Annotated in this window: 109 protein-coding genes, 16 tRNA genes and 1 pseudogene (1 of these 126 running past the window's edge); 45 read left to right on the top strand and 81 right to left on the bottom strand. The window is 64.2% G+C overall.

Translation table 11 applies throughout. From position 1 onward, the window contains the following. Together AC5FRV_RS19960 and AC5FRV_RS19955 are read right to left on the bottom strand one after the other, a co-directional pair. A protein-coding gene (locus AC5FRV_RS19960; protein WP_493562833.1) for an MFS transporter crosses the window boundary here: on the bottom strand, positions 1–827 show its 5' portion. It extends 463 nt beyond the left edge of the window; 827 of the gene's 1290 nt are visible here — the first part of the coding sequence; it begins with the start codon at positions 825–827; its stop codon lies off the left edge, out of view. 3 nt (positions 828–830) lie between these two features. Continuing rightward, positions 831–1943 (bottom strand): MBL fold metallo-hydrolase, encoded by a 1113-nt coding sequence (locus AC5FRV_RS19955; protein WP_493562832.1) that lies wholly within the window; start codon positions 1941–1943, stop codon positions 831–833. Between the two features lie 89 nt (positions 1944–2032). Here AC5FRV_RS19955 and AC5FRV_RS19950 point away from each other — a divergent pair, with 89 nt between their 5' ends. The 3 genes from AC5FRV_RS19950 (at position 2033) to AC5FRV_RS19940 (ending at position 6563) form a co-directional block, all read left to right on the top strand. After that, positions 2033–2767 carry a helix-turn-helix domain-containing protein gene (locus tag AC5FRV_RS19950; protein WP_493562831.1) on the top strand — a complete coding sequence of 245 codons (735 nt, stop codon included), beginning with the start codon at positions 2033–2035 and terminating at the stop codon, positions 2765–2767. Positions 2768–3186: 419 nt separating this feature from the next. Continuing rightward, positions 3187–5733 carry a G8 domain-containing protein gene (locus tag AC5FRV_RS19945; RefSeq protein ID WP_493562830.1) on the top strand — a complete coding sequence of 849 codons (2547 nt, stop codon included), beginning with the start codon at positions 3187–3189 and terminating at the stop codon, positions 5731–5733. 113 nt (positions 5734–5846) lie between these two features. Beyond that, positions 5847–6563 (top strand): ferredoxin--NADP reductase, encoded by a 717-nt coding sequence (locus tag AC5FRV_RS19940; RefSeq protein WP_493562829.1) that lies wholly within the window; start codon positions 5847–5849, stop codon positions 6561–6563. A gap of 97 nt (positions 6564–6660) precedes the next feature. Here AC5FRV_RS19940 and AC5FRV_RS19935 read toward each other — a convergent pair whose 3' ends face one another. Together AC5FRV_RS19935 and AC5FRV_RS19930 are read right to left on the bottom strand one after the other, a co-directional pair. Further along, the gene (locus AC5FRV_RS19935) at positions 6661–7500 is read right to left on the bottom strand and encodes a DUF7847 domain-containing protein (protein ID WP_493562828.1); all 840 of its coding nucleotides are present in this window, start codon (positions 7498–7500) and stop codon (positions 6661–6663) included. Positions 7501–7617: 117 nt separating this feature from the next. Further along, complete coding sequence (locus AC5FRV_RS19930; protein WP_493562827.1) at positions 7618–8010, bottom strand: ribonuclease HI family protein; 393 nt, start codon at positions 8008–8010, stop codon at positions 7618–7620. Positions 8011–8198: 188 nt separating this feature from the next. Between AC5FRV_RS19930 and AC5FRV_RS19925 the strand changes: the two genes are divergently transcribed. Then, a complete protein-coding gene (locus tag AC5FRV_RS19925; RefSeq protein ID WP_493562826.1) occupies positions 8199–8936 on the top strand; it encodes an SDR family NAD(P)-dependent oxidoreductase in 738 nt (245 codons plus the stop codon). 33 nt (positions 8937–8969) lie between these two features. On the opposite strand, the gene AC5FRV_RS19920 is transcribed toward AC5FRV_RS19925, so the two are convergent. Beyond that, on the bottom strand, positions 8970–9170 hold the full coding sequence (locus tag AC5FRV_RS19920; RefSeq protein ID WP_493562825.1) for a hypothetical protein: 201 nt from the start codon (positions 9168–9170) through the stop codon (positions 8970–8972). Between the two features lie 114 nt (positions 9171–9284). On the opposite strand from AC5FRV_RS19920, the gene AC5FRV_RS19915 reads away from it, so the two are divergent. Then, positions 9285–10652, top strand: a complete 1368-nt coding sequence (locus tag AC5FRV_RS19915) for an APC family permease (RefSeq protein WP_493562824.1) — start codon at positions 9285–9287, stop codon at positions 10650–10652. Between the two features lie 4 nt (positions 10653–10656). On the opposite strand, the gene AC5FRV_RS19910 is transcribed toward AC5FRV_RS19915, so the two are convergent. After that, on the bottom strand, positions 10657–11250 hold the full coding sequence (locus tag AC5FRV_RS19910; protein ID WP_493562823.1) for an LURP-one-related/scramblase family protein: 594 nt from the start codon (positions 11248–11250) through the stop codon (positions 10657–10659). Positions 11251–11543: 293 nt separating this feature from the next. On the opposite strand from AC5FRV_RS19910, the gene uvrA reads away from it, so the two are divergent. The 4 genes from uvrA (at position 11544) to AC5FRV_RS19890 (ending at position 17977) form a co-directional block, all read left to right on the top strand. Then, positions 11544–14531 carry an excinuclease ABC subunit UvrA gene (gene uvrA / locus AC5FRV_RS19905; protein WP_493562822.1) on the top strand — a complete coding sequence of 996 codons (2988 nt, stop codon included), beginning with the start codon at positions 11544–11546 and terminating at the stop codon, positions 14529–14531. Between the two features lie 418 nt (positions 14532–14949). Beyond that, a complete protein-coding gene (locus AC5FRV_RS19900) occupies positions 14950–15723 on the top strand; it encodes a class I SAM-dependent methyltransferase (protein ID WP_493562821.1) in 774 nt (257 codons plus the stop codon). 93 nt (positions 15724–15816) lie between these two features. Continuing rightward, a complete protein-coding gene (locus AC5FRV_RS19895; protein ID WP_493562820.1) occupies positions 15817–16797 on the top strand; it encodes a WD40/YVTN/BNR-like repeat-containing protein in 981 nt (326 codons plus the stop codon). 94 nt (positions 16798–16891) lie between these two features. Next, a complete protein-coding gene (locus tag AC5FRV_RS19890) occupies positions 16892–17977 on the top strand; it encodes a geranylgeranyl reductase family protein (RefSeq protein WP_493562819.1) in 1086 nt (361 codons plus the stop codon). Between the two features lie 1028 nt (positions 17978–19005). Here the strand turns inward: AC5FRV_RS19890 and AC5FRV_RS19885 are convergent. From AC5FRV_RS19885 to AC5FRV_RS19875, 3 genes are all read right to left on the bottom strand, one after another. Further along, complete coding sequence (locus AC5FRV_RS19885) at positions 19006–19317, bottom strand: DUF7521 family protein (RefSeq protein WP_493562818.1); 312 nt, start codon at positions 19315–19317, stop codon at positions 19006–19008. Between the two features lies 1 nt (position 19318). Continuing rightward, complete coding sequence (locus AC5FRV_RS19880; RefSeq protein WP_493562817.1) at positions 19319–19690, bottom strand: helix-turn-helix domain-containing protein; 372 nt, start codon at positions 19688–19690, stop codon at positions 19319–19321. 366 nt (positions 19691–20056) lie between these two features. Continuing rightward, positions 20057–21265, bottom strand: coding sequence for an outer membrane lipoprotein-sorting protein (locus AC5FRV_RS19875; protein WP_493562816.1), 1209 nt, complete (start codon positions 21263–21265; stop codon positions 20057–20059). A gap of 356 nt (positions 21266–21621) precedes the next feature. Here AC5FRV_RS19875 and AC5FRV_RS19870 point away from each other — a divergent pair, with 356 nt between their 5' ends. The 3 genes from AC5FRV_RS19870 (at position 21622) to AC5FRV_RS19860 (ending at position 23347) form a co-directional block, all read left to right on the top strand. After that, on the top strand, positions 21622–22410 hold the full coding sequence (locus AC5FRV_RS19870; RefSeq protein WP_493562815.1) for an AzlC family ABC transporter permease: 789 nt from the start codon (positions 21622–21624) through the stop codon (positions 22408–22410). Next, the gene (locus AC5FRV_RS19865) at positions 22403–22720 is read left to right on the top strand and encodes an AzlD family protein (RefSeq protein ID WP_493562814.1); all 318 of its coding nucleotides are present in this window, start codon (positions 22403–22405) and stop codon (positions 22718–22720) included. The genes AC5FRV_RS19870 and AC5FRV_RS19865 overlap by 8 nt, the downstream gene beginning before the upstream one ends. A 180-nt stretch (positions 22721–22900) precedes the next feature. Next, the gene (locus AC5FRV_RS19860) at positions 22901–23347 is read left to right on the top strand and encodes a DUF8100 family protein (protein ID WP_493562813.1); all 447 of its coding nucleotides are present in this window, start codon (positions 22901–22903) and stop codon (positions 23345–23347) included. Between the two features lie 59 nt (positions 23348–23406). Here the strand turns inward: AC5FRV_RS19860 and AC5FRV_RS19855 are convergent, their stop codons facing one another. Together AC5FRV_RS19855 and ygfZ are read right to left on the bottom strand one after the other, a co-directional pair. After that, complete coding sequence (locus AC5FRV_RS19855) at positions 23407–24339, bottom strand: phosphotransferase family protein (RefSeq protein WP_493562812.1); 933 nt, start codon at positions 24337–24339, stop codon at positions 23407–23409. Between the two features lie 164 nt (positions 24340–24503). Then, on the bottom strand, positions 24504–25589 hold the full coding sequence (ygfZ, locus tag AC5FRV_RS19850; protein WP_493562811.1) for a CAF17-like 4Fe-4S cluster assembly/insertion protein YgfZ: 1086 nt from the start codon (positions 25587–25589) through the stop codon (positions 24504–24506). 130 nt (positions 25590–25719) lie between these two features. Here ygfZ and AC5FRV_RS19845 point away from each other — a divergent pair, with 130 nt between their 5' ends. Then, complete coding sequence (locus AC5FRV_RS19845) at positions 25720–25917, top strand: hypothetical protein (protein WP_493562810.1); 198 nt, start codon at positions 25720–25722, stop codon at positions 25915–25917. A gap of 73 nt (positions 25918–25990) precedes the next feature. Here the strand turns inward: AC5FRV_RS19845 and AC5FRV_RS19840 are convergent, their stop codons facing one another. The 6 genes from AC5FRV_RS19840 to AC5FRV_RS19815 all read right to left on the bottom strand — a co-directional run bounded on the left by AC5FRV_RS19840 (position 25991) and on the right by AC5FRV_RS19815 (position 35584). After that, a complete protein-coding gene (locus AC5FRV_RS19840; RefSeq protein WP_493562809.1) occupies positions 25991–27199 on the bottom strand; it encodes a carboxypeptidase-like regulatory domain-containing protein in 1209 nt (402 codons plus the stop codon). Between the two features lie 99 nt (positions 27200–27298). Further along, the gene (locus AC5FRV_RS19835) at positions 27299–28252 is read right to left on the bottom strand and encodes a sugar kinase (protein WP_493562808.1); all 954 of its coding nucleotides are present in this window, start codon (positions 28250–28252) and stop codon (positions 27299–27301) included. A gap of 910 nt (positions 28253–29162) precedes the next feature. Next, a complete protein-coding gene (mutL, locus tag AC5FRV_RS19830) occupies positions 29163–31346 on the bottom strand; it encodes a DNA mismatch repair endonuclease MutL (protein ID WP_493562807.1) in 2184 nt (727 codons plus the stop codon). A gap of 90 nt (positions 31347–31436) precedes the next feature. Further along, complete coding sequence (locus AC5FRV_RS19825) at positions 31437–32678, bottom strand: cation:proton antiporter domain-containing protein (RefSeq protein WP_493562806.1); 1242 nt, start codon at positions 32676–32678, stop codon at positions 31437–31439. Positions 32679–32756: 78 nt separating this feature from the next. Next, positions 32757–33941 (bottom strand): DUF4382 domain-containing protein, encoded by a 1185-nt coding sequence (locus AC5FRV_RS19820; protein WP_493562805.1) that lies wholly within the window; start codon positions 33939–33941, stop codon positions 32757–32759. Positions 33942–34039: 98 nt separating this feature from the next. Beyond that, positions 34040–35584: a hypothetical protein gene (locus AC5FRV_RS19815; protein WP_493562804.1), complete on the bottom strand. Its 1545-nt coding sequence runs from the start codon at positions 35582–35584 to the stop codon at positions 34040–34042. Between the two features lie 153 nt (positions 35585–35737). On the opposite strand from AC5FRV_RS19815, the gene AC5FRV_RS19810 reads away from it, so the two are divergent. Continuing rightward, complete coding sequence (locus AC5FRV_RS19810) at positions 35738–36817, top strand: saccharopine dehydrogenase family protein (RefSeq protein ID WP_493562803.1); 1080 nt, start codon at positions 35738–35740, stop codon at positions 36815–36817. 4 nt (positions 36818–36821) lie between these two features. Here the strand turns inward: AC5FRV_RS19810 and AC5FRV_RS19805 are convergent, their stop codons facing one another. Further along, complete coding sequence (locus AC5FRV_RS19805; protein WP_493562802.1) at positions 36822–37019, bottom strand: heavy-metal-associated domain-containing protein; 198 nt, start codon at positions 37017–37019, stop codon at positions 36822–36824. A gap of 129 nt (positions 37020–37148) precedes the next feature. Between AC5FRV_RS19805 and AC5FRV_RS19800 the strand changes: the two genes are divergently transcribed. Together AC5FRV_RS19800 and AC5FRV_RS19795 are read left to right on the top strand one after the other, a co-directional pair. After that, entirely contained in the window at positions 37149–37733 is a 585-nt protein-coding gene (locus tag AC5FRV_RS19800; RefSeq protein ID WP_493562801.1) for an AsnC family transcriptional regulator, read from the top strand. A gap of 86 nt (positions 37734–37819) precedes the next feature. Beyond that, on the top strand, positions 37820–40426 hold the full coding sequence (locus tag AC5FRV_RS19795; RefSeq protein WP_493562800.1) for a heavy metal translocating P-type ATPase: 2607 nt from the start codon (positions 37820–37822) through the stop codon (positions 40424–40426). A gap of 157 nt (positions 40427–40583) precedes the next feature. Here the strand turns inward: AC5FRV_RS19795 and AC5FRV_RS19790 are convergent, their stop codons facing one another. The 11 genes from AC5FRV_RS19790 to AC5FRV_RS19740 all read right to left on the bottom strand — a co-directional run bounded on the left by AC5FRV_RS19790 (position 40584) and on the right by AC5FRV_RS19740 (position 50193). Continuing rightward, complete coding sequence (locus AC5FRV_RS19790) at positions 40584–41774, bottom strand: hypothetical protein (protein ID WP_493562799.1); 1191 nt, start codon at positions 41772–41774, stop codon at positions 40584–40586. 211 nt (positions 41775–41985) lie between these two features. Continuing rightward, on the bottom strand, positions 41986–42447 hold the full coding sequence (locus tag AC5FRV_RS19785; RefSeq protein ID WP_493562798.1) for a hypothetical protein: 462 nt from the start codon (positions 42445–42447) through the stop codon (positions 41986–41988). A 102-nt stretch (positions 42448–42549) separates the two neighbouring features. After that, positions 42550–42678, bottom strand: coding sequence for a hypothetical protein (locus tag AC5FRV_RS19780; RefSeq protein ID WP_493562797.1), 129 nt, complete (start codon positions 42676–42678; stop codon positions 42550–42552). 259 nt (positions 42679–42937) lie between these two features. After that, positions 42938–43678, bottom strand: coding sequence for a hypothetical protein (locus tag AC5FRV_RS19775; RefSeq protein WP_493562796.1), 741 nt, complete (start codon positions 43676–43678; stop codon positions 42938–42940). Then, positions 43675–43983 carry a hypothetical protein gene (locus AC5FRV_RS19770; RefSeq protein ID WP_493562795.1) on the bottom strand — a complete coding sequence of 103 codons (309 nt, stop codon included), beginning with the start codon at positions 43981–43983 and terminating at the stop codon, positions 43675–43677. Before AC5FRV_RS19770 ends, AC5FRV_RS19775 begins: the two co-directional genes overlap by 4 nt. A 189-nt stretch (positions 43984–44172) precedes the next feature. Continuing rightward, positions 44173–44481: a colicin immunity domain-containing protein gene (locus AC5FRV_RS19765; protein ID WP_493562794.1), complete on the bottom strand. Its 309-nt coding sequence runs from the start codon at positions 44479–44481 to the stop codon at positions 44173–44175. Positions 44482–44647: 166 nt separating this feature from the next. Then, positions 44648–44902 carry a hypothetical protein gene (locus tag AC5FRV_RS19760; protein WP_493562793.1) on the bottom strand — a complete coding sequence of 85 codons (255 nt, stop codon included), beginning with the start codon at positions 44900–44902 and terminating at the stop codon, positions 44648–44650. A 288-nt stretch (positions 44903–45190) separates the two neighbouring features. Beyond that, entirely contained in the window at positions 45191–45526 is a 336-nt protein-coding gene (locus AC5FRV_RS19755) for a DUF7957 family protein (protein ID WP_493562792.1), read from the bottom strand. Further along, on the bottom strand, positions 45523–48807 hold the full coding sequence (locus AC5FRV_RS19750) for a hypothetical protein (RefSeq protein WP_493562791.1): 3285 nt from the start codon (positions 48805–48807) through the stop codon (positions 45523–45525). The genes AC5FRV_RS19755 and AC5FRV_RS19750 overlap by 4 nt, the downstream gene beginning before the upstream one ends. After that, positions 48782–50059 carry an RNA-guided endonuclease InsQ/TnpB family protein gene (locus AC5FRV_RS19745; RefSeq protein ID WP_493562790.1) on the bottom strand — a complete coding sequence of 426 codons (1278 nt, stop codon included), beginning with the start codon at positions 50057–50059 and terminating at the stop codon, positions 48782–48784. The genes AC5FRV_RS19750 and AC5FRV_RS19745 overlap by 26 nt, the downstream gene beginning before the upstream one ends. Then, positions 50056–50193, bottom strand: a complete 138-nt coding sequence (locus AC5FRV_RS19740; protein ID WP_083258760.1) for a plasmid partition protein ParG — start codon at positions 50191–50193, stop codon at positions 50056–50058. Before AC5FRV_RS19740 ends, AC5FRV_RS19745 begins: the two co-directional genes overlap by 4 nt. A 56-nt stretch (positions 50194–50249) precedes the next feature. Here AC5FRV_RS19740 and tnpA point away from each other — a divergent pair, with 56 nt between their 5' ends. Next, the gene (tnpA, locus tag AC5FRV_RS19735; RefSeq protein ID WP_493562789.1) at positions 50250–50648 is read left to right on the top strand and encodes an IS200/IS605 family transposase; all 399 of its coding nucleotides are present in this window, start codon (positions 50250–50252) and stop codon (positions 50646–50648) included. A gap of 86 nt (positions 50649–50734) precedes the next feature. Here tnpA and AC5FRV_RS19730 read toward each other — a convergent pair whose 3' ends face one another. Next, positions 50735–51562 (bottom strand): DUF7979 domain-containing protein, encoded by an 828-nt coding sequence (locus AC5FRV_RS19730; RefSeq protein ID WP_493562788.1) that lies wholly within the window; start codon positions 51560–51562, stop codon positions 50735–50737. 307 nt (positions 51563–51869) lie between these two features. Here AC5FRV_RS19730 and AC5FRV_RS19725 point away from each other — a divergent pair, with 307 nt between their 5' ends. Together AC5FRV_RS19725 and AC5FRV_RS19720 are read left to right on the top strand one after the other, a co-directional pair. Then, positions 51870–52319: a hypothetical protein gene (locus AC5FRV_RS19725; protein ID WP_493562787.1), complete on the top strand. Its 450-nt coding sequence runs from the start codon at positions 51870–51872 to the stop codon at positions 52317–52319. 209 nt (positions 52320–52528) lie between these two features. Continuing rightward, on the top strand, positions 52529–53092 hold the full coding sequence (locus AC5FRV_RS19720) for a DUF8130 domain-containing protein (RefSeq protein WP_493562786.1): 564 nt from the start codon (positions 52529–52531) through the stop codon (positions 53090–53092). A 92-nt stretch (positions 53093–53184) separates the two neighbouring features. Here the strand turns inward: AC5FRV_RS19720 and AC5FRV_RS19715 are convergent, their stop codons facing one another. From AC5FRV_RS19715 to AC5FRV_RS19700, 4 genes are all read right to left on the bottom strand, one after another. After that, positions 53185–53595: a hypothetical protein gene (locus AC5FRV_RS19715; protein WP_493562785.1), complete on the bottom strand. Its 411-nt coding sequence runs from the start codon at positions 53593–53595 to the stop codon at positions 53185–53187. Between the two features lie 1706 nt (positions 53596–55301). Next, complete coding sequence (gene xseB / locus AC5FRV_RS19710) at positions 55302–55481, bottom strand: exodeoxyribonuclease VII small subunit (protein ID WP_493562784.1); 180 nt, start codon at positions 55479–55481, stop codon at positions 55302–55304. A gap of 8 nt (positions 55482–55489) precedes the next feature. Further along, positions 55490–56716 (bottom strand): exodeoxyribonuclease VII large subunit, encoded by a 1227-nt coding sequence (xseA, locus tag AC5FRV_RS19705; protein WP_493562783.1) that lies wholly within the window; start codon positions 56714–56716, stop codon positions 55490–55492. Positions 56717–56876: 160 nt separating this feature from the next. Beyond that, positions 56877–57890 carry a DUF7344 domain-containing protein gene (locus AC5FRV_RS19700; protein WP_493562782.1) on the bottom strand — a complete coding sequence of 338 codons (1014 nt, stop codon included), beginning with the start codon at positions 57888–57890 and terminating at the stop codon, positions 56877–56879. 518 nt (positions 57891–58408) lie between these two features. On the opposite strand from AC5FRV_RS19700, the gene AC5FRV_RS19695 reads away from it, so the two are divergent. The 5 genes from AC5FRV_RS19695 (at position 58409) to AC5FRV_RS19675 (ending at position 63283) form a co-directional block, all read left to right on the top strand. After that, entirely contained in the window at positions 58409–58771 is a 363-nt protein-coding gene (locus tag AC5FRV_RS19695) for a MarR family transcriptional regulator (RefSeq protein ID WP_493562781.1), read from the top strand. Continuing rightward, a complete protein-coding gene (locus AC5FRV_RS19690) occupies positions 58764–59099 on the top strand; it encodes a hypothetical protein (RefSeq protein ID WP_493562780.1) in 336 nt (111 codons plus the stop codon). Before AC5FRV_RS19695 ends, AC5FRV_RS19690 begins: the two co-directional genes overlap by 8 nt. A gap of 294 nt (positions 59100–59393) precedes the next feature. After that, positions 59394–60569, top strand: a complete 1176-nt coding sequence (locus tag AC5FRV_RS19685) for an outer membrane protein assembly factor BamB family protein (protein WP_493562779.1) — start codon at positions 59394–59396, stop codon at positions 60567–60569. Beyond that, positions 60562–61842, top strand: a complete 1281-nt coding sequence (locus AC5FRV_RS19680; protein ID WP_493562778.1) for an outer membrane protein assembly factor BamB family protein — start codon at positions 60562–60564, stop codon at positions 61840–61842. The genes AC5FRV_RS19685 and AC5FRV_RS19680 overlap by 8 nt, the downstream gene beginning before the upstream one ends. Before the next feature lie 190 nt (positions 61843–62032). Continuing rightward, positions 62033–63283 (top strand): outer membrane protein assembly factor BamB family protein, encoded by a 1251-nt coding sequence (locus AC5FRV_RS19675; protein WP_493562777.1) that lies wholly within the window; start codon positions 62033–62035, stop codon positions 63281–63283. 48 nt (positions 63284–63331) lie between these two features. On the opposite strand, the gene AC5FRV_RS19670 is transcribed toward AC5FRV_RS19675, so the two are convergent. The 21 genes from AC5FRV_RS19670 to AC5FRV_RS19570 form a co-directional block, all read right to left on the bottom strand. After that, positions 63332–63673, bottom strand: a complete 342-nt coding sequence (locus AC5FRV_RS19670) for a hypothetical protein (RefSeq protein ID WP_493562776.1) — start codon at positions 63671–63673, stop codon at positions 63332–63334. 59 nt (positions 63674–63732) lie between these two features. Further along, positions 63733–63807 (bottom strand) — tRNA-Gly (locus AC5FRV_RS19665). A 76-nt stretch (positions 63808–63883) separates the two neighbouring features. Continuing rightward, positions 63884–64780 carry a hypothetical protein gene (locus AC5FRV_RS19660; RefSeq protein ID WP_493562775.1) on the bottom strand — a complete coding sequence of 299 codons (897 nt, stop codon included), beginning with the start codon at positions 64778–64780 and terminating at the stop codon, positions 63884–63886. A gap of 163 nt (positions 64781–64943) precedes the next feature. Further along, positions 64944–66467 (bottom strand): TROVE domain-containing protein, encoded by a 1524-nt coding sequence (locus AC5FRV_RS19655; protein WP_493562774.1) that lies wholly within the window; start codon positions 66465–66467, stop codon positions 64944–64946. Positions 66468–66716: 249 nt separating this feature from the next. Next, a tRNA-Arg gene (locus AC5FRV_RS19650) sits at positions 66717–66791 on the bottom strand. Between the two features lie 725 nt (positions 66792–67516). Next, positions 67517–67589: transfer RNA gene (locus AC5FRV_RS19645), tRNA-Glu, on the bottom strand. A gap of 65 nt (positions 67590–67654) precedes the next feature. Next, a tRNA-Lys gene (locus AC5FRV_RS19640) sits at positions 67655–67727 on the bottom strand. Between the two features lie 149 nt (positions 67728–67876). After that, positions 67877–67951: transfer RNA gene (locus tag AC5FRV_RS19635), tRNA-Ala, on the bottom strand. A 235-nt stretch (positions 67952–68186) separates the two neighbouring features. Next, on the bottom strand, positions 68187–68591 hold the full coding sequence (locus AC5FRV_RS19630) for a hypothetical protein (RefSeq protein WP_493562773.1): 405 nt from the start codon (positions 68589–68591) through the stop codon (positions 68187–68189). A 90-nt stretch (positions 68592–68681) separates the two neighbouring features. Continuing rightward, a tRNA-Met gene (locus tag AC5FRV_RS19625) sits at positions 68682–68753 on the bottom strand. A 2-nt stretch (positions 68754–68755) separates the two neighbouring features. Next, positions 68756–68828, bottom strand: a tRNA-Tyr gene (locus AC5FRV_RS19620). A 47-nt stretch (positions 68829–68875) separates the two neighbouring features. Beyond that, positions 68876–68948: transfer RNA gene (locus AC5FRV_RS19615), tRNA-Glu, on the bottom strand. Positions 68949–69070: 122 nt separating this feature from the next. Further along, positions 69071–69142: transfer RNA gene (locus AC5FRV_RS19610), tRNA-Tyr, on the bottom strand. 292 nt (positions 69143–69434) lie between these two features. After that, a tRNA-Leu gene (locus tag AC5FRV_RS19605) sits at positions 69435–69517 on the bottom strand. A 96-nt stretch (positions 69518–69613) separates the two neighbouring features. Further along, positions 69614–69697 (bottom strand) — tRNA-Leu (locus tag AC5FRV_RS19600). 4 nt (positions 69698–69701) lie between these two features. Continuing rightward, a tRNA-Leu gene (locus AC5FRV_RS19595) sits at positions 69702–69783 on the bottom strand. A 2-nt stretch (positions 69784–69785) separates the two neighbouring features. Further along, positions 69786–69872, bottom strand: a tRNA-Ser gene (locus tag AC5FRV_RS19590). 2 nt (positions 69873–69874) lie between these two features. Further along, positions 69875–69956, bottom strand: a tRNA-Ser gene (locus AC5FRV_RS19585). 94 nt (positions 69957–70050) lie between these two features. Further along, a tRNA-Pro gene (locus AC5FRV_RS19580) sits at positions 70051–70123 on the bottom strand. A 216-nt stretch (positions 70124–70339) separates the two neighbouring features. Continuing rightward, positions 70340–70413 (bottom strand) — tRNA-Asp (locus tag AC5FRV_RS19575). Positions 70414–71552: 1139 nt separating this feature from the next. Further along, positions 71553–71864 (bottom strand): hypothetical protein, encoded by a 312-nt coding sequence (locus AC5FRV_RS19570; RefSeq protein ID WP_493562772.1) that lies wholly within the window; start codon positions 71862–71864, stop codon positions 71553–71555. Positions 71865–72072: 208 nt separating this feature from the next. Here AC5FRV_RS19570 and AC5FRV_RS19565 point away from each other — a divergent pair, with 208 nt between their 5' ends. The 4 genes from AC5FRV_RS19565 (at position 72073) to AC5FRV_RS19550 (ending at position 74379) form a co-directional block, all read left to right on the top strand. Next, positions 72073–72699 carry a DUF6735 family protein gene (locus AC5FRV_RS19565; RefSeq protein WP_493562771.1) on the top strand — a complete coding sequence of 209 codons (627 nt, stop codon included), beginning with the start codon at positions 72073–72075 and terminating at the stop codon, positions 72697–72699. Positions 72700–72800: 101 nt separating this feature from the next. Continuing rightward, complete coding sequence (locus tag AC5FRV_RS19560) at positions 72801–73235, top strand: DUF5518 domain-containing protein (RefSeq protein ID WP_493562770.1); 435 nt, start codon at positions 72801–72803, stop codon at positions 73233–73235. Between the two features lie 403 nt (positions 73236–73638). Next, a complete protein-coding gene (locus tag AC5FRV_RS19555; RefSeq protein WP_493562769.1) occupies positions 73639–74022 on the top strand; it encodes a MarR family transcriptional regulator in 384 nt (127 codons plus the stop codon). Between the two features lie 6 nt (positions 74023–74028). Then, positions 74029–74379, top strand: a complete 351-nt coding sequence (locus AC5FRV_RS19550) for a type II toxin-antitoxin system PemK/MazF family toxin (protein WP_493562768.1) — start codon at positions 74029–74031, stop codon at positions 74377–74379. 111 nt (positions 74380–74490) lie between these two features. On the opposite strand, the gene AC5FRV_RS19545 is transcribed toward AC5FRV_RS19550, so the two are convergent. From AC5FRV_RS19545 to AC5FRV_RS19535, 3 genes are all read right to left on the bottom strand, one after another. Next, positions 74491–75729 (bottom strand): RNA-guided endonuclease TnpB family protein, encoded by a 1239-nt coding sequence (locus AC5FRV_RS19545; RefSeq protein WP_493562767.1) that lies wholly within the window; start codon positions 75727–75729, stop codon positions 74491–74493. A 542-nt stretch (positions 75730–76271) separates the two neighbouring features. Further along, entirely contained in the window at positions 76272–76679 is a 408-nt protein-coding gene (locus AC5FRV_RS19540) for a hypothetical protein (protein WP_493562766.1), read from the bottom strand. Positions 76680–77037: 358 nt separating this feature from the next. Continuing rightward, positions 77038–78276 carry an alpha/beta hydrolase gene (locus AC5FRV_RS19535; RefSeq protein WP_493562765.1) on the bottom strand — a complete coding sequence of 413 codons (1239 nt, stop codon included), beginning with the start codon at positions 78274–78276 and terminating at the stop codon, positions 77038–77040. Between the two features lie 511 nt (positions 78277–78787). Between AC5FRV_RS19535 and AC5FRV_RS19530 the strand changes: the two genes are divergently transcribed. Next, the gene (locus AC5FRV_RS19530) at positions 78788–79006 is read left to right on the top strand and encodes a hypothetical protein (protein WP_493562764.1); all 219 of its coding nucleotides are present in this window, start codon (positions 78788–78790) and stop codon (positions 79004–79006) included. Positions 79007–79172: 166 nt separating this feature from the next. Here the strand turns inward: AC5FRV_RS19530 and AC5FRV_RS19525 are convergent, their stop codons facing one another. Next, complete coding sequence (locus AC5FRV_RS19525; protein ID WP_493562763.1) at positions 79173–79964, bottom strand: DUF8170 family protein; 792 nt, start codon at positions 79962–79964, stop codon at positions 79173–79175. A 123-nt stretch (positions 79965–80087) separates the two neighbouring features. Between AC5FRV_RS19525 and AC5FRV_RS19520 the strand changes: the two genes are divergently transcribed. Both AC5FRV_RS19520 and AC5FRV_RS19515 read left to right on the top strand, forming a co-directional pair. Continuing rightward, the gene (locus AC5FRV_RS19520; protein WP_493562762.1) at positions 80088–80735 is read left to right on the top strand and encodes a winged helix-turn-helix domain-containing protein; all 648 of its coding nucleotides are present in this window, start codon (positions 80088–80090) and stop codon (positions 80733–80735) included. Positions 80736–80889: 154 nt separating this feature from the next. Next, positions 80890–81093 carry a hypothetical protein gene (locus AC5FRV_RS19515; protein ID WP_493562761.1) on the top strand — a complete coding sequence of 68 codons (204 nt, stop codon included), beginning with the start codon at positions 80890–80892 and terminating at the stop codon, positions 81091–81093. A gap of 372 nt (positions 81094–81465) precedes the next feature. On the opposite strand, the gene AC5FRV_RS19510 is transcribed toward AC5FRV_RS19515, so the two are convergent. Further along, a complete protein-coding gene (locus AC5FRV_RS19510) occupies positions 81466–82314 on the bottom strand; it encodes an HFX_2341 family transcriptional regulator domain-containing protein (RefSeq protein WP_493562760.1) in 849 nt (282 codons plus the stop codon). A 1079-nt stretch (positions 82315–83393) separates the two neighbouring features. Between AC5FRV_RS19510 and AC5FRV_RS19505 the strand changes: the two genes are divergently transcribed. Continuing rightward, a complete protein-coding gene (locus AC5FRV_RS19505) occupies positions 83394–84326 on the top strand; it encodes a DUF3179 domain-containing protein (RefSeq protein WP_493562759.1) in 933 nt (310 codons plus the stop codon). A 107-nt stretch (positions 84327–84433) separates the two neighbouring features. Here AC5FRV_RS19505 and AC5FRV_RS19500 read toward each other — a convergent pair whose 3' ends face one another. After that, a complete protein-coding gene (locus AC5FRV_RS19500; RefSeq protein WP_493562758.1) occupies positions 84434–86356 on the bottom strand; it encodes a glycoside hydrolase family 15 protein in 1923 nt (640 codons plus the stop codon). Positions 86357–86461: 105 nt separating this feature from the next. On the opposite strand from AC5FRV_RS19500, the gene AC5FRV_RS19495 reads away from it, so the two are divergent. Further along, a complete protein-coding gene (locus tag AC5FRV_RS19495; RefSeq protein ID WP_493562757.1) occupies positions 86462–86872 on the top strand; it encodes an FAD-dependent oxidoreductase in 411 nt (136 codons plus the stop codon). A gap of 43 nt (positions 86873–86915) precedes the next feature. On the opposite strand, the gene AC5FRV_RS19490 is transcribed toward AC5FRV_RS19495, so the two are convergent. Beyond that, positions 86916–87221 carry a putative quinol monooxygenase gene (locus AC5FRV_RS19490; protein WP_493562756.1) on the bottom strand — a complete coding sequence of 102 codons (306 nt, stop codon included), beginning with the start codon at positions 87219–87221 and terminating at the stop codon, positions 86916–86918. Positions 87222–87366: 145 nt separating this feature from the next. Continuing rightward, positions 87367–87807, bottom strand: coding sequence for a hypothetical protein (locus AC5FRV_RS19485; protein WP_493562755.1), 441 nt, complete (start codon positions 87805–87807; stop codon positions 87367–87369). Between the two features lie 175 nt (positions 87808–87982). Here AC5FRV_RS19485 and AC5FRV_RS19480 point away from each other — a divergent pair, with 175 nt between their 5' ends. After that, complete coding sequence (locus AC5FRV_RS19480) at positions 87983–89257, top strand: RNA-guided endonuclease InsQ/TnpB family protein (RefSeq protein ID WP_493562754.1); 1275 nt, start codon at positions 87983–87985, stop codon at positions 89255–89257. A gap of 122 nt (positions 89258–89379) precedes the next feature. Here the strand turns inward: AC5FRV_RS19480 and AC5FRV_RS19475 are convergent, their stop codons facing one another. Beyond that, positions 89380–90366 carry a patatin-like phospholipase family protein gene (locus tag AC5FRV_RS19475; protein WP_493562753.1) on the bottom strand — a complete coding sequence of 329 codons (987 nt, stop codon included), beginning with the start codon at positions 90364–90366 and terminating at the stop codon, positions 89380–89382. After that, positions 90359–91222, bottom strand: a complete 864-nt coding sequence (locus AC5FRV_RS19470) for an SDR family oxidoreductase (RefSeq protein WP_493562752.1) — start codon at positions 91220–91222, stop codon at positions 90359–90361. Before AC5FRV_RS19470 ends, AC5FRV_RS19475 begins: the two co-directional genes overlap by 8 nt. Positions 91223–91377: 155 nt before the next feature. On the opposite strand from AC5FRV_RS19470, the gene AC5FRV_RS19465 reads away from it, so the two are divergent. After that, positions 91378–92094, top strand: a complete 717-nt coding sequence (locus AC5FRV_RS19465; RefSeq protein WP_493562751.1) for an NAD(P)H-hydrate epimerase — start codon at positions 91378–91380, stop codon at positions 92092–92094. 29 nt (positions 92095–92123) lie between these two features. On the opposite strand, the gene trxA is transcribed toward AC5FRV_RS19465, so the two are convergent. The 3 genes from trxA to AC5FRV_RS19450 all read right to left on the bottom strand — a co-directional run bounded on the left by trxA (position 92124) and on the right by AC5FRV_RS19450 (position 93333). After that, the gene (gene trxA / locus AC5FRV_RS19460) at positions 92124–92468 is read right to left on the bottom strand and encodes a thioredoxin (RefSeq protein ID WP_493562750.1); all 345 of its coding nucleotides are present in this window, start codon (positions 92466–92468) and stop codon (positions 92124–92126) included. A 127-nt stretch (positions 92469–92595) separates the two neighbouring features. Beyond that, entirely contained in the window at positions 92596–92988 is a 393-nt protein-coding gene (locus AC5FRV_RS19455; protein ID WP_493562749.1) for a winged helix-turn-helix transcriptional regulator, read from the bottom strand. A 159-nt stretch (positions 92989–93147) separates the two neighbouring features. Then, positions 93148–93333 (bottom strand): DUF7331 family protein, encoded by a 186-nt coding sequence (locus AC5FRV_RS19450; protein WP_493562748.1) that lies wholly within the window; start codon positions 93331–93333, stop codon positions 93148–93150. Positions 93334–93516: 183 nt separating this feature from the next. Between AC5FRV_RS19450 and AC5FRV_RS19445 the strand changes: the two genes are divergently transcribed. The 4 genes from AC5FRV_RS19445 (at position 93517) to AC5FRV_RS19430 (ending at position 97041) form a co-directional block, all read left to right on the top strand. After that, positions 93517–94074 carry a carboxymuconolactone decarboxylase family protein gene (locus AC5FRV_RS19445; RefSeq protein ID WP_493562747.1) on the top strand — a complete coding sequence of 186 codons (558 nt, stop codon included), beginning with the start codon at positions 93517–93519 and terminating at the stop codon, positions 94072–94074. 108 nt (positions 94075–94182) lie between these two features. Further along, the gene (locus AC5FRV_RS19440; RefSeq protein WP_493562836.1) at positions 94183–95085 is read left to right on the top strand and encodes a sulfite exporter TauE/SafE family protein; all 903 of its coding nucleotides are present in this window, start codon (positions 94183–94185) and stop codon (positions 95083–95085) included. A 118-nt stretch (positions 95086–95203) separates the two neighbouring features. After that, positions 95204–95752 carry a peroxiredoxin family protein gene (locus AC5FRV_RS19435; RefSeq protein WP_493562746.1) on the top strand — a complete coding sequence of 183 codons (549 nt, stop codon included), beginning with the start codon at positions 95204–95206 and terminating at the stop codon, positions 95750–95752. 521 nt (positions 95753–96273) lie between these two features. After that, positions 96274–97041, top strand: a complete 768-nt coding sequence (locus AC5FRV_RS19430; RefSeq protein ID WP_493562745.1) for a methyl-accepting chemotaxis protein — start codon at positions 96274–96276, stop codon at positions 97039–97041. Between the two features lie 28 nt (positions 97042–97069). On the opposite strand, the gene AC5FRV_RS19425 is transcribed toward AC5FRV_RS19430, so the two are convergent. Further along, positions 97070–97501 carry a hypothetical protein gene (locus tag AC5FRV_RS19425; protein ID WP_493562744.1) on the bottom strand — a complete coding sequence of 144 codons (432 nt, stop codon included), beginning with the start codon at positions 97499–97501 and terminating at the stop codon, positions 97070–97072. 255 nt (positions 97502–97756) lie between these two features. Here AC5FRV_RS19425 and AC5FRV_RS19420 point away from each other — a divergent pair, with 255 nt between their 5' ends. After that, complete coding sequence (locus AC5FRV_RS19420; protein WP_493562743.1) at positions 97757–98167, top strand: CoA-binding protein; 411 nt, start codon at positions 97757–97759, stop codon at positions 98165–98167. Positions 98168–98206: 39 nt separating this feature from the next. Here the strand turns inward: AC5FRV_RS19420 and AC5FRV_RS19415 are convergent, their stop codons facing one another. The 4 genes from AC5FRV_RS19415 to AC5FRV_RS19400 all read right to left on the bottom strand — a co-directional run bounded on the left by AC5FRV_RS19415 (position 98207) and on the right by AC5FRV_RS19400 (position 101470). Then, the gene (locus tag AC5FRV_RS19415; protein WP_493562742.1) at positions 98207–98977 is read right to left on the bottom strand and encodes a TSUP family transporter; all 771 of its coding nucleotides are present in this window, start codon (positions 98975–98977) and stop codon (positions 98207–98209) included. 184 nt (positions 98978–99161) lie between these two features. After that, the gene (locus tag AC5FRV_RS19410; RefSeq protein ID WP_493562741.1) at positions 99162–100181 is read right to left on the bottom strand and encodes an NAD(P)/FAD-dependent oxidoreductase; all 1020 of its coding nucleotides are present in this window, start codon (positions 100179–100181) and stop codon (positions 99162–99164) included. 120 nt (positions 100182–100301) lie between these two features. Then, the gene (locus tag AC5FRV_RS19405; RefSeq protein WP_493562740.1) at positions 100302–100571 is read right to left on the bottom strand and encodes a MarR family transcriptional regulator; all 270 of its coding nucleotides are present in this window, start codon (positions 100569–100571) and stop codon (positions 100302–100304) included. A 152-nt stretch (positions 100572–100723) separates the two neighbouring features. Continuing rightward, positions 100724–101470 carry a proteasome assembly chaperone family protein gene (locus AC5FRV_RS19400; RefSeq protein ID WP_493562739.1) on the bottom strand — a complete coding sequence of 249 codons (747 nt, stop codon included), beginning with the start codon at positions 101468–101470 and terminating at the stop codon, positions 100724–100726. 187 nt (positions 101471–101657) lie between these two features. Here AC5FRV_RS19400 and AC5FRV_RS19395 point away from each other — a divergent pair, with 187 nt between their 5' ends. Together AC5FRV_RS19395 and AC5FRV_RS19390 are read left to right on the top strand one after the other, a co-directional pair. Next, on the top strand, positions 101658–103103 hold the full coding sequence (locus AC5FRV_RS19395) for a dihydrolipoyl dehydrogenase (protein ID WP_493562738.1): 1446 nt from the start codon (positions 101658–101660) through the stop codon (positions 103101–103103). 145 nt (positions 103104–103248) lie between these two features. After that, the gene (locus AC5FRV_RS19390) at positions 103249–103605 is read left to right on the top strand and encodes a DsrE family protein (protein ID WP_493562737.1); all 357 of its coding nucleotides are present in this window, start codon (positions 103249–103251) and stop codon (positions 103603–103605) included. 91 nt (positions 103606–103696) lie between these two features. Here AC5FRV_RS19390 and AC5FRV_RS19385 read toward each other — a convergent pair whose 3' ends face one another. From AC5FRV_RS19385 to AC5FRV_RS19370, 4 genes are all read right to left on the bottom strand, one after another. Then, entirely contained in the window at positions 103697–104284 is a 588-nt protein-coding gene (locus AC5FRV_RS19385; protein WP_493562736.1) for a hypothetical protein, read from the bottom strand. After that, positions 104277–105398, bottom strand: a complete 1122-nt coding sequence (locus tag AC5FRV_RS19380) for a DUF3179 domain-containing protein (protein WP_493562735.1) — start codon at positions 105396–105398, stop codon at positions 104277–104279. The genes AC5FRV_RS19385 and AC5FRV_RS19380 overlap by 8 nt, the downstream gene beginning before the upstream one ends. Before the next feature lie 467 nt (positions 105399–105865). Then, positions 105866–106714 carry a carbohydrate ABC transporter permease gene (locus AC5FRV_RS19375; RefSeq protein WP_493562734.1) on the bottom strand — a complete coding sequence of 283 codons (849 nt, stop codon included), beginning with the start codon at positions 106712–106714 and terminating at the stop codon, positions 105866–105868. 569 nt (positions 106715–107283) lie between these two features. After that, complete coding sequence (locus AC5FRV_RS19370; protein ID WP_493562733.1) at positions 107284–107571, bottom strand: hypothetical protein; 288 nt, start codon at positions 107569–107571, stop codon at positions 107284–107286. 92 nt (positions 107572–107663) lie between these two features. Here AC5FRV_RS19370 and AC5FRV_RS19365 point away from each other — a divergent pair, with 92 nt between their 5' ends. Next, the gene (locus AC5FRV_RS19365) at positions 107664–108185 is read left to right on the top strand and encodes a winged helix-turn-helix domain-containing protein (protein ID WP_493562732.1); all 522 of its coding nucleotides are present in this window, start codon (positions 107664–107666) and stop codon (positions 108183–108185) included. Between the two features lie 189 nt (positions 108186–108374). Next, positions 108375–108479, top strand: a pseudogene (locus tag AC5FRV_RS19360) (hypothetical protein); the annotation flags it as partial. On the opposite strand, the gene AC5FRV_RS19355 reads toward AC5FRV_RS19360, so the two are convergent. The 3 genes from AC5FRV_RS19355 to AC5FRV_RS19345 form a co-directional block, all read right to left on the bottom strand. After that, positions 108467–109333 (bottom strand): tyrosine-type recombinase/integrase, encoded by an 867-nt coding sequence (locus AC5FRV_RS19355; protein ID WP_493562731.1) that lies wholly within the window; start codon positions 109331–109333, stop codon positions 108467–108469. The pseudogene AC5FRV_RS19360 and the gene AC5FRV_RS19355 overlap by 13 nt on opposite strands. Continuing rightward, complete coding sequence (locus AC5FRV_RS19350; RefSeq protein ID WP_493562730.1) at positions 109330–109452, bottom strand: hypothetical protein; 123 nt, start codon at positions 109450–109452, stop codon at positions 109330–109332. Before AC5FRV_RS19350 ends, AC5FRV_RS19355 begins: the two co-directional genes overlap by 4 nt. Before the next feature lie 94 nt (positions 109453–109546). Further along, positions 109547–109804, bottom strand: a complete 258-nt coding sequence (locus tag AC5FRV_RS19345) for a hypothetical protein (RefSeq protein WP_493562729.1) — start codon at positions 109802–109804, stop codon at positions 109547–109549. Positions 109805–110230: 426 nt separating this feature from the next. Here AC5FRV_RS19345 and AC5FRV_RS19340 point away from each other — a divergent pair, with 426 nt between their 5' ends. Further along, the gene (locus tag AC5FRV_RS19340) at positions 110231–110500 is read left to right on the top strand and encodes a winged helix-turn-helix domain-containing protein (protein ID WP_493562728.1); all 270 of its coding nucleotides are present in this window, start codon (positions 110231–110233) and stop codon (positions 110498–110500) included. Between the two features lie 21 nt (positions 110501–110521). Here the strand turns inward: AC5FRV_RS19340 and AC5FRV_RS19335 are convergent. Further along, positions 110522–110822, bottom strand: a 301-nt coding sequence (locus AC5FRV_RS19335) for a hypothetical protein (RefSeq protein ID WP_493562727.1), incomplete at its 5' end; no start/stop codon positions are given.

Genomic DNA, 110822 nt, shown 5'->3' with positions numbered 1-110822 from the left:
TACATCGCGCTGTGGACGCCGACGACGACGCCGACCGCTGCGATGCCCAGGCCCTGGCTCGTGAGGTACAGCGGCACGGCGATCCAGAACAGCGTGTCCACGAAGTTCTCTATGTGACCGGCCTGCGCCGCGGCGAACAGCGTCCTGTCGCCGTAGGTCGCCCGCTTGAGCACCTCGTCGAACGGGAGGTTCGCGTCGTGGTCGTCGTCGTCGCCCTCGGCCTGCGCGTACTGCACCGTCTCCCTGATCAGGAAGATAGAGACCAGGAACGCGAGGACGACGACCACGGCGAGGAAGTAGAACGGTTCGGGCCGGAGACTCGTCTGGCCGGCGATGAGGCCAGTGATCCAGGCACCGACGGCGACGCCGCTGTACCCGAACGCCTCGTCGATGCCGACCGCGAGGCCGCGCTGGTCCGGACCCGCCAGATCGATCTTGGCGTTGATCGCCATGCTCCAGGTCAGCGCCTGGTTGATCCCGAGCAGGACGTTCCCGACCGTGATCCAGCCCCAGCTGGGGGCGAAGACGAGGACGAGCGGGAGCGGGAGTGCGGTCGCCCACCCGAGAACGAGGACGGGCTTGCGGCCGTACTCCTCGCCCCACTTCCCGGCGTAGAGGTTGAGGATCGACTTGACGATCCCGAACGAGACGACGAACGAGCCGATGACGAACAATGACTCGACGCCGAGGACGTCCCGGCCCAGGACGGGGACGACGGCGCGTTCGGACCCAATAGTCAGCCCGGTCGCGAACACGAGCAGGACGTGCAGCGAGAACTGTCCGAGGTGCTCGCGGATTCCCTGTCTGAGTTCGGTGGCCGTACTCATGGGTTACTCCGCGGCACAGTTGTTCGGCCCCAGTTCCAGTTCGGCCAGTTCGTCGGCGGGCACCGACTCCTGCCCGACGTTCGTTCGCTTAACGCGCTCGAAGTTCGGCGGGTGGTCCGGGACGTCAGCGGCGAGCGCCTCGACGAAGTCCTCGCGGTCGCGTCCGAGGTCGGCGTTCCGTTCCCTGACGTCACCGAGCGTCGCCGTCACCGGCGGTTCGGGTGAACCGGGGTCGTGGGCCGGCAGGACGACGGCGTCGTCCGGCCGGGCCAGCAGGCGCTGGAGACTCTCGTACAGTGTCGCGGCGTTCTGCTCGATATCTGAGTCCTCGATCCCGGCTTCGACGCCGAGTTCGACGCGACCCACGCTGTCGTGAAAGAGCGTGTCGCCCGTCAGTAGCGCTGCACCGCCGACGTCGAACGAGACGCTCCCCTCGCTGTGTCCGGGGGTGTGAATGACCTCGATGTCGAGACTGCCGACCGTGACGGTCTGTCCGTCCTCGATCGGCGTCGCGTCGATGGCGAGTGCATCCTTCGGGTGGAGATAGTAGGGGACGTCGTGCCGGGCGGCGAGTTCTGCCGCGCCCGAGACGTGGTCGGCGTGAGCGTGCGTGTCGAAGACGCCGACGAGTTCGGCGTCGTACTCGTCGAGGACCGCCTCGTACTCGTCGAGGTAGTGCGAGGGGTCGAAGACGGCGGCCTCGCCGTCGGAGACGAGGACGTGCGAGAGGCAGCCCTTCCCCGGCCGGGCGATCTGGATCAGCGTGCCATCGATATCGGCGGGCACCTCTGCATGCCGGTGGACGCGACTCCAGCCGTTCATCCCGTCCGTGAGCGTCAGTGCGTCGTAGCCCATCTCCCGGAGGACGTCGGTCGCGGTCTGGGAGACGACGCCCGCGGCGCAGACGGTGACGATCTGGCCGTCGTCGGGGAGCTCTGCGAGGGCGTCCTTCGCCGACTCGGGGTCGGCGGTCAGTTCGTCGTAGACGTCGACGTTGCAACTGCCCGGAACGTGCCACTCCTCGAACGCCTGTTCGTGGCGAATATCGAGGACGACGAGGCCGTCGCCGTCGGTCCGCAAGCGGTCACCGAGTCGGTCTGGGGAGATTGCTGGCATCAGTGGTTCCTCGTAGACGAAGAAACCGCATATAGCTCGTGCCGGACATGACCGGCACTCTTAATTCTATCAGAACCGTCCGATCACGTATGAGCCTCTACGAGGCCTCGTTCCGGGTCAAACACGAGTGTCCGTACCGAGAAATCTCGGAACGCCACCCGGACCTCACGATCCGCGAGTGGTACCTGAGCGACTGCCAGGTTATCGAACTCTCCTCCTCGGCGTCCCCGACCGACGAGCTCCGAGACGAGATCGACCAGCTTGGAACCATCCTCCACGAATCGGTCGACGAGTCCGGCCTCCACGTCGTCACGCAGTCCTGTCTCTGTTCGCTCGAGGGTTCCATCATCGAACGGTTCGAGGAGTACAACTGTCTCTACCAGCCGCCGACGATCCACCGCCAGGGGTGGGAACACTACACGGTTATCGCGTTCGACGAGACCGACGTACAGGCCCTCTTGCGGGATCTCGAGGCCGACCGGGACGTCGAGGTGCTCTCGAAGACGGCCATCACGGAACAGCAGATTCCCCACAGCATGCTGGCCCCGGTCGACCAGTTGTTCGAAACGGTGACCGACCGACAGCTGGCGGCCCTCCGGCTGGCGCTCGAGAGCGGCTACTACGAGCAACCGCGGAAGACGTCGCTCCGGGACCTGGCCGACCAGACGGCCGTCGCCCGCTCGACGTACGAAGAACACCTCCGGAAGGCGGAGAACAAGCTCCTCACGAACGCCGGCCAGTTCCTGCGACTGGTGACCGCGGCGTCGTCGGCCGACCCACTGCAGGTCGAGAAGACGCGTCAGTCCGAACAGGCCGCCGACTGAACGGAGCCTGCTCCCGATAGTGAGCGAGAACGTTGCGTCGCTCCGGCCTATCTAGAGCGGTCGTCACGCTGACCGGCTGCGAGGGCGAGCTGCCGCCTGGTCGACCGGGTCAACGGTTGGGGGACTCACCCAGCAAAATCGTTCAGGGTATCGACCGTCGCGTACCGACGCTGTCGTTCCAGGGTAAGTGTATTGCCAGCGGAAAAGGTTGCGTGCAATATCTATAGTACTGGAATTTATTATACTGAAGCCCGATATGAAATCCAGGACGGCTGGTGGCGTTCCCGTCCTGGGGGGTCACGTCCGGGAGCCCGGGGCGCTGGACGGGTGCCGCGGGCAGCCCGGTGAGTGAGCGAGGGCAGTGCGGCGGACGAGAATCTGCGTCCCGAATCGGCGGGACACAATCACGAGAGCAATCTATGACAGAAGAACGTAAATCGAACGAGACGGATCGAACGGGGGCTCTGGGACGGCGACGGTTTCTCCAGGCGACTGGTGGCCTCGTCGCAGCGGGCGCCCTCGGAACGAACGTGGCATCGGCACAGGAGGCGAGCGAACCGAGCAGGTGGTCGGACCCGGCGACCTGGGACGGCTCGCTCCCCGAAGCAGGGGACCAGGTGACCATCGAGGAGGACGATCACGTCGTGCTCGACACCAGCCCGCCGCCGCTGGACGGCGTCCTCGTCAACGGCACCCTCGAGTTCGCCGACGACTCGATCGTCAGCGGCGACAACAGCGGGAGTGGCGGCAGCAGCGACAGTGACGACGGCAGTGACGGCAGCACCGGCAGCGGCAGTGACAACGACGGTACCGATACCGGCGGAAGCGACGATTCCAGCGACGCGGCGTCGTGCCCGGCCCCCTGGGACTCGGGAACGGTCTACAGGCAGGGCGACAGGGCCACCTACGACGGGACGCGCTGGGAAGCCCAGTGGTGGACCGAAGGCGACGAACCGGGTGCCCGTCAGTGGGGTCCCTGGGAGGAACTCGGCCCGTGTGAGGGCACCGCCGACGGCGACGGGAGTGACGGCACGAACCAACTGGTGCTCGAAGAGAGCGGTGACAGTTCCGGACGGTTCGACGGAGAGGGGACCGCCTGTGCGCCCCGGTGGCAGCCCGTCGACTCCCACGACGCCGCCTACACGTCCGGAGACGTCGTCTCCCACGACGGCGCGAACTGGGAGGCCCAGTGGTACACGCAGGACGACGAACCCGGCGAGGCCGACGTCTGGGAGCAGACGGAGGCCTGTTCCATCGTCGCGGGGGCGGACGGCGAGGACGACGGCGACGACGTCGACCTGGAACTCACGACGACGTGGCTGCTCGCCGAGGGGTCGAACTCGCTGATCCGCATCGGGTCGGAGGACGACCCGTACGAACACGAGGCCCGGATCACGCTCGTGGGCCTCGGTCACGAGAACGTCAGAGGCGAGGGCGACATGGCCATCGGGACGAAGTTCCTCGGCACCTGGGACGGCGGGTCGATCGAGATCCACGGCGCCAGTCGGGAGAAGACCGACTGGACGCAACTCGACGCCTCCGCCGACGCCGGTGCGGAAACCATCACGCTCGCCGACGCCGTCGACTGGGAGGCGGGCGACCAGATCGCCATCGCCCCCAGCGGGTCGGACCCCTGGCAGGCCGAACGGCGAGCGGTCGAATCCGTCAGCGGGAACCAGGTGACGCTGGACGAACCGCTCGAACACGACCACTACGGCGCGGTCGAGACCCACGCCGGCACGGAACTCGACATGCGGGCCGAGGTCGGCCTGCTCACTCGCAACGTCGAACTCCGTGGCGACGAACTCAGCTATCGCGACCGGAACCAGGGCGTCGACTCGGAGTACGCCCCCGGGTTCGGCGGCCACGGAATCTTCGCCGACCCCGGCCGGGTCCGGATCGAGGGGCTCGAAGCGTTCCGCATGGGCCAGACCGGCATCCAGGCCAGGTACCCGCTGCACTTCCACCACGGCCACGACCAGGACGGCTCCTACGTCAGGCACAACAGCGTCTGGCACAGCTTCCAGCGCGGGATCAACGCCCACGGCACTGGCAACGTCCTGATCGAAGGCAACGTCGTCTTCGACACGATCGACCACTCCTACATCGTCGAGGAGGGACTCCCAGAAGAGGAGGGCAACGTCTTCCGGGAGAACCTGGCGATCCTCACGAAGAACGTCAGGGAGTCCGACCGGGCCTTCGGGGGCTACCTGGAGAATCCGGGCGACGTCCGCCGGCGACCGAAACAACAGAACAGCTATCGACCGGCCGCGTTCTGGATCTCCAATCCCAGCAACGAGCTCGTCGGGAACCACGCTGCGGGTGGCTACGGCGCGATGGGCTTCTTCTACGACGGCCACGACGAATCGGACGTGGGGCTCGACGCCAGCGAGTTCGAGATCACCTTCGAGGACAACCTCGCCCACTCCTACTCGGTTCGCCCGCAGAAACAGCTGGACGGCTACACCGGTGACGTCTCCGAGGACGCCCTCCTTCGCTCGTGGCGGATGTCGCACTACCAGCACATCTGCCAGGGGATCGGGCTGATGATGCAACTCGAACCGATGGAGATCGACCCCGACGAGATCCCCAAGAATCGGGAGGACCTGCTCACCGGCTTCACCGCCTACAAGTGCGAGCACTCGGGTGTCTGGACGGAGTTCCAGACCTCCATCCTCGCGGACAGCGTCGTCGCGGACTTCAACATCGGTCACTTCGCGATGGGCGGCTCCGAGACCAGGGACACCGTGTTCGTCGGCCGCGACGCGACGGACAACGACGTGGCGCCCCCGCCGACGCGCTTCAAGACCGGCGGCCCGAACCTCGAGGGGCCGGCGCTCCACGACGCCACCGACGGCGGCCAGTACGAGAAGCTGACGCCGACGACCTCGAACGTCGAGTACGTGGACGTCCGACTGGAGCACAACAGCCGCCTCACGCCGTCTGCGCGGACCACGGACGAGTAACGGCGTTACCGACACGGGAGGCTGCTAGGGACTCGGCCGGGCCTCGTTCCCCACCGGCCGGTTTCCGCGGCGAACGACTCCTTTTCCCTGCCCGAATCCTATAGTCGAGTGACATGACTATCCAGGTCACCGTGGCAGACGTCCACCAGATGACGCCCGACGTCAAACAGTTCAGACTCGTCGCCGACGACCACACCTTCGAGTTCCGGCCGGGCCAGCACACCCACATCCATTTCACCGACGACGACGGCGATGAAGTCGAGCGCCCCTACACCGCCATCACGCGGCCGGGAACCAGCCAGATCTGTCTGGCCATCAAGCGCTACGACGACGGGACGGCGTCGGTGTGGATGCACGACCGTTCGCCCGGCGACGAGATCGAGATCGACCCGGTCGACGGCAACCTCTACGTGCGCGAGATGGACCGCGACGCCGTCTTCGTCGCGACGGGGACCGGCATCACGCCGATTTTCCCGATGGTCAAACAGTACGCGCGTGAGGGCGAGGGGCAGGCCCACCTCGTCTTCGGCGAGCGCGACCAGGACCACCTCATCTTCCGCGAGAGCCTCGACCAACTTCGTGCCGAGAACGAGAACCTCGCGGTCGACTACGTCCTCTCGCGGGCCGACGAGGACTGGCCGGGACGAACTGGCCACGTGCAGGACCACCTGCCCGACGCGCTGGACGCGGTCGACCTCGACGCGGCCGATTGCTACGTCTGTGGCGTCCCCCAGATGGTCGTCGAGACGGCGGAACTCCTGGAAGACGAGGGCGCCGACGAGGAGCGCATCTTCACCGAGGGGTGGGAGGCGGACGCGATGGAGGAGTGACCGAGAACGTGCGACGCGAAGCGTTCGAGACGGAAGGGGCCCCTGTATCCGACGGGAGCGGTACGACGCCGGCCCGGCCTGTCCAGGCGGGCACTGCCTACCGATGATTCTCGTAGAACGCGACCGAGAACGCCGACCGGAACGGAATCATGACGACGTTGACGAGGAAGGCGTAGGCCACGAATCCGATCAGTACGAGCATCTCCGTCTCGGCGGGGCCCCCGGTCTGGGTCGCAGTCGCGCCCATCTCCGCACCGGTGGCGCCGTCGCCCAGGAGGATTGCGACCACGACGAGCGCTATCGAGGGCACCCAGAGGAGGGCGCCGACGACCAGTTTGATGAGGCTGAAGCCCAGCGCCGGCACGAAGTTCGACCTGACGAGGCCGACGCTCCGGGAGAACCCGTCGATGACGTCGACGTCGTCCACGACGTAGGCCACGGGATAGAACTGGATGAAGAAGGAGACGAGCAGGTAGAGGAGGCCGACGACCGCGATACCGGCCACCGCGACCACGCCGACGCTCCCCATGATCGCGTTGCTGGGGTCGCCGCCCCCGTTCATTGCCGCGGCCATGCCGAAGCCGACGGTGAAGACCACCACGACGAGGAAGACGACGATGAACACGAGGTCCAGGACGAACCTGATCAGGTTCCCGACGAGCAGCCGAACGTAGCGGTCCTTGCCGACCTTCTTGAACGTCGCTAGCGAGGTTTGCTGTCTCCTCCCCTCGTAAGCCATCGCCAGTAGCCCGGCGATGACGAACGGAGTGATGAAGAACGTCACCATCTGGAACAGCGTCGGAACGAACGGGATACCGAACGTCGACAGCGCGGTTTGCGGAAGTAGGATCGCCGCGTACAGCGCACCGGCCGCGAACAACAGCGGGTTTCGCTTCAGCACGCCGAGCGATTCGGTAAACGACTGGATGGTAGCCATACACTACCGGGTATATACGCCATTATATAGGCAACGGTTTCCCGTTATTTGATGGGGTCCCGGTGGGAGAAGAACGCGATCTGGACGCTCTCCGGCGGTTTCTGCGCCGACCGCATGTTACCGCTGGTCGAGGGCCTCGTTCGCCAGGTCGTCGGCGCCCTCGTTCCTGGAGCGCTTGACGTGGCGGATCTCGAAGTCGTCGAACTCGTCGACCAGGGTGCGGGCCTCCTTGTACAGGGGAATCAGGTTGTCGGCGCCGACGTTGTACTGGCCCCGTACCTGCCGGACGACGAGCTGGGAGTCGCCCTCGGCGATGACCTCGGTGTAGCCCTTCTCGAGGGCGCTCTCCAGGCCGCGGATCAGTGCGGTGTACTCGGCCTCGTTGTTGGTGGCTTCGCCGATGTACTCGTGACCCTCGACGCCGTCGCCGTCTGGGAGGACGCGGTAGCCGATACCGGCCGGACCGGGGTTGCCGCGCGACGCGCCGTCGAACTCGACGATCGTGGTCATACGGGTACCCTATTTCGACGGCGTAAATATTTCACTGTATTCGCGCGACCGAGGCGGATTCGAACCGCCGCAATAGCCGGACTGGCGGGTCAGACCGGCGTAACCTGCACGTCTGCTGTCGGCAAACGGGGTGGGACAGAACCCGTGAGAGCACGACCCTAAAGGGCCGGCCACGCGAACGACGGGACATGACAGCGCCGGACCTCTCGGGACGGACCGCACTCGTCACGGGTAGTGCGAAAGGCATCGGTCGGGAACTCCTGCTCGCTATCGCGGACTGCGGCGCGGACGTCGCGGTGAACTACCGCTCCAGTGCCGAGGCCGCCGCGGAGGTCGCCGACCGCGCTCGCGATCGAGGCGTCGAGGCGACGACAGTGCAGGGCGACGTCACTGACCCGGACAGCGTCGACGAGACGTTCGCCGCCGTCGAGGAGGAACTCGGGACGGTCGACGTGCTGGTCAACAACGTCGGTGCCTTCGCCCCCGAGCACTGGGCGGAGATCGATCTGGCGACCTGGAATCTCGTGCTGGACACGAACCTCACCGGGACCTACCTCTGCTCGAAGCGGGCACTCGACGGCATGCGCGACCAGGAGTGGGGACGCATCGTGAATATCGGCTACGCCTCTGCCGAGCAGAGCATGGTCAGCCCGAAGAACTTCCCGTACTTCGTCGCCAAGAAGGGCGTCCTGATGTTCACCCGGATGCTCGCCGGCGACACCGACGACGACGGCATCACCGTCAACGCCGTCTCGCCGTACGTCGTCGAGAACTCCGACCAGTTCCCCGCCGACCTCCCCCGCGACCGACCGGCGAGTTTCGAAGACATCGCGGCCACCGTCCTGTTCTTCCTCGGCGAGGACGCGGCGTACGTCTCCGGCGAGAATATCGAGGTCGACGGTGGCTGGTTGCCCGAGAAGGTCTAGACCGGCGTCGACGCGACCAGAGAGACCCGGTACTCACTCGGCGTCGCGCTCGGCCCACGGCCCGACGCCGGCGACCGTTCCAAGCGCTCTGGCGACGAGCAGCGGGACGACGACGGCGAGACAGCCCAGGCCGACCCACCGGGCCGGCGGTGGCTGGAGCGCGAGGGAGACGAGGTACAGCGTGCCCACTGGCACGAGCAATTTCGCGAGCAGCGAGCGGTTCTCGTCGGTCATAGCAGCGGTACTGCAGCGACACGGAAAGGGGTACCCGTCGAGATCGTTCCAATTCCGATATGCATATCGAATGTAGAAAACGGTAAATGGACCCTGCCTGAAGGTCGGACCAGAATGTCCGAGGAGTCGACGGCGGTCGAGAACGCGTCGGCCGGTCTGGAACGGCAACTGGGGCTGCTGGACTGCGTCCTGCTGAGCGTCGGCGGGATGGTCGGGTCGGCCATCTTCGTCTTCCCCGGGACGACCGGCCGACTGACCGGCCCCTCGGCGATCGTCGCCTGGATGGGTGCCGGCGTCCTGATGACGACCATCGCGCTCTGTTACACCGAGCTGTCGCTGGCCTTTCCCCAGGCCGGGGGGCCAGCCGTCTTCCCTTACGAGACGCTCGGGCCGTCCCGCGTCGTTCGCGCGTTCGCCAGCTACCTGGAGGGAGTGTCCTACAGCGTCGGCTGGGCGTTCGGCATCACCGTCTCGGCGCTGGCCATCGCCGACTACGTCGGGATGATCGTCCCGGCGGCGAGCGGTCACGCGGTGCCCATCGCCATCCTGGGGATCGCGCTGAGCTTCCTCGTGAACGCGCTCGGCGTGAGCGTCACCAGCCGCATCAATCTCGTGTTCGCCGCCCTGCTCCTGGCGATTCTCGTTGTCTTCGCCGCGCTGGGGCTGGCCCGGGCCGACCCGGCGAACTACCGGCCGTTCGTCCTCGACGGTCCCGTCCAGTTCCTCGCCGCCGTTCAGGTGGCTATCACCGCCTACGGGGCCTGGACGGTCATCCCCGCCAGCGCCGAAGAGATCCGCGAGCCCACACGCACGATCCCGCGCGCTATCGTCGCGTCGCTGGCAGTCTCGACCGTCCTCTACGGACTGGTGCTCGCCGCGCTTCACGGACAGGTCGCGCCGTCGGCGTTCGTCGAGGGGAACCCCGCCGTCACCGCGCCGCTGGGAGTCGCCGCCACGGCCCTCGGGGTCCCCCTGTTGCGGGACGTCCTGCTTCCCTTCGCCGCGCTGGTGGCCATCTTCACGACGATGCTCGTCGGGACGATGAGCGCGGGCCGGGTGCTGTTCGCGCTCGGGCGCAACGGGACCCTGCCCGGCCCGTTCGGTGCCGTCAGCGACCGGTTCCAGGTGCCGTGGGTCGGACTGGCGGCCGTCTCGCTGCTGGCCGGCGCGCTCGCGACGGTCCCACAGTACTTCTTCCAGTTGCTCGTCGTCTCGGCCATCGTCGGTACCGGCCTCCCGTACGCGATCAACCTCCTCTCGTTCGTCGGCCTGCGATACTACCGGACCGACGTCGACCCCGGCTTCCGCGCGCCGGGCGGGTACGCCCTCGCGGGGGTCGCGTTCGTCGCGCTCGGCGTGGCGATGATCGGCCTCGGCCTGACGAACGTCCTCTGGTCGCTTGGCACGGTCGCGTTGCTGACGGGCGTCTTCGTCGTCCGGTACCTGCGGTCGCCGGAGTTGATCGTGGCGCCCGCGGAATAGGCGCTCAGTTGCCTTCCAGCGCGTCGATGGCGATGGCCGACGCGACGAGCGCCTCTTTGTCGGCGTCGCCGCTGTCCTCGACGGTGATCTCGTAGGTGTCTGCCAGCGAGAGCTGGCCGGCGATCTCACCGATGTCGTTGCCGTCCGTGTCCTCGATGGAGTACTTGTGGGGGATCAGCCCCGTGACGACCCCGATGTAGGGAAGGTTGCGGACCAGTTCCAGCAGCGCGCCCCGCGATTCGATCTTCGCGAGCAGGCGCTCGTCGTCCGGGTCCCGGATCTTCCACTTGTGGGAGAGCAGCGTCCAGTTCTTGTCGAGGACGGCGATGGCGTCGCCGCTGTCGGCCTCGGTCAGCGTGTAGTCGCCCGCGTGGTCGAGGATGCTCTCGGCCTTGATCTCGAAGACGTCGTCCCCGTCCGGGTCGGTGAACGGGAACTCCTCTTTCATCTTGAACAGCTTCTGCTTCGCACGGAGGATCAACTCGCCGTCCCCGTCGTACACCTTGTACTTGTTGCGAAGCAGCTTCTGCTTGACCGTGTACTCGTCCCCCGTCAGGTCGACCCCTTCGATGACGTCGCGTTGCGTACCTGTTGCCATCCTGAATCCCTCGCCCGTACCCCTCTCGCAGTAGTATATAAAACCCGTGCCGATTTCGGTGAACGAGTCGGGGCCGTCCCCGTCTGTCGAAGCGGCGCCGATCTGGCTGTCGAAAAGCGTCGCAGTCTGGTGGTTTTTCGCCGGTATCGAGCGCGCTCGAAGCGATCGCTGGACGGGATCGTCATCGCCGCCCAGCGCGCTCCTCGAACGCGATTTCGGCCGATCGGGATCCCGGGCGTCGGTGCCGCGAAACCGACAGGGTTTCACTCGCCGAGTGCCGAAGGGAGCCATAGATGACCAAGGAGTACATCGAGGTCCGCGGGGCCGAGGAACACAATCTCAAGGACGTCGATGTCGAGATTCCCCGCGAGGAACTGACGGTCGTCACGGGACTGTCCGGGTCGGGGAAATCGTCGCTCGCCTTCGAGACGATCTACGCCGAGGGCCAGCGACGCTACATCGAATCGCTCTCCGCGTACGCGCGGAACTTCCTCGGCCAGATGGACAAGCCGCAGGTCGAGACCGTCGAGGGGCTCTCGCCCGCCATCTCCATCGACCAGAAGAACGCCGCCAACAACCCCCGCTCGACGGTCGGGACCGTCACCGAACTGCACGACTACCTGCGCCTGCTGTACGCCCGGGTCGGGACGCCCCACTGTCCCGAGTGCGGTCGCGAAGTGGGCACCCAGAGCGCCCAGAACATGGTCCGCCGGATGCTCGAACTGCCCGAAGGGACCCGGGCGAAGATCGCCGCCCCGGTCGTCCGCGACCAGAAGGGCGCCTTCGAGGACCTGTTCGACGACCTCGTCAGTGACGGCTACGCCCGCGTCGAGGTCGACGGCGAGGAGTACGACCTCACGATGGACCGGCCAGAACTCGACGAGAACTACGATCACACCATCGACGTCGTCGTCGACCGCGTCAAGGTCAGCGAGGAGAAGCGCTCCCGCATCACCGACTCCGTCGAGACCGCCCTCGAAGAGGCCGAGGGCGTCATCAAAGTGATCCTCCCCGACGCCCCCGAGGACGTCGAGATCGGCGGCGCGACCGCCCGGCGAACGGGCGACCTGGCTGCGAGCGACGCCGACGATGGCGACGGCGAGGACGCGAACGACGAACCCGAAAACCGCCTCGTCGTCGAGTTCTCCGAGGACCTGGCGTGTACCCACTGCGGCATCGACATCTCCGAGATCGAGACCCGGAGTTTCTCCTTCAACAGCCCCCACGGCGCGTGTCCGGAGTGTGAGGGGATCGGCCAGGCCAAGGAGGTCGACCCTGACCTCGTCGTCCAGGACCCCTCGAAGCCGCTCAAGAACGTCTTCGAGCCCTGGAGCTACAACCGGTCGTACTACCGCACCCGCCTCGACGCCGTCGCCCAGCACTTCGACGTCCTGCTCGCGACGCCGTGGGAGGACATCGACGAGGACGTCCAGCGCCAGTTCCTCTGGGGCACCGACCGGCAGGTCCAGTTCAGCCGCAGCACCAGGAACGGTACCCGGCGCAAGACCAAGCGCTTCGAGGGGGTCATCCCGAACCTCGAACGCCGCTACGTCGAGACCGACTCCGACGGCACCCGCGACCACATCGAGAAGTACATGGCCGTCACTGCGTGTCCGTCCTGCGACGGCACCCGGCTGAAGGACGAATCCCGGGCGGTACTCGTCGACGGAACGTCCATCACCGAGGTCAATCGGATGTCCATCGGCGACGCGCTGGAGCACTTCGAGGGCCTGGAGGCCAACCTCGGCGCCCGGGACACCAAGATCGCCGAAGAGATCCTCAAGGAAATCCGCGCCCGCCTCGGCTTCATGTGCGAGGTCGGCCTGGAGTACCTCACGCTAGACCGTGAGGCGTCGACGCTCTCGGGCGGGGAGAGCCAGCGCATCCGCCTGGCGACCCAGATCGGCTCCGGGCTGGTGGGCGTGCTGTACGTCCTCGACGAGCCCTCCATCGGGCTCCACCAGCGCGACAACGACCGCCTGCTCAACACGCTCGAAGAGCTCCGGGACCTGGGTAACACGCTCATCGTCGTCGAACACGACACCGAGACGATGCGGCGGGCCGACACCGTCGTCGACATGGGCCCCGGCCCGGGCAAGCGCGGCGGCGAGGTCGTCGCCAACGAGCCCGTCGACGAACTGATGAACCACGACGGCTCGATCACCGGCGAGTACCTCTCCGGCGAGCGCGCCATTCCGGTCCCGAGCGAACGCCGCGAGTCGAAGGGGGCGATCACCATCGAGGGCGCCCGCCAGCACAACCTCAAGGACCTCGACGTGGACCTCCCGCTCGGGAACTTCACCGCCATCACCGGCGTCTCCGGGTCGGGCAAGTCCACCCTGATGCACGACGTGCTGTACAAGGGCCTCGCCCGAGAGATGAACGACAACACCAGCGTCGACCCCGGCGAGCACGACGCCCTGGACGGGCTGGACCAGATAGAGACGGTCCGCCTCATCGACCAGTCGCCCATCGGCCGGACGCCGCGGTCGAACCCCGCGACCTACACCGGCGTCTTCGACCACATCCGCGAACTCTTCGCCGAGACCAGCCTCGCCAAGCAGCGCGGCTACGAGAAGGGGCGCTTCTCGTTCAACGTCAAGGGCGGCCGCTGTGAGGCCTGCGGCGGCCAGGGCACCGTCACCATCGAGATGAACTTCCTCTCGGACGTCTCGGTCCCCTGCGAGGAGTGCGACGGCGCGCGCTACAACGACGAGACGCTGGACGTCACCTACAAGGACGCCACCATCGCGGACGTGCTGGACATGGAGGTCTCCGAGGCCTTCGAGTTCTTCGAGGGCCACACCGGCATCCGCCGCCGGCTCAAGCTCCTCAAGGACGTCGGCCTGGGCTACATGACGCTCGGCCAGCCCTCGACCACCCTCTCCGGCGGCGAGGCCCAGCGCGTCAAGCTGGCCGAGGAACTCGGCAAGAAGGACTCCGGCGAGACGCTCTACCTGCTCGACGAGCCCACGACCGGGCTCCACCCCGAGGACGAGCGCAAACTCATCGACGTCCTCCACCGCCTCACCGACAACGGCAACACCGTCGTCGTCATCGAGCACGAACTGGACCTGGTGAAGAACGCCGACCACGTCGTCGACCTCGGCCCCGAGGGCGGCGAGAACGGCGGCCAGGTCGTCGGCGAGGGCACTCCCGAGGAAGTCGCCCAGACCGAAGCGTCCCACACCGGGCGCTACCTGCGAGACCTGCTCCCCGACGTCGAACTGGAGGGGCCGCGAGCAGACCGCGAGATGGCTGCGCCCTCCGCCGACGACTAGATCCGAACGACTGTTTTTCAGCGGTGGCGCGCGCTGTCACGACCCGAGCGAAAGCGAGGTGTCGTGACGAAACTGTGCGAGGGATGAACGAGCGAAGCGAGTGAGTCGGCTGGGGAGGTTTGTGGCTGCGGTCCGCGGTGCGGGGCGGGAATGAAAGGGGCGACCGTCTCGGGGAAGGACGGCGAAGTAAGCACGGACGCGAACGCAGTGAGCGACGCGCGCAGCGAGCCGCCCGAGCCGAGACGGTCGGGGCTTTCGAAGTCCAGTAAGAATGCGATGGGGGGGATGTGCGCACGGACCGAGTTCGCTGGACGTGTTCGTCGTCGAAATAATCGGACTATGGTCACGGTCGACACAAGAGAAACAGTCGATACTCTCGTCAAAAATGCGTAATACCGATCCACTTCGATATTTTCTCGTGAACGAATCAGATGCCCGAATCGCCGACCACTACGACGACCTCGCCGAGCACTGGGCAGAGATAGTCGACGCCCCCGAGCGAACGGAGGCACTCTGGCCGACGATGGAAGAGATGCTCCCCGATCTGGACGGAGCTCGCGTCCTCGACGCGGGGTGTGGCGCGGGCGTCTACGCCGAGATGCTCGACGAACGCGGCGCCGACGTGGTCGGCGTCGACGTCAGTGACGAGATGCTGAGCGAGGCGAGAGCGCGGGTCCCCGACGCGACGTTCGTCGAAGCGGACCTCAGCCAATCGCTCGACGTCCTCGAACCCGCCAGCGTCGACGTCGTGCTCTGCCAGCACGTCTTCTCACACCTGCCGGACCTGACCACGCCGCTCGCCGAGTTCGCACGGATCCTCGTCGACGGCGGGCACCTCGTCGTCTCGACGCACAACCCGGTCCACGACTACGTGGTCGTCCGCGACGGCGAGTATCCGACCTCGGACGCGCAGGCCGACCTCGAAGCGGACCTGCAGACTCCCCCGGGCGCGCCGAACTACACCGAGACCGAACGGTTCGACGTCGCGTGGAACCCCGACGCGGTGGCCAATCGAGCGACCTACTACCGGCGCTCCGTCGCGGACCTCCTGACGCCGCTCCTGGACGCCGGGTTCACGCTCGAAGCCGTCGTGGAACCAGCGCGCGAGGGCGCCGAAACGGCTGTTTCCTCCGAGGGCGACGCCGGAACTGACTATCCGTCCGAATCGATCTGCCTCCGTGCGTCGCTGTAATCGGGGTTGCGGCGAACGTCCCGCGGAGTCACTGACTTGCGAATTGAGTGTGACCGCCCAACACACTTTATCGCAGCCCGCCTACAGGAGCACATGCCCACCATCTACGCGGCCCTCGACGACCGGTTGCTCGTCATCGACGGCGAGGGTGAGGAGTGGCTCGAGCACGAACGGCTCGTCACCAACGACCTGGAGTGCGTCGCGGCGAGCGGCGCGGCGCCGGACCGGGTGTTCGTCGGCACCGTCGGCGAGGGACTCCAGCGCTCGACCGACGGCGGGGATGCGTGGGAGACGAGCCTGCACACCGGCGACCGCGTGACGGCGGTCACCGTCAGCCCCCACGACCCCGACATCGTCTGGGTCGGGACGGAGCCATCCCGCGTCTATCGGTCGACCGACGGCGGCGAGTCGTGGGAGGAGCGCCCCGGCCTGGCCGACTTGCCCTCCGCCGAGCGGTGGTCGTTTCCGCCCCGGCCGGACACCCACCACGTCCGGTGGATCGTCGTCGACCCCGACGACCCGGACCGGCTCTACGTCGCCATCGAGGCCGGCGCGCTCGTCCGGACCGACGACGCCGGCGAGACGTGGATCGACCACCCCCAGGGCGGCCGACGGGACAACCACACCCTCCGGACCCATCCGGACGCGCCGGGGCGAGTGTACACCGCCGCGGGCGACGGCTACGCCGAGTCCACCGACGGCGGCGACACCTGGAGCTACCCGCAGGACGGTCTCGACCACCGCTACGTCTGGGGGCTGGCAGTGGACCCCGCCGACCCCGACGCGGTCGTGGTGTCCGCGGCCAGCGGCGCCTACGCCGCCCACGACCCCGACGGCACGTCGTACGTCTATCAGCGGAGCGAGAGTGGAGCCTGGGAGCAGGCGATGGACGGCCTCCCCGGGCCGGAGGGGATTGCCCGCGCCGTCCTCGACGCGCACGCCACCGGCTTCTACGCGCTGACGAACCAGGGGCTCTACCACAGCGGCGACGGCTGGGGGTGGGAGCTGTGCACGCTCTCGTGGCCGAGCGAGTACCGCCACCAGGTGCCCAGCGGACTCGCCGTCGTCGGCTGAGGCGCCGCTCGCTTCCCGCGCTACCCGACAGTGGCGCTGCCGACTCGCGCCGCGACGGAGAAGGTATTTGGGCCGTCGCCGCGACGTCTCGCACATGCACGATTTCGTCGTCGTCGGCTGCGGCCCCGCCGGTTCCCGGTTCGCCCGCCGGGCCAGCGAGGCCGGTCACGACGTCCTCGCCTTCGAGCAGGGCACCGTCGGCGAGCCACTGGCCTGCTCCGGCCACGTGAGCACCGACATCTGGGAGTACACGCCCGAGGGCGCTCGCGAGGAGTTGCTCCAGAACGAGGTGTACGGCGCGCGCTTCCACCTCGGCGGCGCCGACAGCGAGGCCCACCCCTTCTACAAGGACGACCCGGTCTCCAACGTCATCGACCGCGTCGGTCTGGACGGAGTGCTGGCCGAAGCCGCGCGCGACGCGGGCGTCGACCTCCGCGAGGACCACACCGTCGTCGGCGTCGAGGAGCACCCGGACCGCGTGAGCGTCGAGGTCCGCGGCCCCGACGGCGTCGAGACGCACGAGGCCAGGATGGTCGCGGGCTGTGACGGCCCGAACTCCCGCGTCCGGCGCGAACTCGACCTGCCCGAGCCCGACGAGTTGCTCCACGGCGTGCTCGGCTTCGACCCCGAGCCAGACCACGGCGAGTTCGTCGACGTCCACCTCACAGTGCCGGAGTTCTTCGCCTGGCGCATCCCGCGGGGCGAGGCCGGCGTCGAGTACGGCCTGGCGATGGGCCCGAACGACGACGTCACGGAACGCTTCGACGCCCTGACCGCGGAGTACGGCGCCGACACGGAGAACCGGTGTTCGGGGCTCATCCCCATCGGCCCGCCGGACAGCGTGACCGGCCAGCGCTCCTTCCTGATCGGCGACGCCGCCGCCCAGACCAAGCCCTTCACCGGCGGCGGCATCCTCTACGGCATGACCGCCGCCGACCACGCCGCGCGCACCATCGACCCCGACGACCCCGCGACGCTGGCCGACTACGAGACGGCGTGGCGCGACGACCTCCGCAACGAGATACGCCTTGGCCACGCCGTCCGCGCGGGCTACTCCTTCCCCGAACTCCTCCAGCGCGTCGGGATGAAGGCCTTCGAGGGGGAGATCGGCGTCCACATGGACCGGCCGACGTCCGTCTTCTCGACCGACCAGTTGAAAGCGCTCCTGTCACGTTCCTGATTGGATCCGTCCACGATAGTGACCGCTGGCTGGTCCGACCGCTCGGGAAATGCCACAACTCTTATATCCATTGCCGGTGGGTTTTCACTTGACGCTCCGTCTTGGAGGGCCGGAGCGTCAGCGGGGACCAATTCAGGGCGACGAGACGGCTGGGAACGACCCTATCCCGTCTCACCTTTCGCTTTTGTGCTACCTGCCGAGTTCGGGAGCGCCTGCTCTGCTTCGATTCTTTGGATAGACGTCCGTCTGAACCTCCTGGTCGATGTGGGCTCTGAGTCGAACAGGTGATTCTTGAGAGAGGTGGTGAAACGAACGATGACAGCAAGAACCAGAAAGCCCTCGGCGTGCTCCAGCACCGAAAGACTCGCTTCGCTCGTCTTTCGAGCCCTCGTTCGCTTCGCTCACGAGGATCCCGCGGACCGACTGCGCTCCTCGCTCCGCTCCGGTGCTTGCGGGTCCGGGGTTCCCGGAGCCCGCCTCGCCCTTTCAGTCCACCGTCAGAGCAAGCTCTGACGAGCCCTCGTTCGCTTCGCTCACGAGGACTCCAGGACAGCACCGCTTCCCTGCCCTTCCCCTGGTCGCGCGATGAAACGCGCTCCCGGCCGACCGCCGCGCGGTTGCGTTGAGCCGAGCACGGCGAGGCGATGCTCGTCAGAACTTCGTTCTGACGGCGGAGCGGTCAGGACGCGTGATTCGGCGCGGACGCGCCGAATCCGGGGAGGTCTGGTGGCTTTAATCGCGAGCGCGTTTCATCGCGCGAGCGACGCGGAACCTGGTGGAATGAAAGGGCGAGGCGCGCAGCGGGGTCGCGCGAGTCGAGCGCGCCGAGGGCTTTCTAAGTATTGTTGGTGGTCGTGATTCCGACTCCAGAGAGCGCGCCGGGGGCTTTCGAGGTGTTGGACGTCGTGGTCACAGCGGCTCCGCCAAATCGTTCAATCCTTGCTCTGTACTGTCCACACAGTGCCCGAACTCATCACTCGCTGGAGGTTGCACTGGGGCGTGACCGGGAGCTGTCCACGAACCAAGACTCACCCTCTCCGGTGGAGCGAGTACGCGATGAACAGCACGCCCACGAACTGGAACGTCCGCGTCAGGAGTGTGAGCGACTGCTGGAGTGATTCCGGCAGGACGCCCTGTCGGAGGAGTAGCGAACCGACGAACGCGGTGGAGAAGGCCACCGCCGTCAGGAGGAAGAGGCCGACCGAGAGGTACTGCATCGTCCGGCTGTGGTGGCGGCGGTAGCCGCGGTAGGCCTGGTAGCCGACGTAGCCGCCGACGACCGTCGACCCGAAGGCCAGCGCGAGGACGAACCACTGAACTGCGGTGGCTATTCCGACCATATCAGAGGTTCTCCCACATCTTGGTGAATCTGTCCGCGGTGTCGTCTTCGGTGTCGCCAGGGAACGCGGGCGGGGGCGAGGACTCGACGGTGGCCTCGAAAGAGCCCTCGGCCAGTTGCATGGAAAACTCCGAGAGCGTCGCCGCGTAGACGTTGTAGTCGTTCCCGCCCGTCCTGACGTGGGTCTGTTCCTCGAGGAGTTCGAACTCCGTCAACCGCTGGGCCCGTCGGTAGACCGTCGGCTGGGACATGTCGCACTCCTCGGCTATCTGTTTGGCTGACATCGGTCGCACACTCGTCACTGCGAGGATGGCCCGGGCGTAGTCGTCGCTGAGAAGGTCCAGGAGCTCGCCCAGCGCCACGTCCTCGCTCACGTCGGTACCCAACGACGCCGCGCGAAATAAAAGGTTCTCTCGGCTTCCGGGTCGGAAGCTACCGGTCCGGGCCGGACCCGCAGCCGTGGCCGGGGGCCGTAGCGGTCGACCGACGACAGGAGTGATCACGGGAACCATCTGTGGGCAACACGTTCGGTACCGTCACGGCAGCTGACTCGATTCGGGAGGCGCCAGCGGGGACAGCTGGGCCGCGTGCAGCGGGGATCTGGGGTCGACAGGCGACGGGGACGTGCTGGTGCCGCTGCAGATCAGTCCACGACGGGGTCGATAATATAACGCCCCGCCGAACTTCTGACCCAGAAGTCGACCGTCTGACACCCGGGCGTCGCGCCGCCCGGGACCGGGCTATCGCCCGCCGGCACCGGGACAGCCGACCGACTCGCCGATGTCGACGACGGCGTCCGCCGAGATGCCGGTCCCCCGGACGGTGTAGCGGTAGTCCTCGCAGTTCCACGACAGCGACACCCGCTGGCCCGTGGTGAGCGTGGCTGGCCGACCGTCGATGGTCAGCTCACCCTCGTCGTCCTCGTCAGCGTAGGTGAAACTGTACTTCGCGACGCTGACGACGGAGGTCCGGTTCGCGTACCGGAGCCCGACGCCCTGGACGCGACCGTTCGTCTGCGTGGCGTAGGTCAGTTCGTAGGTCGGCGGGACGTCCGGGTCGGGGACGGCGACGTCCGACGCCTCCCTGAGCGCGCCGACGCTCCGGTACGTCGTCGTCGCGGCGGTGTCCGGGCTGTCGACGGTCGCGTTCTCGGGGATGTCGGGAGTGAAGGCGTCGTCGTCGAGTCCCGGGTCGAACGCGACGTCGGTGTACGTCGTGGTCATGACCGTCCGCTGGCCCTCGTGGGTCCACGCGGTCCGCTGTTTCAGGGGGAAGGCGTGCGTCGTGTCCAGCCACAGCGTCTGCTCGTAGTTCGCGTCGGTCGATTCGTTCACCGGCGTCAGGCGGAGGACGTACACCTCGCGGTCCGCCACGGTGTCGGTCCCGTCGTAGCTGACGGTGAGTGAGCCACCGCCGACCCCCGCCGCGGCGCCGGACTGGGCGGCGGACTCGGGGACGACCGGCAACGGTTCGACGGTCGGCGGTTCGGCCGGCGTCTCCCCGTCGCCAGTGGTCGCGTTCAGCCGGGCGAACAGCCGCGCGATCGTGTCGCCACGGGCCGACGCGCGGTCGTCGTCGAGTTCGATCCTGGTCACGTTGGGCGTCTCGCGCTCGTAGAGCCACAGCACGGAGCCGTTCGACACCCGCGTGCCGAACCTGCTGTCGGGCCCTTCGAGGAGGGAGAGACGTTTCTCCCCGGTGTCGGGGCGCAACTGGACCGCGTACGTCCGGGTGCTCTCGACGGTCCCGTTCCGCTCGATGGTGGTCGTCCGGGTACCCTCGACGCCCTGGATGGCGTCGTACTGGTCGGCGACGTCGTCGTCGAACTGTGGACTGTCCGGCGCGCTCGCGGAGGTGGCGACCCAGGCGCTGCCGGCGACGCCGGCGAGGGCGACCAGCGCCGCGACCAGGAGGACGGCTCGTTCGGTGGGTGGGCGTTCGGTTGCCATGGGTATCTGGAGGGCACAGACGGGCACGTCGCACGGCCCGCCCGCCACGGTCACGATTCACGTGGCACTCGTCTTACGGGAATGGTCACTGCCACGGCAATAAACGCTACTATCGAGCACACGGTCGATCCCTTTCGGGGCGACAGCTCGCTCCCTCCGGGTTCCGCCCTGCTCGACCGTGCTCGGGCCTGCTCGACCGAGCTCCGACCCGTACTACCACTCGTTCCGACTCGTCTCGCGCCGGATCGCCTCGTCGCCTCGCCAACGTGGGGACTGCTACCGAACGTCAATAGCGGCTAAACCCCGCGACCGTCTCGATCCGTCTAGCTGAATGCGCGCAGACCGGAGGTCGCAGGATGGCTGAGTCGCGGCCCGACGACGGTTCCGTGCCGACGGAGCGCACCGCGCGGGCGGAGCGTACCGTGTCGGCCGAGAGCGCCGCGTCGGGCCCGGACACGGACGACCCGCCCTCGTTCTCGCTCGCCGGCGTCCGCGACGGCTTTCGCGCCTGCGTCCCCATCGCGCTCGGCGTCGCGGGCTACGGCGTCGTCTTCGGCGTCCTCGCCCGCCGGGCCGGCCTGAGCACCGCCGAGGCGACGCTGATGAGCGCGACGGTGCTCGCCGGCGCCGCCCAGGTCGTCGCGGTCGGGATCTGGGAGTATCCCATTCCCGTTGTCGCGCTCGTTGTGACGACGTTCGTCGTCAACCTCCGCTACGCGCTGATGGGCGCGTCGCTGCGACCGTGGTTCCGCCACCTCTCGCCGCGCCAGACCTACGGGAGCCTCTTCTTCATGGCCGACGAGAACTGGGCGCTGACGATGGCGGAGTTGCGCTCCGGCGGCACCCAGGGTGCGTTCCTGCTGGGCAGCGGCCTCGCCATCTGGACGTTCTGGGTCGCGGCGACCATCCTCGGCGCGACAGTCGGCGGCGTGGTCGAGGACCCCGCCCGCTGGGGGTTCGACTTCGTGCTCACCGCCGTCTTCCTCGTCCTGGCGGTGACCCTGTGGGAGGGCAAGCGCTCGCTGGCGCCGTGGATAACAGCTGCGGGCGTCGCCCTCCTCGGTGCCCGCTTCCTCCCCGGCGAGTGGTACATCCTGCTGGGCGGCCTGGCCGCCAGCGCCGTGGCGGTGATACGCCGTGATTGATCTGGACCCGCTGACCGTCGCCACCATCTTCGCGATGGCGCTGGCCACCTACGTCACCAAGGCGGGCGGGATGTGGGTGCTCGACCGGATCGAGATCTCCGAGCGGACGGAGGCCGGTCTGGAGGCGCTTCCAAGTGGGATTATCGTGGCGATTCTGGCGCCGCGACTGGTGAACGGCGACCCCGCAACCTGGGTCGCTGCCGGGGTGGTGCTGGTGGTTGCGTACAAGACAGAGAACGTCTTGCTGTCACTGATCGTCGGGTTCGTGACGGTGCTGGTGCTCAGGGGGCAGGCGTTCGCGCTGGTTTGAGCCGTTCCTTTGGTTGGTGTTCCCGCGATTCCTCGTCGCTGTCTTTGAGAGATTCATCTATGAAATTTCGACAGCCGCCATATCGCTCACACCCAGATCACTCCCATCCTTGCTGTTTGTAGTGGGCCAACGCTGAAAGAAATGCCAAGGATTTACTAATCACTGTCTTACACGAACGCAATGGCCCCTTCGACTACACCGAGGCAGTCTGGTGTCGAATCTGTCGATCTCACGGAGACGAGGACGTTCGTTTTGGGCATCGTACAGGTGATACTGACCGCTATTGCGTTTGGATTGATGTTTTACCTCGTCGCCGCGACTCGGATTGCTCCACTCGGCCCGACTCCCGAGTCGGCCACTCTCGCCGCACTACTCGGGTCTATCCCGGCAGGTATCCTCGGTGCAGGCGTTCCGTATCTCGTTCAACGCCGTGAGTACTTTAACAGACTAAACGACTCGACAGGGGCCAGAGTCGTTGGGACTACGATCACGTTCGGCACGTACTTCGTCCTCTTCTTCTACCACCCTGTGACGAGCGTACTGTACGCGATCGTGTATCTACTGAGCCGAGTTGCCATCCTCGTTGGAATCTACGGTGTGTCTCGGATCAAAACGACGCTCGCGTAGTCCCTGCTGATTGGCCTTTTGACCGTCACATTAAGAGTGGGACGTTCGACGACGCGGCCTCAATCCCCACCGTCGATCGCCTCGTCCACGTCGTCGATGATGCGGAACGCGAGATCGCGGAACCTGTCGTTGAAACGCTCCCGTTCCTCACTGGTTCGCTGGTCTTGCACGAAACCCTGTCTGATATCGAAGGCGAAGATCAGGGCCTTGTACGCCCGTCGCCGGAGTTCGGACCCGGCGGGGAGTTCACGAACCGACTCGTATCCGGCACGAAACGCGTCGCGGTGGCGCTCGTTCTTACGGGCCGGATTATCGAAGACGTGCAGTTCGGTTCGGGCGAAATCGTACTCCCCTGGGCCCGCTATCGCGTGTTCCCAGTCGACGACGCGGCAGACTTCGCCCTGGTCGAAAGTGACGTGGCTCGGAACGAAGTCCCCGTGAATCAGTACGGCGTCGCCTGCGGCATCGAAGAACTCCCGATGGCAGTCGACGAACGAGAGCGCGCGCTCGCTAACGTCTTCGTATCCGGTCCCAGCCAGGTCGTCGTGAACGCCGGAGAGTATCTCGCCGAGCGTCTCACTCCAGGTATCCTGTGCTCGAACTGTGAGCGTGGAGGATTCCCCGAGCAGACCGGTACTCTCGAACGAGGTTTGGGTGTGGAGGGTCGCAAGAGAGGCTCCCAGGGCCCGAGCTTCGGATTCCGTCACTGAAACCTGATCGTCCGGCGCGTCGTCACACCACTCCGTCAGGAAGTAGCCGTCGCCCACGGTGAGGATGTGGGGAACGGGGACGTCGGTTTCGCGCTCGACGTGTTCGATAACGCGGCCTTCGACCGAGGGTGCCGCCCGTGAGTCCCGAGCTAGCTTGCAGGCTGCTCGAACACCGTCCACAGTCACCTCGTACACGCGGTGTGGGGGGACGTCGTGGAGGACCCGATGGACGCTGTAGCTACTCGCATACGACTCTAGCACGTCGTGTATGTCACGTGTCATGGATTTCGTGCCGCGTGACGGACGGCGACCGGCCGGACAGCGCTACGGCTCCGGCCAGCAGAATACGCGTGTCGCTACGAAGAATACGTATTTGAAGGTTGCCGTGCTTCGTCAGCCGTTCGTACACCAGGCTGCAGGAGGAAGGCCCGATCCGGCGAAACATCTCACTCGTACCGCGGAAGCCGCGCCGACTCGTCCGACCCCTCGACGAACGGAAGCTCCGTCCGTTCGGCCTCGACTTCCTCGCCGTCCACCCGCACCGTCAACGCCTCCTCTGGCAGGTCGTAGTCCACGGCAGCGAAAGCGATCGGCGCCTCACACGTCGGACTTTCGACGGCCCGCGTCACCTCACCGACGGACGCGTCGCCGGCAAACACCGCCGCCCCGGGGTCGGGCACGGCGTCGCAGGTCAGACCGACCAGCCGCGTCGAGGGCTGGCCGCGGTTCTCGACGCGGGAGACGACCTCCTGGCCGACGAAACAGCCCTTCTCGAAGTCGACGGCGTTGCGCAGGCCGAGGACGTTCGGGATTCTGCCCTGCAGCTCCGTCTCGAACAGCGGCGTCCCGGCTTCGAGGGTGAGCGTCTCCCAGGTGCGGTAGCCGAAGGGGGCGGCGTTGACGCCGCGGTTCTCCAGCGTGTCGAAGACGTCGCTGGCGACGTCGGCGGCACAGACCACCTCGTACCCCTCCTCGCCGGCGAGGCCGTCGCCCCGGATCACGGTGACGCCGGCGTCGACCATCGTCCCGCGGACGAACGAGAGGTGTGCTTCGGGCGTCCCCGCGCCGTTGAGGACGCTGGCGACCTTCTCCGTCGCCTCCGGGCCGTGAACGCCGAAGACGGCGAACTCGTCCGTCGCGAGGGAGATGTCGACTTCCTGGATGAAGGTCTTCTCCCGCCAGTCCTCGACCAGCGGTTCGGCGCGGTCGGGCGCGGTGAATATCAGGAGGCGCTCGCCGGCGTTGTAGACGTACATCTCCGTCTCGATGGCACCCTGTGGGTCGAGGAGGAGCGCGTAACAGCCCTCGCCGTCCGCCGTCGGTACCCGGTTCGAGACGGTGTTGTCGACGAAGTCGACGCGGTCCTCGCCGGTTATCGTGACGACGCCGTAGCCCATCTCGATCACCCCGACGACGTTGCGCAGCGCGCGGACGACGCGCTCGGGCCGGCCGTAGTGGTCGACGACGCGTCGCCCACCCACCTCGCGGTACGTCGCGCCGTGGACGTCGTGGACGTCCTCGATGACGGTCATTGGTCCCCGATGGGCGCTTCGGAAGGATAAGTCCCCACACTCTGGAACGGTCGGCGAGACCAGCGCGCCGGTCGGGTGAGCGTCCGCCGAGACCGGAAACGTATTGTCTGCCATCGCTGACACGTCGCACATGACGGCCGACGCCGACAGTCAGCTCGATCGTGTCCTCCGGGAGAAGCGGGCCGCCGACTGGGTCTCACCGATCACGGGCGTGAAGCTCATCCTCTTCGGCATCCAGCTCACCCTCATCGGCGGATTCGTGGACGGATTGGCGGTCTTCGGCCTCGCCGGCTTCCTGATCAGCCTGGTCGGGCTGGTCGTCCGCTAGCCCGATAACCGAGCGGGACGCTGTGGGAACGTGACCCGAAGAAAACCGGGTTAACCGCCGAAACCCCCGTTTCTCAGTCCCGACGCGCCAGCAGTCCGGCTGCCAGGAGCGCCACGATTGCACCGGCGACGGTGAAGCCGGGGCCGCTGAAGTCGGACGTCTCGGTGCCAGTCGCGTTCTCGGTCGCCGAGGCGGTGTCGGTCGACTCGCCGCCGACCTGGACGCCCGTGACGTTGGCGGTGGCTTCGAGGTCGCCGCTGGTGGCGGTGAGATCGTGCGTGCCGGCGTTCTCCACGGTGACCGACGTGGTACCGTCGTCGTTCGTCGTGCCGGCGGACTCGCCCTCGATGCTGACGTCGGCGCCGGAGACGGGGTCGCCGTACTCGTCGGTGACAGTCACGCGGGTGGACTCGCCGGGGACGACGCGTTCGTTGGCGACGGCGAGGCTGATGGCGTCGGTGCGCTGGATGGTGAGGTTCGCCGATTCGGCCTCCTCGCGGACCCCGACCGACGTCTCGTTGGTCTCGTAGCCATCCTTGGTGACGGTGACGTCGTAGTTGGCGTTGACCGGCACCTGGATGGTCGTCTCGCCGTTGGAGAGCGTCGACACCGTGCCGACGCCCTGGACGCGCACGCTCGCGTTCGCGACGGCCTGCGGCGGCGAGTAGTGGTCGTCGCTGACGGTGACCTGGAGGAGTCGCGAATCCTGCTCGATCTCGACCTCGTGGCTGACGTCGCCGTCGACCGTCAGGTCGGTCGCACTGCGGAGGTAGCCTTCCTTCCAGACGCGGACCTCGTAGTCGCCCTGTTCGATGTCGCGCGTGGTGAACGAGCCGTCGCTTCCGGTGCGCGCGTCGGCGATGCGGTCGTCGCCGTCGTAGAGCTGGACCTTCGCGTTCGCGACCGAGCCCTGCGCGTCGACGACGTCGACGGTCGCCGAGCCGGCCTCGGCAACCTCGACGTCGACCTCTCCGGTCTCGGCGTCCTCGATGACGAGCGGCGCGTTGCGGACGTAGTCCTCGTCGTGGACCGAGATGGTCACGTTGGCGCCCTCGGGGACGTCGACGAGTGCCTGGCCGTTCGAGCGCGTCGTCTCGTTGACCGGGCCGCCGTCGTCCCAGGTCGCCGAGATGTCGACGTCGCTGACGGTGTCGCCGTCCTGGTCGACGACCGTCACTGTGAGCGTTACGTTGGTCTGGCCCGCGACGACTGCCGGTGCCCCCACCGAAAGACAGAGTGCGGCCACGAGAAAGACCGTCGCGTGGACGCGAGTCGGTATCATAACTACCCGGTACGTGTCCTGGGATAAATGGTTTCCGTCCGATCAGAGTTTCGGTCGGCCCGTTCCCACCGCCCACCAGTCGTTCAGCGTCCCGGTCGTTCAGTGCCCGCGTCCGTCGTCAGCGGCCGCCGCCGCCAGCCGTTCCACTTCACCGGCCGACATCGTCGTCATGGAACCCGGGATGGTCCGCGTGATAGCCGCGGCGGCGAGGCCGTGGCGCAGCGCGTCCTCCGTCGACGCGTCGGCGAGGTGCCTGTGGAGGAACCCGCCGACGAACGCGTCGTGCTGGCCGGCCGCGTCGACCAGTTCCGTCTCGATGGCGTCGACCTCGTGGAGGATGTTGTCGTCGACCGCGATAGCGCCCCGCTCGCTCCGGGTGATGACCACCTCGTCGAAGCCGCCCTCCGACGCGATAGAGTGGATGATCTCCCGCGGGTTGCCAGAGCGCTCGAAGATGGTCTTGGCGTCCTCCTCGTTGGCTATCAGGATGTCGACGGCGTCGAGCATCCCCTCGAACGTCCGCCGGGCCACGTCCGCGGACCAGAGTCCGGGGTCGAAGTCCAGGTCGAGGACGCGCGTGCCGCCGGCCGCCCGGAGGATCGCCTCGACGGTGTCCGCCGTGTTCGGCGACAGCGCCATCGTCGACCCACTGAGAAACACCGCGTCGGCGCTCGTTATCTTCGTCATCGGGAGTTCCCCCGGCGTGACCGTCGCCGCGGCGGTGTCGCCACGGTCCTGGATGGAGACGTCTTCGCGCGGACTGCGCGCCGTCTCGTGGAAGGACAGCCCCTGGCGACCGGCGTCCGCCTCGGCCCACACGACGTCGGTGTCGAGCCCGTGTTCGTGCAACTCCGACAGGACCCGCTTGCCCAGCGGCGTGTCCGGCAGCTTCGAGATCCAGACCGACGGCGTTCCCAGCCGACTCGCCGCGACGGCGACGTTGCTCTCTGTCCCATCCGCCCGCAGGCGGACGTCCGTGGCGGTTTCCAGGCGCTCGCGCCCCGGCGGCGTGATGCGGAGGGCTGTCTCACCGAAGGTGACGAGACGTGTCATACCCCTCCATGAACAGCCCCCCGCTTAGTTCACACGACTGTGTCGACGGGTGATTTCGGGGGTGAGTGAGGCTGTGGTTGGTGGCTCACGTGGTGTCGGGTGGCACTTCAGGAACGAAGGAACGCCCCTCGGCCCGCTCTCTGGAGTCGACAACAGATCCAGCACCAACTCGAAAGCCCTCGGCGCGCGCTCTGTAGTTGGAATCAGGACCGCCAACAACACGTCGAAAGCCCTCGGCGCGCTCCGGTCCCGGGGCGTGCTGCGCGCGCTCGTTCCTCGCGTGCTTGCTACGCCCGAGTTCCCGGACCCCGCCTCGCCCTTTCAGTCTGCTCTGTAGGAGCGCTAGTTCGCCAGTCTCGTGAGTCGATTATCGATGGGCGCGAACAACAGTATTCAACGATGATACACCGATCATCCGTAACGATGCCGGCGAGAAGTGAGGGTTCCTGGCGGCAAACTGCTGAGTTGTTCTCAGCGGACGATCTCGTTCAATAGAGGCCTACTTAAGTGATCCTACAGAGCATTTCAGTCCTCCAGATGACTGCACCGCAGCCCTGCCCTCCCCCTGGTCGCGCGATGAAACGCGCTCCCGGCCGACCCCTGCGCGGTCGCGGAGCGGTCAGGACGCGTGTCGCGCCGCCAGGCGCGACCGGGGAGGTTTGGTGGTCTCAATCGCGAGCGCCTCCGTGGCGCGAGTGATGCAGTCCCTGGAGGACTGAAAGGGCGAGGCGGGGTGCGCGAAGCACGGACCCACAAGCACCGAGCGAACGGAGTGAGCGAGGAGCGCAGTGTGGTCCGCGCGAGTGCAGCACGCCGAGGGCTTTCTTCTACTGATTGTAGTGTTTGCAGCAGTCCCTGCGGAGCGCATCGTGGCCTTCGAAGCGAACCCAGAACGACCGATTCTAAAAACTCACTCCCGTCGACCGGCGTGGCCGGGATAGTCACGCTCGAATCGGTCCTCCAGCTCCCCACGGTCGAGCTCGATGACAACCGGCCTACCGTGCGGACAGGCGTAGGGATTCTCACAGTCGTCCAGCGCGGCCAGCAACTCGCGGATCGACCCCTCCGTCAGCGAGGTGTTGCCGGTGATCGATGGGTAACAGGCCAAATCACCCAACAATTCGTCGGCGGCGGCCTCGACCGTCCCGGCGGCCGCGCCCTCGCCCGAGACGAACGCGGAGAGGGCGTCCCGGACGAGTTCCGGGCCGGCGCCGTCGGCGACGACGCCGGGCACCGTCGTCACCTCGACGGTGCGGTCGTCGACCCGGTTGGCGTGGAAGCCCAGTCGCGAGAGGGCCTCGCCGCGGTCGGCGAACAGTTCGGCCTCCCTGGCCGTCAGCTCCAGTTCGACGGGTTCGGCCAGCGCCTGGGTCGTCGTCTCGCCGCGGAACGCCGCCTGCAGGCGCTCGTAGTTGATCCGCTCGTCGGCGGCGTGCTGGTCGACCAGGACGAGGCCGTCGTCGGTCTCGGCGACGACGTAGGTCTCGTGGAGCTGGCCCAGGATGCGCATCGACGGGAGCGTGTCGAAGGACTCCGTGGGTTCCTCGCCGCCGAGGCGGCGCTGCTGGCGCCCGCCGCTGAACTTGCGGGACGGGTCACTGGGTCGGACGGGGTCGCTCGACCGGCCGGCGTCGCTCGACTGGTCGGTGTCGGCGGATTGGTCGGTGTCACTGGACGTGGTCCCGGATCCGGCGTTCGACGGGGTCGACGGCTCCGGGCCGGTTGCCGGAGACGGACCGGACGCGTCGATCCCGCCATCGACATCCGTTTTCGACGGCTGTGAGGCGTCGTCGCCGGCGGGTCGGGACGCACGCTCTCGTTCGGACACGCCCGCGTTCTGGCCCTCCTTGACGTCGGCGGAGTCGATGGAGAGTCGGCGTGACGGCGTCTCCGAGGAGCCCCGGCTATCGTCTGCGTCGCGGTCCCCGTCCGCGTCCGCCTCGCTCCCGTCCTCACTCCGCCCGGGCGCTATCTCGGCCTGGTCCGGCGCAGACCGCCCGCGTGGTGCCCCGCTGCGGATCAGTCCCTCGCGCAGCAGCGCGCCCTCGACGGCGCTCTCGACCTGGGTCCGCATTCCCTCCTCGTCGGCGAATCGGATCTCCATCTTGCGTGGGTGGACGTTGACGTCTATCGTGCCGGCGTCGACGTCGAGGAAGAGCACGGCGAAGGGGTACCGGTCGGGGGCAAGCTGGGTGCCGTAGGCGTCGACGACGGCCTCGCGGACCGCGTTCGCCCGGACGTAGCGGCCGTTGACGTACGTCGAGAGGTACTCGCGGCCGGCGCGGTTCGTCTCGGGGTGGCTGACCAGCCCCGACACGCCGTCGAGGGGGCCCTCGGGGAGGTCCGAATCGTCGCTCTCCACGGCGATCATGGACCGGGCCACCTCCCGTCCATAGACGGACATCACGGTCTCCTGCAGGTCGCCCTGGCCCGTCGTCGCGAACGTCTCGCGGCCGTCGTGGTCCAGCGAGACGGCGACGTCCGGGTTGGCCAGCGCGTAACTCGTCACGACGGTGTTGACGTGGGCGAACTCCGTGCTGGCCTGCTTGAGGTACTTCCGCCGGGCGGGGACGTTGTAGAACAGGTCCGCGACTTCGATAGTCGTCCCCTCCGGACAGCCCGCGGGGCTGACGCTCGTCACCTCGCCGCCCTCCAGGACGAGTTCCGTGCCGGTGTCACCGCCGCGGGGGCGCGTGGTGATAGTCACCCGCGAGACGGCGCCGATGGCGTGGAGCGCCTCGCCGCGGAATCCCAGCGTGGCGACGCCGGCCTCCAGGTCCCCGATGTCGCTGATCTTCGAGGTGGTGTGTTTCTCGACGGCGGTCTCGACGGCCTCGCGAGTCATCCCGACGCCGTCGTCGGTGATGCGGATCCCCTCGGTGCCGCCCGCCTCCACAGCGACCGAGACGCGCGATGCGTCGGCGTCGAGGCTGTTCTCGACGAGTTCCTTGACGACCGAGGCCGGGCGCTCGACGACCTCGCCGGCGGCGATGCGCTCGACCGTCTGGGCGTCGAGTTGCCGGATTGAACCCTCGCCCGGTCCGTGGTCGTCACCCGACTCGCGGTCGTCGTCGGCGTCGACGTCCCCGGTCATCGGTCCGTCCCTGACTTCATTGGAAGGGCGTATTCGGCCGAGCGACTTTAGCGTGCGGTCTCTCGTCCCATCGCGCTCGCGAGCCGGCACCTACGTCGACCCGTTCACGTCCTCCTGGCGGCCGTACCAGTAGGTCAGCGGCGTCGCCGTTATCCCGTGGGCCAGTAGCGACCCCGCGACGACGAGGCTCCCGGCGGTCCAGGCCAGATCGATCCCCGTCTCGCGCACGGCCAGGGTCGCGTAGAAGATGGCAGCCACGCCGATGGGACCGAACCAGCCGACGAACAGCGCGGCCTCAGGTCGGTCGAAGGGGCCGATCGCGGACCGCAGCGCCCAGAAGGCGGGCAGCCGCCGGACCAGCAGGACGCCGACGACGAGGGCGACGCCCGCCCACCCGAGCCCGGTCCAGCCGGCCCACGGGATCGCCATCCCGAAGAAGACGAAGACAGGGAACGTGAACAGGCGGTCGAACACCTCCTCGATCCGCTGGGCCTCGACCTCGTCGCTGGGGTCGGCCTGCCAGTTGTACGCCGCACCGGCGACGAAGACCGCGAGGATTCCGTCGCTGCCCAGTAGCGTGGCGAACCCGAGGACGGCGAAGGTCAATGCGACGGCGACGGTGAACACCGACGTCTCCTCGGCGAACTGCCGCGAATGCGCGAGCCGTTCGGCCCGCCCGGCCATCGCACCGACGGCGAAGCCGATGGTCACTGCGCCGCCCACCTCCCACAGCAAGGTCCGCGACACCCACTCGACGAGGGCCGCGTCGGGCGAGTGTTGCAGGACGAATATCGGGAGGAAGACGAACGGATACGCCGCGCCGTCGTTGATCCCCGCCTCGGCCGAGAGGAGGTGGCGGAGTCGCGTCGGGATGTTCTCGTGGGCCGTCCGGCCGACGACGATGGCGTTGGCCAGGACTGGGTCGGTGGGCGTGACGACGGCACCGACCAGCAGCGCCAGCCAGACCGACTCCGGGAGCGCGAACCAGGCGACCGCGGCGCTTGCGAGCCACATGAACGCCATCACCGGCCCCAGGACGACCGCGAGCGTCCGCGCGTGTCGCCGGTAGTAGTCCGGGGACAGGCGCAGCGCGATGCTGGTGACGGCGATGGCGACCGTCAGCCGGGCGACCTGTTCCAGGACGACCAGCGGGTCGCCCAGCGGCGTCAGCGCGAGCAGTCCGAGCCCGGTCGGACCGATCAAGACGCCGAAGCCGACCGCCACCATCTGTTCTGACGGGACGAACCCCCGACTCCGGATCAGCCCCGTCCCGAGACTCAGAACCAGTACCAGCCCGCCGATGAGCGCCAGCCCGACGTCCAACCGGCTCATTCCGTGCGTGAATCTACGAGGACTGGGAAGTTAAAACGTCGCTGACAGGAACGGAGGGCCGTCAGCCTGGAGAGAGAGCTAGCTGTCGGTCGCCGTGGTCGTTTCAGTTGCGTCGTCGTCTTCGGTGTCTTCGTCGTCACCGCCTTCGCCGTCCTCGTCTTCCGTTTCGGCTTCGGTGTCTTCGTCGTCGCTGTCTTCTGCATCGTCACCGTCTTCTTCCTCGTCCGCGTCGTCGCTATCCTCTTCCTGGTCCGCGTCGTCACCGTCTTCTTCGTCGTCCGCGTCGTCGCTGTCGTCGTCGCCGTCGTTCTCCTCGTCCTCAGCACTCTCCTCGTCGCTGTCGTCGTCATCGTCGGCCTCCCGCTCGAAGTCGAGTTCGAGTTCCGTCTCGGCGTCGTCGGCTTCGACGGAGATTTCGACCTCCTCGGCGTCGGGGACGGTGACCGTGATCCGACCGTCGGCGTCGGTGGTCCCGACCCGTTCGTCGTCGACGGTCACCGTCGCGTTCTCGACGGCGGACCCGTTCCGCGTCACTTCGAGCGTCGCGTTGGCGCCGCGGGTGACGTTCTCGACGAAATCGACGTCGAGGACGCCCTCCCGTTCGTCATCGTCGTCGTCCTCGTCGACTGACTCCATCGGGACGTCGGTGCCGGACTGGCCCACGACGGGCTTGAGGATGTACTTCCCGCTACCGCCCGCCTCGTGCACTGCGATGTCGAAGACGAAGTCGACCGACTCGCCGTCGCCGACGGTGAAGGGCTTGTGGATCTGCAGTTTCTCGCTGGGCAGTTTGACCCGGACCGACTCACCGTCGGTCAGCGTCCCGTTGACGTCGCTGACGTAGGCGAACACCTTGTCGTAGCTCCCGTTCGGCGCGTTCACGGTGGTGAGCCGCGTCGCGTTGGCGCCCGTGAGCCGGGTCAGGTCGACCGAGCGGTTGTCCACGTCGCGCTCGACCCACCCGCCCTCGCTCTCGTTGTCGCCGCCGGAGGCTCGCTGGAACCCGACGCGGGAGATTGTCACGTTCAGGTGGGCGAAGTCGTCGATGGCGTTCTCCTCGTCGCTGACGTAGAAGTGGACGCCGTCGTCGGATCCGCTCGTCTGTGAGACGACGGAGACCGAGTAGCCCTGGTTCGCGGTCGATGCGTCGGCGGTCGACGTGGTTGCGGGGGTCGCCTGGTCGCCCTGGCTCACGACGCCGGAGCACCCGGCGAGGACGACGACGGCGACGACCGCCACCGTCCGCAACGTCGTAACTCGCATACACTGTCGTTCGCAGAGGGATGGGTATCTCTTGTGGCCGTTGTGCTGCCTGTACTGACAGGACAGTGGAAGCCCGACCGCCGGGACAGCCGGAACGGTCAGGGGTCGAGGTTCGCCTCGGCCGCGTAGGTCGTCCCCTCGAAGTCGAAGACGCGACGCGTCGAGTCGTAGCCCGTCACGTTCTCGACGGCGTGGTCGTCAGCGCGGACGACGACGCGCTCCCGGTCGCCGATGGCCGCCAGCGCCGTCTCCAGCGCGACGTAGCGCTCGCGTGCGATCACTTCGCGGATCAGCGTCTCGTCGGCGTCGTCCTCGACGGGTCGAACCGTCAGCGTGGCGTCGGGCGGATGATCGTCGTCGCCCCAGGACGGGAACGTGACGACGACGTCTCCACCGTCCTCGGACTGCGTGGCGGCGTCGGCTACCGACAGCGGGACCGTCGGCGCGTCGAGGTCGAACGCGGCCGCCGGGGGGCTCCGGTCGTCTTCGCTGAATCCGCCGGCGACGGCGTAGCGACCGCCGCCGAGGCGTCCGACGCTGCGGGCCAGGTCCGCGGCCTGGTCGTCGACTTCGAACCCGTCGCCGTGGAACAGCGCCAGGGTGTAGCCGTAGGCGTCGCCCGGCGAGACGGTGCTCGCGGGCATGGGCATCATCCAGGGCGCGATCCGGTGCCAGGACCCCTCGGCGAGCTTGTACAGCCCCCACTCGTAGGGGTTCCCGCCGATGGAGTGGTGCGTCCGGTTCACCAGGCGGAGAGAGAGCCGGCCCGGCGCCGTGACTCGCTCGCGAGTCGGTTCCAGGTACACTCGTGTCGAGGCGTCGGCCTCGTGGAACCAGGCGGTGTCGTCGTCGTATAACGAGGGGAACGACGACGATATCGCCGCGTCCGCCGCGGGGCCCGGCGCCGTCGCGTCCCACGCCGACAGGACCAGCCCCGATTCGCGCCCGCCGAAGGCGTAGGTCCCCGTCGGGAATCCGGCCCTGTCCCAGTGACCGAGCACGTAGTACTCGCCGGTGACGTACTCACCCGGGTCGAGCGTCACCGTCGTCGGGAGTTCCGGCGGGACGTCCGGCGTCTGCCAGTACCCCTCCGGACCCCGGCGCGGCTCGACCACGTCGTCGACGAGCTCGTGATTCGCGGTCGGCGCGAGGTAGAGGCCGGCCTCCGCGTCGTCGGGCACGGGTTCCTCGAAGCGCCGCTCGAACCCCCGGCGGCGCAACCGGGTGTGCGAAATGTCGCCGAAGGGCGGGAACTCCCGCAGCCGGAACGTGTTCTCCCAGTCGGCGGTGTTCAGCAGCGTCGCCTCGAGCACCGCCGGTCCGTCGGCCGTCGCCGTCTCGACGAAGCCGACCCGGAGGCCACCGTCGTCGGGGCCCTGGTGAACGACCGGGCCGCCGTCGCGACCGGTGCCGACGACCGCGAGGGTCCGCGGCCCGGTTTCGAGTTCGACCACCTGCCGCGCGTCGGTCGGTGGGACGTCGCGCTCGTCGCCGGGCGTCGTCGTCGGTTCGTCGGTCGCGGTATCGTTCCCCGGGTCGTCGGTCCCAGTCTCGGTCGACTGTTCGGCGTCGCCCGGGACGAGGGCCGTACAGCCCGCGCCCAGGGACGCGCCCGCTGCTGCCAGGAGGGCTCGCCTGCGCATACCGGTCGGGCGCACGACAGCGGTAAATGCTTTCACGTCGGTTCGACGACGATTTCACCGACGGATCGCCGCTAGCTGCCGGTTCATCGTACCAAGAACGGCCTGCAGATACAGGCTCGCCGTTTAGGACGGTACCACCCCCACTAGTCTCGTATGACGGACGACTTGCTCATCTACGGCGCTTACGGCTACGCGGGTCGGCTGATCGCTCGCCACGCGGTCAGACAGGGGCTCGAACCCGTCCTGGCCGGGCGACGGGCGGAACCGGTCGAGCGGCTGGCGACCGATCTCGGGCTGGCCCACGCGGTGTTCAGCCTCGAACACCCGCCGGTCGTCGAGCGACAGGTCGACGACGCCGACGTCGTGCTGAACTGCGCCGGGCCGTTCTCGGCGACGGCGACGCCGCTGCTCTCGGCCTGTCTCGACGCGGGGACGGACTACCTCGACATCGCGGGCAACGTGGACGTTCTCGAGTCCATCGCCGAGCGGGACGCAGAGGCCTCGGCGGCGGAGATCACGGCGCTGCCCGGGGTGGGGTTCGACGTCGTCGCGACGGACTGTCTCGCCGCCCAGCTCCACGACGAGGACCTCGAGGCGACCCACCTGACGCTCGCCATCGACGGGCTCGGGACGTTCTCGCCGGGGACGGTCAAGTCGATGATCGACGGGCTGAAACGCCCCGGCGTGGTCCGCCAGCAGGGCCGGCTCCGGGACGTCCCGATGGCCTGGAAGACCAGGGAGTTCGACTTCGGTTCCGGGCCGGAGACTGCCGTCACGGTGCCGTGGGGCGACGTCTCGACGGCCTACTACACGACGGGCATCCCCAACATCGAGACGTACGCCGCGGTCCCGTCCTACGCCGCCGACGTGCTGGAGCGGACCCGCCGCCTCGCGCCGCTGCTGGGGACGAAGCCGGTCCGAAGCGTGCTGAAACGACTGGCCGACGTCGCCATTTCGGGGCCGTCGGCGACCGAGCGCGCCCGGAGCGAGAGCCGTATCTACGGGGAAGTTATCGACGAGGACGGCCGCCAGGTCTCGGCGCGGCTCCGGACGCCCGACACCTACGACGTGACCGCGGCGACCGCCGTCGAGGCTGCCGGGCGGGCGCTCCAGGGCGCCGTCGAGCCGGGCTTCCAGACGCCGGCCTCGGCGTTCGGTCCCGAGTTCGTCTACGCCTTCGACGGCGTCCGGCGCGAAGAGACGGAAGAACGCGTCCGTATCGAAGCCGTCTAGAAACCTACGCCGACGCTTCGTAGCCGGCGTCGTCGACGGCCGCGACGAGCGACCCCGTGTCGGCGTCGCCCTCGACCGTCGCCGTCTCGGCCTCACGGTCGACGGAGACGTCGGTCACGCCGTCGACGCCCTCGAGCGCCTCCTCGACGGTCTGCTCGCAGTGTTCACAGGACATCCCTTCGACGGTGATGGTTTCGCTCATGACACTGTCTCGTAGGCACGCCCCGGCTATGTGGGTTTCTCCTTCGATTCCGAAGCGATCGGAGACGATCACCTTCGAAACTGAACTCCCACCGGACGATATATTGGCGCGCGGGCCCGAACGCCGTGTATGCGAGAGTTCGACGAGACTGACGTGGAGATTCTACGGTACCTCGCCGAGGACGCCCGACGGCCGTTCAGCGACATCGGCGACGCGGTCGGTCTGTCGGGGCCGGCGGTCTCTGACCGGGTCACGCGGCTCCAGGAGGCCGGCGTCGTCAACGGGTTCACCGTTGACGTCGACCGGTCACAGCTACACGCCGGCGTCCCGGTGTTCGTCCAGGTCCGCGGCGCGGCCGACGTCGACGCGCTGCGCGAGCGAGTCGGCGAGGCCGACGCCGTCGAGCACGTGTTCGTCACCGCCGACGGCGAGGTGTGGTTCTACGCCCGCGCACAGGTCGAGAAGGTCCGCCAGTGGGTCGACGGCCTGCTCGGTGACGCCGGCGCCGACTACGCGGTGACGCTGATGGACGACGTCTCCTGGCACCCGTCGCTCGACGGTGCCGAGTTCGCACTCACCTGCGCCGAGTGCGGCAACACCGTCGACAGCGAGGGCTCCTCGACGCGTATCGACGACCAGGTGTACCATTTCTGTTGCCCGTCGTGCCAGGGCCGGTTCGAGGACCGCTACGAACGCCTCGAAGAGGGCGCGTAGCACTTTGGATTCGAAATTCTGTAAGTGACTGGACTTTGGACGCGTGTGAGTAAAGGGGGTAAACGAGGGTCCCGTACAACTACACAATGAGTCGGCGGACCACACACCTGGCGATCCAGGGCATGAGCTGTGCGAACTGTTCGGCGACGATAACCGACACCGTCGAGGCTCTCGACGGGGTCAGCGAGGCGGCCGTCAACTACGCCACCGACGAGGGATCGGTGACGTACGACCCCGACGTCGTCTCGCTCGCCGAGATATACGACGCCGTCGAGGACGCCGGCTACGAGCCCCAGCGGGCCACCGTCTCCATCGCCATCTCGGACATGACGTGTGCCAACTGCGCCGAGACGAACGCGGTGGCGCTCGAGGGGGTCCCGGGCGTGCTCGACGCCGAGGTGAACTACGCGACCGACGAGGCCCAGGTCGCGTACAACCCCGAAGACATCTCACGGGACGCGCTGTACGACGCAATCGAGGACGCTGGCTACTCGCCCGTCCGGGAGGGCGCGGCCTCGGGCGAGTCCGACCAGGAGCGTCGCGACGCCGCCCGAAACGAGGAGATCCGGCGCCAGCGCCGGCTGACGCTGTTCGGCGCGGCCCTGTCGGCCCCGTTCCTGGTCTTCCTCGCAGACAAGTTCCTGCTGGGCGGGACGCTCCTGCCCGAGACCGTCTTCGGGTTCCCCTTCGAGTGGGTCGGCTTCCTGCTCGCGACCCCAGTCCAGGTCGTGCTGGGGCGCCCGTTCTACGTGAACTCCTACAAGGCGCTCGTGAAGAACGGCCGGGCCAACATGGACGTCCTCATCGCGCTCGGCTCCTCGACGGCGTACGTCTACAGCGTCGCCGTCCTGCTCGGCCTGATCGCCGGCGAGACGTACTTCGACACCGCCGCGCTCATCCTCGTGTTCATCACGCTGGGTAACTACCTGGAGGCCCGCTCGAAGGGGCAGGCCGGCGACGCCCTCCGGAAGCTCCTGGAGATGGAGGCCGAGACGGCCACCCTCGTCGAGGACGATGGGACCGAGCAAGAGGTCCCGCTCGACGACGTCGACGTCGGCGACCGGATGAAGGTCCGCCCCGGGGAGCAGATTCCCACGGACGGCGTCGTCGTCGACGGCCAGTCCGCCGTCGACGAGTCGATGGTCACCGGCGAGTCCGTCCCCGTCGAGAAGACCGCCGGCGACGAGGTCGTCGGGTCGACCATCAACGAGAACGGCGTGCTCGTGGTCGAAGCGACGAAGGTCGGCGCCGACACCGCCCTCCAGCAGATCGTCGAGACGGTGAAGGCGGCCCAGTCCCGCCAGCCCGAGATCCAGAACCTCGCCGACCGCATCTCGGCGTACTTCGTCCCCGCGGTCATCGCCAACGCCGTCTTCTGGGGCGTCGTCTGGTTCCTCTTCCCGGAGACGCTCGCCGGCTTCGTCGACTGGCTCCCGCTGTGGGGCCAGGTCGCCGGCGGCCCCGCGGTGGCCGGTGGCACCGTCTCCGTCTTCGAGTTCGCCGTCGTCGTCTTCGCCTCCGCGGTCCTGATCGCCTGTCCCTGTGCGCTGGGGCTGGCGACGCCCGCTGCCACGATGGTCGGGACCACCATCGGCGCCCAGAACGGCGTGCTGTTCAAAGGCGGCGACGTCCTCGAACGCGCGAAGGACGTCGACACCGTCGTCTTCGACAAGACCGGGACGCTCACCGAGGGCGCGATGGAACTGACCGACGTCGTCGCCGTCGACAGTGACGGGGCTCCGGTCGCGGACGGCGGACCAGCAGCAACGGACGGCGGAACGGTCGAGGCCCGAGAGGCACGCAGTGAAGACGACGTCCTCCGGCTGGCGGCCGCCGCCGAACGCGGCAGCGAACACCCGCTCGCGCGTGCCATCGTCGACGGCGCCGAGGAACGCGGGCTCGACGTTCCCGACGCCGAGGACTTCGAGAACGTCCCCGGCCACGGCATCCGCGCCACGGTTGAGGGCCGGGAAGTGCTCGTCGGCAACCGCAAACTCCTGCGCGACGCGGGCGTCGACCCCGAGCCCGCCGCCGAGACGATGGAACGCCTCGAGAGCGAGGGGAAGACGGCGATGCTGGTCGCCGCGGACGGCGACCTCGTCGGTGTCGTCGCCGACGCGGACACGGTCAAAGAGAGCGCGAAGGACGCCGTCGCCGCCCTGCGCGAGCGCGGCACCGACGTGATGATGATCACCGGCGACAACGAACGGACCGCCCGCGCCGTCGCCGAACAGGTCGGCATCGACCCAGCGAACGTTCGCGCGGAGGTCCTCCCCGAGGACAAGTCCGACGCCGTCGAGGCCATCCAGTCGGACGGCCGCAAGGCGATGATGGTCGGCGACGGCGTCAACGACGCGCCCGCGCTCGCCGTCGCCCACGTCGGGACGGCCATCGGCAGCGGCACCGACGTCGCCATCGAGGCCGCGGACGTCACGCTCATGCGCGACGACCCGCAGGACGTCGTGAAAGCCATCCGCATCTCGGAGGCCACGCTCCAGAAGATCAAGCAGAACCTCGTCTGGGCGCTGGGCTACAACACGACGCTCATCCCGCTGGCCTCGCTCGGCCTGCTCCAGCCGGTGCTGGCCGCGGCGGCGATGGCCGTCTCCTCGGTGTCCGTGCTGACGAACAGCCTGCTGTTCAGGCGGTACACGCCGGACGAGGATTACGAACTGCTCGGCCGGTTGCGGTAGGAGAGGACGCAGAGCGGACGACTAACCGGTCGACGTCGCCCGGACAGGCCCATCGACTGGTGACGTCGACGGCGTCGTCGCTACCGTCACTCGCACTGTACCGACGCCGGCGATGCCGCCCGATACGACACGAGGGTCTGGGATCGGGTCGCTCGATTCAAAGGAAGTTCTCGCGGACGTACCGCTCGACGGCCTCGGTGTCTTCGAGTTGCTGGAGTGTCTCGAGCGCTCCCTCGATCGATGCGAGATCCTCACCGGTGAAGTCGTCTTGTTGCGCGACACGACCGAGGCTGACGAGCAACTCGAACTTGCTGGCGTCGACGTCGAGATCCATGACTCTCGATACGACGTTCTCGTCGTCCGGGTCCTCCAGGCGGACGAATTCGGTCGGGACGGATTCGTGAAGCAGCGCCGAAACCATGGTGTCACCTCCGGTTGCGTCAGCCGGAACGTCAGCGAGCATCCGCTTGACGAACGCGGCGTCGTCGCCCGGGTCGTCGACGACGTTCCGGACGAAGGCGTCACCGTCGAGTCGGCGGAGGTCACCGTTCTCGTCGATGCGAACCCGTACGAGGTGCAAGTCCTCGTTGGGAAACGCCCGTGAGATGTCGTCGCGGTGGACGCACACGTCGGCACCGTACTCGCCCCGGTCGAGCGCTGCAAACGGGTCGGCCAGGCCGCGCGCTTCTGCGGTGTCCACGTCGTCACTGGTTCTCCCGTCCCCGAAGGCGGCGCCTTGCAGGTACTCGGCTTCGGTCGGGGGCCGCCACCCGCCGTCGACCCAGGGAGTCTCCGACTCGACGACGACGGTCTGTCCGGTTGGAAGCGTCGCCGTGTACCACGGTGGCGAGTCGTACAGCCCGTCCAACCCGTCGAACTGGTCGAGGACGTCCGCCGAGTAGATCCCCACGATCGGCGGCCGCTCGACTGCGTCCCCGATCGGGCGACCCGTCGGCACGACTCCCATGGCCCGCCTCTCCGAATCGAACAGCGCCACGTACCCCGCGGCGACACTCGCTGCGAGCCGACAGATCAACTCGAAGAGGGCGTCCATCTCCCGCTGGTACCCCGCCGCGTCGTCCAGCGACGACGGATAGATCTTCGAACCGAGGCCGAGACTGACGGCTGGTTCGTCGGGCCCACGCTCGTCGCTGTGGTTCACCTCCAGATTGATGGACCACTGGTCGTGGGGGACGATCACTGACTCCAGTTGCGTCTCGTACCAGTCCTTCGCTACGAGGGAATCGACGTCGAAGCCCGTTGCCGAACAGGCGTCGATAACCGAATCCACGACGTCGGCGGCCTGGTCGAGTTCGTAGAACGCGGCGATAGCGGTCCCGTCCGACATACTACCTCGCCAGGTCCCCGGACGTTGTAAACTCTCCCGTCGAATCCGGGCTTTGCTGGCAATCCGTGACCCGCTCGTCGTGCACGGATCTCGATCCCGAATGCAACGGCGTTCTCGGGCACCGCGACGAGTTCCGCACACCGAATTGGGTCCGACGCGGTTCGATGCATCTGACCCACCGATGATCGATACAGCCGGGAGAACGGGTCTCTTACCCCGTCAATAGGTGTGCTTCACAGTCGTCGGCCAGTGAGTCGGTCGGTTCGTACGGATGGTCTTCCAGCACGAGCATGACGTGGCCCGAGTCGAACTCCGTGACGCGCCACGCCGGCGTTTCGAGCACGCGACCCCGACCGCCGAACTGCTCGATCACGCGCTCGGACATGATGGTGAGCCAGGGGAGTTCGTCGACGTGATCCGGAACCGGGCGTCCGTCGGGCATGACAGTTTCAGGTACCACGCCTTCCATGTAGACCACACTCCAGACGTATTCGGGATCGACGATCGGAACAAACGCTTCCACGACGTCGATGAGTTCCTGGATTCGGGCGGCGACCACCGTCTCGTCGTGGTGGCTCCGATCTATCTCGCTGGTCTGGAAGCCGAGACTAGTTCTGCCCCATCGCTCTTCACGTTCGGTCGTCGCGTGCGTGAAGCCGACCCGAAGCCGCATCCCGGATTCAGTCCAGCAGTACAGGGAGCCGTTATCTGGTCGTTCGAGCGCTGCCACGACCGCTTCCGGATCCTGGTCCTGGTGTCGTTCAGTTCCGATATTCTACTTCGCGACGACGTCAGTCCGTCCGTCGTGAGTTGTCGTCAACCCAGCGTGTAGACACGCTTCGTACAGCGCCCGTGTGTCTGGAGTCTCGTCGGCGACGAAGCCGATGTGGTAGGGTTCGTCCATGGTCACTCGATCATCTCCGCCAGGTCGTCGAAAGCGAACCGAAGCTTGCCTGGCGAAATAGAACGTGTAAGTACGGAGGGAACATGTGCTATGACCCAAATCATAGGTTAAATCGCTACGTCACTCGGCTTCCAGAATACTCTCCAGGGAGACCGATTTGCGGATCCATAACTGTATTACTGTGGAACTATCCATTTCCCCACCTGTGATGGTCACAAGATACGGTGTCAAGAACCGGCAGAACTTCTGTCAGTACTGATCAGTACTCATCGGCCGGGTCGTTGGGGACAGTACCTATCTCAGCAGGATACAGGGAGAGATCGTGCCAGAAATCGGAACTATATATCTCACGTTTCACCGTCACTGGCGAAAGGGAATCGGCCAGTTTCGAGAGGAACGCCCCGAGGTACGCTCTGTTCGTTTGACCGGGCTCGGTCTGTTTTACCCAGATATCACTCCGAAGCGTTACTCCGAAACTGTACATGAACTCGGATTCTACCGGACTGTCTTCGCTGGTAGACCAAAACGAGGCAGAGAGTGAAAGTGGCTTCAGTTTATGATTAGCTTGGCGTGGTTCTCCCTTGTCATACAATACACAGTCTTCCGGTTCTACGTATACGTCTTCATCACCCAAGCGGACGCACAACCGATTGGACTCGAATGGAATATTTCGAATTAAACGGGCGCCGGGCCCGTCGATTCTCGCGGATTCCGCAAAATCCGTCCAAGTGATCCCATCTTCGTCCACCAGTTCGCGTTTCGCGGATTTCTCATCGCCACTATCGTTGCTGAGAGCCTCGATGGGCTGGTCGTCAGGATACACATCGAGATAGTAGACGAGTCTGGTCGGCGTGATGAAATCGCCAAACAGCCCGAATAGCTGTTCGCAATGGGCTTCCATTTCCGCCGCCTGTTCGGCGAAGGTCGACGCCGATGACGAAACTTGGAACTCCCAGGCGACACCGCTATCCGTAGACACCCGAACGTCCTGATCAGTCATGTCCACGATTTGACCGAGATGGCGTCGCCGTTTTTGAACACGATCCTGATCTCATTTGCTTTTACTTCATTTGCATTAGAGGCGGCGTCACGCACCGCCTCTCTTGCCGATTGCTTACTGTTCGCCTCCCCTCTCGCTCGCAGCTCCAAGACGCTATTGTCTTCCGTAATATCGATATCTGACTGCTGTGCGTTCTTGTACTTGCCGTTAATATCTGATATTATATCGCCGACCCATCTCTTCGTGAACCCGTTACCAGTTCGCGTTTTCACTTCTACGTACTCCGTCTGGCCGTTCCGGGTCACTGCGAGGTCGTAGTCGCCGTTTCCTGCGACCTAGCCACTATTAGTCCAGTTCTCCCACCGGCCCTTATCGTTGGGCCACCGACGAACTGCGGTGCCCCCGGTCGGATAGACGCGTTCGACCTTCGCGGAAGTCCCCGCGGGTGTGCTGGTCTTCCATTCAGCACTTTCGACGACGCGGTTCCCGCCCCCTCACTCGGCGGATTCGGAATCCTCGCTCTCGTTCAGCAACGCTTCCAGGTCCCGCCGAGCATAGGCCGCCTCCTCGAAGAACTGGTCTTCACCGATGCTAAACGTCACGTCTAGCTCCGGGTCATCACAGTATTCATCACATGCGAAAAACAGTGACTCGACCACGTCGTATCGCTCGTCTGTTGGCGGCTCGTGGGCCACGTGCTTGAATGCGTCTATATACTCGTGCATGAACTCCTTCGCAGTCATCCGTCCGTCGGTATACGAACGGATGAGTTCGAGATACATTTCAGCTATCTGATCGTCCATCTTACGATCCTCCCAGGACACCGTCTTTTTCTATTTTCTTTCTCGTAGCGTTCTCGTTCTACGGACGCCGACGAGACGGCGTCGTCTATCTCGACCGATACACCGTTGCGTCAGTGAACCGGAGTCAGTGGTCCAGCAGTCGCCCGTTCTGTGTCACGTTTTCGACTCAGTCCTCTGGGGTGTCTTCGTCACGAACCTCGTCGATTGCCGTCTGGAGTCGCGACTCGTAATCCGAGGCGAATACGTATGGATGCGCCGACTCCAGCATGGCCTCTAGATCCCAGCGCAATCGCAGTGCGGCAGACTCAAACGGGGGCAAACCATCGAGATTCTCCGGTTCTTCCAGCCGGTCCAACCATTCTAACATCACGAGTGCCTCGCTCTCGCTGAGAGCGAGCGTAATCATTTGGTCATCGTCCATGGTATATCGTTTCCTTCAGATCCAGTGTATCTTGTGCGTATCAATCCGAACCAACTGACTTTAATTGAGATAGATCAGCAACGAATTCCTCGCTGCGGTTACCTCAAGTCTCCGGTGGAATCAGGTGCTGTCTCTGGGATTTCTCAACTTCCACTCGAAGGTGAATTTTCCATCTGGATCCAGAATAACGTTGTTGCCGGTATCCGGGTTGTAGAGATGCGTAACGCCATCTCCCTTGCACGTACCTTCGATATGCCTCGTCTCGGGGTCCCAATACAGCTGAGATACCTACTTCGTTAGTTTCGTATCTTTGACTGCACCGGTATCTATGTCTACAATTGCCTGAACACCCATCCAATTATCCGCAACAAGTTCACCGTTGGTGATGTCAATCTCGACGTATGGTTTATCAGTCCTCTCGGAATTTAGTTCTTCGATTCGCCAACGGATTGAGCCATTCTGATCAAGGCCAATGACGTTGCGGTTATTCGTTTCTCCAGTCGGGATGTTCAACAGAACCACGATTATCCCGTTTAGCTGCACTAGATCATCAATACCGTACTCAAATTCGACAGTCTGATTCCCAATCTGAAGAGTATTCCCGCTCGCAGAAATTTCAGTCATAGCGGCAACTCCTTGGGGTTGGTGAAGGAACTTGCATCGAGTCGGTCGAGCAGCTCGAACTGTGTTGCACCCTGTCGGCCACCGAAGTTCGAAGCCACATCACCGGTTCTCACACTCGTCCCTTCAGGAACCTCCACGTCAGAGACAAATGTCGGCTTATTTGGTAGCGAATACTTCTCTTTGATTTCGGCAGGAGAGAGCCCCTCGATTTCACCTCGATCTCGGAACATCCAGGACCGAGCCTGATTTGAGTCTCCGTGGACACGGGCGAACCTCATCTTTTCCGTAGTTTCGAACTCGACTACAATACTTCCCTCGGTGTAGGGATCTTCGGTACTAGAATCGAAATCTCGATCATTAACGTCGCTGGCTTTTCTGTATCTTTCGACCCTGGACCCGTGTTCGATTTCTTCGACTCTGTCGATCGTTCTTCGGACACTGTCGCTATCTATATCCGATGAACCAGCGACACGAAGCCAAGAATCACCCGTCGTATCGTCTGCTGCTAGCCGACGGAACGTGTCTGCACGGTCACCGTCTAAATCATCGAATCGTCGAACTGCCCGGTCCAGTTGAGCGTAGGAATCGATCGCATTGCTGTCTGCTGCCCGAGCCACTGCCCGGCGGAAGGAATGGTCGACGTCACCGGAACCGTCCGCGAGGATACGGACAGTGTCGTCGTCGGCGTTGGCCAGCAACTTCGACCCGTCGTCACCGGTGGACGCAAGCAAATCGTCGGCTGCGTCTTTGCCGCTGGCGTCCAGTTCGTCGTACCGCCTCAATGCCGTCGAGAGTTCGTCGGAATCGACCGCTCCCCGCTGGTGCGCTTTGACGAACCGCCGTTGCGTCGCTGCGTCGTCCACCTCCAGCAGCGCGTCGGCGGCCTCGCGGTCGGTGTCGGCGAGGTCGTTCAACGCGCGCCGCCCGTCGGGCCCGGCGTTGCGGAACAGGTCTGCCGATTGACTCGCCGGATTGTGGACGTCTGTATCGCCGAGATACCGCTTCGTCTGGGGGTCGAGTTCGTCGAACTGCTCGGTGACTTCGGTCCGCTTTGGGCCTGGCATCCGGTTGAGCTTCGCGCTCAGCGTGCCGGTCCGGACGTTCGTATCCGGTAGCGCGTCGTCGACTTTGCCTGCCTCCCGCAGGACGTGCGGTTTCACCCCGTTCGGCACTCTGGACGGCGTCGCGGAGTCGGCGGCGTCGACGAGTCGCTGGAGCTTGCGCGACTTGGTCAGCCCCTTCTGGACGACGCTGCCGCCGCCCGAGGCCGCTGCCGGCGCGACCGTCCCGGTTGCGTATCCCAGCGACCAGCCGCCACCGAAGGTGGTGTACTGCTCGTCACCCCGGTCGAACGGGTTGCGCGTCTCGTGCTGGGACTGGATCTGGTCGGCCATTAGCCCCGGGAGCTTCGTGATTATTGCGGGGTTGTCGAGGATCATCTGGCCCAGCTGGACCATCTGGTCGACGAACTTCCCGGGGTTGGTCACCATCTCGACGATGCCGATTATGCTCTCGCCGAGCACCGTCGTCGTCCCCGAGGAGAAGCTCATCAGCCCGACGAAGCCGGTCTCGCCCGCGTCGATCGGCATGGTGTCGTAGGCGCGCGCGGCCTGGCCGAACGTGTCCGGCCCCTTGATCGCCTGGCGCTGCTCGTTGCCGTGGACGTCGGTCGTCTCCACGTCGACCGTCGTCGGGAGGAACAGCCCGCTCGCACCGGCGAAGATCGAATCGAGGACGCCGCGGTCGACGGTGATGTCGACACCGCTGTAGGTCTCGGCGGTGGTGTCGACGGCCGTGATCTCCTTCTGTCGATTCCCTTTCTTGTAGAAGGCGACCGTCGTGAAGCCGCTCGGGTCGGAGACGCCGAGGGAGACCGTGTAGCTGGTCCGCTGGACGTTGTCGGCCTCGACGGAGTAGGGATGGACGGCCGGCGCCTCGTGGTCGTGGATCGCCGGGTCGAGGTTCTCCGCGTACTCCTCGCCGTCCGGAATCCCGTCGGCGTCGGTGTCCGCGTCGTTGGGGTTCGTGCCGTCGCGGAACTCCGTGAAGTCGCCGACGCCGTCCTCGTCCGAATCTGCGACGAGCGGGTTCGAGGTGACGTTGATCTCGGTCAGGACGGCGTTGGCGTTCCCGTCGGAGTCCGCTTTCGCGCTCGCGTATCGCTCGGCCTGCTGTCGGTCGTGCGCGACGCCGATCGTCCAGCCGTCGTGTTCCTCGCGGTCGGTCAGTCCGTCGCCGTCCGTGTCGGTCTTCGTCGGGTTCGACCGGACGACCGGTTCGACGACGAGTTCGCCGTCTTCGACCGTTCGCGTGAACTGGACCTCCTCGCCGTCGGGGACGCCGTCACCGTCCGTGTCGGCGTCGTGGGGGTCGGTCGAGAACGTCTCCGCTGGCCCGTTCGGCATCGTCCAGGTCTGCTCTTCGATGGAGTCGGGGATACCGTCGCCGTCGGAGTCGAACGTCGACTGACCGACGAGTTCCGCCCTGAGGTTGACGCCGTCGGCACGGACCGTGACCGTCGCCGGCCCGTCCGCCAGCGAGGAGACGTTGACGGCTTCCTGGATAGTCCCGACGGTTCCGATGTTGAGGTCCTCGGTGACGGTTTCGCCGTTCGCCCCGGTCACCTCGACGGTCGCCCCGGGCGCGACGTTCGTCTGCTCCGTCTGGTAGGCGACCACGACGCTGTCGGTCCCGTCGCTCAGGTCGAAGTCGAAGGCGGCGCTCCCCGAGTCGCCGTCGGTGTCGCTGGAACTGTTCGAACTGGGCGCCTCGGGCACGTGGACGGTGACTGGTTCCTCCTGGTTGAGCGAGACGTTGCGTGGGTCGGTCGCCCGGCCGGTGAGCACCTGCCACACCTCGAGTGTCCCGGGGTCCAGTGGGGATACCTCGGCGTCGTCGTTGAACGCCGGATCGATCGTCACGCTCTCGTTCGTGAGCCCGCCGCGGAACGCGCCGCCGTCGGTCCGTTTGACGTTCCAGTGCCAGTTGGCGTGGGTATCGCTGACGAAGTCGTTCGGGTCGTCCTTCGTCACCCAGCTGCCCTGGCCCAGCGGCAGGCCGTCGAAGCGCATCGTGACGGCGCCCCCGGAGCCGTCACTCGGTTCGTCGTGCAGGAGCACGAGACTGAGCCCCTCGGGCCCCGACCAGAAGAACAGCTGACTCTTGTCGCTCTCGAAGATGGGCAGCGGCGAGTTGATCTGGGAGTTGCCGTAGTCGTGAACCGCCTCGGGGTCAAGCCCCGAGGCTTCCCGTGGATTAGTCGGACACGCCTCGGATACCATCGGGATGATGCCCTCGCGCGGTATCCAAGGCCACGGTCGGGGCGTCCACGGCCCCCGATGCCTGCCGTCGCACCTTCCGAACTTGGGGAAGGTTGTTGAGAGCAGGCACATTCCAGTCTTGATGCTTCTCGATACTTTTCACAGCGATGTTGACGCTTGCACTTCGGTCGGCGTGGTCCTGATGCTGGCACGACCGACACTTGAACCGCTTTCTGTTGCGGTTCGCTCGCTCCGTGTGTCCACAGCTCGGACACTGTTGACTCGTGTACTCGGGGTCAATCCACGCTGTTGGGACACCCTTGAAGGCGGCCTTGTACGATGTGTAGTATTGGAGCGCACGGAACGGCAGGTGGTGCAAACGTCGGTTCATCCGAGTACCGTAGTCGATACTGTCGCGCATCTCTTTGAGGTCTTCAAAGACGACGCACGGTGTCTCGAACTGCTTGGTCCACTCCACGATGTGACGGCTCACCTTGTGGAGCCGGTCACGGACGAACCGTTCTTCCTGTCCTTCAAGCGTATCGTGCATACTCGGTTTCTCGGCGTTCTGCACCCGCTTTCGCATCGTGAAGTAGCGGTGACGCTCAAACTTGATTTCGGGGAACTCAATGACCAGCGTATCCTCGACGCCCTCTGCTGACAGTGCCGACAGTGCCACGTTGTCTTCGTTCACGTCAACGCCGATGACTGTCCGAGAGTCCTGTTTCTCTCGGACGGTACGCTCGGTGTTCGTGACATTGACGTGCAACTCGGGCGTTCCGTCGTGGAACAGGGCTTCGGCTGTTCCGATAGCCCACTCGTCACCAGCGAGTGCCGCCCGCAGAATGTCGAGATGGGTGTCGTCACCCTCCAGTACGCCTTTGACGTGCTTGTACGGTTTGGCACTGATACGGAACTCCATGGTTCCATCGTCTCGAAGCGTGAGGTTGTAGCCTTCTTCGTAGTTGGCTCGAAGCGGATACGCGCCGTCTTTGGTGTGGCTCGGCTGGCCGAAGTCGTCGTACTCGTGGTAGTTTTCCATCGCGCCGAGTGCCTTCGCTACGACACGTTGTGTAGTGTTTTTCACGAGGTCGGCGTCATCGGCCACACGGTCGGGGATTTCGTCCCAGTCCACGCCCTGCTTGGCGAGACGGATGGTTTCGTTGTAGGCCCACCGTGATTCGAGCGTGGCGTCTTCCAGCAGACTTTCGTTGCCACTCTGGATGTTGAGTTGGAAATCCAGCGTCTTCACGAGAGTCTGTACGTCGGTCATTCTTCGGATTCGGTGAGCCAGTCTTGGACGAGTCCACGCACGACTTCGGACTTTGTTTTCTCAGCGTCGATACATTGCTTCGAGAACTCCTTGTATAGCTCGTCCTCGAAGTCCACAGTGAGTCGTTTAGTCATCTCGCACGTATTACTTATTCACTGAAATGCTTAAGTCTTGTCCACGTACTGTCTATATGGGCGAGAAACGGTCAAACCACACGGTATACAATGTCAACTATCACTTCGTGTGGTGTCCGAAGTATCGACACTCGATACTGGGTGTGATAGAAGATCCACTGGAATCGAGTTTTCGAGCGGTGTGTGACAAGTACGACTACGAGATACTGTCGTTACACATCCCATCCGACCACGTACACCTGTTCTTGTCGGCACATCCCAAACACGCCCCTAGTGAGATTGTACGGACTGTCAAGAGCATTACAGCACGAGAGATGTGGCAACAGCACAAACCTCTGTTACAGGAATACCTGTGGGGCGGTGGGTTCTGGGAAGAATTATACTACGTCGGGACGGCTGGTGACGTTTCGACCGATACGATTGAACAGTACATCGAGCGAACGGAACACGTTTAACAGAGCTTACGGCCTTCACCCTCGGGGTCAAGCCCCGAGGCACTCGGCCTGTTCCGCCTGTAGAACGAGCGGGAAAAACCGTTCTTTCAGCACCTCGTCAAACTATACAGTTCGAGCAGGTATCGCTCTCCCTCGTAGGAAACGTACCAGTGGTTGCGGGCTGGATCTGGGAGGTCGGAGATGCTGTCCATTCGTTCTCGCAGCTTTTCGTAGCCGGGTGAGGGTTCGTTACAGTCCTCGTAGTCCTCGTCCTCACCAGCGTCGATAGCCGCCTCGAGGACCGTTCGCTCGTCGGTCGATAGATCCTCCAGCACAGTGAGATACCGGTCGGCAGCGTACATTCTGAACGACTCCGTCGAGTCCGCGACGCGAGTCGCGGTGTAGTCGAAGGTCCGTCGGGTGTTCGTCCTGTCCTCGGTCGAGATTGTGACGCGGTACTCTCGGCCGTCCCACTCGACCCACGTCGTCCCCGCCCCGACGAGTTCTGAGTCTGCAGTGCCCCGTGGGTACGGGGCTGGGCTGTCACCGACACTCAGTCCCTGTCTGGGGAGGCCTTCGCGTGAGTACGCCGGCCCGAGCACCAGGTATTCGAGCGCGTGCTGGTCGACCGCAGGGAGGTCAGCGTAGGTGAGGACAGTTTCGTCTTCGGGCGCCTCCCGGCCGTTCTCCCAGGAGAGATCGGCCGTCTTCGCCGGGACCGCCTCGGACCCAGTCTGTTCGTAGTCGATCCGGTAGTACGCGCCGTCACGGCGTGTGTACTGCTCGTTCCGTATCGGCCGCTGGCCATAGGTCTCGAGGACGACTCCGTCTTCGGCAAAGATTCGATCGACGAGCCGCTGCTGGGCAGGTCGAAATCCCGTGACGAGCTGTTCGGTCGGTGCGAACGGGGAAATGGAGACCGTGTACCCACGCATACACTCTGGGGTTGCTGGTGGTGTCTCGGACTCGTCAGTCGGAGATGATGAGCGCTGGGCCGTCTCGGACGTCGGCGTCGCTGACCGATTCGACCCCGGAGAATCACCGATGCAGCCGCCACCCAGCAGCGGAGCTGCGGCTGCGAGGAGGGACCGTCTCGATTTCATGGCAATCGATTTCTGAAATAGTATAATGGGCTTTGTGGGGGCGGAAGTGAGACACTCGCTGGATTCCGTCCTGGTGGCTTCTTCTAGCGACGATGGAATCGCCTCAAAGTACTTGGTACTGCACTTTCGGGTAGTGAGTATGCACTACCGAGAAGCGGGCGCTCTGGTCCTGTCCGGCACCAGCCGCCAGAACTCCCTGCTCGCGACGGGGAGTGGCATCCTTCTCGGTGTCTCCGTGTGGCTACTCGATCCGATCCTCGGTGTGGAGTGCTGGTTGTGGCCGTCCTCGCTCGTCGATTGGGCCGTTGTCGCTGGATCCGTCCTGCTCGCCGTAGGAGTCACGTTCGACCGGGCGGGCCTCCTTGCGGCGTGCTGGGTGAACGTTCCCGCACACGTTGCGTTCGCACACCACCATTACAGTCAGACCGGATTCGTCGTCCTCCCTTTCCAGAACGACCTCCTGTCCTACGCACTCATCTCGGCCCAGATCGCGGTCTTCTATGGCATACTCGGGTATCTTCTCGGCACCGCAAGCCGATGGGGGATCGACCGCTCGTCTGTCGGTAGCTCGGGGGCCATCGAGAGATAGGCATTCGTGGTGTGCGGTTACTCCAAGCCTTCTTCAGGAGAGTTTGCAAGCCACAATAGTCGCTTCAGACAATGGATTTACCGGTAGAACAGAAGCAACTCGTCATGAAACGACGGCGCGTGCTGGCTGGTATCGGGGCGATGTTCCCTGATTGAGGGCAGTGGCACACAGAATATGTTTAACCCATCTCTCACACGATACCCCAAGTAATGAGGCGAAGAGCGCTCCTGAAAGCGAGCCCGTCGCTCCTGGCTGCTGGTTGTATCGGAACGCCGGGCAGTCAGGGACCACAGAGCGGTGTGGCCGTCGAAGCTACTGTTACCAACCCAGCGGACGAGTACGCGGTAGCCGTCGATGTCGTGGACGTCGCTTCTGAGGAGGCACTTGCTGATCTTCACATCACAGTCACGAACACTGGCGACGATACCGTCTCGGTCTCGTCGGGAGCGCCGAAGCCCTTTGGAATACTCGTCGCTGATTCAGTAGACACTGACGCCGCTCTCTTGCTGTGGACTGAGAGATATACTACTTCGAGTGGGATTGGGACTGATGAGTATCGGGTTGAATCCTGGACCGACGGCTATTATACGGTAGTACTGCAACCAGCTGACTCGCTATCAGCGACATATACGCTCCGGGCGGACACCTCGATTGGAGACCTCTCTACAGAGATTGCCGAAGGAAGATACGAGCTTTCGGGTTACGACGAGGAGCCTTTCGAGATAAACGGAACTTCCGCAGACGTGGAATTAGGAATTCTCGAAGGACTCTGATGACACCCCTCACAAAACACTCATACGCCCGTTCTGTCAGAACAGTATGAACCATCGCAATTCTGCTCGCTCTCGGCGCTACCGCAGGGGTCTCACTCAGCGGAGACAGTAAACGGCATGCCGATAGCGTATCCTCGATTTTCGAGTTTCTCGGCCGTGATGCCCCAGTAGACGAACCGGTACGTCCCGGGTTCGAGCGTATCGCAGACGTGGTACGTGGCGGCCTCGTTTTCGAACGAGCCCGTCAGACCATCTTTCGACACTGGCAGTTCCCACGTGAATCCCTCTCTCGGTCCGTGACGATACGCGAGATCATTGTACGCCGGCTGCTCCATCTCCGTCCCGAAGATGGAATGCCACCCGCTTTCGGCCTGATACTGGATATCGTATCGCTTCTTGGTTCCTGTCTCCTGGGGCTCGTCAGTGACATTGGAGACGTGGGCAACGAGGGTCTCTCCCAGTGCTAGCGAGCGGGTGTCGAGACTTACGGCGTCCGGTCTCATCGTTTGAGTTAGCGCGCAAGAGACGATCGTTCTGACCCATAATCTCACCGATCGACGATCGTCTTACTCAAAAATTCTCAGCTGAATTTGAGTTACTCGGAAAACACCGCTGTTACTCAAATTCCAATTCAGTAGATTCGTTTCGGCTCGCTCCCGCTATATCGCATCTCGCTACTCGTTCCAACACAAGGTCCAGTATGCATGGAACAGGAGATGATTTAGTGTACTGAGAGATTCGCCTTGTCTCTAGAGGGGGACTCTAATGCGGAACACGGACACTATCCGGAACCTGGGGGCGAAGATATCCTTCGTGAGTGTCTGGGCCGTTTGAACAATGATACTGCTAATTCTTGTTCTGCACCTGAGATGCAGGGAATTCTCAACCTGTGGTTTGCTCATGAATCTCCAGGAAGTTACTGGCACAAAGAGCGGTTTCTACACACTCTGGTGTTGGATAGTCTGAAAGCCCCCTCGCGCTCACGGGCTGCGACCGCACCTGCGCTCCTCGTTTCACTGCGGTGCTTGGCGGGTCTCGCCTCGTGAGCACTCGGCCCCTTTCAGTCCCGCCCCGTGGGTTGTTGCGGAAGGGCTACTGTGTCGGCGAGTAGCTCAGCAGAAATTCCGTGTGGCATACACGCGCGTCTTCCCTCCCTCTTCAGCGACTGCCACGCCGACCCCTTCCGTGTTCCAGTAGGATCGGAGGATGTTCTCGCGATGGCCACTGGAGTTCATCCACTGGGTGGATTTCACCCCTTTCCTCGAACGCACGGCGATTCAACGCTGGCCGTCGCTCTTATATTGCCTGTACCCCTCCGAGAGGGTTTTGATAGCAGCGAGAGCCATCGTTAGTTGGGCTACTTCCCAAACGACAGATGGCAATCCGAATGGGGCACGTGCAGCTTTTTCTGAATGTTGATTGGTGGTCTCTCTCTCATCCAAACTACCACTGTCTCCAGAGGGAGACGGTGTCCGTGAGAATTCTGCTTCCTCTTCAGAGGTGGACCTCTCGGTCGGTGTTTGTGTCGTAGCAGACGACAGCGACTCCGGTTGTCGAGTCGGACTGCTCGTTGGAGACTGTTTATCGGTCGTTACCTCCGTCTTGGAGACGATCTCGAAATCTACCTGTGCGGAATCTTTTGGGTCACTATGCTGATCGAACCCCTGGTTGTAGATGCTGAATTCGGCGACGTACGCACCAGACTCTAGCAAAAGCGTTTTCGTTTGTATCTCTATTTGTTCTCGTCCACCGTTCCCTGGTAACTCGACCGGTTCCGTTTCGGATTCCTCCAAAACCGTTCCGTCACTTTCGTCCCTGATCTGAGTCTGTACCGTTATCTCCTTTCTCTGACTGCTCTCATTCCGTACTACGATCTCGTTCGTGTACCGCTCGTTCTCGTGGATCGTTTTGTTAGCGCTATCGATCGTCGTAATACTGATATTGGTGTGATTGAGGTCGGATAATCCGCTCAATGGTACCAATCCGACCGATCTAATCACCTCGCGACGGTGGACGGTTCTCTTACACCCCATTCGCTTTTCTATTTGCTACGATCAGTCCAGGTTGGAAATACATTTGCCCCGAATTTCCGGATTGTAGCTACTGTCCCCGTGGATTCCTCCAATCCAGCATTTTCAATGAGTACCGTGAATCGACAGCAGTTGAATTGGGATGAACCCCCTGAATACCACGAGGCCCCAACGAGGAATCACTGGTGAGTTTGCACATCCCCGTCCCCGATATCTAGCTGACCTTGGAGTTCGTCTATGAGTTGCTGCCCTTCCTCGTGGAGTTCGTTCGCTCGTTCGAGCGACACCTCACCGTCTTCGATCTGGGTGATGATGTGTTCTAGTCGTTCGGTCTTCTCGCCGATGGAGTTCTCGGTCATGGTGGTCGTTAGAGAGTGGTGATGATGTAGCCCAGTGCCAGGAACAGGAGGAGTACTAACGCCGCGATGGCGATGCGCTGGCGGCGCCTGGTGGCCTCGTAGGCTTCGACTGCCTCCGCGGTCTCCTGCTCGTGGATGATCTGTTGTTTGCGCTGCTCGTGGGCGTGGTCGAGCCGGTTCTGGAGTGAGGTGAGCCGTTCCCGAGTGACCGTCTCGAACGCGTGGTCGAGGTCGGTGGACAGCTGAGCGAGTCGATCCGAGACGAGCTGCTGGTACGCGCCGTCGAGGTCCTGTTCGTAGTCGTCGACGCGGTTGGTCACCGTTCGTCCGTAGGCGTCTTCGAGTCGGTCTGAGAGGGTCTCGAGTTCCTCTTCTAAGTCGTCCTTCCGCGGGACGACTTCACCGACCTCGGTGGGTGTCATGACGCGCTGGTCGGCTACCTCGTCGGCGAGCGTTCGGTCGTTCTCGTGGCCGACCCCGACGACGATCGGGGTGTCGGTGCCGTGGATGACGCGACACAGCGGCGTCTCGTTGAACACCCGGAGGTGTTTGTCGGCGCCGCCACCTCGCGTGAGGACGATCAGGTCGACGGTCGCGTCGTCGTCGAGTTCGCTGATGGCGCTCATCATACTCATCATCGCGTCGTCACCCTGGACGCTCGTGCCCTGGACGACGATATCGACGTCGGGGTGGCGTTCGTGGATGCTCGTGACGGCGTCCGTCCTGGCGTCGCTCTCGGCGCTCGTCGCGATGCCGATCGTGGTGGGGAGTTCCGGGAGTAGTTGTTTCGTGTCGGGGTCGAGCAGGCCGTCCTCCTCGAGTGTTGTTCTGTTCTCGGCGTAGACCTGCTGGTACGTCCCCTCGCCGACCTCGACGATGTCGTCGACGACGATGGAGACCTGGCCCTCTGCCTCGTAGTACGAGAGGTCGCCCTTCACCGCGACCTGCGTGCCGTCGTCGACGTCCAGGGCGAGCGTGTCGAGTTTGTAGGAGTAGACGACGCAGTGGACGGTGGCGTCCTCGTGGACCAGGTCGAAGTGGCCGTGACCGTTCGAGGAGACGCCGTAGCCCGAGACGTCCCCGAGGACGTAGTCGTAGTCGAGGTCCGGTGCGTTCTGGACGAGCGCAGCGATCTCGTCGTTGAGGGCGTCGACGAACGTGACGTTCTCCGAGTCGAGCGTGTCGTGGTAGCTCTGGAGGTCCGCTGGTGGGTCGGTGCTCGACTCGGTGCCCATTGGTCACTGGGTTTCTGAGTATCGTATAAAAATGGAACGGGGAGAGGAGCCGTGGATTTTCTCAGGAAGTCGCTGTGTCATTGTGAGCGGCAGGTTTCCAGGTTCCAGAGCCAGGCTAAGGGTGATTCCCTGCCGATCTTCCGATCCGTGATTTCTGTCGTTACTCGAGCAGGCTCGCGCCACTACACCGCTCGACGAGGTCAGATTGCATCTGGTGCAGTGTACGACCGTCCGAGCGAAGCGTAACGGTGCCCTGTTCGTGGTCGAAGTCGACGATCCCCGCCTGATCCAGTCTCGGTAGGTGGGTCTGATAGAGACTGACGTAGACGCGTTTTCGCTCCGTATCTGTGAGTTCTGGGATCGGTTTCTCGTTTTCGCCAGCCGCGACTTCCTTGCTGAGTCCCAGCAGGTCCAGCTGTTTGGGCCCGCCGTCTGCAGTAGCGAGGAGTTCGATCACCCACCGCCGTCGACGGTTCTGCAACAGATCGTAGGCCAGCGAGAGATCAACGTCAAGCTGTCCCGCGTACTGCGCCTCGATTTGCTCCATGATCTCACGCACTGCTCGGCCATTGTCGGTCACGGTGGGCTCGTCGACATCGATGTAATCAACGAGTCCGGAATCGTCCAGCCGAGGCATGTGTAACTGCCGCAGTGAGGTCCAGACTCGTTTTTGCTTTTGTTCCTCTGACATGTCTTCTGTCGTCTCCCGCTCGGCCACTTCTGTGACGATCTCTGAGAGCGTTCCGGAACCACCCAACTCGGTCAGAACGGCCAGCACAGCCTGTCGCCGATCACTGCTGTAGACATCGAGTAGTTCGTCGAGCTCTAGACCAGTGATCCGACCGACACCGTCGTGGGTCGTCGTCCCTCCGTCGAGCCCGAGTAACTGTCCGTAGTCGTAGCCCGGCCTGGTCAACTCGACGATCCCGCGTTCCCGCTCGAACGTCACGATGCCTTCCCGTTCCATTTCCGGAAGGACGTCGCTGAACAGCGTCGCGTGCAGCGCGGCGTATTCCTGGGCTTCTTCGATAGCGTGGTCCTCGATCTGATGGCCTGCGGTGTCGACGAGCTCGCTGGTCGTCCACTGCCGCGGATCGTCCATGAGTGTCTGCAGAGTCGTCAGTCCCGGTTCGCTCGTGACAATCTGTGCAATGTCGAGCGTCTCCTCGGCCACCTGTTTGTCGTCGCTTTCGTCGTCTTCTACTCGTTCGAGCACCGTGCGGACGTCTCGCGGTGGGGTTCCCTGGTGGAACTCCCGGACAATCGCTGGGAGACTCCCGATGCCAGAGAGGATGATGAACGTCTCGACGAACGCCAGGGACGTGTGTTGGTCGACGAGCCACGCAATTCCGAGTGCCAGGACGATCAACACCCCGACGTAGATACTCGGTCGGAGACGCTGGCGTTCCCTCCGTTCACCGACGCTCCTCGAGGCACCACCCATGGTCGGACATCTCGTATTCCCGCGCACCGGCCTATTAAACCTCCTGTCGCCGCTTTCGTCAGTGAGGCTCTCACTCCAGTTGTCGTAGGATTGATTTCCTACCCCATTCCGTGGCAGGTGCGGACTTGGTTTCGCTCACGAACCGACTCGTCCATGGAGTCTCCTGCCGATTCCACAGATGTGATCCACCTCCGGGTGAGAAGTGTGAGGACAAGGGATTAGTACATCCGATACATACCGATACACCGATGCCGATCAGTACAGACCGCTTCGAAGAGATCGACGACGACGGCGACGCCCCGTCACCGGGCACGAACGCCGGCGAGATCCTCTCGTTCCTCGAAGCCAACGCCGACCAGGCGTTCACGCAAAGCGAAGTCGCCGAGGCGACAGACGTCAAACGGGGCTCCGTCGGACCGACACTCGTCCGGCTCCGGGAGTCGGGCCGCGTCGACCATCGCGGGAAGTACTGGCGGATCAGCGACCACGAACGGAGCCTGAACGACGCCGTCGAGCATGCCAGTGCCGTCGCGGCGAGTCACGAAACGGAGTCCTTCGAGTACGACGAGTGGATGGAGCACGCGGTCGACCCGCGCGAGGACCGTGAGTAGCGCGTACGAGAACGGAGCTGTCTTCTGGGCACCGGATCCCTTCAGGCAGGGATCGAACCCGCGACTGTGGCTCGTCCTCGTCGCGGATTCGTTACCGTATCCAGGCCAGGAGTACATCTGTGCCGCCCTGACCACGAGCGACCTTCCGGCCAATCACGAAGTCGGTAGCGACTGGATCAGCGGCAACGATCCAGCGAAGACGTCGTACTGCTCGCCCTGGGTCGTCGCAACGATCAAACACCGGGCGATCGTCAATCCGCAAGGGGAAGTGACGACAGGCTTCGTCGACCAGATGATCGCCGAGTGTGAGGCCTACTTCGACTCTTGACTGGCTAAACGAAGGTCTCGTGCGTCTTTCTAAGTCAGATCGTTCGCAACGGCTCGCCCCGCGCGCCGCTGCCACCTTCCGGTGAGCAAGCTCACCGGCGTCTCGTTCGCTCCGCTCACGAGACCTCCGCGTCGCTCGCGATCGTCCGCTCCGGGCATGCGGTCTCTCTCGTTTCCAACAGTAGACTCGTGACGGGGAAACCAGGATCACTCGAGTCGACCATCGTCTCACCTGATTCAGACCCCCTCCCCTTGAATGCAAGAGTGATATAACGGCCATTAGAACGGCCCACAAATGCCCTCCATGACGCGCCGTGGTGCTCTGGGCGTCGTAGCCGGCTTCGTCGGTAGCATCCCCGGCTGCACCGAGCTTCGCGGTGAGGCGTCGTCCCCGATACAGCGGTCGTGGTATGCGGATGTTCGTGAACCGTCGTCCGTCGCGCTGACTACTGCCGGGAATCTCTTGGCCGGGTCGCACAGCCCGTTCCGTGATCGACCGATCGTCGCTGGCCTGGATAGCCAGACCGGTGAGACTACCTGGACGGTGACGGTCGCAAAAGGCTACAAGTCGCCCATCGGCGTCGGTGACGGGCGAGCGTACGCAATCTCGAAAGCCGAAACGATGGTCGCCGTCGATGCAGCCACGGGTGAGACCGTCTGGCAGCGCCCGCTCGCCCCCATCGATGCGGCCGACCCTGGTGTCGTCGAGTTCGCCCCGATACCCCTGGATGATCGCATCGTCGTTCCGATCTCCGGCACCGAAGACGACGTGCCCGACCGACTGGTCGGTGTCGCCCGGACTGACGGTGAGACGCTGTTCACCCACGAGCTGTCCGCATCGCTGTCAGGCGCTCCTGGCGTGACATCGATTGGTGTCGTGGCACCGCTCGTCGACGGTCGCGTGGTCTTCCTCGACCGGATCGGAGCGGTTGAGTGGACACGGGAGATTGGCGCTGCCCTGTCGGCCGTCGGAACGACGGACGGGACCGCGTACCTCGGCGCCGCCACTGAGGAGTTGCTGGCGCTCGACACCGCGACCGGGACGGCCACCTGGCGTGGCGCACTCGCCAACACTGTGTTCACACGGCCACTGGTGACCGAGGAAAGGGTGTACGTCGGTGGCGCGGACTATACTCTCCGAGCGTTCGATGGGACTTCCGGGCAAGAGCTGTGGCGCGACGACCTCGCGAACGCCGTGACCCACGGGCCGATGGAGGTCGGTGACCGTCTGGTGACGCTAGTCGGCGGGAAGCACCACATCCGTGGCCCAAGCGGCACCGTCCCGTTTACCCCAACCGTGCTCTACGTCCACGAACGGGATGGGACGCGTGTTCGCGCAGTCCCGCTCGATGGGAGGCCGTTCGAAGACGGCGGCAGCGTCGAGTGGGCACAGACGACCGGTGAAACCGTCTATCTCGGACAGAACTTCGGTCTGACACGGCTCGCCCCGGAGGCGATCACCGATGCGTGATCCTAGCGGAGACGAGCAAGAGCCACGGCACGTGACCGCCCGATGGAATGGCAGGGGCTGGTCGCGTCGCCAGGCGCTCGCGTCTATCGCGTCGGCAGGGACGGTCGGGCTGGCAGGGTGTAGCCTGCCATCGGTACCGTCGGGCGTCGAACCCCGCTGGGAGCGTGACTTCGACGCTGCCTCGACAGCAGGACCACCGGCCGCGACCGACACGCACGTTGTCGTCGGCGGACAGGACAAACGACTTCACGGGTTCACAGCCGACGGCGAGCGTCTCTTCGGTGTCGAAACGGGTGGGCCAATCGAATTACGGCCAGCCGTTCCGGCATCGGGCGGACCAGTCCACGTCCACAGTACGGACGGAGACCTCTACACGGTTGGGCTATCGGGCGAGGTGCTGTGGCACGAAGATGGGCAATCCCAAGACGGGTGGCTCGGTCGCCACGGCTCGCTGCTGGTTGGCGTCGACTCGGACACCGAGTCGATCGTCGGATACGACGCGCAAACCGGCTCGCGTCGGTTCCGGCAGCCCGGTCCAGAGTACCCGTTCCCGACGCTCAGTGATGCGGCCTGTATCGTCGGAGTCACGTCTCCGGACGGCGGCAGGAAGCTCGTTACGCTCGCTCCGTCGACTGGTGACCTGCTGTGGGAAACGCCGTCTCGCGACGGCTACCCGTACGTCGTGGCTGCAGGTGACCAGATCGTGACGGCCCGCAACTCTACCGTTCGACTGCGTCGCGCTCGCAACGGACACGTCGTGTGGCGGACAGGGGTGGCCGGCGAGGTGCGCAGTTACTTCGGGTCGCCGATCTGGCTTGCCGAGCACGTCTACGTCCAGGCTGGTCGTGACGACCGCCCGGACGAACTGGTCGCCATCGATACCGACGGGGGAACCGTTCAGTGGCGTCGAACCGGCGGGTACGAACTCGAAACCGTGACAGCGACCGCAGAGGGGGTTTTCGTCGCAAGCTCGGTCGACGAACCGGACGGCGGGATACTGGTCCGGCTGGACGCCTTCGCTCACGATGGTACTCGACGGTGGCAGACGACGACCGATATCGCGATCGGCGGGACGGTCGCGGCACTGGAGCGTGTCGGTGAGCTCCTCGTCGTGGCCAGCGACCACGAGATTGCAGCGTACGACCCTGCTAGCGGGGCACGGAGGTGGCGCTACGAGCCGGAGTCTTCCCGGGTCGGCGTGGCAGCGACCGATAGCCGGCTGTACGTCTCCCTCCGTGACAGCGGTGGGGTAGTGCGGCTCCCGACGAGCTGACGCGGCGCTCTCGAGTTCCGCTTCACTACGCCGGAGTAAGGGTTGTTCTGCCACCCGGGTGAGAGCGATCCAGAAACCACGACGTTCCCAGGTGCTACTCGGGAAGGCCTGTTGCTGACTGAGGAGATACTCAGAAGTCCGCCCTATCCCCATCGACACTGTTATTTTCTCGGCAACAGCGGTGACAATAGTGTCCCTCCACACCAGGCGCCGACTACTCACCACCATCGCGGTCGGCGGGAGTGCTGCTCTCGCCGGCTGCTCGACCGACGGACTCGGCGGGGACTGGCCCCGGACCGCCGAGACGACGACTGACCCGCTCCCTGGCGAGGAGCGCGACTGGCCGCAGTTCGGACGTACCCCCGGACACGCGGGGTTCGCTCCCGAGGTCCGGGTCGATGACCCCACCCCCGCCTGGTCGGTCAGCTTCGACGGCGGGCTGACCTCCCCGGTCGTGGTCGGTGACCGGGTGTTCATTCAGGCCGGTCCAGGGCAGGAGTCGGACGGGAGCGGAGCGGTACTCGCCATCGACACCGACGGAGTCGAACGCTGGCGCCAAGAGCTACCGGGCAGTGGTCTCGGCCACTCAGGGTGTCCACCGATCGTCCACCGCGGCTCGGTGTACATCGGCGGTCTGGATGGTGTCTACGCGCTCGACGCTCGTGATGGAAGCCCGCGGTGGAGCCGGGAGACCGACGGGTCGGTGAACGAGGCTGTCCTCGGTCGTGCCGGCCGGGTGTTTGCCTCCACCGGCGATACGCTGCTGGCGCTCGACACACGCGGCCGAGAGGGGTGGACCTACACCACTGGCGACGACCGGTTCTCGTCGGCCGTCCCTGCGGCTGGTGGCGGCCACGTCCTCTACACGACACACGTGCTTGGGAGCGTGGTCGCCGTCCAACCGGACACGACCGGGGATCCGTCGACGGAGTGGCGCTATGCACCCGGGGAGACGTCCTTCGATACCCCGACGGTGGTCGACGGCGACGCATACATCCCTGGCGAGCGGCTCCACGCGCTGTCGGCAGGAACCGGGGAGGGAAGCTGGACGGCCCCCGTTCGACCGACGGCCGGCGTCTCGACCGACGGCGACCGGCTCTACTTCCCGACCGTGGATGGGGCGCTCGTGGCGCTCGACACCGCAGATGGAACCGAGCACTGGCGCATCTCCCTTGCCTCCGAGAAGGGCGTCTTCCTGCGGACACGCCCACTCGTGACCGATCGATCGGTCGTCGTCACCACGGAGAAGCCACAGCTCGACGAGCGGATTGAGACGGTCGCCGTGGACCGAGAGAGCGGCGAGATCCGCTGGCGGCGTACACAGCCGGGTAACATCGGCTACGACGCGGTTGCTTCAGGTGGCCGGCTCTACGTCCCGGTCCTCTGGGCGTTAACCCGTGACCAGGAGACCGGCGGGACGCTGGTAGCACTGGCCGACTGACGCCCGGTACACGACCACCGAGTTCGCCAACAGAGCACACGAGCGGTGTCAGGCATGACACGCCAAGAGAAGTGGTGAGTCCGGAGCGGATGGTATACGCGTGCCACGTCCGCTTCGCTGCTCTTTAACGGCGACGAACCGAGCGAGCCGCTCTCGCAATTCGCCCGTGGCAACGTCTGTGCGGAGCGCTATCGTCACCTCGACGGTCACGACAGTCGCCGAGAGCCCCGGTTCGAGTCCACGCAGTCCGTCGACGACGACACTCACGACGTCGTCTGTCCGTGCGAGACGATTTTCCGCGCTCGTAACGAGGTCGACCCCGCTGCTGGGGATCCGGATCGAGACGATAGCTGTCGCTGTCGAGTCAGTGCGATCGTGGGAAATTGCCATGTGGTTTCACCTCAAATGAACCGGGGTTCGTGGACAGTGCCGACGAGTGACGCTTCGGATGCGCGAGGGGTGATTCGAACACCCGTTTCGGTCGTGGCAGGACCGGGTGATGGGCCAGACTACACTACTCGCACGCTGCGAACGAAGAGGAAAACAGCTCTGTCGACGTGGTACTAGCGAGTGGCGTGACCAACGAGATACAAAGAGCTGCTACAGGTCTCGCCGGTCGAGATGCGCTTCGAGTGCTGCGATTACATCTGCCTCGTGAGTCACGAGATCCTGGCGTGAGCATCGAATGTCGATGTAGGGCAGCTGTCGGTGGAGAACGACCGCGTCGTCGGTGACGCTAACTCCGTCGAACTGGGACCACGGGGTAAGCTGAAGAGAGACGAACCATCTCGTCCCTCGTCGCTGTTCCAGCCCCGCGGGGGTCAAACGATACGTCCGCTCGTCCACCAGGCTGGCGATACTGAACACCAGCACAATCCCGAGTGGGAGCGCATGGAATACTATCTGCCCCCATTGCCAGAAGGCCAGTCCGAACGGCAGGCCGACGGCGACGAGCGTGCCGATCGCGACCCTTACCCGGTCCCGCCGTGGCCACCCCGCCGTCCATTCGACGCGGACGTCGCTGTCCACGACCGTCTCGTCTACGATACGAGCGCGGGCCATCTGAACCAGCGCGGTTCCCAGACAGGTAGCCGCTATTCCCGAGAGGAAACCGGCAAACCCGATGAGATTTGCCGCGCTCTCCGGCTGGAGATCCGTGACAGTGAACGCGATGAACAGGAACACGTACCAGAAGTACACGAACAGCGGGATTATTCCGACAGCAGGGACGAGCAGCGCTGTCCACGTGGAGTTGAACCACGCGACGATTCCGCCCCGGCGCGTGACTTGCCACGCCACCACGGCTGTACAGACCGTCACGACTGCCCCGAGCAATCCGATCGCCGTGGACTCACTACCCAGTTGCAGTCGCTTGACAACGACAAGCAAGAGGGCGGGCGCGATCAGCGCAGCGACGTAGAGACCGGCCACGACACCGAAACGCGTATCCAGTCGCTCCGGCGTCTGAAGGGTCTCTCTGTCGGGCCGGATCTGCATGGGTGAAGATGGTCACGACAGTCAAAACAATTTCCGCTTTGGTGTGACAAGAATAAAACAGCGTGCACACGCCGATCGAGGTCAACCCACGCCGGCCAAGGATTGGGTTCAGTCGCACACGCAGTGCTGTCGATCAACGACAATCGTGCGAGCGGCGTCCCGTTCACGCCGGCTCGAAGGCCTCGATCTCGTCGATGACCTGCGCCGTGTCTTCCGCGTGCTCGATGAACTCGAGGACGTTCTCGGACCAGCCCGAGACGTTGTAGACGTCCTCGTACCCTTCGGGGGTCACGAGGTCGCCGTACGACGCCAGGTCGATCATGTACAGCGACGCATCGGGGGCGACCTCGTCACGGTATGCCTCGAACTCCTCGCGGACCGTCCGGTCGGATCCGAAGTACGTCGAGTCCCAGATCTGCATGTCCGTGAACAGGACGACTCGCTCGACGGCGATGGCCTCCTCGCGGAGGTTCGCCAGCACCTTCCAGCCGTTCGTCGAGTTCCCGACGTCGTCGTCGATACCGAGCACGGCGTCCTGGCGCTGGAGGACCGGCGTGTCGACGTGCATCGACACCTCGCGGAAGTCGTCACCGAACCCACCGACGCGGGCGCCCTGGTCGGCCAGCACCGCACCGAACAGCGCCCCGATCTCCTTGTACCGGAGCGTGCTGTGCTCCGAGAGCACCATATCCATCGACCCGGAGAGGTCGACGCCGACGAACGTGTCGCCGAGGCCGTCGGGGACGTGCTCGACCGAGACGTCGACGGCCTGCTCCAGCCAGCGCTCGACGGCGGGTGCGTCGATCCCGGCATCCTGCAGCGCCGTGTAGACCTGGTAGTACCGGAAGGGGTACAGGGGTGCGTGGCGCACCGCCTCCAGGTCGAGGTGGTCGACGATGACTTTCTCGTCCACACCCGCTTCGAGCATGTTCCGGAGGTTCCGGATCGACGCGAAGATCGGCAGCGAGTACTCGTCGCCCTCGATCAGCGTCTCCCAGGCGTCCCGGGTGTTGCCGCGCTCGGAGACGACCGTCTCCCAGGTCTTCGGCGACGGCAGCGGCTCGACGTCCGGGTAGTCGTCCAGGTCGCCGCGCATGAACCGCTCGAACAGGACCTCCTGTTCCTCGTCGACTGGCGTCGGGTGGACGCGGTTGAACACGTCCCGGAGCGTGACCTCGCGTCGCGAGAGCTCGTACTTGCCGAGCGTGTACGCGTCGGCCATCCCGACGAGGGCGTCCTCGATACCGCGCCGGAGCGGCCACGGTGCCGTCCCGCCGAAGAGTTCGTCGTGGACGGCCAGCGCCGTCGCCGTCTCGTCCATGCGCTGGACGATGGCGGGCGCCCACTCCCGGATCAGCGACTCGTCGGAGTCGTCCTTGAACCGGTCGTCGTTCGCGGCGAGCACGAGCAGGAGCTGTGGGATGTCCCGCAGGTACAGCTCCTGGCGCGCGTACGCGGCGAGCTGCAGGACGAACTCCGGCTCCGCGTCGGCCGCGGCGTCGAACCGTTCGACGACCGCACCGAGGTGCTCCTCGTCGTCCTCGTAGTACGAGTCCTCCAGCAGCTGGTTGATCGTGCGCTTGTACAGGGCGAGTCGTGGGTCGGCAGGGTCGAACGCTTCACCTCCCTCGTGGTTGGTGGTTCGCGTCGCCTCCGCGACCGTCTGAGTGGTGTCGTTGAATCGCATTGCTATCACCGGAGCCGCAAGAGGCGACCCCGAAGGGTGGCCGCTCACGGCGTTCGCGAGCGGTAGACGTCCCCGGCAGGACTGAGCGAAGCAGAAGCTTCGCGAAGGCCGGAAGACGCGACGCGTCTTCCGGAATTCGAACCAGAGGAAGACGTTCCGGGCATGCGGCGCAGAGCGCCGTTCCGGGACTGCGACTTCCAGGGTTCGAATCCTGGTGGGACTCGGCTGCTCGCTATCGCTCGCAGCACACGTCCCCGGCACGATTCGAACGTGCGACACCCGGCTTCGAAGGCCGGTGCTCTGTCCTGGCTGAGCTACGGGGACAAAAACGGTGGCCGGAAAATTACTGGAGCGGACGATAGTGTGCTACCACGTTGCACCAGAGCGGTCGCTCCGCTCCTGGGATTCGAACCCAGATCTCTCGCTCCACAGGCGAAGTATCGCTCCAGATGGACGGCCACCTGGTTGATGAATGTCGGCGACCGGAAAATCGCCGGAGCGGTGTCCATTGTCGGGGCGCTCCCTTTGTCTGGACGATACGGCAGGCCGTTCGGCCTCCCGGCGGGATTTGAACCCGCGTTGGCCACTGAAGTATCGCTCCGACTCGACGGTCGCCGTGTATGAGTGATGGGTGGCCGGAAAACCGACGGAGCGGTGTCCGGTGTCAGGGACTGACCCCTTTGTCCGGACGTGACGATAGACCGAATGGTCTACCGGTGGGACTCGAACCCACTGAGGTGCCTGATAGAAGGAACGCTCCGTCTCGACGACCACCCAGTTGGGTCGTGTCCAGCGGCGAGCAGGACGCTGTCAGCGTACCGTGCTACAGCGTTCTGCCTGGTCGTTCGTTCGCAAGGACGCCGGAAAAATGGTGGCGAGGGCGCAGGCCGACATGGCCTGGCCGTGTCCAGAGTGGAGACGAAGTATCTCGCCACCTCGACGGCGTCCCCGCGAAGGGTCGAATCGAATACTCGGTGGAGCGATGTCCGAACTTGGATTCGCCAGCTTTTCTGGCCGGCGTAGTCCAAGGTTCGCCATCGTTCCACCAATACTCCCTCCGGGAATCGAACCCGGCGTTCGGGCTCGAAAGGCCCGCGTGTTGTCCAGGTACACCAAGGGAGCACTCGTGCAGTCGTCTTGTCGCTGGACAGCGAAGATTGCTCACCTACTCTGCCTCCGCGACTCGAAGGGCCCGACGGGATTCGAACCCGCTATCTTGCGGTTAAAAGCCGCGTGCCTGTCCTCATAGGCTCCGGGCCCACATGCATCACCCCGGATTCGAACCGGGGCCTCCGGCTTTGAAGGCCGGCGTCCTGGCCAAACCGGACTACTAGCGCATCTGTGAATGAGAGAGATGGAAACTCCCTCGGATATAGCGCCTCTACGCTGGACGGTGTGTGCCGTCCAAGTGGACACTCCCGGGATTCGAACCCGGAGCTTTCGTCCTGCCAGGACGATGCTCTGCCGAATTGAGCTAGGGGTCCGCGGAAAACGCCGGGCCAAGGACTTGAACCTCGCGCGACTCGGGTAACAGCCGAGTTCCCGCACCAGGCGGGACCGCCCGGCAAGAGGGCCGCCCGGGAATCGAACCCGGCATAGCGCGGGTTAAGGGCCCGCCGCACCACCTTGGTTTGCTTGCGGCCCGCAGTGCTCCAACCCGAATTCGAAGCGAGGTCTCCGGATGGGGATCCAGTGTTCTAGTAGTGGCATCACCACAATTCAACCAGCTCGCTCGAACCCCTCCAGCTGGCCATGTGTGAACGTCACCTGGTAGGAGACAAGTGATTCCACGGCGTCGAACGAGTGCGTAATCCGGAACCGACCGTGGTACGAATCGCGGTGGGTCCACCCGTCGTGGATCTGCTTCCGACAGCCGGCCCCGTACAAGAGATCGTCTTCGTCGACGTCGTCACGACTCGCGTACGGTCGGTCTTCGGGCGGTACGCGTTCGTAGTGGACCTCCTCCTTGTAGAGGTGGCCGTCTGCCGTGATGCGAAATGTCTCCATCGCTGGTCGGTCGATGCCTTTCGTCTGCCACGCGACGTCGCTTGCCGGTGCGACTACGTCAGGGTAGTCGGGGAGGTGCACTCCCTCGAAAAGTTTCACAGTATCGAACAGTCCCATGCATGCTCACCTCGATTGGCAGGGCAGGAGTCGAACCTGCGCTCTCGCCGAAGTCAGCGGCCCGTCCACTCCACTGGACCGCCTGCCAGATTGCGGGACCAGGACTCGAACCTGGGCCTCGGGGTTATGAGCCCCGCGGGCTTGCCACTACCCTATCCCGCAGATCCGCCCACCTCGATTCGAACGAGGGACGTCCCGGTCTACAGCCGGGCGCTCTGGCCACTGAGCTATGGACGGTCTGCTGGCGTGGTGTCGATGTGCCCTCGCGATGTGCTCGCGGCACACGCTCCAGCCCGGATTCGAACCGAGGGCTCGGCCTCGAGAGAGCCGTAAGTTTGGCCACTACTCCACTGGAGCACGGCGGGCCTCGCCCCGTTCGGGGGTCATCGGCGAGAGGACCGAATCGCTTCGCGGAGTCGATCTACTATCGACAGGGCGTGTTTGATCCAATACCAGTTGGCGCACGCGTGTGCGCCGAGTCTCCCCGGCACGACTCGAACGTGCGTCTCCTCCTTTACAGGGAGGCGTCGTGGCCGCTGGACCACGGGAAGTAACTATGCGAGAGCATCGCGCCTCACTGGAACTGGGGAAAACCGTGGGAGGGGGTTGTTTGGCCGACGGATTGCTCCGCCAGCTTACACCGAGGCGTCTCTTCCTCGGAACGAGGGGCTCTCGCCCGTCGTCTGTAAGTGTCAGACGAAGTATCCCTCCCACTCGACCCAGTCTGCTGGTGAGGGGGCCGATTCGACAGGAATGCACCGACCGCTGTCAGCCGTCTGTCTCTCCGATACTGACACCATCGAAGGTGGCTGGTTGTGACTCCAGTGCACCGGCCGGTGCGAATGTCGCCGCCAGGATTCGAACCTGGGTAGGACCTACGCCAGTGGTTCTGAGCCACATCTCGTTGACCACTTGAGTACGGCGACGCAAGTGAGGGAATCATACGCCGGCGCGATGGCCGGCATACCGCCGGAAGACTCATTCCGCTTGTCTTCCGAGGCGTGCCTCGCTTTCGCTCGGCATACCGCCACCAGGACTCGAACCTGGGCGTGCCTCCGCACACACGGATCTCAACCGTGCCCCTTGGACCGCTCGGGCATGGCGGCGTAGTTCCGCGGGGAGGATTCGAACCTCCGAATACCTACGTAGCGAGTCTTAAGCTCGCCGCCTTCGGCCACTTGGCTACCGCGGAAACGGCGGAAGGGCGATTCGAACGCCCGTGCCCTATGCGGGCACCGTGGTTCCAGCACGGCCCCTTAGCCAGGCTAGGGGAATCCCGCCGACGGTGAGACTGGGAGTCGAACCCAGAAGCCTCGCGGCTCTCGATTTCGAATCGAGCGCAGTCACCCATCTGCCTGTCTCACCAAACGCCACGACTCGGATTCGAACCGAGAGGTCGACTAGTGGCGACCACGGCGTAGCAGGCCGCTGGGTTCGCCGATGCCCAGTCGCGGCTCAATGGGTCGACGAGGATTCGAACCTCGGTCCCGTGCACCCAAGGCACGGATCGTGGACCGCTGGACCATCGACCCGAAGTTGGTTGTACGTCTATACGTCTGCGCGACGGTGAGAGTAGCAATTGCTCGCAGACTCTCCCGTCGCGTGGGGGCGTGCTTCGACCGCCGAAGCGGTCGGGAATGTTACATCGGACCATGCAGGTTACAGACCCTTCCGGGCCCAGTACTGCCGGAACGGCACGAGGCCGAACCGGCAGGATAGTGCCTGCCTCGATGAACATCCCTGTCAGACGCCGACGCTGGGATTTGAACCCAGATCACGGCCCCGACAAGGCCGTATGCTAGCCGGACTACACCACGTCGGCACACCAGCGCGGCAATCGCCCCGGGGAGTCCTGGCGAGCGGAGCGAGCCAGGGCACGGGAGAGCTCCGCTCTCCCGGCGAATCGAACCGGAGCCAGACGGTCGCGCACGGAGTGCGCGCTGCGTCTGGCAGGGCTCAGATTCGCGAAGCGAATCTGAACTCCCGACCTCGGGATCCAAAGTCCCGCGTCCCTCACCGGGAGGCTCATACCGCGAGCCTCCCGAGCCCTGTCGCCCGAAAATCGAAGATTTTCGGGATGACGAGAGAGCTTCGCTCTCTCGAACCACCTCGCCTTGCTCGGCAGGACGCCAACGGAGACTCCAGGGCTTGTGAGCGAACGCGAAGCGTTCGCGAGTCTCGATGGAACTCCGTTCCATCGGTGCGCACAGCCGTCGCTGGTCGTGGATGGCGACTGCGTAGCAGTAGCTCGGAACGCCTCGTGGGCGTCAGGAGCTACGTGTTCGCACGATTCTCACGCGCGAACTGGTCAGAACGCCGCGGCCTCCCCTGGCCAGTCAGCCCGTGCCAGAGTGACAGAACTGTGGCTGGGTGAGGTCTGGCGGCGAGCCCGTGTTCCCCAACCCCGGGCGGGTAGTCCGCGTGGGGGCCGAGTTATGCGGGCAGGTGTAACCGGACATTGCCGGCCTGGTAGACGTACGCTGATTTGCGACGTTCACCAGACCAGTCGTCGATATCCGGGGACTCCGCGTCTTGGGAACGTAGAAGCTCGCCGAGAACGCGACCCGCGGCTACGGGCAGGGGCAAACTGGCCGTCCGCGGTGTGTGGCGAGCGTGTATCATCGGAGTCACCTGCTTCGGTGTGTCGAAGACTTCAGTTACCTCTCAGGCGGGTGGAATATTAAAATTAGCCAGGGTGTGGTACACAAACGCACGATACTCGTCCTGGGCTACACCGAGAATGTGGTCGACCTCTCGCTCGTCCATGTAGGCTGCGATGAGGATCACCGTCACGCACGAAGTCCATGAACGCCCGGGACACCGCGTGCATCTGGTCCCGGGGATTGAACAGGGCGTACAGGAACTTCGGGCCGACGACTACCTGATCGCGAATCCTGCCAGGTCGAAAGTGCTCCGCAGTGTCCATCCCGATCGGCGTCTCAACTGGCTCAGCCATGTGAGTCAGGACTGGGAGGACGGGTCGTCGGCGAGCGTGAACGTCTCGTCACTCCCGTGCCATTCGTCGACAAGGTCGTCTTCGGTCCGTGCGTCCGTCGATACTCCATCCGGGTTCGATCCCGAGTCGAGTTCGTCGAGGACGGTAAACGCCCGGTCGTTGGGATCGGCCTGCTGCTGGCGTTCGATCCACTCGAGCACGGCCTCGTGGCCGGCCTCTTCGAGGGAGAGGCCGTGTTGCTCCGCAAACTTCCGGAACCGTTCGTACTCGTCCTCGCTCAGCTCCGTCTGGACGTGCTTGCTCTCGTCGCGACTCATCTGTTCCCCCCTGTCTACCCCGATATAGTATCTCATGTCGCATAGGATATTCCATAACTCGACTTGATGGAATACCGGATTCGAGGTGACCGTCGAGACCGCGTTCTCCTGGGTCTTTCTCCGACTCCAGTAATTCCAGACACCCGATAGCTGTCTTCCGGCGTTTTATCGCCCCCCGAGGGGTGCGGGGGCAATCCCGCAGCACATCATGGCACACAGAGCACTGGTCGCGTACGAGCGACCCGACGGACGATACAACCTGCACTACTCACACGAGGGCGCCTACGAACTCCTGCTGGCGACGGATATCACAGCCGAGACGCCCTTCGGTGGGACAGTCCCGAGTACCGACCAGCGAAACCGGCTCGAACTCATGCTGGAAGTCCAGCCCGACGGCGCCGCGATCTCGGTCGACAGCGGTCGGTACCGGGCGACGCCGGTCGAGATGGAACCGAACGCAATCGCCCTCACACTGGAAACAATCTGTGCAGAGCGTCTCTACTACCTCACGCACGAAGCGTTCTACGTCGTCGATCGGGAGTTCAATATCACGGCGTACCGGACGGTCTCCTTCGCGATGGATCACGTTGCCCATCGCACGAACGAGGGCACCACTGCCGGCAACGGCGCACTCGTCCCGGTCCGGTGGAACGACGGCGAACCAGTCGGCGATGGCGCCCTTCGTGGTCGGCTTCGCGCATTGCGGTCGATCACGCGAGACATGCTCGACAGGGACGTCTTCGACGAGGACGACGCACGGACCTACATGATCGAGAAACTCCAGGCGTGGGTCCACGACGACGCGGAGATCCACGTTCACCGAGCGCCCGAGTAGCCATCAGTTCCCACTGATGGCGGCCGTCGTCTGGTGACGCATCGGTGATCGACTACCACATACATTTATGGCAGGAATCGACGTTGTGACAACTGCCTCATATGATTGGTGCCCTCCGAAATTTCGTAACAGACCATCCTTGGGCCTACGCTCTTCCCGCTGGCCTCGGTTCAGCGGCGTACGTACTGAACAACGCTCCGGAAACAGGGGTACTCGAATACAATATCATTCTCTGGGCAGGACTCATCGGAGGAGTGATGACGCTCGACGGGAGGAAGATGGCGCACCGGGTCGGGCTTCGAACAGGACTGGTTGCCTCGCTGCCCCTCGTCTGGAACATTGCCACTGTCGGCGCTGTGATTCCCACGTTCGACCAGCCACTGTGGTTCGGAATAGTTCAGACGGTTCTGCTGCTCGCAACAGCCATGATTGGAGTCCTGTTCGTTGCTGTGGCAGGTGCCCTGAGTGCAGCGCTAGGAAACTGGCTATCACAGCAGGTCGGTTCAGGACCTGCTTCATCGACAGTCCAGACCTGAGAACGACTGTCTCCTATTACCCCGAGACAGGGAAGGACGTAGCGAAGGAGGCGTGAAGTACTTCCGTGGAATCGGTACCTGACCGCTGGTTGCAGAGTGGAGAAACCGATTCCGACAGACCCAGTATACGACTACAACGAAGTTCATCTGAGCCGTATGGTTTCGGCCGTAGACTTGCTAGAGCCGCCTAACTGGCTCGCTCACCATCTTTCAGCCCTGCTCCGACGACGGCATTGTATCGCCCCCTGAAGGGGTGCGGGGGCATCCAGACCTTCGCATTGTAACAACGAGTTCGCAAGTGGAGCACTGGTCTACTTCGACGATCAGGAGACCCACGACGAGACGTCACGAGTATCGGACTGTGATAAGAACTAATAGCAACTGATACAAATTGATACCAACGATGCCAATCTCCAAGGACGACTTCGAAACGATAGGGGAAGACGACACTACGAGCCTTGACCTCTCACCCGATACCACCCAGGGGAAAATATACAGATTCCTCCTCGCGAATGCAGAAAAGGCATTCCGGCAGCGGGAGCTCGTCGATGCGGTCGATGTTCCGCGGGGGAGCGTCGGACCGACGCTCAAGCGTCTGGAACGACACGACGTCGTCGACCACCGGGGGCGCTACTGGGCGATCGCTGATACAGAACACACCATCGCATCTGCAGGGATCCACGGAGCCTCCACTGCAGACGACATCGACGGTGGCTTCTCCGACGAAGAGGTCGAGACGTGGATGGATTCGGCGGTCGATCCGATTTCGGACGACGAGGAGGTATAGTGCGCAATGGCTGACGAGGGTGAGGTGGTCTGGGCTCCAGATCCGTTCAAGTCGACAAGTGGCAATCCTCGGCCGTGGCTCGTGGTGGCGACTGATTCTCTACCCTATTCGGACGAAGAATCCATCGCCGTTGCATTCATCACGCAATCACATCACTCGGGCAGTCTCAGAGTCCCGAGTAACGCGTGGGTTCGTGGGGAACCGGGGACGCAAAGTTTCGTTCTCCCGTGGACGCTCGCGACGCTGAAAGACGATATCCACATCGCGGGCGTTCAAGGAACTGTCACAGATGAGTTCAGCAATCGCGTGACTGCAGCGACGCTCTCCTACTTCGATCACGAGACTGCTAGTGGTTGAGGCAGGGCTTCTCGTTTCGGAGTGTGAGTTAGATTGACATCCTCCACCTGCCTGAAGGCAGGGGAATCCCCGACACGGGGAATCCGGCCTGCTGAACCGACCGGTGCGGTTTCAGCCCCACTCCGCGAGCGTCGTCTGTGCGGGTCTCGCACTCGGCTCGCGGCGGGCTGTGGCACTGTCAATGGTGCTCCCGTCCCGTGGCGAGTCATCGCGCTCCGGTTTCCAGGGAACGCTCTCTCCCCACGGGTTGACGCGACCGGCGATGTTCGCGGCCGCGTTGATATCTGCCTGGTACTCCGTGACCCAACACGCAGCATTCGTACACGTGAACGCCGCTTGCGACCCACGACGGCCGATATGTCCGCACGCGTGGCACGTCTGGCTCGTGTAGCGCGGATTCACGAATTCGACTGGGATACCCGCTTCGAGGGCCTTGTCCTCGATACGACCAGTAAGCCGGGCGAACGCCCACGCGTGCAAGCGCCTGTTCATGTACGTACCGTAATCGAGGTTCTCACGGATGTGAGACAAGTCCTCGAGGACTATCACCGGGTCCTTGAAGGATGCGGCGTAGTCGACGGCTTCACGCGACGCCTTCTCGACGATATCCGTCAGCGCGTTCTGATAGTAGTCGAAGCGTTCGTTCACGCGCCACTGATCAGCGTCTCGTTCTTGCAGGCGCTTCAGCGTGGTGTGCATCTCCTTGCGGAGCGCTCGCGCACGACCGCCATCGTAGATGTACGGTTGGGTCGGAGTGCCGTCCTGACAGGCACAGCCCGTCAGCAGTTTGGACTCACCGATGTCGAAGCCGATTCGAGTCGGATCGTCCGGCGGTTCCGGGTCGGCGACGTCGTACTCGACGGTGACGTGCAGCACCCAGGCCGTCCGGTGCTGTTGGAGTCGAAACTCGCCAACTGTCACGTCGCCGTCGAACAGGTCGAACCAGAGCGATTCCTGCGCCGGGTTGATTCGAAGCGGAATCCAGAACGCGTTGCCACGTCCGGCCTGTGGAACGCGCCAGCAGAACTCGTGAGCACGCTTACTGGAGTGGTCGATTCGGAAGCCCCGGTTCGTGAATCGGACCGGGTGGTCGTCCTCGATCTCCGCCGCGTCGTACGTCCGGCGGAGTTGCGGGACGTAGCTCTTGAGCGCGTCCTTGGCGTAGGACGTGAGCGTGTACGGCGTGACAACGTCGTTGACCGCCGACTGCGTATCCGCACCACTCTCGAAGGCGTCCTCGAGAGCACGGCGGTAGGTCGCCACAGTCCGTTCGAGACGCCGCTCTTTGTGCGCCGTTGGCGGCGCAAGCGTGGCCTCGAGCGTTTTCGTGGCGGTAGTTTCGGCGACCATCCAACACCAGAATGTACAATCCAAAGGCGTAAAAATAACATGATGCTATCAAACATATATTCGAGAGATTCGAATCGAAGTCGACGACGGACAGTACGATCGGCTAACGGATGTGAAAGACGCGCACGGTTTGACCTGGCGCGGTCTCTTGCTCAGGGGAGCGAAGGGGTTGGATTCCAGCGGGCCGTTACACGAGGAGTGAACGATCAAGTGACGCGCTTCCTCCACGCCCTCAAGGGCGTGGTATCTGCGCTGTGGTCTCTATGAGTCAGTGACTACTCCGACTCATTCTCGGCGATAGCTGAAACGCTGCTTGCTGTAGACTGATGCCGACATTTCCGCAATCCGCAGACGACGGGAATTTATCACCCCCCGAGGGGGTGCGGGGGTTCTCCAACCTTCGCACTCCAGCAATGAGTTCGCACACCGACGAATCCTGGACGATATCGATTTTCACGGAGCACGTCGTCGCCGTGTCTCGGTGTGCCTCCGTCGAACGCGGGGATCATGACTGGCGGCTACCTCTGCTCGTCCGTGCCGGGCTACACGACCGGTCTCGGTGAGTGGAAACTAAGCCCCTCACGGATGGCGTACTCGACTACCCCTGCTGCGACCATCGGCACGAGGAAGAGGTACCAGACGGTGAGGTAGAGCGAGTAAAACTCGGGCCCGGAGATGAAGATGTCCCCGACCGTCGACAGAGCGACGAACAGTCCGAAGAGAGCCAGCGGCGACACCAGCCCGAACCGCGCCGCCAGGAACGTCGGCACGCCGCAGAGAACCACCATCCCGACCCCGAAGTACGCCAGTGCACCCGCGACGAGCACGACACCCTCGCCCTGACGGGGGACGGTCTGTCCCCAGAGGAGGACGAAACTGAATATCGTGTACGTGACGGCGTACACTGTCCCCGCTCCGAGCGCCACCGACAGTTGGTTTTTGGCACTCATTCATCACAACTGGCGAGCGACACGGGTATCTATCTTGTGGGTCGACATCTGGCGGTTTGCGGTTGAGTGGTGGGGGATAGAATTCACCGGGAAAGACCCCTCAATGTCGAGGGAAATCCTGATTGAACGTCTGCAACTGCATCAACATTCTACTTCGCCAGCACGCAATTCTCATGGCACAACGGTGTATTTGAGCGGCCGGGCTCCTCCCACGCTATTTTATCGCCCCCAGAAGGGGCGAGGGGTGATCGAATTCCCACATTCCAGCTGCGCACGCCCGATTAGCTGCCGGCCGCAGTGGACACAGAAACCACAGTTTCCACAACAGCGGTAAGACGATAGATCGACGTGCCCGATCTTATTCCTGGCCGTTCGAACGGCCGCACTCAAACGGTGCGATCGAGATCGTCGCGGATTCGGGCTGATTGGCGACGTCGCTACCCGTTTCGGCCGCGGGACCGAGGTGAACGGCGAAGGTGAGAGAGCCGTCCTCGTCGGCCCGGACCGTCCTCGGTCGCACGGTCGCAGCGCCGCCGTCTTGGGTGACCCGATACTTCTGGCCGGACTCGTAGTCGCCGGGCGTCGTGACGACCGTCTTCCCGCGGCCAGTAATCGTCAGCCCGTCCGACGTCACGTCTTCGAGTGTGAGGAATTCCGCGGTTTGCCGGTTTGTGTCCGCCCGGTCGATCTGCCAGCCCCAGATGTCGAAGTTCCGCAGTATCGTCTCGTGGGTGAAACCGCTGGGATCGACTGGCTCGCTGGCGAAGACGTCCATCATATCCGGCAGCACTCCCTCGAGGTACGTTTGCCAGTAGGGCCAGTCGTGGACGCCCTCGGGGAAGACGTCGAAGGTGTAGTCGATCCCGGTCTCGTCCAGATTCTCCACGAACGTCAGGAAGTTCTCGTACGCTATCGCTTCGATTTCGGCAGCGGGCCCACTTGCGCCCTCGGCCTTGCCGACTGCCATGTAGAGCCGGAGATTTCGATAGTTCTCGGTCAGCTCGTTCGGATTGAGGCCGCGGACCCTGGTCTCCTGTTCGGACGGGTCGCCATAGGCGTTGACGAACGTCGAGCCAGACGGGAACTGGTCTATCGGGAACGGTCCACCGGAAAACGCGTACACGCCGGCGAACGTGTCGGGATACCGAGCGGCGTACTGCAACGCCCCGGCGCTCCCCATCGAGAGGCCAGCGACGACGCGGCCGCCTCGCTCCGACCGGAGTCGGAATCGGTCTTCCGCCCACGGAATGAGCTGGTGGACGTGGAACGTCTCCCACATCGGCGCGCCAAAGTCACCATCGTTGTACCAGTCAGTGTACCAGCCGTTTTCACCCCCGTCGGGCATGACGACGACGACGTCCTCGTCGACGTAGTTCTGTACCGGGCCAGGACCTATCTCGCCGGGGCTAAGGTCCGGGTCCGACCAGGACGCGGCCGAGTTCCCACCACCGTGGAGCAAGTAAATCGTCGGATACGTCTCGTCTGTCTCGTCGTACCCCTCCGGGAGTAACACCCGGACGTTCGCAGTTTCGAGCGGCGGGTCCACGAGTGGGTTCTCGAAGGAAAACTCCAGGAGCCGGTCACTCAACTCGCTCACCCGCTCGACGTTCGTCGGCTCGAGCGACGGGATGTCCGTATCGCCTCGCGGTGGGCCAGCGGATCGCGGGTTGCCTATCGCCGAAGCCGGCGTCTGGGCCAAACCGAACACCCCTGCAGCACTGAGTGCTCCGAGGAACGTTCGCCGAGTAGAAGGCCTGTTCGCTTCGCTTTCGTCACCATTCCCTTGCATGCCAGGAATATTTTCCAGCCAAATTGCATTAAAGATTGTCCCATTATTGAAACGACGTGTTGAGTTTGACGTGATTTTAACAGTAGGAGTAGAAGTTGGTCCAGTGAAACGGGCTGGAATCGATTGAAGTCGAACGTGAAGACGTCCGGATGCTCGACGAGGGAAACGAGCGCTCCCACCGTTGTGTGACTCGATCCTAGATCTCCGACGGCTCGTTTTCGATTCGTACTGAGAAACGCTCGGTCTCCGGGCTCCGAAGAGCGAGGGCCAGAACGTTAGGATTGGCGTCGTCGATTCGTTGCTCCGACCGAGCAAAGATTTGCCCGAGACACTTGCCATCGAGGACGAGACGAATTACGTCGCAGAGGACTCACCGGACACCACCGGCCACGGCGAAGACGTCCTCGAATTGCTTGGGTATTTTGCACCTGACGCGATGTTCGACCTGTTTCTGGTCGTGGCAGGAAACGGCAAGGCCAAGCGAGGGAATTTCGTCCAGGCGATAAGTCGGCCGCTGTACTGCGGCGAGAGCATCTGATGACCCTTCATTATTGACGACGGACCAGCCGCTTCCCGGAATCCATATCGACGTAGGTATCGAAGTTATCGGGAATTCCGTTGTCGAAGCGGCAACGTTCTAGTGCGCATAAGCCTCCAGGCCAAAGTAGCATCCTCTCACTGATACAAGACGAAGGATTTCGGCCCTACCGTGAGGTGTTCTGGTCACGGATGGTTCCGACGACCTCCCTGAGATCATCTCCGGTGTGCCACGTCTGGCACCGGCCGACTTCTTCGAAGTGGCGGAACAGCGCGAGATGGACCCAGCTGTACGTCGGTTCGTCAGCGCTCTGATTCGCGAGTTCTTCGTCGAGAAAGACTGTCAACTCGTGCTCAGAAATATCGATTCCGTTGTCCCGGGCGGTCTGCAACAGACCACGTAACTCGACTTTCTTCGTGTCTGCGTCTAAATCGTCAGCAAATGCAATATGCCGCGCAATCTCCTTGACAGCTGCTGCTGACTCGACTGTTGTCGTGTCGATCCCGTAGTAGTCGCGGGGAAGTACTGTCGTCTTCGCGAAGCACGGGCCCTGGTTGAGCAGTCCGAGTTCAACCGCTTCACCGCCTGAATCTTTCTCGTAAATTCCGATGTTCTTGTCGGCAAACTCGGTAAGTAAGTGAAATTTCAACGTGAACTCGAGTGGGTCCGTTCGTTCATCCCCAAGTGTGAGGCCAAGTTCGGGAGTGTCGCCCAGTACAACAGCAGTAGCCGTTGCAGGTTTTGCAAGTTCATACTGAGCAATTCGAAGTGATTTGTGGTACGTAGAGCGATAACTCCCGAAGACCATGAATGAAGTGTATCCTGCTGCCTGAAGTTGTGGAAGTTCGTTGTTTATCCAGGTTCGGAGTGTCGCATAGTTCTCACTAGGGAACGTGATCCCTCTGAGTGCGCGTTCAAGCGCAGCGTGGACGCGTTCGTAGTGGTTCGGGTCGGCCATGGTCTTGTTTTCACGTTATCATTGTTGTGTAATGAACGCTTCGACTACGTTGGCAATTTTCCATATAACCGTCGTGGTTTGCCCGGAACATTTACCGTGTTGGCTCCTGTACTTTTTCACACGATGAGCCAACCAGGCGCTGCTGTGGGGCCAAACGCGGACGGGGAGAACCCCTCGATCTCACACGTCTTCGACGTCGACGACGCGACCCCCTACGAGGCTCAGCGGACGGTGCAGCGATATCTCTCCCAGGAGACCCGGCACAATATTCTCCAGGTTCTCCTCGGCCATCCCTCCCATCTCGCCTCGACGACCGAACTCGCGTACTTCATCCCCCGGAGCCGGTCGGCGATCAGTGAGCAGCTTTCCGATCTCGAGGCCCACAAAATCCTCACCCAGTACACGCACGAACCGAACGCGAATTCCCGCGACGTTCCCGCTGATTTCTGGGGATACACTGCCTTCGGCGTGCGTCTGGTGCGGGAGTACAACTATCTCCGTGGGCTCCCAATCATGCGCGCCGTCCACGATGCGACGCACAAGACAGCGACCGTGGAGCGCCACGAAGATGCCCCGCGGCCATCGCTACCAGACGACGTTCGTGGCGCACTCGAATACGACGAACCAGAAACCCCGACGGACGCTGGGGACGGAGAAACGACGCTTCGGGAACTCCGCGAACAGACGTTCTACGCCGATGCTGCCCCCGAGAATCCGGCCGTGCTGAACGACGACGCAACTGGCGAGCGGACACTCGACGAACTGTTCTGAGTGTCTTTCGACTCCTTCCGTCCCGAACCCCGGTGAGGATCAATCCAGCTAGTGGAGGAGACTGTCTACTGAACTTCCCTGAGTCGATTCAGTTTCACTTCCACTGTGGACTAGGCTGGCCACTTTTTGGTCCCCCTTCGATGCTCCGAGTGGTATGCCCGAACAACGATCCACTGCGGTCTCGGCATCGTCCGGACAGTCACGCCGCCATCTCACGACGGTCATCCTGGAGGAACTCGGTGGCGGTCGCTGGCGAGCCACCCAGACAGGTGTCGACGTCGAAGGCGTCGGCGACTCCGCGGCCGAAGCGGCGACCGAGTACTGTGCCAAAATTGCTGCCAGCAACGATGGCGAGTAGCCAGAGTCCCGCCTTCGAGTTCCGGTGTTGCTGCTGCCAGCACACCTTCGTGACCAGCGAACCCGGTGCGGCGCCGTGTCCTCGCTGTCAGGCGGTCGGCGGCCACGACCAGTGCGGGCCTCGATCGCGGTAAGCTGCGGGCGTACCACCAGCTGCCATCCACCCTTTCTGGTGTCATCTCCCGAACTAGCAGCCACTGTTAGACCGAGACAGCGCCACCCGTGTTTTTTCTGGCCCCTGACGGGTGCGGGGCCTGCAGACGGGTGCCCGCGATAACCAACGAGTTCGAGAGACATCTACGAACGTGGCTTCGACGAATCGGCCAGGAAGACGACAAACATTGAATCCTCGCGCTCTAGCGCGGGGAGGATGTCAAGCGCTATCTCCGAAGAGAGGGCCGACGGGATTGTCTAACTCGAACTCGACGAGCGAGTCACCATCACTCGCGACGTGGCGCTCCTCGAGGTCCTGAATGACGTCCTCTGCCCGGTGGCGGAACGCGCGGAGTGTCTGGCGGCCGGCGTCGGTGAGTGTAAGGTAGTGTCGCGTGCCCCGTTCTTCGATCTGGATGTACGATCGATCGCGTAGTGGTTCGGTGATCCGTGCTTTGAGGACGTTGTAATCGCCTTTCGACGGACTCCCTGTCCCATCGAGGAATTCGAATCCGTAGCGCATCCCCTCCTCCAGGAGGGTGCGTTTCTTCGCGGACTTGGCGTCGGTCTCGTGGGCCTCGATGATGGCCAGCGAGGCGACCTGGTCCGGTGTCGGGGAATCGATCTGGTAGGTCGTGAGTCGTGCTGCCCCGTCGTAGCCGGCTGTGAGCGGCTGTTCGGTCCCTGCCGGTCGCTCCTCGGGGTCGACGATGTAGGACGTGGCGTCCGTCCCCTCGTCCATGCAGGCCATCGTCGCGCCGACGGCCGATCGTTTCGTGCCGCTGGTGACGTTCACCCGGACCTCGTCGTGGGCGTGTCTGTCAGCGATAGTCGTGACGGCACCCATCACGTCGTACATGTCGAACAGATCGACTGGACACGTTCGAAGCGTGGGGACCGTCGTATCCAGTGTTTCGCGGACGTCAGCGTGATAGTCGGGGGGTGTGACGTCGTCGCTTTCGTGCTCCAGGAGGTAGACGACCTCCGGCGTGTACTCCGCCACCGGTTCGAGTATCCGGTCGACTTCGCGCCAGAGCATCGCGACGTGAACTTCCCGTATCTTCTCCATCTATCGTCGTCATCCTGGTTGGATACTCACATAACGATTCTGCTCTCGCTCTCAAACATCGATCCAGTGTGCAGTCCATCCCATGGTGGCTCCGCTAGTCAGGCTAGTCATCGTAGTCAGTTACTTACACTGAATTACCCACCCGGCGACGGTATAGATGCCGTCGTCCGGTACCACGGACGACCGGCAGGCTGCCCCTCTGACAAGGCAACCAGCTCGTGTGCGCCCCGCTACTGGGCTCGTCCGGCCCTCTGGGCCGTCCCGTCCAGTCGGCGTGGCACACACGTAACGGACAGGGCGACAAGCGGTATCGAGGACTTCCCGCACAGTCACCACGGGCGATGCCACGACGACCGACGAGGAACCAGGCGACGAAGCGACCAGTGACGCCGACGACGCAGGCCCGACAGACGACCCCCGCTGACGTTCGCGGCCCTCCAATCACGACGTTCGACGACACTGCAGGACTGGTCGACGATATCGCCCTCCTCGAAACGGCGGTCATCGACCCGCTGGTCGACCCCCCAGCGTCGTCCAGACGCACGGAGTCCTGGTGCACGAGCCCACCGGAACCGGGAAGTCGTGGCTCGCCACCGCCTTGCTTGGCGAGTTGGTCGCGACCGAGTTCACGCTCGCGACGTTCGATGCGGTAGCGCCGAGCCCCGACATCGTCGCGAAGTTCCAGGACAGTCTCGAATCGACTTTCAGAGAGTCGCCGAGGATGCAGCCGGTCTGTCGATGGTACAGCTCGGGAGCGTCTGCGAGCGATACACGAGGCCGTGACGGCAGTCGGAAATGGTGACTCCCTGGCTGGTGATTTCTCTCCCCACCTTCGTGGTTTTGTATAACGCGGCCCTACGCACTGACTACCCGTCCGGGGACGGGGAACGCGGGCCTGCCACGATTCGTCACCCAGCGTCTAGTCTATCCTGGAGACGGACTGTCGCCTCGTGGTGACGTCCGCGGCGCTCTGGCTTCCGTCCACACCTGAGAGCGGTGCGGAGGCATTCCTTCGACGGGCGGCCGAAACGTCCTCCGTCGCGGTAACCGCTTTCCGCGCTGAAACAGTACGTACTGGCATGCAGATCCGGAACGTCCTCCCGCGGGACGCGATCCCGAGCATCGACGAGCCGACGTTCGGGTCGGCGTACTTCGGCGAGGACGACGACGAGGTGATCGTAGTGGACGGTGACCCAGCGCGGGCGTACCCGGTTCGGATCCTCAGCTACCACGAGATCGTCAACGACGAGGTCGACGGTCGGCCCATCGCGGTCACGTGGTGTCCGATCTGCTGGAGCGCCGTCGTCTACGACCCCGTCGTCGACGGTCGGACGCTGACGTTCGGAACGTCCGGCAAACTCGCCGACGATGCGCTCGTCATGTACGACCGGGAGACCGGATCGGAGTGGAAGCAGCCGACTGGCGAGGGGATCGCCGGACCGTTCGAGGGGGCCCGCCTGGCGGCGCGCTCCTCGCCGATGACGTCCTGGCAGCGCTTCCGACGCGACAATCCCGACGGCGTCGTCCTGCAACCGGTTCGGGGAACCGGCAGCGGTACGACGAAAACGGATCCCGCCGCCGAGTACGACATGGCTCCGTACGAGCAGTACGCGGCGGGCGACGCGTTCGGCCTGTACGGAATGCGCGGTGCTGGCGAACCCAGGTCGTGGGATCGAGACGACGTCGACGCGAAGACCGTCGTACTCGGGATCGAATACGACGACGAGGCAGTCGGGTACCCACTACCCCACATCGAAGCGGCGGGCGGAGTCGTCACCGACTCGATCGGCGGTATCGACGTCGTCGTGTTCGCGACCGAGGACGGGATTCACGCGTTCGAGAATCCCGGACTGGAGTTCGAGCCAACAGGCGACGGCTTTCGGGCTGACGGAGCCATCTGGGACGGAACCACTGGCCACAGTACAGACGGTCGAAAACTCACGCGCGTTCCCGCCCGGCGACTGTTCGCGTTCGCCTGGCAGGACGCCCACGGACCCGACGCGTTCTATTGACTGTCGCCGTCCGGACTGGAAACAGACGACGCTTCCTCGTCGAAGTACGCCAGCACCGCCGCTTTGACGGCAGTGAAGTCATCGCTCGTCCGGTCGCGCCGTCGGTCTCAATACTTGTCGATGCCGACCGGATCCCCGAGACGGATCCCCATCGGTGGCGGACCGGGGAGGTCCTCGCCCTGTGCCGCACCGACGTAGAGCGCGCTGTTGACGAGGCCGATGTGGCTGAACGCCTGCGGGTAGTTCCCGAGGTAGGTCCCGTCCACGACGTCTAGTTCCTCGGAGAGTAAGCCGAGCGGGTGTACGTATTCGACCAGCGTTTCCAGGCGGTCGCAAGCCTCCTCGACGCGGCCCGAAAGGGCGAGTGCGTCGACGAGCCAGCACGCACAGAGGACGAACGCCCCCTCACTCCCCGGTAATCCGTCGGTACCGTCGTAGCGTCTGACGAGCACCTCGTCTTCCAGGAGGTGTTCCTCCACGGCGTCGATCGTCCCCCGCACTCGCTCGTCGTCGAAAGGGAGGAAGCCCACGACCGGGAGAAGCAGTCCGGTCGCATCCATCGTCTGCCCGTCGCCGTACGTCTGGACGAAGGCGCCGAGTTCGTCGTCGTAGCCTCTCTCAAGCACCGACTCGCGAATCGCTCCCCGTACGTCGCGCCACTCGTCGAGGGGCGCGTCGAAGTCGTGATCGCTCGCGATGGCGATACCGCGGTCGAGCGCGACCCAGCAGAGGACCTTCGAGTAGACGAACTGTTTCGGACCGTCGCGGACCTCCCAGATGCCGGCGTCGGGTTCGTTCCAGACCGCTGTGACGTACTCGACGACGTCGCAGACGATCGACCACTCCTCGTCCGAGAGGCAGCGATCGTGGTTGTGGAGTTCGTCGACTGCGAGCATGAACTCCCCGTAGATGTCGAGTTGTCGCTGGTCGGCGGCGCCGTTCCCGACGCGAACCGGTCGCGAGTCGCGATATCCCGCCAGGTGGTCGAGTTCGCGTTCGGACAGGTCGTCCTCGCCGTGGAGGCCGTACAGCGGCTGGATCGCTTCCGGTTCGGTCGCTTCGCAGAGGTCGAGGAACCACGAGACGTAGTCCACCGCGGTGTCGACGTGGCCGAGGTTCGAGAGGGCCTGGACGGTGAAGCCCGCGTCCCGCAGCCAGTTGTAGCGGTAGTCCCAGTTTCGAACGCCACCGACGTCCTCTGGCAGTGAGGTGGTCGGCGCAGCGGCGATGGCGCCCGACTCGGCGTGGGTCAGGAGCTTGAGGACCAGTCCGGACCGAACGACGTGATCGTGCCACGGCCCACCGAAGACGCACTCCGCCTCGGACGGGCAATGGTGTCCCCACTCCCGCCAGTACGCGACCGTGTCCGAGAGCGCGGCCGGGGGGTCCGCGTTCGCGTCCGCCGCTCCCGTACACCGGAGGAGCACCCACTCGGTCTCTCCGGATTCGAGCGTGGTCGTCCCGGTCGCTCGCACCGAGTCACGGTCGAGGTCGATTTCGAAGTCGGTTTCGAGCGTGGTTTGCTCGTCCGGACCTGCTGCCTGTAGCCCGGCCGTCGTCCACTCGAAACATGGGTCGGCGCGCGCGTAGTCGAACTGCGGGTCGAACGCGAGTTCGACGTCCATCGTGCCCTCGGAACAGGAGAGCTTCCGGTAGAGCACTTTCTTCGGGTGGTCGACGGCCCCGGCAGGGGGCATGAAATCGGTCACCGTGAGCGCGCCGTCGTCGGTTTCGAACCGCGTCTCGAGCACGTTCGTCCCGTCGAGATACCGCTGCGTCCCCTTCGCTCCATCGGTGGGGCCGACCCGGAAGTATCCACCACTGTCCGCGTCGAGGATAGCGGCGAAGATGCTCGGGGACTCGACGTGCGGAAACGGGAACCAGTCGACCGAGCCGTCGGCGGCGATCAGCGCGCCGGTTTCCAGGTTCCCGACGAAGCCGTACTCCTCGATGGGGAGGTATCGGTCACCGCTCACGGGACCTGCCGCCGTCGAGGGTGCGTGTCGTCGGCCGGACGACTGTCGATTCATACGAAGTGATACGAACGGACGTCAGAAAAACGGTCGCCGGGTCGGCGATCAGACCGCACTCCCGGGGAAAGAACCTCCCGACTGAGCGCCCAAGGAACGGGTAGCATGACCGATTACGACATCATCGTGCTCGGCGGCGGGACCGGAAACGCGGTCGCCGCCGCGGCGGCCGACGAGGGACTGGACACCGCACTCGTCGAGCGCGGACGACTCGGTGGAACCTGTCTGAACCGGGGCTGTAACCCCACGAAGAAGCTCATCCACCGCACGGACGTCGCCGAGACCGTCCGTCACGCCGGTTCGTTCGGCATCGACGCGTCCGTCGACGGCGTCGCGTTCGCGGAGATCGTCGACCACATGATCCAGACCGTTACCGAGGCGGCCGAAGCGAAGGCCCGCCGCGCGCGCAGTCGAAGTGACCTCACCTTCTATCAGACCGAGGGACGGTTCGTCGGCCCACACACGGTGGAGGTCGACAGCAGCGACGGGCCGGGCGAATACCGACGACGTCAGTGACGCGTCTCAACCGCCAGTGGGAACGGCGGCGTCCAGCGCCCCCTCAGAGTTCGAGGTCGGTCGCCGAGTCGACGTCGAACCGGGTGACGGTCGGTTCGCCGGCGAGCAGGTCCGGGAGTGCCGCCTCGAACCGTTCGAAGTGGTCCGTCTCTCCGTGTGCAGCGAACGCCGCCTCGTCTTCGTACTGTTCGACGAATCGGAAGAGGCTCGGGTCCTCGATGTCCGCCGCGACCCTGTACTGGCTGACACCGTCTTCGGCACGCGAATGTTCGGCCAGTTCCTGCATCAGGTCCGTCGCCTCGTCGTGGTGGTCCGGGTCTATGGGGAACGTGGCGTGGATGACTATCATCGCGTTCGTCGTCGACGGGCTTCAGGGGGATGTGAATTCCGCGACTGTGCGATCGCCGTGCCCGAAGGAATCGTGGCCGCGAAGGGGCGGCCGGCAGCGGCGTGTATCGCCACGAAACGAACGAGGAGGGACGGTCGACGGCGTCTCACATCCCGTCGGCGGTGTCGGCCATGGAATTACCGCGCGTCATGAGCAGGCCACTGACGAGCATGAGGAGCGCGAGCGTCACCATCCCGGCGTCCCAGCCCATCCCGGCAGTCATCGCACTGCTCCCCATCCCGTCGCCCATTCCCATTCCGTCGTTCATCCCCATCCCACTGCCGCTTCCCATCATCCCGGTACCGAGGAGCGCCTGGTTCAGCAGCATCACGAGCGAGTACGCGATCATCAGTGGGCCGCTGGCGTCACCGAGTCGGTGAGCGTACGGCGTCAGGAGGACGATACCGTGGAGGACGACGATGGTTCCGAGGACGAGCATCAACCACCCGCTCGTTCCCATTCTCGATGCGGCGGACGCGTTCGAGACGGAGTAGAGGCCAGACGCGAACGCGATAGCAGCGCCGTACAGGCGCGTGTTCGAGACCATACCGGTAGTGACGGAAGAATACCTTATAAAGAATCGAGGAGAATACCTGCGCCTTCAGGCGCAGGATGAATCCGACAACTCCGACACGATCCACATTCGATGGCGAGTCTGGATATTCCACGCCAACCAACACTATCAAGAAAATGGCATACATAACCGGTTATGGGGGCAGAAAATGGGTCGAACCATCCGTACATTCGAGGCGACCATCACGAACCAGCGTCAGGTTCGTGACGACCTCGATCGACTCGGATGGGCCGCCTCAAAACTCTGGAACGTCGGTCGCTACTACACACAGGAACAGTGGGACGAAACGGGCGAGATTCCCGATGACGGGGAACTCAAAGCCGAACTCAAAGGTCACGAACGCTACACGGACTTACATTCTCAATCCAGTCAGCGCGTTCTCGAAGAACTCGCTGAAGCGTTCAATGGCTGGTTCGGCAAGCGTCGGAACGGCGACGACCGTGCCCGACCGCCCGGCTACCGCAAACACGGAGATTCCCACCCGCGTTCAACCGTGTCGTTCAAAGCGGCTGGCTTCAAGCACGACGCACAGTACGCCCGCGTTCGCCTCTCGAAAGGCCGCAATCTCAAAGACCACCGCTCGGACTTCATCCTCTGCGAGTACCAGACACGTCCTGACGTCGACCTGACCGAGTGGGATATTCAACAGGTTCGCGCCGTCTACACGCGCGACGAGTGGCGGCTTCAATTCGTCTGTCGCACCACCATCGACCCGGACTCGCCGGGCGAGGAAGTGGCCGGTGTCGACCTCGGGATTTGCAATTTTGCCGCCGTCTCCTTCGGCGGCGAGGCTGTGTTGTATCCCGGTGGCGCACTCAAAGCGGACGAATACTACTTCACGAAGAAGAAAGCCAGGTGCGACGATTCCTCGTCCCGAGAGGCCACCCGTCTTGACCGCAAACGAACGGGTCGCCGGACGCACTTCTTGCACGCCCTCTCGAAAGCGATCGTGGCAAAGTGTGTCGAGCGGAGTGTTGGAACCGTTGTCGTCGGCGATCTCAGTGGCATTCGTGAGGACGACGAGAACGGCGACCCTCGGAACTGGGGCGACCACGGAAATCTCGACTTACATGGGTGGGCGTTCGACCGCTTCACGACGCTTCTCGACTACAAGGCGGAAGCCGAAGGCATCGACGTGGTGGTGGTGTCGGAACGCGATACGTCGAAGTCGTGTTCGGCGTGCGGCCACGTGGACGAGAACCAGCGTGTCGAACGTGGACTGTACGTATGTGAGGCGTGCGATACGGTTGCGAACGCGGACGTGAACGGTGCGGAGAACATTCGGCAAAAGGTACTCCCGAGTCTCGCCACGGATGGCGGCGATAGGGATAACGGCTGGTTGGCACAGCCAGCGGTTCACCTGTTCGACCGCAGTGAGGGCTGTTTCGCCCCACGAGAACAGGTTACGAACCGCGAACCGTAATATCCCAACGTAGCGGTACGGTGCCGTGGGATTCCCGCGTCTTCAGGCGCGGGAGGATGTCAACAGAGTCACGTCGAGATGTGCGGATGCCACCAGAACGGGTGCGGCGACTTCTCGCTGGTTCACAAGGAGTTCCCTGCTGCGAGGAACTCCGTGGCGCGTCGCCGACCGAGCTCCCGGAGTTCCGTGAGGAACGCGGGGTCCCTGTCCACTTTCGTCGCGGCAGAGAAGCGTTTGCCCATGTTGATGCGGCGGACGGTAGTCTGCTGAAACTCGTCGGCGGGCAACTTCCCGTCCGCGACCCACTCGTTGACCTGCTCGATGAAGCCCAGTTCCTGGTTGAGTGAGATGTTCCCGGAGAGCTCGTTCCGGCGGTCGGCGATGACGTCGGTGGTGGAGGGGACGCCCTCGAACGCCTGGGAGTTGATCTGGATTATCCACAGCTCCTCCGGCTTCCGGGCGGGGGGCAGGTGCATCAGGTCGCCGACTGGTGGGTTCTGCGAGAAGAGACCGTCCCAGTGGTGGTGACCGTGGATCTCGACGGCCTGGAAGAGGTTCGGCACGGCAGCGGAGGCGAGCACCGCCTCGACGGTGACCGCCTCGTTGGTGAACGTCTCGAAGACGCCGGCGTTGACGTCGACCGTCCCGACGACGAGTTCCGGGGCCTCTCCCCGGCAGAGGGCCGGAATCGTGTCGAAGTCGATGTGCCGCTCCAGGACCTCCCGTATCCGTCGCTTCCCGGTTTCGGGACCCGGGATCTGGTACGGGCTGACGCTCGGCATCGGGAAGCCGGCGCTCTCAATCAGCGAGAGGTTCTTCGCGAGGGCGTTCGTCCACCGGTCCTGGACGCCGTCGGCGGCCAGGTCGTCCCACAGGGCGCCGACGACGCGGCGGGCCTTCGCCCGGTCGCCCGTCACCAGACCGTACCACACCGCGAGGGCGTTGAACGCGCCGCCGGAGGTCCCGCTGATACCGACGAGCTCGTACTGCTCGTCCCAGTCGGCGAGGAGTTCTCGGAGGACGCCACAGGTGAACGCGGTGTGACTCCCGCCGCCCTGGCAGGCGATGGCGACGCGCGTCGGGTCCGCCGACGACTCAGTGTCACTCATACGTGTGCGTGTAGCCGCCGTCGAACAGGAGGTCCGCGCCGTTGAGGTGACTCGCGTGCGAGGTGAAGCCGAAGACGAACAGGTTGGCCACTTCTGCGGGCGTCATCATCTCCTTCGTCTGCGCCTGGCCGAGCATCACGTCCTCGACCACCTCCCGTTCCGAGATGCCGCGTTCCTCGGCGGTGTCCGCTATCTGGTCGACCATCAGCGGCGTCAGGACGTAGCCGACGCTGACCGAGAATCCGCGCAGCGTCCCCCCGCCTTCGGCGGCGATGGCGCGCGTGAGACCGGTGATGCCGTGCTTTGCGGTGATGTATGCTGGTTTGTTCTTCGTCGCGTAGTGGCCGTGGACCGAGGACATGTTCGCGACGGCGCCGACGCCGTCCTCGGTCGCCTTGATATGGGGGATCGCGGCCTGGGCCATCTTGAACGGCGACCTGAGCATCACGTCGGTCAGCAGGTCGTACTTTGCCATGGGGAACTCGGCGATGCTCGCGATGTGTTGCAACCCGGCGATGTTGGCGACGAAGCGCAGCGTCCCCGCCTCGGCGGCGGCCGCGACGACCGCCTCCACGTCGCCGTCGTCGGTCAGGTCGGTCGGCGACTCGACGAACTCGCCCTCGACGTCGAACTCGTCGACGAGGTCGGCGGTCCCCGCAAGGCCGTCCTCGTCGACGTCGGCGCCGACCACGGTGAGGCCGTTAGCCGCGAGGGCGACGACCGTCGCGCGACCGATACCGGACGCCGCCCCGGTCACGATGGCGACGGTCTCGGGCGAGAAGTACGGGTCCTCGATGCGAAGGAGGTCCTCGGGCGCCAGTTCGGGCGCGCTGAGGTCGAAGTCTGCGTCAGACATTGACGTTCACACCAGAGAGTGGGGTCGCCACGGGTGTAATTGTAACTCACCAAGAAGTAACGCCGGCATCGTCCGCCGATCGGTACCCACAGGCACCGAGGCAGACGTCAGAATATGGCGCAACAGCCAATGGCGGCGCGGGTTTCAGAGGAGACATGGAGACCGACGCGTTCACCACGACGGACGGGCAGTCGGTGACGGCCGTGACGGCGGCGGAGATGCGAGCGGTCGACCGCGTCGCGGTCGAGGAGTTCGGCGTCGCCCTGTTGCAGATGATGGAGAACGCGGGGCGGAACCTGGCGTGGCACGTCCGGGACGTCGCGGCGGGACCAGTGACAGTCCTCGCTGGCAGCGGCGGCAACGGCGGCGGCGGACTGTGTGCGGCGCGCCACCTCGCGAACCGGGACGCGCCCGTCTCGGTCGTCCTCGACCGCGACCCCGACGACCTCGACGGGGCAGCGCGCACCCAGTTCGAGACGCTCGACGCGATGGACGTCCCGGTCGAGGTTGGCGCCGAAGTACTCTCGCGACGGGACCCCGAGACTGTGGTCGACGCGCTGGTCGGGTACGGCCTCGACGGGCCGCTCCGCGGGACCGCCGCGAGGCTCGTCGAGGAACTGGAATCCGTCGACGCGTCGGTGCTATCACTCGACGTCCCGTCGGGCCTGAACGCGACGACCGGTGAGCGGGCGGGGGCGGCCGTCGACCCCGACCGCGTCCTCACGCTCGCACTGCCCAAGACCGGTCTCACCGCCGTCACCGCTGGTCTTTTTCTCGCGGACATCGCAGTCCCAGCGGGCGTCTACGAGTCGCTGGATATTCCGTACGCGTCGCCGTTCGCCGACGAGTACTGGACGCGGCTGACACGGTAGCGCCGAAGTATCGACCGCCCGGACGCACATCACTCGATAGCTGCCCGAAGCGCGTCTTTCTCCTGCATCCCGACGAGCCGTTCGGTCGGGGTCCCGTCCTCGAAGACGACGAACGATGGGATGGACCGCACATCGTACGTGGCGGCGACCTGTGGGACCGCCTCGACGTCGAGTTTCACGACGGTCGCCGCGCTCTCGCTGGCGAGGTCGTCGACCGTCGGCGCCATCAGCTGACACGGTCCGCACCAGTCCGCGTAGAAGTCGACGAGGACGGTCCCGTCCGACGCCGTCAGTTCCTCGAAGGCGGCCACAGAATCGACGTGGGCCGCGGCGCTGGTCTCGCCGTCGTCCGACCGGGGAGGCGTGTCTGTCATCGTCGAAGGTTCGGTGCGTCCCATGGTATCAGTTCCCGAACGATCCCGTTAGTCAGTTACCGGTGGCTAACCTGCGTGAGGTGCGCCGCCGTGTTGGTGACAGAGCGAGACGTGTATCGACAGAACGTCAGTCCGGGGAATCCTCGTCCTCGGCCTGTTCAGGCCGCTTCAGGTGTTTCTTGCCCCAGTCACGCATCGCGTAGATGACCGGCTGGAGGGACTCCCCGTGGTCGGTCAGCGAGTAGTGGACGCGGAACGGTTTCTCGCTGATGATCTCGCGAGCGACCAGCTGATTGTCTTCGAGGTCGTCCAGGCTGTCCGAGAGGACTTTGCTCGAGATGCCGTCGACGTTCTCCTTGAGTTCGTTGAAGCCGCTCGGGCCGTGTTCGAGCAACCGGTGGACGATGACGGGGTGCCACTTCTTCCCGATCAGCGTCGCCGTCGTCGTGACCGGACACCAGTCGTTCCCCGCACACCAGACCTCGAGTTTCTCGAAGGGGTCGTCCGCGGCGTTCTCCATGTCACTCCATCGGCCCGGGGCACAATAGAGGTTACTACTAGAAACTCGGTTACGTGAGACAACTGCAATCGATCCGCGCTACCGTCGACGTCCACGCGGGCGGATAGCAAACCGTCTAGAATGGCAGAAGGGGACCGGGTCGAAGTCGACGATCCCGGACTAGAGGTTCGATTCGAGACGAACCGAGGTATCGGACTGGATCCACGCGTTCTCGTCGTCCTGGTCGTAGACGACGACCTCGTCGTTCGGGATCGTGACCACGGCGTACCGCTGGAACTCCGCCGCGTCCACGCCGACCGTGTGGTATTCGCTTTCCTCGTCGCCGTCAGCGTTTCCGACTGCCATATGTGATTACCTCCTGTGAGTGGATTACGTATCGTAACTCAAATACGTTCGCTAACCAACCCTCACCAGGTTAGCCAACGGTAACCCGGTGAGAACTGCGATTCGCCAGCACGGGGAGTTCGGCGTAACGGGGTTACCGGCACGTGCCCGACGATTGATATTTCGGGTGTGCGAATCGCCGGTATGAGCAGACTCGAATTGCGATCCAGGGAGGAGATTCCCGAACAGTACCACTACCTCTTCACCGACGACTACCTCGGCGACAGGCACATCTTTCGCGTGTGGGCGCACAACCCGGAGATACTGGAGGCGACGCTGGAGTACCTCGAGACGCTGTACGACCAGCTCACGCCCCGCCGGAAGGAGCTGGTTATCCTGACCGTCGCCCGTGCGCGTAACGCCCGGTACGAGTGGCACCAGCACGTGGACATCGCGCGGGGCACGGGCGTCGAGACCACGGAGATTCGGTCCATCGGTGGCCGCGACTTCTCCGGCTTCGACGACGCGGAGTTCGTCCTCTGTCAGTACGCCGAGGCCGTCGCGATGGGCGAGGTGACCGACCAGATCCACGCCGCGCTGGCGGGCGCGTACTCCCCCGCCGAGATCGTCGCAGTCGGGTTGCTCGTCGACTTCTACGTCGGCCTCTGCAACTACGTGGCCTCGGTCGACCTCCCCTTCGAGGGCGGCGAGTTCGTCGGGTGGACGCCCGAGGACGAGCGTATCACCGAGCTGTTCGAGTGAATGCGACGGTACGTCGCCGGGTCGATCGTGGCTCTCACCGGAGCAGTCCTCGTCGCCCAGCCAGCGGCAGGCGCAGGCGCTGTGGGTGGTGCGCTCACAGCACTCGAAATGGCCACCGTCGGCCAGTCTGGCGGGATTCCGTGGCCGGACGCGACGTTCACGTCCCAGTTCTACGCCCACTGGTGGGTGTTCCCGGCGTCGATCCTGTTCTCGGCGGTCGCACTGGCCTCGGGGGTCTCTGGGGCGCTGTTCTTCAGCCCCTTCTTCATGCTCGTGGTCGGCCTCTCGCCCTCCCAGGCCATCGGCGCCGGCCTGCTGACGGAAGTGTTCGGGATGGGCAATGGACTGCGCTCGTACGTGAACCAGCGCGTCGTCGACTTCCGGACGGCGAAGTGGCTGTTGCTCGGTGCGGTCCCCGCCGTCGTCGCCGGCGCGCTGGCCGCACACGTCGTCCCGACCGCGATACTCAAGGGACTGTTCGGCGTCGGCCTGCTGGTCCTCGGTGGATTCCTGGTCTACTACGACCCGCCCGAGCAGTGCGAACCCGGCGAGCGCGAGGGAAATTTTCTTCGCGAGAAGAACACCGGCCGCGGCACGACGCGGATCGAAGCGGCCGACGGGGAGACGTTCACCTACGACACCTGCTGGCGACCGCCGGGACTCGCACTGTCGACGGTCGGCGGGTTCGTCACCGGCCTCATCAGCGCTGGCCTGCCCGAGCTCGTCACGACCCAGCTCGTCCTCCGGTGTCGGATCCCCCCACGAGTCGCCGTGGCGACCAGCGTGTTCGTCCTGGCCATCGCGGCGACCGCTGGGGCGCTCGTCCACGCGCTGACCGCGGCGCCCGTCTGGTACGTCGTCGCCTGGTCCGTCCCCGGCGTACTCGTCGGCGGCACCGTCGGTACCCGCGCCGGGAAGTACGTCCCCAGCGATCTCATGGAGGTCGGCCTCGGCGTCGTCTTCGCCATCGTCGGCCTGGTCGTCCTGGTGACCGAGTTCGTCGTCGCCTGAGAAGAGAGACATTCGGTTGACGCCACGCGGTTACGCCCAGGTACTCCGGTAAGGACTTCCTCGGTTCGTTACCACAACGTTACAATGTTTTGATATATTTGGCGTCCGATTGTCGCGTATGTCGTCGCCGGATCGTCCCGACAGCGCGGCCGTGGCACCGGACTTCGAACTCCAGAACGTCGGCGTCGGGCCGGACCCCCTCTCACTCGACCAGGTCGTCGAGACTGTCGACTTCGCGGTGCTGTTACTGTTACGGGACTACCACTGTCCGAAGTGCAAACAGCAGGTGCAGACGCTCGCCGCGGAGGCGCGACAGTTCTCCGAACTCAACGCGGTGGTCCTCCCGGTGCTTCCCGAACCGGTCGAACGGGCCGAGAAGTGGCAAGACCGGTTCGAACTACCCTTCCCCCTCCTCGCCGACCCGGAGAAGGACGTCGCGGACACGTTCGACCAGCCGACGCAGTTCGGCGCACTGGGGAAGGTCCACGACCTCGTCGGCCGCCTGCCGGAGACCGTCATCTTGGACACTCGGGCCGACGAGGCCGAAGTCGTGTACACCTACGAGGGTGAGTCGCCTGGCGATCGCCCCGCCATCGAGACGATCGCCGACGAGATCGACCAGTTGCAGGAGTCGTTCGTCTTCGACTGTTCCCTGGTCGACTGTTGAGACGGGGCAGGCGGCCGACGGTGCGCTCACGACGGTTCCAGCGTGGCACTGAAGTGGAGTGACGACTCGCTGCGCCGCTATCGAGAGACAGTCAACCAAAGTACGTGAAGAGAGCCGTCGGGTTCAATCAGTCAAAAATGGAGCGTGGTACTGCGTCGCCGCGGTGGACTCGGCCCGACAACCGGCGGAACCGAGGGGGTCGGGAACGTCGCCGGTCGTCTGGGCCGGTAGTGGATTCCGAACAACGTCCGATCACGGTCGGCCGAGTTCGGGCACGGTGCGCCTACTCCCCGAAGTTCTCCTCGTAGGCTTCGGGATGGTTCTCCTGGGCGTGCGATTTCAGTTCGTCGAGCGTGTCGAAGGTCTCGCCACAGTCACAGGCGTGTTCGTCGTGATCGGACATTGCGACTGATAATCGGACCCCCACACATAAATTAGCGACTGGAGAATGTGCTCCCAGTGCACTATCGAGCGTCGTTTTTGACCGTGAGTCGACTCGTCCACAACCGATAGGAGAACGTATGAAACAAGGAAACTCTTCGGATGGCCGCACCGAACGGGCGGCGGGCTCGGACCGGCCGGCGCGGTCCGAACCCCTGGTCAGCGAACACGCCCAGCTGTTATCAGTCATCGGCACCGACCTCAGCGAATCCAGCGACGTCATCGAAACCCTCTCACAGCGGGCCGCCAGTGCGAACCAGTCGAGTTCGGAGACGGCGAGCCTGGCCGAGACGGCCCAGTCTTCCGCCCGGAACGCCTACGAGGACGTCGAGGCGGCCAACGAGGCGGCAGCCATCGCCTGCCGGGAACTCGAATCGCTCCGCGAGACGGTCGCCGAGATCGACGAGATCACCTCGATGATAAACGAGATCGCCGACCAGACCAACATGCTCGCGCTGAACGCCTCCATCGAGGCCGCCCGCGTCGGCGAGGACGGCGACGGGTTCGCGGTCGTCGCCGACGAGGTCAAGTCGCTTGCCGAGGACGCCCAGGAACAGGCCACCAGCATCGAGTCCATCGTCGACCAGGTCGAGACCGACGCGGCGGACACCATCGAACACATCAGAGACGTCGACGAGCAGACGGAGAGCGCCACGGCCTCGATAACCGACACCGTGGGGGACCTCGACGCCATCGCGGACAGCGCGGTCGAGACGTCGGGCAGCGTCGACGAAATCGCCGAGACGACGCAGGCCTACGCCGACGACGTCACCGGCCTCGCGAGCAAGGTCATCGACGCGATCAGCCAGGCGAACGAACTCGCCGAGCTGGCGGAGACGGGGGATTGAGCCGGCGGTCCGGTCGTTCAGATCCCGTTTACAGAAGACCGAGCTGGAGCCAGACGCCCAGCACGGTCCCGTAGACGAGGTGGAAAAAGAGGAACATTGCGACCATCGGCACTTCCGGGTCGAGGGCGAGGACGACCTTCATCCAGAACACGGCGGCTCCGAGGAAGAGGACGAACCCGTACGCGAGGCCGAACAGGACCGCGGTCGTCAGCGAGCCGATACCGATGCCGAGGAGTGGGAGGGCGACGACGAAGACGACGCCGCCGATGACGCCGTACAGCATGTGTAGCGCCATCCCCTGAGGCACGTACTCGTCCGGTTCACCGTCGCCGACGTACTTCGACCAGAACAGGGCCGTCGGCGGCGGGGAGTCGTCCCCGAGTGCCATCATGAAAACGGTCATTACGATCGTTGCGACCAGTCCGCCGACGAGTCCGTTGAGTAGGGTGAGTTCTGCCATCGTTGTATGATCTGTTTTGTCGTAACCCTTCGTAACCGAGTTACGTATAGTATCCAATCAGCAGAGAGTCGTATAACTCTACGCTGAGGCGGAGGAAACGCGGTTACTAGCCCATCACCGGACCTATCCGGCTTCGAAGGGGGCAAGGCGGGAACGCGTGCGCTCGCTTCGCCTCGGCTACAGACGAAACGCGGCTCCACCGTCGCCACGGGCCCGCGACGGCGGGCTTTTGGCCGCCAGCGGCGTAGTGACCGTATGCCCGTCGAATCCGATACCGAACTGCGATCGATCCTCCGGGCGGAGACCGTGGCCGTCGTCGGCTGTTCGTCGACGCCGGGAAAAGACGCCCACGAGATTCCGAAGTACCTCCAGGCGCAGGGCTACGAGATCGTCCCGGTGAACCCCCACGCCGACGACGTGCTCAACCGGCCCGCGTACGATTCGCTCGCCGAGGTCGCGGAAGACGTCGATATCGTCGACGTGTTCAGACCGAGCGACGAGGTCGCCGGCATCGTCGACGAGGTGCTGTCACGCGACGACGCCGACGTCGTGTGGCTCCAGCTCGGCATCCACGACGACGACGCCGTCGCGCGGGCGGAAGAGTCCGGGCGACGGGTAGTCCAGGACCGGTGTATGAAACCGGAGCATCGGCGACTGATGGCCTGAACTCAACGACCGTGACCAGCAGATCTACTGCGTGAGCGCTCAGAGTCCACTTACGACGAGCCGGACGCCGATGACGGTGAGCAAGCCCAGCACGAGCAGCTGGCGCTGACGGTCGCCGATCCGGTCTCGGAACCGTGTGCCGACGACGACGCCACCGACCGCGGGAATCGCCGCGGCCATGGACGCCCCCACGAACGCCAGGTTCGGATACAGACCGAGCGCGCCGGCGGCGACCACGCGAACGCCGTTGAGGCCGAGAAACACCATCGCGACGACGCCGACGAACAGCCCGTGGGAGAGGTCACAGCTCCGCAGATAGGCGATAAACTGGACGCCGACGTTCGTCCCGCCGAAGAGGAGACCGGAGACCCCGCCGACGCCGACCATCGCCAGCGGACTCTCGACGAAGCAGCCCTCCTTCGCCCGTGAGAGGCCCGGCATCGGAACGACGTCCTGGACGCTCGCGACGAAGGCCAGCGACACCAGCCCGAGGCCAACCTTCAGCGGGGCGGCCGGAACGCGCTGGAGGACCACCAGGCCGACGACCGTGCCGACCAGCGCCGCGAGGATGAGCGGCGCGAAGCGTTCCCCACAGGTCCGTAACTCCGGTGCCGTGAGATCCCTGACCAGCGCGAGGTTGACCGCCAGAATCGGCAAGATCATGAAGACGACCGCTGCTGCAGGGTCGATAATCGTCGCCAGCGTCATCGTCCCCACGATGGCGAAGCCGAAGCCGGCGACGCCGTTGAGAGCGCCCGCGAAGAGGACGACGAGCACGAGAACGACGATCAGTGGTTCCGAGAGTGCCACGAGTACAGCGTTGCGTTTCTCGTGCCGTGGCTAAACGATGGGGGCAGGGCGACGGGCGTGCACGACCGGTCCTGCCACGTCTTCGGCGGGCGTGATCCGTTCGAGATGTTCGATCTGGTCACGCATCACGAGGATCCGCTACCTGTGCCCAGATCGAGTGCAGTCACTCGATCACGGGAGGCGCTCACTCGTACGTGTGGAACGAGACGGCCTGTTCGAGGAGTTCGTCGGGGATGCCGGGTACCTCGTCGTCGCGGACCGGTCCCTGTTCGGCGACCAGGTCCGGGTCGCGCGGAAAGTCCCGGAGGTTCCAGTGGACGGAGATGCCCGCCTTCGCGCCGTCGCCGAGGGCGATCGGGATCTGGTTGTGACCGGGCGTCAGGTCGCCGACGGCGTAGACGGCGTCGACCGACGTCCGGCCGTGGTCGTCCACCTCGACGGTGCCGTCGTCGTTGATCGCACAGCCCAGTTCCCGCGCGAGGCCGTTGTTGTACTCCGCCCCGTACATCGCGAAGCCGCCCCGGTACTCCCGAACCGTGTCGTCTTCGAATTCGAGGGCTTTCAGCCACCCGTCCTCGCCGTTCTGGACGCCCGTGACCTCGTCGGGGATCACGTCGATCGGATGGTCTGCCAGCATCTCTGCCGTCTCGTCGCTCCAGGTCGGGTCGTCACCGCGCGTGAGCACGTCTACCTCGTCGGTGAAGTTCAGCATGATCGCCGCGACGTGGGCGGTGCTCTCGCCGTGGCCCATCACGTACACCGACTTGTCGACGAACATGTGGGCGTCACAGTGGAGGCAGTAGTGGAGCCCACGACCAGTGCGTGGGAGCGGCGGGTCCGGGCGGATGTCGTTGAACCCCGTCGCCAGAACGACGTACTCCGCGTCGTACGCGATTTCGTTGCCGAACAGCCGGATGCCGTCGTCGTCCCCGCTCTCGCAGGAGGTAATGACGTCCCTGTGGATGTCACAGCCGTACTCCTCCAGTTGCTCGGTCCCGATTCCGAGAAACTCAGCGCCGCTGGTCTCCTCCGGAACGCCGAGGAGGTTGTGGACCTCCTGCATCATCGCCGCGCGACCGCCGCCGCGGTTGACGAGCGCCGTCCGATGTCCCAGTCTAGTCGCGTACAGGGCCGCGGTCATGCCAGCGGGGCCGCCACCGACGACCACGACGTCGTACTCGTTCGTGTCAATATCTTCGGCCATGCCAGCCAGTTCGCATGCCGATTGTAAATAACGAAACGTAACCTACACCTCACCGCGAAGTTCACACCGCGAGCAGAGTCAGGGACTGGCAGCGTTGCGACGCCGACGGAGCGAGTGCCATCAGGCCGTCCGGACCGGCGCTGCGTGGTACACTTTCTTTCGCGCGTCGGGAATGTAGACCTCTTTCACCACGAGTTCTGCGTCCTCGAGCGCGTCGAGAGCCGAGCGAACCGTGCGCTGGGACAGCAGGGTCCGCTCGGACAGCTGGCCCTGCGTCGCCGGGCCGTTGCGTTCCAGGTCCCAGTGGACCAGTTTGGCGCTCGGTGGGACGTCGGAGAGCCGCGCCCGCTGTTCCGATTCACCATGCTCGGAAGTGGTCGTGGTGGACATCGAGTAGCGGTTAGTAGTCGCCGACTCCGTGATGACTGCCCGGCGGCTGTGTACCGTCCGAGCATGACCGGGGACGGTGGTCCAGATGGCCCATTCGGCCGGAGGCGGCGTCCTCGTAGTCTGCCGTAGCTGTCTCGGCCGCGGGGCCGGGTTTAGTGGTACATCCCGAGCGACTCGACCCTGGAGCTCTCGTCGGCCTCGGGCTCTCGCATCTGGTCCGCGAGGGATCGCCGTTCCTCGCGTATCGCCGCGGCCTGTTCGCGGAGCGGGTCGACGTCGATCGTGGTTCCCAGGATCGGCGCGATTCCGTCTTCGATCAGCGTACACGCCGCTTCCGGGTCCGGTAGCTCCGGATCGGCCTCGACTATCAACCCGAGTGCAGCGAGGTCCCGTCGGCGCGCGGCGTCCAGCAGTGCGCCCGTCGGTCCCTGCCAGAGCCCGTCCGCCCGCGGCGGGTCGATGCCGTGGTCGGTGAGCACCTGTCGGCCCGTCCCGGTCGCGATACCGACCAATGACCGGTCGTCGTCGGGGTCACCACCGGTCGAGATACCGCTCGCGTACACCGGGAAGGCATTGTGGTCGACGAGAAAGCCGGTGAGACAGGACGCGAAGTCGGTGACGACCTGCGGTGAGACCGCGACGTCGGCCTGGAGCGCCAGGAGGTCGTGGTGCCCGTCGAGGTAGATGCGCACCGGCGGGAGGGTCTCGTGGGTCCCACCGCGGTAGCTCGCGGCGGCCGGCAGGCTCGGACACTCGACGCCGGCGTAATAGGACATCTCGAGCTGATCGACGAGGTGGTCGGTCGCGAGCTTGCCGACGAGCCCGAGCCCCGGGAGCCCCTCGACGAACACGGGGTTCTGGAGCTGGACAGGCCCATGCTGTAAGTTCACGTGACTCATTGCAGGGAGTACGCCGCCAGCGAGGATAAGGGTGGGCCGTCTGTGGCGGCAGGGCACCCGAGCCACTCGCTCGACCTCAGTTTCCCGGGACCCGATGTCGTCCGGGCGCTCCAGCCCAGGCTAGCGAATGTGTACGGTCACCCCACAACAACCCGTTCGCTTTGTGTCTCGCGCCCGACTATCGCCCATGGAGGAGTTCGATTTTCTCGTCATCGGTAGTGGCTCCGGTCTGGACGTGGCGAACGTCGCCGTCAACCAGGGGCAATCTGTCGCCGTCGTCGAGAAAGGCCCGCTCGGCGGGACCTGTCTCAACCGCGGGTGCATCCCCTCGAAGAGGCTGCTGTACCACGCCGAGGTCGTCGAGACCATCGAACGCGCCGACGAGTTCAAGATAGATGCCGAGGTGACGGACGTCGACTTCGCCAGGATCGTCGACGAAGTCACCGAGGAGGTCGCGGAGAGCGCCTCGTCGATCCAGAATGGACTGGCCTCCTCGCCCCAGCATTCGCTGTTCCAGGGCGAGGCGCGGTTCGTCGACGAGCGCACGGTCGAGATCTCGGGCGGTGCTGACGACGGGACGCAGATCAGGGCGGAGACGGTACTCGTCGCCGCCGGGACGCGCCCGTTGATTCCGGACGTCGAGGGGATCGAGGACGTCGACTACCTCACGAGCACTGAGGCACTCCAGTTGCGGGAGGTACCGGACAGGCTAGTGATCGTCGGCGGCGGCTACATTGCCGCGGAGCTCGGTCACTTCTTCGAGACGTTCGGCAGCGACGTCTCGATCGTCGGACGGCGGCCGCACCTGCTCCCGGAGACCGACGAGGAGGTCGGCGAGGCGTTCACCGAGCGCTACGCCGATCGGTTCGACCTCTACACGGGGTACGAGGTGGTCGCCGTAGACCAGTCATCGGACGGAATTCGCGTGGAGGCGCGACCGTATCCGCCCGAGCCGGCTGCCGGTGCCGAGGGATCCGATTCGGACGACGCCGTGACCGTCACCGGTGACGATCTCTTGTTGGCGACCGGACGGGTCCCGAACACAGATACGCTGAACGTGGCCGCGGCAGGCATCGAGACCGACGCCCAGGGCTTCGTCGAGACGGACGAGTACCTGCGGACGACCGCGGACGGCGTCTGGGCACTCGGCGACGTCGTCGGCGAGTACCTCCTGAAACACAACGCCAACCACGAGGCCAGGGCGGTGGCCCGGAACATCTTCCGGGACGAACCGGAGCCGGTCGACTACACGGCGATCCCCTACGCCGTCTTCGCCTCGCCGGAGGTCGCCGGCGTCGGCGCACACGAAAAGGATCTCCGAACGGCGGACGCGGAGTTCGCGACGAACGTCTATCGGTACGGGGACACCGCCCGTGGTAAGGCCATGAAGGCGGAGGGGTTCGTGAAAGTACTCGTCGACCTCGACGGCGAGATACTCGGCTGCCACATCATCGGCCCGAACGCCTCGTCACTGATCCAGGAAGTCGTCGTCGCGATGCAGGCCGGGTCCGGGACCGTCCGGGACATCCGCGAATCGGTGCACATCCACCCGGCGCTCCCCGAGGTCGTCCAGCGCGCATTCTCGGGACAGTTCAGCGCCGGTGGGAGCAGCCACCACGACCACAGTCACTAGTCCGGGGGTCTCGCTACTGCGGTCCCAGTGCCACAGCACCGGACCCAGGCCGGCGGAAATCGGCCCCGGCAGAGTCTTCGCAATCGCGCGAACGACACATAGCCGCGTCCGGCATTTACAGTCGGAACGCCAATCCCGAGTCGCTATGGCAAAAGCAGCAATCGTCATTCTCGCCGGTATGGATTCGCACGCAGACAACGGTCGCGTCCTCAACGGACTCGAAGCTGCCAGGGAGTTCGCCGAGGCAGACGGAGACGAAGTCGAACTCATATTCGACGGCGCGGGAACCCAGTGGGTCCCGGAACTCGAGGACGAGGACCACGACTATCACGACGTCTACGCCGCGGTAGAGGACGAAGCCTCGGCGTGTGAGTTCTGTGCCGGGGCCTTCGGCGTCGACGACGCGATTCAGGACGCCGGCGTCGTCCAGGTCGACGAGAACGACGGTCACCCGAGCATCCGCTCGCTCGTCGACGACGACTACGAAATCATCACCTTCTGAGGGCAACCCGAATCGGGACTGGGGGGACGACACCCACGCCAGATCCGCCACTGGAGAATCCCCGCCCAGTGGCGCTCGAAGGGTTCTAGCGCTATCGCGGGTCGACTTGCCTCCCGATCAAGACGAGACTCCCGACGAGCAAGAGAGCCGCGACCGGTAACAGGTACTGAAACGCTGTCAGGAGCACCCCGGACGCCTGAACACCGAGGACGATCAGGACGACTGGGCCACAACAGGCCGTCCCTGAGAGGATCGCCGGCAGACTCGCCAAGATTCCGGTGGAGGACTGGCCGAGGCCGCAGGCCCTGGGCTGGGTCCAGGCGAGGTAGGTCAGGGAGAGGTTCAGTCCGACCAGCGCTGCCAGGCCGAGTCCGACGAGCGAGTTGAGCGAGAAGAGGTAGGTCACCGGCCCGACTGCGACGCTGGCGACCGGCGTGAACGAGAGAGGGCCGAGCGCTGGCCGGAAGAACGCCGACAGGGGATCGGAGACGACTGTGACGCCGAAGCCGCCCAGTCCCGGCGCGAGGTGGCCGATAGCCCAGAGGTACACCGCCAGGTAGCCGGCGGTGACGAAGGCGAACACGGTGCGGGCGTCCCGGCGACGGAGCGCCATCCCGGTCGCGGTGCGCGTTCGCGAGACGGCGCCGGTGAATCGGGAGACGGACGGGTGCTCAAGCATAGACGGTCGTCTCCGGGTAGTAAGCGGCCCAGGCGAACCACATAGCGTCGAACGTGTGAACGCGCTTCAGCGGCAGGGCGTCGGGCTGGTGTTCGATCCCCTCGGCGCTGACGACCGACTCGTCGTCGTACTCGTACGGTCGGTCGTCGGGATTCAGGTACACGTAGCCCGTGTCGTACCGCGGGTCGTAGACGGCAATTACTGGCGTGTCGCCGAGCGTCCCAGTCGCGAGTTTCTCCTGTCGCAGCGTTCGCTTCCGGACCGCCACAGCGCCGTCCGGCGTCCGTGCGCCCATGAACACCGTCTTGTGGTCGTAGCGGTCGTCGTCGTTCGTCACCGGGAACAGCAGGTTGGCGTTCCGGTAGTAGCCGCCGGCGGGGTTGTACGAGCCGTAGGGGTCACGAGCGTAGTTCCCGGCGTAGCCGGTGTCGGTCGAGAGCACCGCCGTCTCGGGGTGAGCGTCGCGCCACCGCCCCCAGGTCGTCCAGATAAGTCGAAACTCACGCAGCGACCGAATCGGCGGGTCCTCGTTCCACGGGCCAGGGATCGACGTGGCGAGGATCTGGGGCCACCAGGTCTCGGTCGCCCGGTCGTACATCACGAGGTTGTTGTTGATGAGCCGTCCCGACACGCCGAAGGTGGTCTCGCCGCGTTCGAACCCCTGGACCGTCCCCGTGAGCGGACAGTAGGTGACGCTGACCGGGATGCCGGCGAGTTCGTCGTTGACGATCTCGTGGGCGACGAGGATTTTCTGCGGATAGGCCTTCGCGACCCCGTCCCTCGCGACGCCGAAGACCGGGTCGCCGGCGTCGAGAAAGTCGACCGCGCCGGGGGCGACGAATCTCGGGTCGTCTATCGACGGAATGCCGTCCTTGGACGGGCCCCCGGACTGGGACGCGTCGCGGAGGTCGGCCGGCGACATCGGCAGGGGCAGTCGCTCGTCCCGCGTGGGTACGGTCAACCCCGGTGACACAGTCTCGCCCTCGGTCTCCGCTCTGGCGGGCGAGGGCGACGGCGCCGCGCCGTCGCTCGTGGACCCGAGGAGTTCGGAACAGCCGGCGAGGCTCGCGAGGCCCGCGGCGGCGAGGAACCTCCGTCGCGATACTGGTGCCATTCGTTTGGGATTACGACGGCGAGTTGATTAACCGTTGAGCGGTTGTGCGAGCGTGACACACACGTCTCGGGCGAGCCGCGACACCGCTCACCCGTCGAGTGGGCGAGGACAGGACCACCCAGCCGGTACAGTTCACCGCTTCCACGGCGATGGCCGAATACTACTGTCAAGTACACCTCTAGTCGATGCGGAGAGTGATAGTGGGACAGTGGTGGAATGCAGGCACTGCGGAACGGGAGTCGACCTCAGTGCTGAATGGTGTCCGACGTGTGGCCACGACGTGATCGCGACGTACGAAATCACGAAGCTGACTGGAGGTCTCTGGAACTGTCGCGCTCGGTTTCTCCCAGTCGCGCAGGTTTCCAGGTTCGACCCTTGCACCCGTCGAGAACCCCGTGAGAATGGCCGAGTAATGCCGACGCAGGCGATGCCGTACGTACCGGTGCGTCGAACGAGGTCTCAGCTCGTCACTTGCCGTACTGTCTGACCTCGCCACGGAGGAAGAACCACCAGAGGACGGCGAAGATCACGAGCATCGGGATCGGGGCGACCACCGAGACGACGCCGGGTGGGACGGCTTCGAAGGTGAGCCCCACCGGGAGCGTGCGCCTGGCGGGGGTATCGATGAGCAACACGGCGAACAGGAACTCGTTGTACGCGAGCATCCAGGCGAGCACGAACGCCGCCGCGAGCCCCGGTTTAGCGACCGGCAGGAATATCCTGCCGAACGCGCCGACCCGGGTCGACCCGTCGACCATCGCTGCCTCCTCCAGCCACTCGGGAATCTGAGAGACGTAGGGGATCAGGAGCCAGGTCGTGAACGGGAGCGTGAACGCGACGTACGCGACGACGAGTCCGACGTGGGTGTCGAAGAGGGGCGTCTCGAGAAAGAGGAGATAGATCGGGATGGCGACGATGGTCGGCGGCACCATCGGAAAGAGGAGGAGCGCCCCGATGGCAGCACGACGACCGACGAAGTCGAAGCGGTCGTAGCCGTACGCGGCAGTCGCGGCGAGGCCGGCACTGAGGACGCCGGTGACAGTCGCCACGAGCACGCTGTTCCAGAGATATCGCGGGACCTCTGTGGCGAACAGCGTGTACAGGAACGCGCCGAAACTGACGCCGTCCAGCCACCAGCGGAGTCCCCGGTCGAAGAACGTCTCAGGGCGGACCTCGTTGAGCGACAGCATCACCGGCCAGACGATGGGGAGGAGGACGACGAGGACGAGCGACCAGACGACACAGTGGAACGCGACGGGCCCGAGGCGCTGGCGAATCCCGGCCGTCGCGTCCGCCGTGTCTCCGGTCCTGCTCACGACTGTAAACGGCGGCGTGACGACCAAGACCATACTGGTTCGATCGGGTGGAACGGGAGTCGGTCGCGTCTGCCTTCGAAGTGATATAACTGATAATTGGCCCGCAGGAGATATATACACCGAAACGAACCATTCTCACGCTAGTACCGGCACAAGTACTGGCATGGGACGCCCCGGCCATCGATAGCCATCCCCCTTGACCCCCCTACTATCGCGCCGGGGCTTTTCGAGACAGTCGGTTAGCAAACCTAACCAAGATGGTGGTGACGTTAACCGTTCGAAACGAGGGAGTATAACTGCCGGACGGCGCTGGTGACCCTTCCGGCAACCGACGAAGGCCAGTCGTCGAGGCCATCACCTTTCACGGCTGGCTTTTCGGGACTCACGCTTCGGTCAGCTGAACGTTCTCCGGCCCTTCTGAGAATCCCCATTGACGCCGACGTTCGGAGGAGGATTATGTGGTCGGTCTGATTCCTGATTCCGACTCAGCTGTATCGATGGGTCAGATTGAAGCTCGTTTTGGGGCTGTAGTCCGACCAGATTTCAGGACGTGTTCCATGCGAAGACATCTACGTATGCCCACCGTCGTTCCGCAGTCGTTCCGAAGGTGTCGTGAACGATTCGTCATTATCAGATCCACTGCTGGAAGCGCCTGGGTCGTAGTCGATGACACCCTTCTCGGTCGGTAACGTCCTAATCTCGATGCCGCGCCACTCGACCAGTTCGGCGTTCCGAATCGTGTACCAAAACGAGCGTAGTACGAGGCCCTGGAGTTCGAACTCGTGGGTATCGAGCTCCTCGCCATGGACACTAGAAATCTTAAGCCACGCGAAAGATATATTTGCACCTCGTTCCATATCTTATCTCAACGTGGTACATCTCTCCCACAGTCGCAGATACAGCGCCACCACTGTTGGAGAAGCTAGACAAACGTAACCATCGAAAACACGTGAAGTACGATCCAAACGAGGAGTACGACGATGTGAACGAGGCGGCGGTTAGCGACTGGAAGAGTGAGACGACGACGCGTGAGCGGATCAAGGCCGTCGTCAAGCGTACGACAGAACCAACGCCAGCCTCCGAGATAGCCGAACAAGCCAGGGCGAGTCAGCCAGTGGTCCGTGACGAACTCAACGAACTCACCGAGATTGGGCTCGTCGAGAAGATCGACGCCGGGCAGGGTGCGCTATACAAGCGCGACGATCAGATGTACATCTACCAGCAAGTGCTGACGCTGTACGACGAGTACTCCGAAGACGAACTTGTGGAGACGCTACAGGATCTGAAGCAGACGGTCAACGAGATCAGGGCGAGATACGAGGTCGAGTCTCCCGCAGAACTCGCCCAGCAACTCGACCCAGACGACGACGGGGGGTGGGAAGACCATCGGACGTGGCAGACCGCCCAGAAGAATCTCTACCTGGCGAAAGCAGCGATAAGCTTCTACGACGCACGGAACGTGGTCGCCTGAAGGATGTCGTATCTCACCGGGAACACGGGGCCGATCGACTACGAGGCCCTCCAGCGAATTCGCGACATCTTCCTCAAGCACGAACCACTGGTTACGCGCCACGACCTCGGTGGTCGGCTCGATCCCCACCTCGAGCTGAATGTAACGGTTAGTTAGGGATTCGACTCTGCTTCCTCTGGCCGGTTCGACATCGTCTGGACCGAGCGCGACTGCTACAACTTCCACTATACAGAAACGGATGGCATCGACTTTCGATTCGACCGTCATCCAGAGCCGAACGTTCAGGAAAAACACTTCCACGAGCCACCGGCGGCGAACACGCGGGTTCCATCCTGTATCGAAGTCGAACAGGTCGACGGGTCGGACGGGTCAGCGTCGTGGGGACAGCCACCGATCCGACAGGGGTGGGTCAGTTTGTTGACCCAGCTGTAGATCGTGTCCCCGGTCGGCCGGCCGTGCATCGACGTGATGAGCGGTTCTCGCCCATAATCGTCCGTCCGCTCGTACCGGTCGGGATTGTCGAGGTAGTCGTCAATGGGCTGGTAGGCGCTTGGTCCCAGGTAGACCCACCGCTCACCATCTTCCCCGTTCTTGAGCTTCGTTCCCTGCTCGGGGCGGTGCTCAAGTACGAGCGCGTTATCGTCGGGTCGAAGATCGTCAACGTCGATTGACCGGAGCGCTGACCGGCGCATCGCCGTTTTCCACAGAATTAGGAAGACGACGTGATCCCGGCTGGCGTAATGGTGATCGTGGAGGTAATCGAGAATTCGGTGCGCTCTGTCTGCCGAGATGTGCACGTCGCGGCTTTCCGCTCCGTCCGGCAGTTCCGGCGCGTGGACCTTCTCCGCTAGCCCTTCCTCGACGCCTTCAATGTCGGCCCAGTATCGTAGGGCCTCCCGAATCGTACTCAGTTGCTTCTGGAGGGTCAGGGCCGCAATGTCACCCCGTCGCCAAGCGACGAAATCGGCTAGGTCGCGCCCGGTCAGGTCATTGAGATCGTCGATGCCTCGTTCCTGGCACCAGTCGTTGAAGAACCGGAGCCGAGTCTTCGCGTTCCGGATCGTGCTCTTCCGGACCGAGGGCTCGCGGTGCCGGATGAACCGCTCGATGCCCTCTTCGGGCGGGAGGGACTGCAGGTCGCCGCTCATAGCGTTCTCCGGATAGTCTTCCGGTAGCAGCCGAGACAGAGCGACTCGCCCGGGTAGACGTCGCGGGTACACCCGTCGGTCTCGCAGGTTTCGACCTGCTCGACGACGCGGTCACTCACGCTCGGCCACCCCCACACTTCGACCACCCACACTCAGGACAGAACGGGCACCCACCCGACGGGTGAACGTGCTCGCTTCCGCAATCGGGGCACGTCATGCTCTCGTCCCTCCATCGAGATCGGCGTCGAAGGGGCCGAACTCCGAGACGAGCCGCACCTCCTCGCGGGCGTACATCTGCCCATCGCGGCGGTCGCGCAGCTCGTCAAATGCCCCGTCCACCCCGTAGGCGCTCGCACACTTCGAACACCAGAAATGGTGATTCGTCGGTTCCCAACTACGGTGCCCATTGGGGCACGTGAATCGCCAGCGGTCCAGTTTGTCTTCGATGTGGACCTCCGTCTTCTCCGACATAGCCATTCGGAGCGAGGATACGGCTGGTAAAAGGGCCGGGCCAGACGGGCTCAGTGGAAGTGAAAGTGAAACTAACCGGTAACCGGTTGGTAAATAGAGGCGATTTTGGCGGTGAAAGTAAAGCGGTTGACGGCGGTGCGATCGCTGTCGTGCGGGGCATTGATAGGCCCCGGATGCTTCGGTTAACATGGCTTTCGTGCGTAGTCACGGAAGCCCACGCGGACCCGTGTCCCAAGCACGGGGTCCGCAATTCTCGAATGGCATGGATGACGAGCATAGAGCCCGCTTTTGTGCTTCCGTTGCTCACTCTGTAGAGGACGGTCAACTTAAAATTACCTCAACGTACGTTGCTCCATAGATCAACAGATGATGGTATCTTAGATATTCACCGGTGATTCTATAGAAGGGCCAGACGATTAACCAATAATGCACCGTCCAAGGGTTTCTTGGATGACCCAAGCTGATGATCGTATTCTAGAAACCCTTGAAGAGAGTGGCCTTATCTTATCACCAAAGATTCTTGCCATCAATACGGACTACTCTCGACATTACGTGACGAGGAGATTGAAAAGGCTATCTGAGTCTCAATTAGTCAAAAAGGTTGACGACGGATTATATATTGTCACCGAGCGAGGTCAAGGATACCTTCGAGGAGAACTTGATTCGGAAGATCTAGAAGGCGGCCATAGTACGTGATGGCAAACTGTGACGATTTAGTTAAACAGTAGTCGTGGATCTGGAAGAAGGATCTACCTCAAAATCGTCGTCAGTGAGATCTTGTTCTGGCGGCTCTTCATCAAGATACTCAAGATATTCATCAAAGTCCATGGGGTGATCATAGTCTGTGTTCTCAAATAGCCAGTTTTGTTTTGAGAGTTGGGCTAAATCATCTGTGGTCATCCCTTTCGTTCGCTCATGAACTCTCTCCAATAGTTGGCGCTTCCACTCCTCTACTTCAGGCGGGTTAACAGGATTTCCGATATACCGAGTTGTAGTCGAACCGTTTCTTCGAGCTTTT

This window comes from Halomicrobium sp. HArcel3 (assembly GCF_058933135.1).
The sequence above is the reverse complement of the archived record's forward strand: the minus strand, read 5'-3'. Positions and strand labels throughout refer to the sequence as shown.

Bases quoted from the DNA above. Each gene is read 5' to 3' on its own strand.
- AC5FRV_RS19955 (WP_493562832.1), bottom strand. From the start codon at position 1,943: ATGCCAGCAATCTCCCCAGACCGACTCGGTGACCGCTTGCGGACCGAC.
- AC5FRV_RS19950 (WP_493562831.1), top strand. From the start codon at position 2,033: ATGAGCCTCTACGAGGCCTCGTTCCGGGTCAAACACGAGTGTCCGTAC.
- AC5FRV_RS19945 (WP_493562830.1), top strand. From the start codon at position 3,187: ATGACAGAAGAACGTAAATCGAACGAGACGGATCGAACGGGGGCTCTG.
- AC5FRV_RS19940 (WP_493562829.1), top strand. From the start codon at position 5,847: ATGACTATCCAGGTCACCGTGGCAGACGTCCACCAGATGACGCCCGAC.
- AC5FRV_RS19935 (WP_493562828.1), bottom strand. From the start codon at position 7,500: ATGGCTACCATCCAGTCGTTTACCGAATCGCTCGGCGTGCTGAAGCGA.
- AC5FRV_RS19930 (WP_493562827.1), bottom strand. From the start codon at position 8,010: ATGACCACGATCGTCGAGTTCGACGGCGCGTCGCGCGGCAACCCCGGT.
- AC5FRV_RS19925 (WP_493562826.1), top strand. From the start codon at position 8,199: ATGACAGCGCCGGACCTCTCGGGACGGACCGCACTCGTCACGGGTAGT.
- AC5FRV_RS19920 (WP_493562825.1), bottom strand. From the start codon at position 9,170: ATGACCGACGAGAACCGCTCGCTGCTCGCGAAATTGCTCGTGCCAGTG.
- AC5FRV_RS19915 (WP_493562824.1), top strand. From the start codon at position 9,285: ATGTCCGAGGAGTCGACGGCGGTCGAGAACGCGTCGGCCGGTCTGGAA.
- AC5FRV_RS19910 (WP_493562823.1), bottom strand. From the start codon at position 11,250: ATGGCAACAGGTACGCAACGCGACGTCATCGAAGGGGTCGACCTGACG.
- uvrA (WP_493562822.1), top strand. From the start codon at position 11,544: ATGACCAAGGAGTACATCGAGGTCCGCGGGGCCGAGGAACACAATCTC.
- AC5FRV_RS19895 (WP_493562820.1), top strand. From the start codon at position 15,817: ATGCCCACCATCTACGCGGCCCTCGACGACCGGTTGCTCGTCATCGAC.
- AC5FRV_RS19890 (WP_493562819.1), top strand. From the start codon at position 16,892: ATGCACGATTTCGTCGTCGTCGGCTGCGGCCCCGCCGGTTCCCGGTTC.
- AC5FRV_RS19885 (WP_493562818.1), bottom strand. From the start codon at position 19,317: ATGGTCGGAATAGCCACCGCAGTTCAGTGGTTCGTCCTCGCGCTGGCC.
- AC5FRV_RS19875 (WP_493562816.1), bottom strand. From the start codon at position 21,265: ATGGCAACCGAACGCCCACCCACCGAACGAGCCGTCCTCCTGGTCGCG.
- AC5FRV_RS19870 (WP_493562815.1), top strand. From the start codon at position 21,622: ATGGCTGAGTCGCGGCCCGACGACGGTTCCGTGCCGACGGAGCGCACC.
- AC5FRV_RS19860 (WP_493562813.1), top strand. From the start codon at position 22,901: ATGGCCCCTTCGACTACACCGAGGCAGTCTGGTGTCGAATCTGTCGAT.
- AC5FRV_RS19855 (WP_493562812.1), bottom strand. From the start codon at position 24,339: ATGACACGTGACATACACGACGTGCTAGAGTCGTATGCGAGTAGCTAC.
- ygfZ (WP_493562811.1), bottom strand. From the start codon at position 25,589: ATGACCGTCATCGAGGACGTCCACGACGTCCACGGCGCGACGTACCGC.
- AC5FRV_RS19845 (WP_493562810.1), top strand. From the start codon at position 25,720: ATGACGGCCGACGCCGACAGTCAGCTCGATCGTGTCCTCCGGGAGAAG.
- AC5FRV_RS19840 (WP_493562809.1), bottom strand. From the start codon at position 27,199: ATGATACCGACTCGCGTCCACGCGACGGTCTTTCTCGTGGCCGCACTC.
- AC5FRV_RS19835 (WP_493562808.1), bottom strand. From the start codon at position 28,252: ATGACACGTCTCGTCACCTTCGGTGAGACAGCCCTCCGCATCACGCCG.
- mutL (WP_493562807.1), bottom strand. From the start codon at position 31,346: ATGACCGGGGACGTCGACGCCGACGACGACCGCGAGTCGGGTGACGAC.
- AC5FRV_RS19825 (WP_493562806.1), bottom strand. From the start codon at position 32,678: ATGAGCCGGTTGGACGTCGGGCTGGCGCTCATCGGCGGGCTGGTACTG.
- AC5FRV_RS19820 (WP_493562805.1), bottom strand. From the start codon at position 33,941: ATGCGAGTTACGACGTTGCGGACGGTGGCGGTCGTCGCCGTCGTCGTC.
- AC5FRV_RS19815 (WP_493562804.1), bottom strand. From the start codon at position 35,584: ATGCGCAGGCGAGCCCTCCTGGCAGCAGCGGGCGCGTCCCTGGGCGCG.
- AC5FRV_RS19810 (WP_493562803.1), top strand. From the start codon at position 35,738: ATGACGGACGACTTGCTCATCTACGGCGCTTACGGCTACGCGGGTCGG.
- AC5FRV_RS19805 (WP_493562802.1), bottom strand. From the start codon at position 37,019: ATGAGCGAAACCATCACCGTCGAAGGGATGTCCTGTGAACACTGCGAG.
- AC5FRV_RS19800 (WP_493562801.1), top strand. From the start codon at position 37,149: ATGCGAGAGTTCGACGAGACTGACGTGGAGATTCTACGGTACCTCGCC.
- AC5FRV_RS19795 (WP_493562800.1), top strand. From the start codon at position 37,820: ATGAGTCGGCGGACCACACACCTGGCGATCCAGGGCATGAGCTGTGCG.
- AC5FRV_RS19790 (WP_493562799.1), bottom strand. From the start codon at position 41,774: ATGTCGGACGGGACCGCTATCGCCGCGTTCTACGAACTCGACCAGGCC.
- AC5FRV_RS19785 (WP_493562798.1), bottom strand. From the start codon at position 42,447: ATGCGGCTTCGGGTCGGCTTCACGCACGCGACGACCGAACGTGAAGAG.
- AC5FRV_RS19780 (WP_493562797.1), bottom strand. From the start codon at position 42,678: ATGGACGAACCCTACCACATCGGCTTCGTCGCCGACGAGACTCCAGAC.
- AC5FRV_RS19775 (WP_493562796.1), bottom strand. From the start codon at position 43,678: ATGACTGATCAGGACGTTCGGGTGTCTACGGATAGCGGTGTCGCCTGG.
- AC5FRV_RS19765 (WP_493562794.1), bottom strand. From the start codon at position 44,481: ATGGACGATCAGATAGCTGAAATGTATCTCGAACTCATCCGTTCGTAT.
- AC5FRV_RS19760 (WP_493562793.1), bottom strand. From the start codon at position 44,902: ATGGACGATGACCAAATGATTACGCTCGCTCTCAGCGAGAGCGAGGCA.
- AC5FRV_RS19755 (WP_493562792.1), bottom strand. From the start codon at position 45,526: ATGACTGAAATTTCTGCGAGCGGGAATACTCTTCAGATTGGGAATCAG.
- AC5FRV_RS19750 (WP_493562791.1), bottom strand. From the start codon at position 48,807: ATGGTATCCGAGGCGTGTCCGACTAATCCACGGGAAGCCTCGGGGCTT.
- AC5FRV_RS19745 (WP_493562790.1), bottom strand. From the start codon at position 50,059: ATGACCGACGTACAGACTCTCGTGAAGACGCTGGATTTCCAACTCAAC.
- AC5FRV_RS19740 (WP_083258760.1), bottom strand. From the start codon at position 50,193: ATGACTAAACGACTCACTGTGGACTTCGAGGACGAGCTATACAAGGAG.
- tnpA (WP_493562789.1), top strand. From the start codon at position 50,250: ATGGGCGAGAAACGGTCAAACCACACGGTATACAATGTCAACTATCAC.
- AC5FRV_RS19730 (WP_493562788.1), bottom strand. From the start codon at position 51,562: ATGCGTGGGTACACGGTCTCCATTTCCCCGTTCGCACCGACCGAACAG.
- AC5FRV_RS19725 (WP_493562787.1), top strand. From the start codon at position 51,870: ATGCACTACCGAGAAGCGGGCGCTCTGGTCCTGTCCGGCACCAGCCGC.
- AC5FRV_RS19720 (WP_493562786.1), top strand. From the start codon at position 52,529: ATGAGGCGAAGAGCGCTCCTGAAAGCGAGCCCGTCGCTCCTGGCTGCT.
- AC5FRV_RS19715 (WP_493562785.1), bottom strand. From the start codon at position 53,595: ATGAGACCGGACGCCGTAAGTCTCGACACCCGCTCGCTAGCACTGGGA.
- xseB (WP_493562784.1), bottom strand. From the start codon at position 55,481: ATGACCGAGAACTCCATCGGCGAGAAGACCGAACGACTAGAACACATC.
- xseA (WP_493562783.1), bottom strand. From the start codon at position 56,716: ATGGGCACCGAGTCGAGCACCGACCCACCAGCGGACCTCCAGAGCTAC.
- AC5FRV_RS19695 (WP_493562781.1), top strand. From the start codon at position 58,409: ATGCCGATCAGTACAGACCGCTTCGAAGAGATCGACGACGACGGCGAC.
- AC5FRV_RS19685 (WP_493562779.1), top strand. From the start codon at position 59,394: ATGCCCTCCATGACGCGCCGTGGTGCTCTGGGCGTCGTAGCCGGCTTC.
- AC5FRV_RS19680 (WP_493562778.1), top strand. From the start codon at position 60,562: ATGCGTGATCCTAGCGGAGACGAGCAAGAGCCACGGCACGTGACCGCC.
- AC5FRV_RS19670 (WP_493562776.1), bottom strand. From the start codon at position 63,673: ATGGCAATTTCCCACGATCGCACTGACTCGACAGCGACAGCTATCGTC.
- AC5FRV_RS19660 (WP_493562775.1), bottom strand. From the start codon at position 64,780: ATGCAGATCCGGCCCGACAGAGAGACCCTTCAGACGCCGGAGCGACTG.
- AC5FRV_RS19655 (WP_493562774.1), bottom strand. From the start codon at position 66,467: ATGCGATTCAACGACACCACTCAGACGGTCGCGGAGGCGACGCGAACC.
- AC5FRV_RS19630 (WP_493562773.1), bottom strand. From the start codon at position 68,591: ATGGGACTGTTCGATACTGTGAAACTTTTCGAGGGAGTGCACCTCCCC.
- AC5FRV_RS19570 (WP_493562772.1), bottom strand. From the start codon at position 71,864: ATGAGTCGCGACGAGAGCAAGCACGTCCAGACGGAGCTGAGCGAGGAC.
- AC5FRV_RS19565 (WP_493562771.1), top strand. From the start codon at position 72,073: ATGGCACACAGAGCACTGGTCGCGTACGAGCGACCCGACGGACGATAC.
- AC5FRV_RS19560 (WP_493562770.1), top strand. From the start codon at position 72,801: ATGATTGGTGCCCTCCGAAATTTCGTAACAGACCATCCTTGGGCCTAC.
- AC5FRV_RS19555 (WP_493562769.1), top strand. From the start codon at position 73,639: ATGCCAATCTCCAAGGACGACTTCGAAACGATAGGGGAAGACGACACT.
- AC5FRV_RS19550 (WP_493562768.1), top strand. From the start codon at position 74,029: ATGGCTGACGAGGGTGAGGTGGTCTGGGCTCCAGATCCGTTCAAGTCG.
- AC5FRV_RS19545 (WP_493562767.1), bottom strand. From the start codon at position 75,729: ATGGTCGCCGAAACTACCGCCACGAAAACGCTCGAGGCCACGCTTGCG.
- AC5FRV_RS19540 (WP_493562766.1), bottom strand. From the start codon at position 76,679: ATGAGTGCCAAAAACCAACTGTCGGTGGCGCTCGGAGCGGGGACAGTG.
- AC5FRV_RS19525 (WP_493562763.1), bottom strand. From the start codon at position 79,964: ATGGCCGACCCGAACCACTACGAACGCGTCCACGCTGCGCTTGAACGC.
- AC5FRV_RS19520 (WP_493562762.1), top strand. From the start codon at position 80,088: ATGAGCCAACCAGGCGCTGCTGTGGGGCCAAACGCGGACGGGGAGAAC.
- AC5FRV_RS19515 (WP_493562761.1), top strand. From the start codon at position 80,890: ATGCCCGAACAACGATCCACTGCGGTCTCGGCATCGTCCGGACAGTCA.
- AC5FRV_RS19510 (WP_493562760.1), bottom strand. From the start codon at position 82,314: ATGGAGAAGATACGGGAAGTTCACGTCGCGATGCTCTGGCGCGAAGTC.
- AC5FRV_RS19505 (WP_493562759.1), top strand. From the start codon at position 83,394: ATGCAGATCCGGAACGTCCTCCCGCGGGACGCGATCCCGAGCATCGAC.
- AC5FRV_RS19500 (WP_493562758.1), bottom strand. From the start codon at position 86,356: ATGAATCGACAGTCGTCCGGCCGACGACACGCACCCTCGACGGCGGCA.
- AC5FRV_RS19495 (WP_493562757.1), top strand. From the start codon at position 86,462: ATGACCGATTACGACATCATCGTGCTCGGCGGCGGGACCGGAAACGCG.
- AC5FRV_RS19490 (WP_493562756.1), bottom strand. From the start codon at position 87,221: ATGATAGTCATCCACGCCACGTTCCCCATAGACCCGGACCACCACGAC.
- AC5FRV_RS19485 (WP_493562755.1), bottom strand. From the start codon at position 87,807: ATGGTCTCGAACACGCGCCTGTACGGCGCTGCTATCGCGTTCGCGTCT.
- AC5FRV_RS19480 (WP_493562754.1), top strand. From the start codon at position 87,983: ATGGGTCGAACCATCCGTACATTCGAGGCGACCATCACGAACCAGCGT.
- AC5FRV_RS19475 (WP_493562753.1), bottom strand. From the start codon at position 90,366: ATGAGTGACACTGAGTCGTCGGCGGACCCGACGCGCGTCGCCATCGCC.
- AC5FRV_RS19470 (WP_493562752.1), bottom strand. From the start codon at position 91,222: ATGTCTGACGCAGACTTCGACCTCAGCGCGCCCGAACTGGCGCCCGAG.
- AC5FRV_RS19465 (WP_493562751.1), top strand. From the start codon at position 91,378: ATGGAGACCGACGCGTTCACCACGACGGACGGGCAGTCGGTGACGGCC.
- trxA (WP_493562750.1), bottom strand. From the start codon at position 92,468: ATGACAGACACGCCTCCCCGGTCGGACGACGGCGAGACCAGCGCCGCG.
- AC5FRV_RS19455 (WP_493562749.1), bottom strand. From the start codon at position 92,988: ATGGAGAACGCCGCGGACGACCCCTTCGAGAAACTCGAGGTCTGGTGT.
- AC5FRV_RS19450 (WP_493562748.1), bottom strand. From the start codon at position 93,333: ATGGCAGTCGGAAACGCTGACGGCGACGAGGAAAGCGAATACCACACG.
- AC5FRV_RS19445 (WP_493562747.1), top strand. From the start codon at position 93,517: ATGAGCAGACTCGAATTGCGATCCAGGGAGGAGATTCCCGAACAGTAC.
- AC5FRV_RS19440 (WP_493562836.1), top strand. From the start codon at position 94,183: ATGGCCACCGTCGGCCAGTCTGGCGGGATTCCGTGGCCGGACGCGACG.
- AC5FRV_RS19435 (WP_493562746.1), top strand. From the start codon at position 95,204: ATGTCGTCGCCGGATCGTCCCGACAGCGCGGCCGTGGCACCGGACTTC.
- AC5FRV_RS19430 (WP_493562745.1), top strand. From the start codon at position 96,274: ATGAAACAAGGAAACTCTTCGGATGGCCGCACCGAACGGGCGGCGGGC.
- AC5FRV_RS19425 (WP_493562744.1), bottom strand. From the start codon at position 97,501: ATGGCAGAACTCACCCTACTCAACGGACTCGTCGGCGGACTGGTCGCA.
- AC5FRV_RS19420 (WP_493562743.1), top strand. From the start codon at position 97,757: ATGCCCGTCGAATCCGATACCGAACTGCGATCGATCCTCCGGGCGGAG.
- AC5FRV_RS19410 (WP_493562741.1), bottom strand. From the start codon at position 100,181: ATGGCCGAAGATATTGACACGAACGAGTACGACGTCGTGGTCGTCGGT.
- AC5FRV_RS19405 (WP_493562740.1), bottom strand. From the start codon at position 100,571: ATGTCCACCACGACCACTTCCGAGCATGGTGAATCGGAACAGCGGGCG.
- AC5FRV_RS19400 (WP_493562739.1), bottom strand. From the start codon at position 101,470: ATGAGTCACGTGAACTTACAGCATGGGCCTGTCCAGCTCCAGAACCCC.
- AC5FRV_RS19395 (WP_493562738.1), top strand. From the start codon at position 101,658: ATGGAGGAGTTCGATTTTCTCGTCATCGGTAGTGGCTCCGGTCTGGAC.
- AC5FRV_RS19390 (WP_493562737.1), top strand. From the start codon at position 103,249: ATGGCAAAAGCAGCAATCGTCATTCTCGCCGGTATGGATTCGCACGCA.
- AC5FRV_RS19385 (WP_493562736.1), bottom strand. From the start codon at position 104,284: ATGCTTGAGCACCCGTCCGTCTCCCGATTCACCGGCGCCGTCTCGCGA.
- AC5FRV_RS19380 (WP_493562735.1), bottom strand. From the start codon at position 105,398: ATGGCACCAGTATCGCGACGGAGGTTCCTCGCCGCCGCGGGCCTCGCG.
- AC5FRV_RS19370 (WP_493562733.1), bottom strand. From the start codon at position 107,571: ATGGAACGAGGTGCAAATATATCTTTCGCGTGGCTTAAGATTTCTAGT.
- AC5FRV_RS19355 (WP_493562731.1), bottom strand. From the start codon at position 109,333: ATGAGCGGCGACCTGCAGTCCCTCCCGCCCGAAGAGGGCATCGAGCGG.
- AC5FRV_RS19345 (WP_493562729.1), bottom strand. From the start codon at position 109,804: ATGTCGGAGAAGACGGAGGTCCACATCGAAGACAAACTGGACCGCTGG.
- AC5FRV_RS19340 (WP_493562728.1), top strand. From the start codon at position 110,231: ATGCACCGTCCAAGGGTTTCTTGGATGACCCAAGCTGATGATCGTATT.